General features: G+C 56.8%; 101 protein-coding genes, 1 tRNA gene and 1 other RNA gene. 62 read left to right on the forward strand and 41 right to left on the reverse strand.

All coding sequences use genetic code 11. The features are described from left to right. Nucleotides 1-266: hypothetical protein (locus tag G5179_RS12095; RefSeq protein ID WP_421258448.1), on the forward strand; the 266-nt coding region annotated here is incomplete at its 5' end. 133 nt (nucleotides 267-399) lie between these two features. Here G5179_RS12095 and tyrA read toward each other — a convergent pair. The 12 genes from tyrA to hinT all read right to left on the reverse strand — a co-directional run bounded on the left by tyrA (nucleotide 400) and on the right by hinT (nucleotide 12,808). Next, the gene (gene tyrA, locus G5179_RS12100; RefSeq protein ID WP_421258449.1) at nucleotides 400-1,527 is read right to left on the reverse strand and encodes a bifunctional chorismate mutase/prephenate dehydrogenase; all 1,128 of its coding nucleotides are present in this window, start codon (nucleotides 1,525-1,527) and stop codon (nucleotides 400-402) included. Nucleotides 1,528-1,662: 135 nt separating this feature from the next. Then, nucleotides 1,663-2,736 carry a 3-deoxy-7-phosphoheptulonate synthase gene (locus tag G5179_RS12105; RefSeq protein ID WP_005344622.1) on the reverse strand — a complete coding sequence of 358 codons (1,074 nt, stop codon included), beginning with the start codon at nucleotides 2,734-2,736 and terminating at the stop codon, nucleotides 1,663-1,665. Nucleotides 2,737-3,082: 346 nt separating this feature from the next. After that, entirely contained in the window at nucleotides 3,083-4,399 is a 1,317-nt protein-coding gene (gene glgC, locus G5179_RS12110) for a glucose-1-phosphate adenylyltransferase (protein ID WP_421258450.1), read from the reverse strand. A gap of 289 nt (nucleotides 4,400-4,688) precedes the next feature. Further along, nucleotides 4,689-5,606 (reverse strand): protein translocase subunit SecF, encoded by a 918-nt coding sequence (secF, locus tag G5179_RS12115; RefSeq protein ID WP_257690224.1) that lies wholly within the window; start codon nucleotides 5,604-5,606, stop codon nucleotides 4,689-4,691. Nucleotides 5,607-5,756: 150 nt separating this feature from the next. After that, nucleotides 5,757-7,559, reverse strand: coding sequence for a protein translocase subunit SecD (gene secD, locus G5179_RS12120; RefSeq protein ID WP_421258451.1), 1,803 nt, complete (start codon nucleotides 7,557-7,559; stop codon nucleotides 5,757-5,759). Between the two features lie 158 nt (nucleotides 7,560-7,717). Further along, nucleotides 7,718-8,152, reverse strand: coding sequence for a hypothetical protein (locus G5179_RS12125; protein ID WP_005334044.1), 435 nt, complete (start codon nucleotides 8,150-8,152; stop codon nucleotides 7,718-7,720). Nucleotides 8,153-8,247: 95 nt separating this feature from the next. Continuing rightward, nucleotides 8,248-9,105, reverse strand: a complete 858-nt coding sequence (locus G5179_RS12130; protein WP_005353080.1) for a DUF6279 family lipoprotein — start codon at nucleotides 9,103-9,105, stop codon at nucleotides 8,248-8,250. 3 nt (nucleotides 9,106-9,108) lie between these two features. Then, nucleotides 9,109-9,954, reverse strand: a complete 846-nt coding sequence (locus G5179_RS12135) for a phosphotransferase (protein ID WP_421221497.1) — start codon at nucleotides 9,952-9,954, stop codon at nucleotides 9,109-9,111. After that, on the reverse strand, nucleotides 9,944-10,540 hold the full coding sequence (gene lpoB / locus G5179_RS12140; RefSeq protein ID WP_005334041.1) for a penicillin-binding protein activator LpoB: 597 nt from the start codon (nucleotides 10,538-10,540) through the stop codon (nucleotides 9,944-9,946). Before lpoB ends, G5179_RS12135 begins: the two co-directional genes overlap by 11 nt. Next, nucleotides 10,540-10,938 (reverse strand): YcfL family protein, encoded by a 399-nt coding sequence (locus tag G5179_RS12145; protein WP_157161027.1) that lies wholly within the window; start codon nucleotides 10,936-10,938, stop codon nucleotides 10,540-10,542. The genes lpoB and G5179_RS12145 overlap by 1 nt, the downstream gene beginning before the upstream one ends. An 83-nt stretch (nucleotides 10,939-11,021) precedes the next feature. Then, nucleotides 11,022-12,458, reverse strand: coding sequence for a COG3014 family protein (locus tag G5179_RS12150; protein WP_421258452.1), 1,437 nt, complete (start codon nucleotides 12,456-12,458; stop codon nucleotides 11,022-11,024). Then, a complete protein-coding gene (hinT, locus tag G5179_RS12155; protein ID WP_167558071.1) occupies nucleotides 12,458-12,808 on the reverse strand; it encodes a purine nucleoside phosphoramidase in 351 nt (116 codons plus the stop codon). Before hinT ends, G5179_RS12150 begins: the two co-directional genes overlap by 1 nt. Nucleotides 12,809-13,057: 249 nt before the next feature. Here hinT and G5179_RS12160 point away from each other — a divergent pair, with 249 nt between their 5' ends. After that, a complete protein-coding gene (locus tag G5179_RS12160) occupies nucleotides 13,058-15,070 on the forward strand; it encodes a methyl-accepting chemotaxis protein (protein ID WP_421204682.1) in 2,013 nt (670 codons plus the stop codon). Nucleotides 15,071-15,141: 71 nt separating this feature from the next. Here the strand turns inward: G5179_RS12160 and G5179_RS12165 are convergent, their stop codons facing one another. After that, on the reverse strand, nucleotides 15,142-16,017 hold the full coding sequence (locus tag G5179_RS12165; protein WP_421204683.1) for a 6-pyruvoyl trahydropterin synthase family protein: 876 nt from the start codon (nucleotides 16,015-16,017) through the stop codon (nucleotides 15,142-15,144). 80 nt (nucleotides 16,018-16,097) lie between these two features. Between G5179_RS12165 and G5179_RS12170 the strand changes: the two genes are divergently transcribed. The 5 genes from G5179_RS12170 to G5179_RS12190 all read left to right on the forward strand — a co-directional run bounded on the left by G5179_RS12170 (nucleotide 16,098) and on the right by G5179_RS12190 (nucleotide 21,466). Next, entirely contained in the window at nucleotides 16,098-17,441 is a 1,344-nt protein-coding gene (locus G5179_RS12170; RefSeq protein WP_075115531.1) for a dihydroorotase, read from the forward strand. A 112-nt stretch (nucleotides 17,442-17,553) separates the two neighbouring features. Further along, a tRNA-Pro gene (locus G5179_RS12175) sits at nucleotides 17,554-17,630 on the forward strand. Between the two features lie 216 nt (nucleotides 17,631-17,846). Continuing rightward, complete coding sequence (locus G5179_RS12180; protein WP_216980324.1) at nucleotides 17,847-18,278, forward strand: CC0125/CC1285 family lipoprotein; 432 nt, start codon at nucleotides 17,847-17,849, stop codon at nucleotides 18,276-18,278. 204 nt (nucleotides 18,279-18,482) lie between these two features. After that, the gene (locus G5179_RS12185; protein WP_005334018.1) at nucleotides 18,483-19,742 is read left to right on the forward strand and encodes a dicarboxylate/amino acid:cation symporter; all 1,260 of its coding nucleotides are present in this window, start codon (nucleotides 18,483-18,485) and stop codon (nucleotides 19,740-19,742) included. 104 nt (nucleotides 19,743-19,846) lie between these two features. Then, complete coding sequence (locus G5179_RS12190) at nucleotides 19,847-21,466, forward strand: methyl-accepting chemotaxis protein (protein ID WP_216979041.1); 1,620 nt, start codon at nucleotides 19,847-19,849, stop codon at nucleotides 21,464-21,466. Between the two features lie 67 nt (nucleotides 21,467-21,533). On the opposite strand, the gene G5179_RS12195 is transcribed toward G5179_RS12190, so the two are convergent. Continuing rightward, a complete protein-coding gene (locus tag G5179_RS12195) occupies nucleotides 21,534-22,136 on the reverse strand; it encodes a DUF924 family protein (protein WP_421258453.1) in 603 nt (200 codons plus the stop codon). A 251-nt stretch (nucleotides 22,137-22,387) separates the two neighbouring features. Here G5179_RS12195 and G5179_RS12200 point away from each other — a divergent pair, with 251 nt between their 5' ends. The 3 genes from G5179_RS12200 (at nucleotide 22,388) to G5179_RS12210 (ending at nucleotide 25,370) form a co-directional block, all read left to right on the forward strand. Beyond that, nucleotides 22,388-22,528, forward strand: a complete 141-nt coding sequence (locus G5179_RS12200; protein WP_021231002.1) for a hypothetical protein — start codon at nucleotides 22,388-22,390, stop codon at nucleotides 22,526-22,528. Nucleotide 22,529: 1 nt separating this feature from the next. Next, a complete protein-coding gene (locus G5179_RS12205) occupies nucleotides 22,530-23,450 on the forward strand; it encodes a DUF808 domain-containing protein (protein WP_257696067.1) in 921 nt (306 codons plus the stop codon). Nucleotides 23,451-23,573: 123 nt separating this feature from the next. Beyond that, a complete protein-coding gene (locus tag G5179_RS12210; protein WP_266133818.1) occupies nucleotides 23,574-25,370 on the forward strand; it encodes a M3 family oligoendopeptidase in 1,797 nt (598 codons plus the stop codon). A gap of 63 nt (nucleotides 25,371-25,433) precedes the next feature. Here G5179_RS12210 and G5179_RS12215 read toward each other — a convergent pair whose 3' ends face one another. After that, on the reverse strand, nucleotides 25,434-26,840 hold the full coding sequence (locus G5179_RS12215; RefSeq protein ID WP_069527695.1) for a nucleobase:cation symporter-2 family protein: 1,407 nt from the start codon (nucleotides 26,838-26,840) through the stop codon (nucleotides 25,434-25,436). 505 nt (nucleotides 26,841-27,345) lie between these two features. Between G5179_RS12215 and ycfP the strand changes: the two genes are divergently transcribed. Both ycfP and G5179_RS12225 read left to right on the forward strand, forming a co-directional pair. Further along, nucleotides 27,346-27,885, forward strand: coding sequence for an alpha/beta hydrolase YcfP (ycfP, locus tag G5179_RS12220; protein ID WP_005334000.1), 540 nt, complete (start codon nucleotides 27,346-27,348; stop codon nucleotides 27,883-27,885). 74 nt (nucleotides 27,886-27,959) lie between these two features. Next, on the forward strand, nucleotides 27,960-29,252 hold the full coding sequence (locus G5179_RS12225) for an NAD(P)/FAD-dependent oxidoreductase (protein ID WP_019445491.1): 1,293 nt from the start codon (nucleotides 27,960-27,962) through the stop codon (nucleotides 29,250-29,252). 84 nt (nucleotides 29,253-29,336) lie between these two features. Here the strand turns inward: G5179_RS12225 and G5179_RS12230 are convergent, their stop codons facing one another. From G5179_RS12230 to G5179_RS12240, 3 genes are all read right to left on the reverse strand, one after another. Then, on the reverse strand, nucleotides 29,337-29,978 hold the full coding sequence (locus G5179_RS12230; RefSeq protein ID WP_227340803.1) for an energy-coupling factor ABC transporter permease: 642 nt from the start codon (nucleotides 29,976-29,978) through the stop codon (nucleotides 29,337-29,339). Between the two features lie 87 nt (nucleotides 29,979-30,065). Next, entirely contained in the window at nucleotides 30,066-30,863 is a 798-nt protein-coding gene (pflA, locus tag G5179_RS12235; protein WP_005333994.1) for a pyruvate formate lyase 1-activating protein, read from the reverse strand. A gap of 65 nt (nucleotides 30,864-30,928) precedes the next feature. Further along, a complete protein-coding gene (locus G5179_RS12240; RefSeq protein ID WP_421258454.1) occupies nucleotides 30,929-33,865 on the reverse strand; it encodes an EAL domain-containing protein in 2,937 nt (978 codons plus the stop codon). Nucleotides 33,866-34,000: 135 nt separating this feature from the next. On the opposite strand from G5179_RS12240, the gene G5179_RS12245 reads away from it, so the two are divergent. The 4 genes from G5179_RS12245 to pbpC all read left to right on the forward strand — a co-directional run bounded on the left by G5179_RS12245 (nucleotide 34,001) and on the right by pbpC (nucleotide 44,011). Then, complete coding sequence (locus G5179_RS12245) at nucleotides 34,001-35,689, forward strand: FAD-dependent oxidoreductase (protein ID WP_005344666.1); 1,689 nt, start codon at nucleotides 34,001-34,003, stop codon at nucleotides 35,687-35,689. A 215-nt stretch (nucleotides 35,690-35,904) separates the two neighbouring features. After that, entirely contained in the window at nucleotides 35,905-36,564 is a 660-nt protein-coding gene (locus G5179_RS12250) for a DedA family protein (RefSeq protein ID WP_421258455.1), read from the forward strand. 165 nt (nucleotides 36,565-36,729) lie between these two features. Further along, the gene (locus G5179_RS12255; protein ID WP_421258456.1) at nucleotides 36,730-41,613 is read left to right on the forward strand and encodes an alpha-2-macroglobulin family protein; all 4,884 of its coding nucleotides are present in this window, start codon (nucleotides 36,730-36,732) and stop codon (nucleotides 41,611-41,613) included. Next, the gene (gene pbpC / locus G5179_RS12260; protein ID WP_421258457.1) at nucleotides 41,579-44,011 is read left to right on the forward strand and encodes a penicillin-binding protein 1C; all 2,433 of its coding nucleotides are present in this window, start codon (nucleotides 41,579-41,581) and stop codon (nucleotides 44,009-44,011) included. The genes G5179_RS12255 and pbpC overlap by 35 nt, the downstream gene beginning before the upstream one ends. Nucleotides 44,012-44,437: 426 nt before the next feature. On the opposite strand, the gene G5179_RS12265 is transcribed toward pbpC, so the two are convergent. Beyond that, nucleotides 44,438-45,403 (reverse strand): hypothetical protein, encoded by a 966-nt coding sequence (locus G5179_RS12265; protein WP_421204692.1) that lies wholly within the window; start codon nucleotides 45,401-45,403, stop codon nucleotides 44,438-44,440. A gap of 177 nt (nucleotides 45,404-45,580) precedes the next feature. Here G5179_RS12265 and thiI point away from each other — a divergent pair, with 177 nt between their 5' ends. Further along, nucleotides 45,581-47,029, forward strand: a complete 1,449-nt coding sequence (gene thiI / locus G5179_RS12270; protein ID WP_421204693.1) for a tRNA uracil 4-sulfurtransferase ThiI — start codon at nucleotides 45,581-45,583, stop codon at nucleotides 47,027-47,029. A gap of 72 nt (nucleotides 47,030-47,101) precedes the next feature. On the opposite strand, the gene G5179_RS12275 is transcribed toward thiI, so the two are convergent. Both G5179_RS12275 and G5179_RS12280 read right to left on the reverse strand, forming a co-directional pair. Continuing rightward, on the reverse strand, nucleotides 47,102-47,494 hold the full coding sequence (locus tag G5179_RS12275; RefSeq protein WP_042053183.1) for a hypothetical protein: 393 nt from the start codon (nucleotides 47,492-47,494) through the stop codon (nucleotides 47,102-47,104). A 99-nt stretch (nucleotides 47,495-47,593) separates the two neighbouring features. After that, nucleotides 47,594-48,226, reverse strand: coding sequence for a trimeric intracellular cation channel family protein (locus G5179_RS12280; protein WP_129503709.1), 633 nt, complete (start codon nucleotides 48,224-48,226; stop codon nucleotides 47,594-47,596). Nucleotides 48,227-48,608: 382 nt separating this feature from the next. On the opposite strand from G5179_RS12280, the gene flaA reads away from it, so the two are divergent. From flaA to G5179_RS12340, 12 genes are all read left to right on the forward strand, one after another. Next, a complete protein-coding gene (gene flaA, locus G5179_RS12285) occupies nucleotides 48,609-49,520 on the forward strand; it encodes a flagellin A (protein WP_129503710.1) in 912 nt (303 codons plus the stop codon). A 579-nt stretch (nucleotides 49,521-50,099) separates the two neighbouring features. Next, nucleotides 50,100-51,005, forward strand: a complete 906-nt coding sequence (gene flaB, locus G5179_RS12290) for a flagellin B (RefSeq protein ID WP_129503711.1) — start codon at nucleotides 50,100-50,102, stop codon at nucleotides 51,003-51,005. Between the two features lie 33 nt (nucleotides 51,006-51,038). Continuing rightward, nucleotides 51,039-51,479, forward strand: a complete 441-nt coding sequence (locus tag G5179_RS12295) for a flagellar protein FlaG (protein WP_129503712.1) — start codon at nucleotides 51,039-51,041, stop codon at nucleotides 51,477-51,479. 26 nt (nucleotides 51,480-51,505) lie between these two features. Further along, on the forward strand, nucleotides 51,506-52,924 hold the full coding sequence (gene fliD, locus G5179_RS12300) for a flagellar filament capping protein FliD (RefSeq protein WP_216954022.1): 1,419 nt from the start codon (nucleotides 51,506-51,508) through the stop codon (nucleotides 52,922-52,924). 25 nt (nucleotides 52,925-52,949) lie between these two features. Then, on the forward strand, nucleotides 52,950-53,372 hold the full coding sequence (fliS, locus tag G5179_RS12305; RefSeq protein ID WP_005346697.1) for a flagellar export chaperone FliS: 423 nt from the start codon (nucleotides 52,950-52,952) through the stop codon (nucleotides 53,370-53,372). Beyond that, the gene (locus tag G5179_RS12310; RefSeq protein WP_129503714.1) at nucleotides 53,369-53,677 is read left to right on the forward strand and encodes a hypothetical protein; all 309 of its coding nucleotides are present in this window, start codon (nucleotides 53,369-53,371) and stop codon (nucleotides 53,675-53,677) included. The genes fliS and G5179_RS12310 overlap by 4 nt, the downstream gene beginning before the upstream one ends. 6 nt (nucleotides 53,678-53,683) lie before the next feature. After that, nucleotides 53,684-55,768, forward strand: coding sequence for a 6-hydroxymethylpterin diphosphokinase MptE-like protein (locus G5179_RS12315; RefSeq protein WP_421258458.1), 2,085 nt, complete (start codon nucleotides 53,684-53,686; stop codon nucleotides 55,766-55,768). An 85-nt stretch (nucleotides 55,769-55,853) separates the two neighbouring features. Next, complete coding sequence (locus tag G5179_RS12320) at nucleotides 55,854-57,473, forward strand: HAD-IIIC family phosphatase (RefSeq protein WP_421223440.1); 1,620 nt, start codon at nucleotides 55,854-55,856, stop codon at nucleotides 57,471-57,473. Continuing rightward, nucleotides 57,466-57,699, forward strand: a complete 234-nt coding sequence (locus tag G5179_RS12325; RefSeq protein ID WP_421258459.1) for an acyl carrier protein — start codon at nucleotides 57,466-57,468, stop codon at nucleotides 57,697-57,699. The genes G5179_RS12320 and G5179_RS12325 overlap by 8 nt, the downstream gene beginning before the upstream one ends. Beyond that, nucleotides 57,696-58,451, forward strand: coding sequence for an AAC(3) family N-acetyltransferase (locus tag G5179_RS12330; RefSeq protein ID WP_408082949.1), 756 nt, complete (start codon nucleotides 57,696-57,698; stop codon nucleotides 58,449-58,451). Before G5179_RS12325 ends, G5179_RS12330 begins: the two co-directional genes overlap by 4 nt. Beyond that, nucleotides 58,448-58,852, forward strand: coding sequence for a VOC family protein (locus tag G5179_RS12335; RefSeq protein WP_005346679.1), 405 nt, complete (start codon nucleotides 58,448-58,450; stop codon nucleotides 58,850-58,852). The genes G5179_RS12330 and G5179_RS12335 overlap by 4 nt, the downstream gene beginning before the upstream one ends. Then, complete coding sequence (locus tag G5179_RS12340; protein ID WP_421258460.1) at nucleotides 58,849-60,210, forward strand: DUF4910 domain-containing protein; 1,362 nt, start codon at nucleotides 58,849-58,851, stop codon at nucleotides 60,208-60,210. The genes G5179_RS12335 and G5179_RS12340 overlap by 4 nt, the downstream gene beginning before the upstream one ends. Here G5179_RS12340 and G5179_RS12345 read toward each other — a convergent pair. The 6 genes from G5179_RS12345 to pseF are packed head-to-tail and all read right to left on the reverse strand — an operon-like array spanning nucleotide 60,192 to nucleotide 65,477. After that, complete coding sequence (locus G5179_RS12345) at nucleotides 60,192-60,938, reverse strand: class I SAM-dependent methyltransferase (RefSeq protein WP_421258461.1); 747 nt, start codon at nucleotides 60,936-60,938, stop codon at nucleotides 60,192-60,194. The genes G5179_RS12340 and G5179_RS12345 overlap by 19 nt on opposite strands. Continuing rightward, nucleotides 60,938-61,198, reverse strand: coding sequence for a hypothetical protein (locus tag G5179_RS12350; protein WP_129503720.1), 261 nt, complete (start codon nucleotides 61,196-61,198; stop codon nucleotides 60,938-60,940). The genes G5179_RS12345 and G5179_RS12350 overlap by 1 nt, the downstream gene beginning before the upstream one ends. After that, nucleotides 61,195-62,490, reverse strand: a complete 1,296-nt coding sequence (locus G5179_RS12355; protein WP_421258462.1) for a motility associated factor glycosyltransferase family protein — start codon at nucleotides 62,488-62,490, stop codon at nucleotides 61,195-61,197. The genes G5179_RS12350 and G5179_RS12355 overlap by 4 nt, the downstream gene beginning before the upstream one ends. After that, nucleotides 62,483-63,529, reverse strand: coding sequence for a pseudaminic acid synthase (pseI, locus tag G5179_RS12360; RefSeq protein WP_421258463.1), 1,047 nt, complete (start codon nucleotides 63,527-63,529; stop codon nucleotides 62,483-62,485). Before pseI ends, G5179_RS12355 begins: the two co-directional genes overlap by 8 nt. Before the next feature lie 6 nt (nucleotides 63,530-63,535). Next, a complete protein-coding gene (gene pseG, locus G5179_RS12365) occupies nucleotides 63,536-64,792 on the reverse strand; it encodes a UDP-2,4-diacetamido-2,4,6-trideoxy-beta-L-altropyranose hydrolase (RefSeq protein WP_421258464.1) in 1,257 nt (418 codons plus the stop codon). Beyond that, a complete protein-coding gene (gene pseF, locus G5179_RS12370; RefSeq protein WP_337073752.1) occupies nucleotides 64,782-65,477 on the reverse strand; it encodes a pseudaminic acid cytidylyltransferase in 696 nt (231 codons plus the stop codon). Before pseF ends, pseG begins: the two co-directional genes overlap by 11 nt. 173 nt (nucleotides 65,478-65,650) lie before the next feature. On the opposite strand from pseF, the gene G5179_RS12375 reads away from it, so the two are divergent. From G5179_RS12375 to G5179_RS12465, 19 genes are all read left to right on the forward strand, one after another. Then, nucleotides 65,651-66,187 carry a GNAT family N-acetyltransferase gene (locus G5179_RS12375; RefSeq protein ID WP_216953998.1) on the forward strand — a complete coding sequence of 179 codons (537 nt, stop codon included), beginning with the start codon at nucleotides 65,651-65,653 and terminating at the stop codon, nucleotides 66,185-66,187. Beyond that, the gene (locus tag G5179_RS12380; protein ID WP_021230851.1) at nucleotides 66,184-66,417 is read left to right on the forward strand and encodes an acyl carrier protein; all 234 of its coding nucleotides are present in this window, start codon (nucleotides 66,184-66,186) and stop codon (nucleotides 66,415-66,417) included. The genes G5179_RS12375 and G5179_RS12380 overlap by 4 nt, the downstream gene beginning before the upstream one ends. Beyond that, nucleotides 66,417-67,166 carry an SDR family NAD(P)-dependent oxidoreductase gene (locus G5179_RS12385; protein WP_337073751.1) on the forward strand — a complete coding sequence of 250 codons (750 nt, stop codon included), beginning with the start codon at nucleotides 66,417-66,419 and terminating at the stop codon, nucleotides 67,164-67,166. The genes G5179_RS12380 and G5179_RS12385 overlap by 1 nt, the downstream gene beginning before the upstream one ends. Beyond that, complete coding sequence (locus tag G5179_RS12390; RefSeq protein WP_421258465.1) at nucleotides 67,163-68,521, forward strand: AMP-binding protein; 1,359 nt, start codon at nucleotides 67,163-67,165, stop codon at nucleotides 68,519-68,521. The genes G5179_RS12385 and G5179_RS12390 overlap by 4 nt, the downstream gene beginning before the upstream one ends. Next, nucleotides 68,518-69,573, forward strand: coding sequence for an acyl-protein synthetase (locus G5179_RS12395; RefSeq protein ID WP_421258466.1), 1,056 nt, complete (start codon nucleotides 68,518-68,520; stop codon nucleotides 69,571-69,573). The genes G5179_RS12390 and G5179_RS12395 overlap by 4 nt, the downstream gene beginning before the upstream one ends. Continuing rightward, on the forward strand, nucleotides 69,552-70,757 hold the full coding sequence (locus G5179_RS12400) for an acyl-CoA reductase (RefSeq protein WP_421258467.1): 1,206 nt from the start codon (nucleotides 69,552-69,554) through the stop codon (nucleotides 70,755-70,757). The genes G5179_RS12395 and G5179_RS12400 overlap by 22 nt, the downstream gene beginning before the upstream one ends. 169 nt (nucleotides 70,758-70,926) lie before the next feature. Beyond that, nucleotides 70,927-71,898, forward strand: coding sequence for a glycosyltransferase family 2 protein (locus G5179_RS12405; protein ID WP_421173049.1), 972 nt, complete (start codon nucleotides 70,927-70,929; stop codon nucleotides 71,896-71,898). Then, complete coding sequence (glf, locus tag G5179_RS12410; RefSeq protein WP_421258468.1) at nucleotides 71,895-73,076, forward strand: UDP-galactopyranose mutase; 1,182 nt, start codon at nucleotides 71,895-71,897, stop codon at nucleotides 73,074-73,076. Before G5179_RS12405 ends, glf begins: the two co-directional genes overlap by 4 nt. A 113-nt stretch (nucleotides 73,077-73,189) precedes the next feature. After that, nucleotides 73,190-75,550, forward strand: coding sequence for an HAD family hydrolase (locus G5179_RS12415; RefSeq protein ID WP_421258469.1), 2,361 nt, complete (start codon nucleotides 73,190-73,192; stop codon nucleotides 75,548-75,550). Between the two features lie 19 nt (nucleotides 75,551-75,569). Continuing rightward, nucleotides 75,570-77,192 (forward strand): glycosyltransferase, encoded by a 1,623-nt coding sequence (locus tag G5179_RS12420; RefSeq protein ID WP_129505121.1) that lies wholly within the window; start codon nucleotides 75,570-75,572, stop codon nucleotides 77,190-77,192. A 14-nt stretch (nucleotides 77,193-77,206) separates the two neighbouring features. Continuing rightward, nucleotides 77,207-78,370, forward strand: a complete 1,164-nt coding sequence (locus G5179_RS12425) for a hypothetical protein (RefSeq protein ID WP_421258470.1) — start codon at nucleotides 77,207-77,209, stop codon at nucleotides 78,368-78,370. A gap of 60 nt (nucleotides 78,371-78,430) precedes the next feature. Beyond that, nucleotides 78,431-80,239 carry an asparagine synthase (glutamine-hydrolyzing) gene (asnB, locus tag G5179_RS12430; protein WP_129505123.1) on the forward strand — a complete coding sequence of 603 codons (1,809 nt, stop codon included), beginning with the start codon at nucleotides 78,431-78,433 and terminating at the stop codon, nucleotides 80,237-80,239. Nucleotides 80,240-80,459: 220 nt separating this feature from the next. Further along, on the forward strand, nucleotides 80,460-81,458 hold the full coding sequence (locus G5179_RS12435) for a hypothetical protein (RefSeq protein WP_421258471.1): 999 nt from the start codon (nucleotides 80,460-80,462) through the stop codon (nucleotides 81,456-81,458). A 257-nt stretch (nucleotides 81,459-81,715) separates the two neighbouring features. Continuing rightward, entirely contained in the window at nucleotides 81,716-83,305 is a 1,590-nt protein-coding gene (locus tag G5179_RS12440) for a hypothetical protein (RefSeq protein ID WP_227340777.1), read from the forward strand. Between the two features lies 1 nt (nucleotide 83,306). Continuing rightward, nucleotides 83,307-84,008: a WbqC family protein gene (locus G5179_RS12445; protein WP_129503725.1), complete on the forward strand. Its 702-nt coding sequence runs from the start codon at nucleotides 83,307-83,309 to the stop codon at nucleotides 84,006-84,008. An 11-nt stretch (nucleotides 84,009-84,019) separates the two neighbouring features. After that, entirely contained in the window at nucleotides 84,020-84,973 is a 954-nt protein-coding gene (locus G5179_RS12450; RefSeq protein ID WP_216953974.1) for a radical SAM/SPASM domain-containing protein, read from the forward strand. After that, a complete protein-coding gene (gene rffA / locus G5179_RS12455) occupies nucleotides 84,970-86,109 on the forward strand; it encodes a dTDP-4-amino-4,6-dideoxygalactose transaminase (RefSeq protein WP_421258472.1) in 1,140 nt (379 codons plus the stop codon). The genes G5179_RS12450 and rffA overlap by 4 nt, the downstream gene beginning before the upstream one ends. Nucleotides 86,110-86,270: 161 nt before the next feature. Further along, complete coding sequence (locus G5179_RS12460) at nucleotides 86,271-87,296, forward strand: NAD-dependent epimerase (RefSeq protein ID WP_421258473.1); 1,026 nt, start codon at nucleotides 86,271-86,273, stop codon at nucleotides 87,294-87,296. Continuing rightward, nucleotides 87,296-88,462, forward strand: coding sequence for a nucleotide sugar dehydrogenase (locus G5179_RS12465; protein ID WP_216953971.1), 1,167 nt, complete (start codon nucleotides 87,296-87,298; stop codon nucleotides 88,460-88,462). Before G5179_RS12460 ends, G5179_RS12465 begins: the two co-directional genes overlap by 1 nt. Here the strand turns inward: G5179_RS12465 and pseC are convergent. The 7 genes from pseC to suhB form a co-directional block, all read right to left on the reverse strand. Beyond that, entirely contained in the window at nucleotides 88,459-89,580 is a 1,122-nt protein-coding gene (gene pseC / locus G5179_RS12470) for a UDP-4-amino-4,6-dideoxy-N-acetyl-beta-L-altrosamine transaminase (protein ID WP_421258474.1), read from the reverse strand. The two genes, G5179_RS12465 and pseC, sit on opposite strands and share 4 nt — an antisense overlap. Continuing rightward, complete coding sequence (gene pseB / locus G5179_RS12475; RefSeq protein WP_227340774.1) at nucleotides 89,577-90,581, reverse strand: UDP-N-acetylglucosamine 4,6-dehydratase (inverting); 1,005 nt, start codon at nucleotides 90,579-90,581, stop codon at nucleotides 89,577-89,579. Before pseB ends, pseC begins: the two co-directional genes overlap by 4 nt. 156 nt (nucleotides 90,582-90,737) lie before the next feature. Next, nucleotides 90,738-91,583, reverse strand: a complete 846-nt coding sequence (locus G5179_RS12480; protein WP_421258475.1) for a cobalamin-binding protein — start codon at nucleotides 91,581-91,583, stop codon at nucleotides 90,738-90,740. Next, complete coding sequence (locus G5179_RS12485; protein WP_421258476.1) at nucleotides 91,576-92,538, reverse strand: cobalamin biosynthesis protein CobD/CbiB; 963 nt, start codon at nucleotides 92,536-92,538, stop codon at nucleotides 91,576-91,578. The genes G5179_RS12480 and G5179_RS12485 overlap by 8 nt, the downstream gene beginning before the upstream one ends. Further along, on the reverse strand, nucleotides 92,535-93,227 hold the full coding sequence (mtnN, locus tag G5179_RS12490; RefSeq protein WP_021230869.1) for a 5'-methylthioadenosine/S-adenosylhomocysteine nucleosidase: 693 nt from the start codon (nucleotides 93,225-93,227) through the stop codon (nucleotides 92,535-92,537). The genes G5179_RS12485 and mtnN overlap by 4 nt, the downstream gene beginning before the upstream one ends. Before the next feature lie 168 nt (nucleotides 93,228-93,395). After that, the gene (locus G5179_RS12495; protein ID WP_421258477.1) at nucleotides 93,396-94,328 is read right to left on the reverse strand and encodes a ZIP family metal transporter; all 933 of its coding nucleotides are present in this window, start codon (nucleotides 94,326-94,328) and stop codon (nucleotides 93,396-93,398) included. Nucleotides 94,329-94,652: 324 nt separating this feature from the next. Further along, complete coding sequence (suhB, locus tag G5179_RS12500) at nucleotides 94,653-95,456, reverse strand: inositol-1-monophosphatase (RefSeq protein ID WP_021230872.1); 804 nt, start codon at nucleotides 95,454-95,456, stop codon at nucleotides 94,653-94,655. Between the two features lie 199 nt (nucleotides 95,457-95,655). Here suhB and G5179_RS12505 point away from each other — a divergent pair, with 199 nt between their 5' ends. The 3 genes from G5179_RS12505 to emrD all read left to right on the forward strand — a co-directional run bounded on the left by G5179_RS12505 (nucleotide 95,656) and on the right by emrD (nucleotide 98,400). Then, on the forward strand, nucleotides 95,656-96,111 hold the full coding sequence (locus G5179_RS12505) for a hypothetical protein (protein WP_421258478.1): 456 nt from the start codon (nucleotides 95,656-95,658) through the stop codon (nucleotides 96,109-96,111). Between the two features lie 168 nt (nucleotides 96,112-96,279). After that, entirely contained in the window at nucleotides 96,280-96,942 is a 663-nt protein-coding gene (locus tag G5179_RS12510) for a glutathione S-transferase family protein (protein WP_266133853.1), read from the forward strand. Nucleotides 96,943-97,203: 261 nt separating this feature from the next. After that, on the forward strand, nucleotides 97,204-98,400 hold the full coding sequence (gene emrD / locus G5179_RS12515; RefSeq protein ID WP_120414003.1) for a multidrug efflux MFS transporter EmrD: 1,197 nt from the start codon (nucleotides 97,204-97,206) through the stop codon (nucleotides 98,398-98,400). A gap of 194 nt (nucleotides 98,401-98,594) precedes the next feature. Here the strand turns inward: emrD and ssrS are convergent. After that, a non-coding RNA gene (ssrS, locus tag G5179_RS12520) (6S RNA) lies at nucleotides 98,595-98,776 on the reverse strand. Between the two features lie 16 nt (nucleotides 98,777-98,792). After that, nucleotides 98,793-99,125 (reverse strand): cell division protein ZapA, encoded by a 333-nt coding sequence (gene zapA, locus G5179_RS12525; RefSeq protein WP_005333910.1) that lies wholly within the window; start codon nucleotides 99,123-99,125, stop codon nucleotides 98,793-98,795. A gap of 173 nt (nucleotides 99,126-99,298) precedes the next feature. Here zapA and G5179_RS12530 point away from each other — a divergent pair, with 173 nt between their 5' ends. From G5179_RS12530 to G5179_RS12540, 3 genes are all read left to right on the forward strand, one after another. Next, nucleotides 99,299-99,868, forward strand: a complete 570-nt coding sequence (locus G5179_RS12530; RefSeq protein WP_005346580.1) for a UPF0149 family protein — start codon at nucleotides 99,299-99,301, stop codon at nucleotides 99,866-99,868. Between the two features lie 177 nt (nucleotides 99,869-100,045). Beyond that, nucleotides 100,046-101,269, forward strand: a complete 1,224-nt coding sequence (gene ubiH, locus G5179_RS12535; RefSeq protein ID WP_374860748.1) for a 2-octaprenyl-6-methoxyphenyl hydroxylase — start codon at nucleotides 100,046-100,048, stop codon at nucleotides 101,267-101,269. Between the two features lie 122 nt (nucleotides 101,270-101,391). Beyond that, complete coding sequence (locus tag G5179_RS12540; RefSeq protein WP_421258483.1) at nucleotides 101,392-102,660, forward strand: FAD-dependent 2-octaprenylphenol hydroxylase; 1,269 nt, start codon at nucleotides 101,392-101,394, stop codon at nucleotides 102,658-102,660. 212 nt (nucleotides 102,661-102,872) lie between these two features. Here G5179_RS12540 and G5179_RS12545 read toward each other — a convergent pair whose 3' ends face one another. After that, the gene (locus G5179_RS12545) at nucleotides 102,873-103,100 is read right to left on the reverse strand and encodes a hypothetical protein (protein WP_216948418.1); all 228 of its coding nucleotides are present in this window, start codon (nucleotides 103,098-103,100) and stop codon (nucleotides 102,873-102,875) included. On the opposite strand from G5179_RS12545, the gene gcvT reads away from it, so the two are divergent. The 4 genes from gcvT (at nucleotide 103,077) to gcvP (ending at nucleotide 107,823) form a co-directional block, all read left to right on the forward strand. After that, entirely contained in the window at nucleotides 103,077-104,174 is a 1,098-nt protein-coding gene (gcvT, locus tag G5179_RS12550) for a glycine cleavage system aminomethyltransferase GcvT (RefSeq protein ID WP_058056652.1), read from the forward strand. The two genes, G5179_RS12545 and gcvT, sit on opposite strands and share 24 nt — an antisense overlap. A gap of 84 nt (nucleotides 104,175-104,258) precedes the next feature. After that, complete coding sequence (gene gcvH, locus G5179_RS12555; protein ID WP_005333898.1) at nucleotides 104,259-104,648, forward strand: glycine cleavage system protein GcvH; 390 nt, start codon at nucleotides 104,259-104,261, stop codon at nucleotides 104,646-104,648. 38 nt (nucleotides 104,649-104,686) lie between these two features. Next, a complete protein-coding gene (locus G5179_RS12560) occupies nucleotides 104,687-104,950 on the forward strand; it encodes a hypothetical protein (protein ID WP_421258479.1) in 264 nt (87 codons plus the stop codon). Continuing rightward, nucleotides 104,947-107,823 (forward strand): aminomethyl-transferring glycine dehydrogenase, encoded by a 2,877-nt coding sequence (gene gcvP / locus G5179_RS12565; protein WP_421258480.1) that lies wholly within the window; start codon nucleotides 104,947-104,949, stop codon nucleotides 107,821-107,823. Before G5179_RS12560 ends, gcvP begins: the two co-directional genes overlap by 4 nt. Nucleotides 107,824-107,914: 91 nt before the next feature. Here the strand turns inward: gcvP and G5179_RS12570 are convergent, their stop codons facing one another. After that, the gene (locus G5179_RS12570) at nucleotides 107,915-109,468 is read right to left on the reverse strand and encodes a methyl-accepting chemotaxis protein (RefSeq protein ID WP_216953960.1); all 1,554 of its coding nucleotides are present in this window, start codon (nucleotides 109,466-109,468) and stop codon (nucleotides 107,915-107,917) included. 204 nt (nucleotides 109,469-109,672) lie between these two features. Between G5179_RS12570 and G5179_RS12575 the strand changes: the two genes are divergently transcribed. Both G5179_RS12575 and G5179_RS12580 read left to right on the forward strand, forming a co-directional pair. Continuing rightward, on the forward strand, nucleotides 109,673-109,870 hold the full coding sequence (locus tag G5179_RS12575; RefSeq protein WP_323912128.1) for a hypothetical protein: 198 nt from the start codon (nucleotides 109,673-109,675) through the stop codon (nucleotides 109,868-109,870). 135 nt (nucleotides 109,871-110,005) lie between these two features. After that, nucleotides 110,006-110,344, forward strand: a complete 339-nt coding sequence (locus G5179_RS12580) for an HAD family hydrolase (RefSeq protein WP_323912126.1) — start codon at nucleotides 110,006-110,008, stop codon at nucleotides 110,342-110,344. Between the two features lie 127 nt (nucleotides 110,345-110,471). On the opposite strand, the gene G5179_RS12585 is transcribed toward G5179_RS12580, so the two are convergent. Beyond that, nucleotides 110,472-111,542: a permease gene (locus G5179_RS12585; RefSeq protein WP_421258481.1), complete on the reverse strand. Its 1,071-nt coding sequence runs from the start codon at nucleotides 111,540-111,542 to the stop codon at nucleotides 110,472-110,474. A 106-nt stretch (nucleotides 111,543-111,648) separates the two neighbouring features. Here G5179_RS12585 and G5179_RS12590 point away from each other — a divergent pair, with 106 nt between their 5' ends. Continuing rightward, the gene (locus tag G5179_RS12590; RefSeq protein ID WP_128815807.1) at nucleotides 111,649-111,975 is read left to right on the forward strand and encodes an ArsR/SmtB family transcription factor; all 327 of its coding nucleotides are present in this window, start codon (nucleotides 111,649-111,651) and stop codon (nucleotides 111,973-111,975) included. Nucleotides 111,976-112,076: 101 nt separating this feature from the next. Here G5179_RS12590 and G5179_RS12595 read toward each other — a convergent pair whose 3' ends face one another. Beyond that, on the reverse strand, nucleotides 112,077-113,459 hold the full coding sequence (locus G5179_RS12595; RefSeq protein ID WP_005352966.1) for an amino acid permease: 1,383 nt from the start codon (nucleotides 113,457-113,459) through the stop codon (nucleotides 112,077-112,079). A 385-nt stretch (nucleotides 113,460-113,844) separates the two neighbouring features. On the opposite strand from G5179_RS12595, the gene G5179_RS12600 reads away from it, so the two are divergent. Next, nucleotides 113,845-114,141 (forward strand): hypothetical protein, encoded by a 297-nt coding sequence (locus G5179_RS12600; RefSeq protein WP_235664760.1) that lies wholly within the window; start codon nucleotides 113,845-113,847, stop codon nucleotides 114,139-114,141. A 239-nt stretch (nucleotides 114,142-114,380) separates the two neighbouring features. Here G5179_RS12600 and ppsR read toward each other — a convergent pair whose 3' ends face one another. Further along, nucleotides 114,381-115,193 carry a posphoenolpyruvate synthetase regulatory kinase/phosphorylase PpsR gene (gene ppsR, locus G5179_RS12605; protein ID WP_005333888.1) on the reverse strand — a complete coding sequence of 271 codons (813 nt, stop codon included), beginning with the start codon at nucleotides 115,191-115,193 and terminating at the stop codon, nucleotides 114,381-114,383. Between the last annotated feature and the right edge of the window lie 150 nt (nucleotides 115,194-115,343).

Consider the following 115,343-nt stretch of genomic DNA (forward strand, 5'->3'; position numbering starts at 1 on the left):
CCTGCTTCCTGCTTCCTGCTTCCTGCTTCCTGCTTCCTGCTTCCTGCTTCCTGCTTCCTGCTTCCTGCTTCCTGCTTCCTGCTTATCTCTTTGATGGGGAGGGCACTGCTCTCCTTTACGTCATACAGTCGTTGCTCGCAGCAGCTTGGTTTGACCGTGAGAATCTGGCTGCCCTTGCAAGGGGCGGTGCTATTTGCGCGGATTGTGCGGATATTGAGGGGGCATACATGGTGGATGTGATGCTGCACAGGGGGAGGGGATTGTGAGGCCAATCAGCGGTAGGTGCTTGGTGTGTCGCCGCTCTCGACTGAGTTAGCGTTGAAATTAGTAACAAACAAAAGGGAAGATGCCTGAGTATCTTCCCTTTTTGGTGATATGAGCGTTCCTGCTTTTGCAGGATCAGCCGTGTTGGCGGCGGTCGTTGGCCTGGGCGAGCAACATGCGGCTTTCACGCAGGAACTGGTCGGCGTGTTCGCCGAAGAAACCGGAGACTTGAGAGAAGGCCTCGATGAAACCGTCCCTGTCCCCCCGCTCCAGCAGCTCCAGCGCTTCGCCGAAGTTTTGGTAGTAGCGACGGATCATCGCCAGATTCTGCGGTGACGACAAAATGATGTCGGCATAGAGGTGGGGATCCTGAGCGAACAGCCTCCCCACCATGGCGAGCTCCAGCCGGTAGATGGGGGAGCTTAGCGCCAGCAGGCGATCCAGATTGGCCTGCTCGCGCGCGAGGTGCCAGCCATAGGCAAAGGTGGCGAAGTGACGCAGTGCCTGAATGAGGGTCATCGCCTCATCGTGGGCCTTGGCTTCTACCTGTTGCAAGCGGGCGCCCCAGATAGTCATCTGATCCAGCAGCCACTGGCTGGCGGCGCCGTCGCGCCCCTGACAGCAGACGATCACCTGCTTGGCAAGGCTCGCCACATCCGGCCCGAACATGGGGTGCAGTCCCAGTACCGGCCCTTGGTGCACAGCCAGCATGTGCTCGAGCGGCGCCGCTTTCACGCTGGTGACATCAACCAGCAGGCAATCTGCGGGCAGGTTGCCGAGCCGATCAATGATCTGGCAGGTGATGTCGATGGGCACTGCCACCATCACCAGTCCTGCGCCCTGCAGGATCTCGTCAGCGCGCGGCCAGTCTGCTTGTTCCAGCGTCTCGACCCGGTAGCCGGAGAGGCTGAACATATGACCGAACAGCCGGCCAAGCTGGCCCTGACCGCCGATGATGACCACCTTGCCAAGGTCCGGCTTCATACACTTGAAGCCAGTATCTTTCTCGCTGGCATAAGATTCACGCATCACCCGGCGCAGCACATCTTCGATGAGATCGCCGGGCACCCCTAACTGCTCGGCCTCGGCGCGGCGGCGGGCCAGCATGCTCGCTTCCCGATCCGGTGCATAGATGGGCAGGCCGTGGCGGCTCTTTACCTCACCCACTTCTCCCACCAGGGCCAGACGGGCGGCCAGCAGATCGATCAGCTGCTTGTCCACCGCATCTATCTTGTCCCTGAGTACATTCAACTCTTCAGCCATATCCAGTCCCTGCTGGCGCCGCGAGCGGCGGCGCCCTGAAATTCAAGATGCAACAAGGTATCACGGCATGAGCGGTTTGATGCCACCAGCGGTGATACCCAGATTGTTCAATAGGTTACGACAAGATACCACGGCTTACCGTGCAGTTCTGCCCTTGAGGGGGTCAGCCAGCTGGTTGTGGCAGCGGGCCAGCAGGGTGGCGGTGGTGTCCCAGTCGATGCAGGCATCAGTGATGGAGACCCCGTAGCGCATCTGCTGCTTGGGCTGCTCGCTGGACTGGTTTCCCTCGAACAGGTTGGATTCGAGCATCACCCCGATGATGGAGCGGTTGCCCTCCTGGATCTGGTGGATGACGTTGTCGGCCACCTTGGGCTGCAAACGGTGATCCTTGCTGGAGTTGCCGTGGCTGCAATCCACCACCAGGCTCGGCAGCAGGCCCGCTTTCTCCAGCGCCTCTTCCGCCAGCGACACGTTGACCGAGTCGTAGTTGGGATGTTTGCCGCCGCGCAGGATCACGTGGCCATCCGGGTTGCCCTGGGTCTGCAGCAGCGCAACCTGGCCCTGCTGGTTGATCCCCATAAAGGCGTGAGGGGAGGAGGCCGCCTGCAACGCATTAATGGCAGTCCCCAAGTTGCCGTCGGTGCCGTTCTTGAAGCCGACCGGCATGGAGAGGCCGGACGCCATCTCCCTGTGGGTCTGGGATTCGGTGGTGCGGGCGCCGATGGCTGACCAAGAGAAGAGCTCGGCCAGGTATTGCGGGCTGATGGGGTCGAGCGCTTCTGTGGCCAGCGGCAACTCCAGCTCCGCCAGCCAGCAGAGCAGCTCGCGGGCACGGTGCAGCCCCAGCTCCACATCGAAGGTGCCATCCAGATTGGGGTCGTTGATAAAGCCTTTCCAGCCGACCGTGGTGCGCGGCTTCTCAAAGTAGACCCGCATGACAATGTAGAGAGAGTCCTGATAGGCATCATGCAGCGCTTTGAGTCTGGTTGCGTACTCTTTGGCGGCGTCCATGTCGTGGATGGAGCAGGGACCACAGATCACCAGCAGCCGGTGATCGCGGCGGTGAATGATATCGGCGATGGTATTGCGGGCCCCTTGCACGAATGCCAGCGCCTTGTCGGAGATGGGTAACTTCTCCTTGAGCTGGGCAGGCGTGATCATCACTTGTTCGGACTGGATATGTATATTGTTCAGGGGATCTCGTTGCATAGCCTCTTCGCCTCGTCAGAGTCAGCATACTGGTTTTGATACTACCAGATGTAATTTTAAGTTTACGAAAGTACCACTTTCGTTACGAATGGCCATCACAATACCAAGTAAATGCCAACTTTCAAGTGTGAATATGGAATTTAATAGCCTTTTGGCAATATGAAAGTACTGCTCATCGCCAAAGGTTTGGATTAACTGCCAAATTTGTCCATGAAAAGCTACTGCTGTAATTATATATTTACAGCCTAAAAAGGGGAGGTCGAATGGCGGGGGGCAAGTGGCTATAAAAAACGGGAGCCTGCAAGGGCTCCCGTTTTTTGTCGCGATAACAGTGCTGGTCGGAGAGTTATGCCGGTACGGCCTGCTCTACAGCCTGCTTGCGCGCCGTTTTTGCCAGTGCATCCAGCATGGGCTTGGTGACCAGTACGATCCCCTGTTCGGATCGGTGGAAGCGGCGGGCATCTTCATCGGCGTTCTCACCGATCACCGTGCCTTCCGGCAGCTTGCACCCCTTGTCGATCACTACCCGACGCAGCCGGCAGCCGGCACCGATCTCCACACCCGGGAAGATCACGGCTTGATCCAGAGTGCAGAAGGAGTCGACCCGTACATTGGTGAAGAGCACCGAGCTCAGGATGAAGGAGCCGCTGACGATGGTGCCGCCCGAAAACATCGAGTTGATGGTCATGCCGTGCTGACCGTTTCTGTCCTGCACGAACTTGGCGGGAGGGGTCATGTTCTGGCTGGTCCAGATGGGCCACTCCTGATCGTAGATATCCAGCTCCGGCGTGACGGAGGCGAGATCCATGTTGGCTTCCCAGAAGGAGTCCACGGTGCCCACGTCGCGCCAGTAGGGACGGCGATCCGGACAGCAACCGACACAGGACATGCCAAACGGGTGAGCGAATGCAGTACCCTCTTTCACCACGCGGGGGATCACGTCCATGCCGAAATCGTGATGGGACTGTGCGTTGGCAATGTCCTCTTCCAGCAGTTGGTAGAGATATTCGGCATCAAAGATATAGACGCCCATGGAGGCCAGCGCGGTGTCGGCCTTGCCCGGCATGGCAGGCGGGTTGGCGGGCTTTTCGACGAAGGCGTTGATCTTGCGATCATCATCCACAGCCATTACCCCGAAGGCGCTTGCTTCACTGCGTGGCACCTCTATGCAGGCTACGGTCACCTTGGCACCCATATTGACGTGGTCGAGCAGCATGGCGGCGTAATCCATCTTGTAGATGTGATCGCCTGCCAGTACTACCACATATTTGGGGGCGTGATCGCGGATGATATCCAGATTCTGGTAGACCGCATCGGCGGTCCCCCGATACCAGTTCACCTCATCCACTCGCTGCTGGGCAGGGAGCAGATCGATAAATTCGTTCATCTGGTAGCGCAGGAAAGACCAGCCGGACTGGAGATGGCGCAACAGGCTGTGGGATTTGTACTGGGTCACGACACCGACCCGACGAATGCCGGAGTTGATGCAGTTGGAGAGCACGAAATCGATAATGCGGAATTTGCCGCCGAAATGGACGGCAGGCTTGGCACGGTTGTCGGTTAACTGTTTGAGGCGACTACCCCGCCCTCCTGCGAGTACCAGAGCCATGGTCTCGTTCAGCAACTGTCTGGCTTTTGCTGTATTGGCAGGTTGTAACAACATCTCATATCCCTTTGTAGATAAATCACTACAATGTTGCCTCCTTTGAACCCTCAAGAAAGTGCTTTCAGTCACATTTCAGGGTTTTTGACGTAATAAAATGACCTTTTTGTTATTAAAAATGACGGATTGATCCGTCATTGCTTTCAATATGGTCAGTTGTCAATTGAGGCGACTTGGCCAGTAACAGGAGCGACGGGGATTGGCGGGAGAGGGTAGAAAAAGCCCCTGCCAATGGTTGGCAAGGGCATAGTTGGTAGAGGCTCGATTAGCCGACTCTGGTTAGCAAGGGTCAGGCTGCGTTGGCCACTGGCTCCTCGCTCTTTTTCTGATAGGCCTGCGGGGTGAGGCCCAGCAGCTCCTGCACGGTCGAGGCAACGGTAATAGAGGAGACGGTGCCTACCAGGATCCCGGCAAACAGGGTGAAGGAGAAGCCGTAGAGAGCGTCACCGCCAAACAGCAGCAGCGCGCCCACGGTAAACAGGGTGGTGCCCGAGGTGATCATGGTGCGACTGAAGGTTGCCCTGATGGCCACATCGGAGCATTCGTGGATGCCCATCTGGGTTCGCGAGCTCAGCAGATCCCGCAACCTGTCCGAGATAACGATGCTGTCGTTGAGGGAGTAGCCGATCACCGCCATCAGACCGGCGATGATGTTCAGATCGAATTCGATCTGAAAGAGTGACAGCAGCCCCAGCGCTACGATAGCGTCATGGACCACCGAGAGCAGGATGCCGATGGCCTGACGCCACTCGAAGCGAAACGCCAGATAGGCCGACATCGCCAGCGAAGCGACCAGCACGGCCAGCATCCCCTGCTGGAACAGCTCGGCACCCACCTGAGGACCGACGATGGTGGTGCGCAGCAACTCGACCGGCATCCCCAACTGCTGGGTCAGCATGGTGGCGAGATCTGCCGCGGGCCAGGGCAGTTCGTGGGGAGGCAACTTGATCAGCCACTCGCCGGGAATACCGGCCGAGCTCAGCTCAACGGCTCCCGCCAGCGGGGAGACCAGCATGGCATTGAGCTCATGGGCCTCTTTCAGGGTCTGGATATGAAACTCCAGCAGGATCCCGCCGGTAAAATCGAGCCCCAGTGTCAGGCCGTTCACCAGCAAGATGGCGACGCTGGCCACGGTCAGCAGGATGGAAGCCCACAGGCCGATATAACGCCAACGGGTCAGCCCCATGGCAACGATCATTCTCAACATAATTCTCTCCTTGGCCAGCCAGCATCAGGCTGTTGGCCCATCACGACGTGTCGCGACACGCCGGGAAATAGTGTTCTGCTTTGGCCGCTCCGGCCATATCCATGGCCGATGGCGCAACCAAAGCCGCTCATCAGAGGGACAGCTGTCCCGTTACACCTTCAGCGTGCGCTCGCTGCTGCGTCCCCACAGGGGGTTGATGATGGCGCGCGTCCCCCAGATCCCGGTGATCATGCTGGAGAGCAGACCCAGAATGAGGGTGATGGAGAAGCCCTGCAGCGGCCCGGAGCCGATGGAGTAGAGCACCACGGCGCAGATGAGCGTAGTGATGTTGGCATCGAAAATGGTGTGGAAGGCCGAGCGATAGCCAAAGTCGATGGCGTTGGCCAGTGAGCCACCCTCTCGCAGACGGTCCCTGATCCGCTCGAAGATCAGCACATGGGTATCTACCGCCATGCCCACCGTCAGCACCAGACCGGCGATCCCCGGCAGGGTCAGCACGGCGCCCGGCAGCACTGCCAGCATGCCGACCTGCATCAACAGGTTGGCGACCAGCGCCGTGATGGCAACCCAGCCGAATTTGCGGTACCAGGCCATCATAAACAGCATCATGCCCGCCATACCGAAGGCCAGTGCGGTGAAGCCCGCCTCGATATTCTGCATCCCCAGCGTCGGGCCAATACTGCGTTCTTCCAGGATCTTGAGCGGGGCGGTGAGGGCGCCGGCACGCAGCAGCATGGCCAGCTCTTGCGCTTCCGGCAGACTGCCAATGCCGGTAATGCGGAACTGGTTGCCAAGGGCGGTCTGGATGGTGGCGACGTTGATCACCTCGCTCTGGGCGCGCAGTTTGCCCTGGGCGTTGGTCTTGTACTCGGTGAAGACGGTCGCCATCGGCTTGCCCACATGCTGGCGGCTGAACTGGTTCATCTTGCTGCCACCCAGGGTGTCGAGCACGATATTGACCTGGGGTTGACCCATTTCGCCCATGTTGGCGCGGGCATCGACGATGTGCTCGCCGGTCAGCACCGGCTTGCGTGCCATGCCGACGGCCTGACCGTTGCGATCGGCGATATAGAAGTGGCTGTCGGCTTTGGCCTCGTAGAAGGCCAGCGAGGCGGTGGCGCCGATCACCTCTTTCGCCTGTTTGGGGTTGTGTACTCCGGGCAGTTCGATACGGATGCCATCCTGACCCTGACGCACCACCGAGGCCTCGACGATGCCGAGTTCGTTGATCCGTTTTTTCAGGATCGACAGGTTCTGGGTCACGGCGTTGTTGACCAGCAGGGTGCGCTCCGCCTCGCTCAGCACCAGTTTCAGGTCATTGCCGGAGCGGGTCAGCTTCCACTGATCCTGACGGGTACCGGCACTCTCTTTGATGATAGAGAGCCAGCTATCCTGTTCGGCCACCTCCGGCAGGGTGACGGCTACGGCGCCCTGTGCCGTGCGCGTGACGTTGGCGCCGCGCAGGTTGGCTTCACGGAAACGGGTGCGCAGGGTGTCCACCAGATTCTTTGTCTGATTGTCGATGACAAAGTCCACGTCCACCCCGATCAGCAGCTGGGAGCCGCCACGCAGGTCCAGTCCCAGCTTGATGGGATCGGCGCCGAGGCGAGTGATCCAGGCCGGCGCGTTGGAGTGAAACTCCAGGGTCAGGGCGGCACTGTCGACCCCTTGCAGCTCCAGCAACTGCTTGGCGCGCTGCTGTTCGCCTTGGCTGGCAAAGACCAGCTCGACTCGCTCAGGTTGCTCGATCACTTTGACCGGGGTCAGGTGCTTGTCGCTCAGCAGCATCTGTTGCTGGGTGGTCAGGCGCTGCTGTCCGTGCAGGCCGAGGGAGGGCTGCTCACCGAAAAAGGTGGGCAGGGAGTAAAAGGTAAAGGTCAACAGCATCAACAGCAGCAGTGCGTACTGCCACTTGCTCATGCGGTTGAGAACGGTGCGATTGCTCTTTCTCATGGCAAGCAAGCCTCTGTCAGGAGAATGGTGCCTAGGCCGATAGCAACAAGGCTCGGCAAGGCGCAAAAAATGGGATGTATCAGATGCGGATCAGGCAGTAGCCGGATCCGTCAGGAAGAGGAGATGAGCAAACAGTGGATGTGCCAGCCCCTCCGGGGTCAGGCGCTCAGATAGCTCTGGGTGAAGCGGTATTGCAGATGTTGGCGCTGTAGATGGCGCCGATGGATCGCACCGAAGCGATCGCGAAAACTCTGTTTGTGATAGAGCTCGGGTGCCAGCATCAGCCAGCCGAGCAGCAACAGCAGGATGGCTTGGGCCGACCAGCTCTGGATCAGCTCGTAGACCACACTCTTGGGCTGGTTGTCACTGCGCAGGGATTGTTCGAGACGCAGCAGGTGATTCTGATGGCTGCCGACAAACTTGATGATGCCATCGTCGCTGTCGCTAAGCTGATTGAACACCTGAGTCTGCTGCTGTTCACTCTGGGGAGATGCGGGTAGCAGCGGACCTTCCATTCGGGCGATGGAACAAAGCAGGGTGAGGGCGATAACCAGAGTTACCAGCACCAGTTTTACTTTGTCGATAAGGCGCAAAAGTTAATTCCCGATAAATAGGAAGGGCAAACTACCACACGCGCCCGGTTTGAACAAGGTTGTCCCGGGTGAATGGCACCATTCGAAGCTGCTCGTCAGCTGCCGCTCATCTGCTTGAAGTCGCGGGCATAACCCTTGAGCAGGGAGTAGAGATGGGCCCGCTGGGAAATATCCAGCGACTGGCTCATGGCGCTCAGCCAGTTGACGGTACGCTGGCGCGACTGCTCGGTATAGCCGGTAAAGCGGCCATCCATCAGCCCATCCCCCTCGGCCAGCAGGTCAGTCAGCTCGCGGGTAAAGTCGGGACTCTGGCGCTGCTTCATCAGCCTGTCCAGCTCCTGGGTCCAGGACTCCTGAAACTCGAGCCAGGGGGGCATCAGCTCGTATTGCCATTCGGCCCACTGGGCCACCAGTGGCGCCTGTGCCGGTTTCACCTCGCCAATCCAGAACTCGAGCCGCTTGTTCATCTTGTCGCGAAACTCTGCCAGCATCTGCTCTTTGGGCTCAGTGGCAAAGTCCTTTTGCCGCTCCTGTTGCCGTTTGACCCGATCGGTCATAAAGCGGGCCACCTGCTCGTCGGTCAGGGTGCGCGCCAGCCTGACCGCGCGGGGGATAGTATTTTCCAGCGTGCGGGTCAGGCTCTGCTGCACCGCATCGAGATTGGTCGAGATCTGCTCCGGCGTCATGGGGCTGGCCACCGCCTTGGCCAGCGCGTCGAGATCCTTGGCGTAGCGCGGCAGCTCGTGCTGGCGATGCCAGGCCATAAGCCCCTTCACTTCGCGGCTGAGCAGATCCTTTTGGGAGTAGGAGAGGGCAAAGTAGTCATCCAGTTGCCAGATGATGGCGGTATCGAGCCAGTAGTAGATCACCCGAGTGGAGCAGCCGGTCAGCAGCAGGCCGATCAGCAGCAGACCCCAGGTTTTCGGCTTGTGCCAGCGCACCTTGTTTATCATCTGTTACTCCAGTCGTTGCCGGTTGATGGCGATCAGGGTGTCATAGTCGAGTGAGGGCTGTTGCTCTGCCATCAGCAGGGCCCAGAGCAGGCCGATATAGTCGACCCAGGGTAAAAATGCCTCGCTCTGAAAATCAGGCCACTGGTGGCGCGGCAGGGCCTGCAGATAGTGCGCTTCAAGCTCGTCGCGCCGCTCGGCGGGCCACTCATGGGTGCGCTGGATGCTGGCGAGCTCAAAGCCGGGGTGACCTGCCGCGCCATACTCCCAGTCGATGACCCAGGGTTTGCTTCCCAACAAGTTAGCCGGATTGAGATCATGGTGGCAAGGGCGCCAGCAATCATTTGGCTCACTGCTGGCGAGCAAGCCCCGCTCCAGGGCGGGCAGCCAGGAGGGAATGCGGGCCAGTCGGGCGCGATAGCCCGCCGCGTGGGCTCGCACCGCCATCACCACCGCAGGTAGCGGCAAGCGATGGAGCTTGCGCAGCACCTCCGCCAGCAGGCGGGGCTGATCGGCTTCTGGTGGCGCCGCGTGTACCCAGTTTGGCTCATCGCACCATTCGAGCAGCATCAGACCGCTGGCGGGATCGCCATAGTGGCAGGGCAGCGCCAACCCTTCGGCCATCGCCCCCTGATAAAGCTGCCACTCGGTGGGACGGTCGATGCCAAGGCGCACCGGGTCGGAGTGGCCCTGACGCAAAAAGTAACTGCGCCCCGAGGGGAGGCGCAGTCGATAGTTGCAGTTGGTCAGACCTAACCCGAGTGGTTCTAGCTGCCCCTCCCGCCAAGGGGCGGGCAGGCTGGTCAGCAGCGGATCACAGTTGTCCGTCACCGGGAGCAGGTTACCAGCCAAAGGTGGACTTCTTCGCCTGCTTGCGGATCTCTTTCTGGTCAGCCCACAGCAGTTCGCCGTTTTGCAGATCCATCAGGTTCATGGTCATCTGGTAGTAGACATCCTTCACTTTGCCATTGTCCTTGACGATGCTGGCGAGGTTGCCATAGACCATGTAGCGGGCACCGGTCTGCTTACCCAGGCGTACCATGGAGGCCGGGTCTACCATGCCGCTGCTCTGCTGGTATTCGAGCTGCTGCTTGACGGCGGCCACCTTGCTCATATCGACGAAGCGGAACTTGCCAGCCCGCAGCAACTTGGTGCGGATGGTGTCGGTGATGGCTTCGGTATCGATGTGCTCGGAGGTCTTGTTGCGGATGGAGTCCATAAACATCACTGGACGACCGCCTGCGGTGATCTCGCTGGTGGCAGGGGAGGCGAGCATGGAGTCCGCCATCTTGTCGGCGATGGCCTGCAGGTCGCTTGAGCCGTAATCGACGGTGACGGTTTCGGTTTCAGTGGGATCGCCATAGCTGACGGTGGTGCTGGAGCAGCCGCCCAAGAGCAATGCAGAGGTCAATATCAGCAGGGCATGATTCATTTTCATCAGTAGGATTCCTCAATCACTTCGCGTACGTAAATCCGGTAACCCTGCGCCGCCGGGCTGGGCGCCAGGGCCGAGAGGGTGCGGGTCTGATAGCCATGCAGCTTGATGGGGGTCCAGCCGCGGCCATCGCTGGCGACCTCCTGACCGGCCTCATCATACCAATAGAAGATATATTGCAGCTTGTTATCGCCGCGCTGGGTGCTGGCGGCGGCCACATTGACCTGCAGCAGGCCATTTTGCTGGCGGCGGCTCAGCTCGGTCAGGGTGACGTTGACGTTTTGATGCTGCTCCGCCACCGCTGCCGCGCCCGGAGCCCCATAGAGCGCCACGCCTGAGGTGTTGGTGGCGCAGCCGGTCAGCAGCAGCGCGAGCCCGAGGGCCAACCCGTATGCTTTCATCTTGCTCTCCTTAATCAGGGTGAGTGGGGCCGCGAGTGTGCCTGCCCGGTTAATCGTCTTGCTCATCTCTCTTTGCCGCTTGCTCAGAGCGGCATCACCCGGGTGGTCAGGCCGGCGCCGAGGCGCTGTACCCAGACCAGGGTGGTGCGTCCCTTGTGGATGGTGAGCGGCAATTGCCGCTGCGCCGCCCCCGCGCTCAGGGTGAGGTTGATGTCACTTGCTGGCACCATTCCCTGCCAGCTCGATGCCTGAGCTGGCAGCGTCAGCCAGCTGCGGGTATCGGCCCGCTCGGAGAGGGTGTTGAAGATCCCCACTAGAATATTGCCCACATCCCCTCCCTCTTTGGCGGCGGTGCGGCGCATCTGCTCCTTGGCCACCAGTCGCAGCGCCTGGCGGGTCAGCATGCCGGGCAGCCGCTCTTGCAGATCTTTGGCGGCCAGCGCTTCCAGCCTGACCAGCTCGCTGGTCTGCCAGGCCCGCTTGCCGACTTCCACCGTCAGCGGGCCGGTGTCGCTGGCCCGATTATCGTAATAGGGGATGGCGACGGTAAAGGTGCGAAAATCGCCGCGGGAGGTGGAGATGGGGAGCGGCAGGAACAGTTCGCGCCGTGCCGGGATCAAACCATCTTCAAACAGCACCACCAGCTGGCCTTGATCTTTTGCAAGCGGCGGCGCTTTGCGGCCTATCTTTTTCTCGGTCTCGCGGATCTCGTCCGGTGAGCCACGCAGCCGCGCCAGACGCAGCAAGGCATCTTGCAGGCTGCGGTTGTCCGGCGCTATCTGGTAGCCGCGCTGATAGTCGACCCAGGCATCGTTGAGATCCCCGGCCGCCTCATAGAGCACGGCGGAAAAATAGAAGGTGTAGGCGTTCTGAAAACCGTTTTTGACCTTGCCGATCAACCGGTCGAGATCCGGTGCGCCGCGCGACATCAGCTGGCGCATCTCGCCTTCTGCTTCGACCTCTTCGCTCTCATCCTTCGCCTTGCGCACCTCATCGGCTCGCCGTTTCAGGGCCTGTTCCTGCACCTGATTGGCCCGACGCACCTCCACCAGGGCGCCATTGGCATCACCCCGTTGCAGATAGTTGAGTGCCAGATAGTGATGCAGCATGGTGCGTTCGTAATCGGGAGTACGATAGGCCATCGACTGATCGTTAGTGAGCAGACTGCCCACCTGATCCAGACCGTGGCTCAGCCGGTATTCGGCCTGATTGTCTTCCCACTGAAGGCGGCTGTCGGCGGCGGTGAACGCCTGCTTGCTGCCCGCATCCTGACCCGCCAGCCAGGCGATGCGCCCCTCTTCAAGGCGATCGAGGATAAAGGTGTCATCGCCGAGGGTGGAGTCGCGCACCTCGGGCAGCGCTTCGGCGGCATGGCCCAGCAGCAGCTGGTTGCGCAGCGGCACCATCTGATCGGAGTAGGAGACGAACATGTCTTGCCAGCGGGAGGCGCAGCCCCCCAGCAACAGCAGGGCGCCGCAGAGCAACAGGGCGCTGCGGCAGGTTGAGGCGTTGCGATTCATTACAGGCTGAGCAGCGGTCCCAACGGCTCGCCGCCGACCAGATGCATGTGGATGTGGTAGACCTCCTGCCCGCCGTGGCGGTTGCAGTTCATAATGAGGCGGTAGCCATCTTCGGCGATGCCCGCATCGCTTGCCAGCTTGCGGGCCACGGTGAACATCCGGCCAAGGGCCAGTTCATGTTCGGCTTCCACGTCATTGACGGTGGGGATCAGCACATTCGGGATGATCAGGATATGGGTCTTGGCCTTGGGCTGGATATCCCGGAATGCGGTGACCAGATCGTCTTGATAAAGGATGTCGGCAGGGATCTCTTTACGGATGATTTTGCTGAAAATGGTTTCTTGCGCCATGGCTAACTCCCTTATATGAAAAAGAAAATTGAACTTGCATCCCAAGCGGCTCCCGAAAGAAGGCGAGCAGCGCGTCAAGTGTGACACAAGCCGAGATTTGACACAGCTGATGTCCCATTCCCTTCAGTTATTGTTAAGAATACCGATAGCCAGAGGGACGTCATCTGCAGCGCCTGTTCAGGGGTCTGCAGGGTATCAAAAGGACGGGGTACTCAGGCAAGGGACTTTTGCATATACAGCGGGACAATAATGAAACAAACAATGTCGGATCTCTCCATCTTGCAGCGAGTCTACCTTGGCTTCGCGATCCTGGTGGCCGTGATGGTGGCCAGTTCACTACTCACATTTCGTAGTCAGAATACTCTGGGGGGAGCGCTGGAACAGGTGACCCGGCAGTCTATGCCGCTGGTGATTGCCAGCAGCCAGACCCAGATCACCCTGCTCAGTGCCAACAAGTGGCTGGGGGATGTGCTCACCGAGCAGGACCCCAAACAGCTGCCTGCCGAAGTGGCCGAACTGAAACAGGCCAAGGCCGCGGTGGGCAAGAGCCTCGATGCCTTGCGCCAGCAGGTCGCCCACCACCCCGAACTGCAAGGGGAGATGGGCACTCTGAGCCAGCAGGTCGACAGCTACCTGCAACTGACCGATACCCTGCCGGGCGAACACGAGGCGCTGCTCACCCGATTGCACAAGGTCAATCTGGCCAAGGGGCAGTTTCAGGTCAGCTTGCCCCAGTTCAAAAAGAGTCTGGGGGACATGATGATCACCATAGACGACAGCTTCATCAAGATGCTCTCCGAGACCCTGACCACCAAGCTCTCCGCTATCGAACTCTCCACCATGGATGCCCTCAATCAGAGCATTCCGGCCCCCATTGAAGCCGCGCTCAAGCGCAACAGGATGCAGATGGAGGGGTTCAACAGCACCATCAAGGATCTGCAGGGTGAGCTCAAGGATTTCGACAACAACATGGGTCACTACGTCCACGGTTTCGTGCGCGATACGACCGGTAATGAAGGTGTACTCGCCCAGTATCTGACGCTGATGCAACAGCAGGAGCAGATGCGGGAGAAGAGCAAGCAGGCGAGTGCGCTCATCGTGGCAATTCAGGATCGGCTTGAGCGGGTCACCTCTCAGAGCCAGCAACTGATGAACCAGAGCATTCAGCATGCCAAAGCCGCACAGAGCCAGAGCACCCTGACTCAGGGAGCCAGCATCGTAGTCGCCATCCTGATTGCCATGCTGGTGGCTTATACCCTGGGCAAGGCCATTCGCCGTCCGCTCAGGGAGTTGCTGCTGGTGCTGACCGAAGTAACCCAGGGTGACATGACTCAGCGCATCGGTTTTCAGAGCAAGAATGAATTTGGTCAGCTGGGCAGCCAGATCAACCTGCTGATCGCCCAGATGGGGGAGGTACTGGCGCAGCTTTCACAAGCATCGGCCCAGCTTAACGATGCCGCCCACGGCAACCGTCGCACCACCGAATCGGTGCGGGCGGATCTGGAGAAACAGCGGCAGGAGACCGCCTCGGTCGCCGCCGCAATGACCCAGATGGAGGCCTCGGTGCGGGAGGTGGCGCAGGCTGCCAACCAGACACTGGAGCGGGTGCAGGATGTGGAGAAGGCCTCCGAGATGGGACGCAAGGTGATGGCAGGCAATATCACCACCACTCATCAACTGGCGGGCAAACTGCAACAGACCGGCAAGGTGATTGGTGATGTGAGCGCCATGAGCAGCCAGATCGGCAATATCCTCGATGTCATTCGCGGCATCGCCGAGCAGACCAATCTGCTGGCCCTCAACGCCGCCATCGAAGCGGCGCGGGCCGGCGAGCAGGGGCGCGGATTTGCGGTGGTGGCGGATGAGGTGCGCAGTCTGGCGGGCCGCACCGCCCAGTCCACCAGCGAAATCCAGACCATGATCGAGAACCTGCAGCAGGGGGTAGCCAAGGCGGTGACCGTGATGCAGGAGTGCTCTCGCGAGATGGACAGTTGCGTGGATCAGAGCTCTCACGCCAACAACGCCATGGAGGAAGTGCAGGGGATTGTGGTGCTGATCAGCGACATGTCGAGCCAGATCGCCTCCGCCGCCGAGCAGCAGCAGGCCACCAGCGCCGATATCGCCACCAACCTCAACCGCATCTCCGATATCTCGGATCTCAACTATCAGGGGATTGAGCGGGTAGCCGAGACCAGCCAGCAGCTGGACTCCCTTGCCGAGCAGCAGGAGAGCCTGGTCAAGCGCTTCCGCCTGAGCGCCTGATGGTCGAGAGTTGAAACAACAAGGCCCCGCAGATGCGGGGCCTTCTCTTTATTGCGGCCGTGACAAGGGGATCAGGCGTAGGCAATGGCGCCCTTGCCGACCCCTTCATAGGCGACAATCTTGACGAACTTGTCGCCCACCATCTTCTTCACTTCGCGGGCGATGTAGCAGGCCAGCAGCTCGACTGTGGTGTCGGTGTCGATCATCTCTACCTCGGCGGTGGGGATGGCCAGCTGGAACAGCCCTTGCGGCGCCATATATTTGAAGCCGGTGTGATGCTCGCCAAGCTGGGCATTGGCGCGAGGGCTCAAAGCGAGCTCGGTCAGCGCCACCTTGTCCTCTTCGGTGCCGAGGTAGATATCGCCCCAGCGCTCGGCCCAGTTGAGCTCAAGCTCCTGGTCGCGCTCGCCATCGATGTGGATCTCGATGGGAGAGCGGTGGCCGTGGGCGATGCGCTGGCAGTTGCCATCGTGCTTTTTCAGGCCGTGGCTGTAGTGGTAGAAGGCACCGGTGATCGCCTCCTGACGCAGGGTCAGCGACAGATCCTTGATGTTGCCCGGCAGCCGTTTGGCCAGCACCGCCAGCAGGTAGCGGGTCACCGACTCTTTATCAACTTGCGGGGCAGGGATAAAGGCAAAGCCCTGGGATGGGCAGCGCAGATGGATGGAGCGACCCGGGCGCAGCAGATCCACTGTGCTTTCGTCACCATCCAGTGTCTCGACGTGGATCAGCGGGCACTCGGTCGGCACCAGCAGCTTGTGGTCCACCTCTTCATCGATGATCGACTTGATCAGCTTCTTTACCCGGCCAAAGTCCAGCAGCATGCTCATTTCGTTGAGCTCACCGCTCATTTCGATATCTACCAGCCAGCTCTCGCCCACCATGCCGCGGCGTTCGCAGAGGTAGCTGGAGTCGATCACGGTCAAATCTCTTACAAATAACTTCATCAGTCAGGCCTTGCTACAGAGAAAGGGCAGTTTTGCGCTATTATGACCCGCGATTATCGGCAAAGGAACTGGAACCCCCCATGAACAAACTGCTTATCAAAAATGCCACCCTGGTCAACGAAGGCCGCATCTATGCCTCCGATGTGTTGATCGAGGGGGAACGGATTGCCCGCATTGCCCCGGATATCGAGGCGCCCGATGCGCTGGTTATCGATGCGGCAGGTCGCCACCTCATCCCCGGAATGATCGATGATCAGGTCCACTTCCGGGAGCCGGGATTGACCCACAAGGGGACCATCGCCAGCGAATCCCGCGCCGCCGTCGCCGGTGGCACCACCAGTTTCATGGAAATGCCCAACGTCAATCCCCAGACCACCACCCTCGACGCCCTCGAAGCCAAATACCAGATCGCCGCCAACTCCTCCGTCGCCAACTACAGCTTCTATCTCGGCGCCACCAACGACAACCTTGCAGAGATCAAGCGTCTCGACCCCAAGCAGTCCTGCGGGGTCAAGGTGTTTATGGGCTCCTCGACCGGCAACATGCTGGTGGACAATCAGGAGACCCTGGCGGCCATCTTCCGCGAAAGTCCGGTGATGATCGTCACCCACTGCGAAGACACCCCGACCATCGCCAAGGCCGAAGAGGCGGCGCGAGCCAAGTGGGGCGAGAATGTGCCGATGGGCGAGCACGGCCGCATTCGCAGTGACGAGGCGTGCTACAAATCCTCCAGCATGGCGGTGGCGCTGGCGAAAAAATACGGTGCCAAGCTGCATGTGCTGCATCTGACCTCGGCCAAGGAGCTGTCGCTGTTTACCGCCAGCCACGACCTGAGCGAGCTGAAGGACAAGAACATCACCGCCGAGGTGTGCGTTCACCACCTCTTCTTCAATGAAGCCGATTACGAGACCCAGGGCAGCCTGATCAAGTGCAACCCTGCGGTGAAGAGTGCCGCCGACCAGCAGGCACTGCTGGATGCGGTACGCAACGACGTGCTCGACATCATCGCCACCGACCACGCGCCCCACACCTGGGAAGAGAAGCAGAACAGCTACTTCAAGGCGCCGTCCGGCGTACCGCTGGTGCAGCACTCTTTGCAGGCGCTGCTGGAGCTCTACCACAACGGCGTCTTTACCCTGGAGACTATCGTCAAGAAGACCTCCCACGCGGTAGCCGAGCGCTTCCAGGTGCAGGATCGCGGTTATATCCGCGAGGGCTACTTCGCCGATCTGGTGCTGTTGGATCTGGGCAAGCCCTATGTGGTCAACGACGACAACATCCTCTACCACTGTGGCTGGTCACCCTTCAACGGCTACCGCTTCCACAGCACGGTGGAGATGACGCTGGTGAATGGCCAGATCGCCTGGCAAAACGGGCAGGTGACTGACCAGATCCTGGGCAAGCGGCTGACCTTTAACCGCTGATTGTTCGCAAAGTAGGCGAACGCACCGTGGCCGAGGAATTGGCGGCGTTTCCCTGTTGACAGGGCGGGGTCATCTCCATAAACTCTGCCCCCGTCAGCCGAGCTGACTCCGTCGGTGTGTAGCGCAGCCAGGTAGCGCATCTGCATGGGGTGTAGAGGGTCGGAGGTTCGAATCCTCTCACACCGACCAAATTCCCCGGTAAAGGCCTTGTCAAACGACAAGGCCTTTTCTTTTGCCTGCGATTCGCCGCACAGGCGTGAAGCCTGTGGTGATGCACGCTGGTCGCTGCTGGCGTGAGCAGATTGTGCAGTCACCGCGCTTTATGGTGTAGTAACAACTCTGTTGCTCATTTGCCTGGCGAGGCCTCTCGTGTCTGCATCCGTATCTAAACCCTGTTGTCTGCTGATGCTCACCCTGCTGCTGGTGGGCTGCGCCACCCCTTACCAGAGTGAAAAGTCATTCTGGAACGGCCAGACCGGTTTTTCCCAGACCCGGCTTGGCCCGGACAAGTGGCAGCTGGAGTTTGTCGGCAACGATCTGGTGGACAGGGAGACCGCCCGCAAATATGTGCTCAAGCGGGCAGGGGAGCTGGCACTGGCAGAGGGTTACTCCTGGCTCAAGGTCGATGAGCTGACCATTAACCGCGATGCCGTCAGGGTGACCCCATCACGGCCGATCTTCGGCTTTGACGAGGATGAGCCGGATCTCTTTATGGCCCAGATGCAGGTGCAGCATACCATCTCGGCGCTGCTCACTTTTCGCCTGTTGCCACGGGCACTCGATGAGCGAACTCTGGATGCGAAATATCTCGCTGAAATCAAAATAAACAGTGATTAATATTGGTGGTTTGCAAGATCCATATCACATACACCTAATGGCAGGATAAAATTCTGGAGAAAGCCTCTAGATTTACCCCCTGCTTTTAGGCATTCTCCCAGCATACCAGCCGCCAGGAATCAACGGCTCGGATCACAAAAACGGACTGTTGTGGCTCCCATGCCACCGTTTACGGCTTGCACCAATCAAAACCGGGACTCCCCCATGAAAATGAATAAACTGACGGTCGCCATCCTCATCTCCATGATGTTTGGCATCCTCACCGGCCAGGGCTATCGCATGTTTGCCGCAGATCAGGCTGCGGATTTTGCCAATAACATCACGATCCTGACCGATATCTTCCTGCGACTGATCAAGATGATCATCGCTCCCCTGGTCTTCACCACCCTGGTGGTCGGTATCGCCAAGATGGGCGACACCCGCACCGTGGGGCGTATCGGTGCCAAGACCCTCGGCTGGTTTATGCTGGCCTCCCTGATGTCCCTGAGCCTGGGTCTGGTGATGGTGACCCTGATGCAGCCGGGTGTGGGGCTTTCGCTCTCCCTGCCCAATGACACCGCCAGCTCGGGCATTGCTGCCGGTGCCATTACCCTGAAAGATTTCGTGACCCACGCCATCCCCAAAAGCGTGGTAGAGGCAATGGCCACCAACGAGATCCTGCAGATCGTGGTCTTCTCACTCTTCTTCGGTCTGGCCGCCGCTGCGCTCGGCGATCTGGCCAAGCCGGTGGTGGTGCTGATGGCCAGCGCTGCCGAGATCATGCTGAAAGTGACCGGTTATGTGATGAACTTTGCGCCGTTCGCGGTATTTGGCGCCATCGCCGCCATGGTGGCCAAAGAGGGGCTGGGTATTCTGGTTACCTACGGCAGCTTTATGGCCCAGTTCTACATCGCGCTGGCCTGCCTCTGGCTGCTGCTGATCGCCATGGGCAGCGTCTTCCTGCGTGGTCGTGTCATCAAGCTGCTGGCGATGATCCGCGAACCCATCCTGCTCGCCTTCTCGACCGCCAGCTCTGAAGCCGCCTATCCGAAGACCCTGGATCGTCTGGAGAAGTTCGGTTGTGACAAGCGCATTGCCAGCTTCGTGCTGCCGATGGGTTACTCCTTCAACCTCGACGGCTCCATGATGTACTGCACCTTCGCGGTGATGTTCATTGCCCAAGCGTATGGAATCGAGCTCTCCATGGCCCAGCAGATCACCATGCTGCTGCTGCTGATGGTCACCTCCAAGGGGATGGCCGGGGTACCGCGCGCCTCTCTGGTGGTGATTGCCGCCACCCTGAACCAATTCCATATTCCGGAAGCGGGCATCCTGCTGCTGCTGGGGATCGATCACTTCCTCGACATGGGCCGCTCTGCCACCAACGTGCTGGGCAACGCCATCGCCGCCAGCGTGGTGGCCAAGACCGAAGACAGTCTGGGTGAAACCGTCGCGCTGGGCGAGAGTGAGCCAGCCAAAGCCTGATCACAACGCCATGAAAAATAAACAACAACGGCCCGCCAATGCGGGCCGTTGTTGTTTATGGCTCGTCTACACTGCTAGATAGTTTTCATCTGGAGTGTACGGTTATGAATATTGCTCGTCGACTGCAACTGATCGCGCTGCTGGTGATGCTGACGCTCATTTTTCTCAGTTGGTTCAGTATCAACCGCCTCGATTCGGCCAACCGGGATTTAGGCTATGTGACGGACAATACGGTGCCCAGTATTTCGCTGATTAAGGAAGTGCAGGCCGATTTCTATGAATTGCACTCGCTGGTGCAGACACATGTGCTCAATACCGACACCGGCAAGATGCAGCAGATCGAAACGGGTATCACCGAGATACAGGGACAGATCACTTCACTGCTCGACAAATACAAAGCTGAGATGCTCTCCAATGATGAAGATCGGCGCCTGACCGACGATGATCAACGTATTGTCGCGCAATATTATCAGGAGATAGACAAGGTTCTGCAGCTCTCCAGACAAAACAAGAACGATGAAGCGCGAGACATGCTGGCGGGAGAAGCCACCAGAGTGTTCCAGCAGTTTGCCAAGGCAATCGAGCTTCACGTCAACTTCAATATGGATTTGGGACTGGCGCTCAAGAAGCAGGGCCAGGAGAACTACGACAACAGCCTGCAAACCCTGCTGTTTATCGCCGGTGGCACCATTGTGCTGACGATGGGGCTGTTTGTCTGGTTGTTCAATCAGGTGGCCAATCCTCTTCGCACCGCCATGGATACCCTGACCCGGATCCAGCGCGACCTCAACTTTACCCTGAGAGCTGATGTGAAACAGCAGGATGAGATTGGTCTGACCCTCAATGCGGTCAACCGGTTGCTCGATACGCTGCAACAGACATTTACCGAATTTTCCGTCGGCAGCTTGCAGATCAAGAGCACTGCCGAATCCCTCTCTCAAGCGGCGCAGCACCTCGCCAGCTCGGCCAGTCAGGCCAATGATGCTACCAGTCTGATCGCCGCCGGTGTCGAAGAGATGACGGTCAGCATCACAGATATCTCCCAGCGTACCCAGGAGACGAGCCGTATCACCAATGAGTCAGGGCAGCTGGCTAGCGAAGGAAGCAGAACCATAGATCGTACCGTTCATGCCATCAACGAGATCGCCGACTCCATTCGGCAGGCCTCGGCCGAGGTCATTGCGCTGGGTGAGGGCATTTCGCGCATTGGCGGTGTGGTCAACGTGATCCGTGATGTGGCGGGGCAGACCAACTTGCTGGCCTTGAACGCGGCCATTGAGGCGGCGAGGGCCGGGGAGTCCGGCCGTGGCTTTGCGGTGGTGGCAGATGAAGTGCGCAAACTGGCTGAGCGCACAGCCCAATCCACTCAGGAGATATCTGCCACTGTAGAGGCGATCCAGCAGGAGTCGAACAATACGGTCTCCCGCATGCATCTGGTGGAGGAGAAGGTGAGCCAGGGGGTCAACATGGCTACCGAGAGTGGCGCCATTATTGCCGAGATCCGCAGTGCGTCGCACCGGGTGATGGAGCAGGTGGGCGAGATCACCAATGCCATCCGCGAGCAGAGTTCGGCCGCCGAGTCGATCGCTCACCAGGTAGAGCAGATTGCTCAGGTCGTGCAGCAAACCAGCAGCACAGCGGAGGAGACCTCAGCCGCAGCCGAGGAGCTCAATGTCACCACCGAGAGCATCCACCAGCAGATATCCCGCTATCGCATTCAGTAACGCCGAGAGTTGTTATCCATCTGCTATCCCCGCCAGCTAGCTGGCGGGGATTTTTTATATGGCCTGCTTAGAAGCCCGAGCCCGGTTGCTGCAAAAATGTCGCCTCTTCCGGTGTGCTGGTGCGACCCAGAATGTCGTTGCGGTGGGGGAAGCGGCCAAAGCGTTCGATGATCACCTGATGGCGGCGGGCAAAGTCGGCAAATCCGGCAAAGGTCGCCTGCGCCGGTGTGCCAGCTTGCTCGGCAGCCAGTGCCTCGAACAGCGCCACACTTCTGGCCTGCTGCTCCCGGGATTCGGCATGCTCCAGCGGCAGATAGAAGAAGACCCGCTCCAGTGGTGAGAGGGATTTGTCCGCCCCGATGGACAGCCCTTTCAGGCAGAGACCCCGTGCCAGCGGATCCCGGGCAAAGGCTGCAGGCGTGCCGCGATGGATATTGCGGGGCAACTGGTCGAGCAGCAGGATCAGCGCCAGCCGACCGCTGGGGAGATCGGCCCAGTGGGCGAGACTGCCCTTGGCTGCGGCCTCTGCCAGCTCGCCAAAGCGGCTGGCCAGCAGGGCATCCGTTTCGCTGCTTTTTCCCCACCAGAGCGGGGCTTGCCGTGTGGCCCGCAGGACGTCATCGGCTTCGTCGCCAAACCAGAAATCGATCAGAGGTTGCCAGGGTGGCATGGGAACTCCTTGATGTGATTCAGAGGGAACCAGGAACAAATGGCTCAGGGGTGCTGCCGAAACGGCAGCTTCTCGTTACACTGTGCCATCTTTTGCCCGAAAGACGTAACCCCCCGATGGCGAGCGCCGGATTCTTGGCTCGGCCGATGATGGCCTGCCATCGCCATGAGGTGGCCCTCTTGACCCCGGTGGTTATCGGGACGTACACCTCTCTCCCGGGGTTGTTCTCACTGATATAAGGAATCTCTGATATGGCCGGAACCAGTTTGTTGGCCCTGCTCGACGATATCGCCAGCGTGCTTGATGACGTGGCGCTGATGACCAAGGTCGTGGTGAACAAGCGCGAGACATTTTTCGGGAAGACGTTTCTCACTGATATAAGGGATCTTTGATATGGCTGGAACCAGTTTGTTGGCCCTGCTCGATGATATCGCCAGCGTGCTTGATGACGTGGCGCTGATGACCAAGATGGCGGCGAAGAAGACTGCCGGGGTGCTGGGGGACGATCTGGCCCTCAACGCGGAGCAGGTTTCCGGAGTGCGTGCCGAGCGGGAGCTGCCGGTGGTGTGGGCGGTGGCCAAGGGCTCATTTCGCAACAAGCTGATTCTGGTGCCCGCCGCCATCGCCATCAGTGCGCTGGTGCCCTGGCTTATCACGCCACTCTTGATGCTGGGAGGTGCTTACCTCTGCTTTGAGGGGGCCGAGAAGCTGGCCCACAAGTTCCTGCCTCATGAAGTGAGCGAGGGTGAGGCACATACAGCGCCCATTCCTGATGATCTGGTGGCCTTCGAGCAGCAGAAGGTAAAGGGAGCGATCCGCACCGATTTTATTCTCTCTGCCGAGATCATCGTCATCGCCCTTGGCACGGTACAGGGAGCAAGCCTCGCGCTGCAGCTCTCGGTAGTGGCGGGCATCGCCCTGCTGATGACCATCGGGGTCTACGGGTTGGTGGGGCTGATCGTCAAGCTCGATGACATCGGTCTGCATCTGCTGCAAAAGCACGATGGCAGCGCCCTGCGCCGCGCGGTGGGGCAGGGACTGCTGGTGACGGCTCCTCGTCTGATGCACCTGCTGGCACTGGTCGGCACCATCGCCATGTTTATGGTGGGCGGCGGCATTCTGGTGCATGGCTGGCCTTTTGCCCATCACCTGATTGAAGGTACAGCCGCTGTTGTCGCCACCCTGCCCACAGTGGGGGCCGTACTGGCGGCGGTGACGCCGACGCTGCTCAACGCCGTGGCCGGTGTGGTGGCGGGTCTGCTGCTGGTTGCCGTGATGACGCTGGTGAGCCGTCTTGCCCCGGCCAAGGGATAAGCGAGCTTGCGGGCCATTGTCTCTTTTTTCTTCTCTTCATTTTTTGGCCTTCGGGTTGCCCGGTCTCTGACTTGCTGCCCGCAGGTCTGCTGCGCCTCCCGATAAAGGTCTTTGCGAGAAGTTATGTATCAACAACAGTGGAATAACGACCATATCTACCCGGGCCTCGACAGCCCCGAACTGGAAGCGGACATGCGCGCCGCCCGCCACGCGCTGGAAGAGCTGGCCAGCTATATGGCAGGCCTGGACGGGGTGCGCGACTATGACGCTGCGCTGCAGGATTTCTTGCGGGAAGTGCGGCTGCGCGCCCGCGATATTCGCCATATCGGCTGGAACGTCGCCATTCTGGCCGCGTGCCGCGGCAGTCAGGATGCGCGGGATCCGCAGGCCAAACAGCTGGCGTCCCGTGCCCGCGCCCTTAACGCCGATCTGTTCAAGACCCTGGCGCCGGTGGAAGATCTGATGCTGGCGCTGCCGGAAGTTGAATTTGCCGCGCTGATGAGTGATCCGCTGCTCGGCGAGGAGGCGTACCGCTTGGGCCATGAGCGTCGTTTGCAGGATCAGCGCTTGCCGGTGGCGGCGGAGCAGCTGGTGATTGGTCTGGGCACCGATGGTCTGCACGCCTGGGGCAACCTCTATAACGATCTGGTGGGCAAGATCCGCTTGACCATTGATGGCCGCGAGATGGGGCTGGCCGAGGCGAGCAATCTGCTCTCCAGCCCGATACGTGCGCTGCGTTTAGAAGCCTTTGATGCCATCAGTGCTGGCTGGGAGGGAGAGCAGGAGACGGTGGCCGCCATCCTCAATGCCCTCAACGGCTGGCGGCTGGAGCTGGCCCGCCAGCGTGGCAACACCCGGTTGCTCGATGCGCTGGATCTCTCCTGCCACCAGAGCCATATCGAGCGTGCCACCCTCGATGCCCTGATGAGCGAAACCTGGCGAGCCCGTGGGTTGGGCCAGCGCGCCCTAGAGCTGATGGCCGAGCGCCTTGGTCTCGACGATCTGGGGCCGGAGGATCTCTTTGCGCCGCCGCCTGCTTCCAGCAGCCGCGACATTCCTTTTGATGAGGCGATCGAGTTGATTGCCGATGCCTTTAGCCGTTTCGATCCCGAGATGGGGGCGTTTGCCCGCATGATGGCCGAGAAGGGGTGGATTGATGCGGCGCCCACGCCAAATCGCCGCACCGGCGCCTACTGCACCAAGTTTGCAGAACCGGTCGAACCGCGGGTCTTCGTCACCTATGCCGGCACCATGGATAACGTCATCACTCTGGCCCATGAGCTGGGCCACGCCTGGCACAACTGGGTCATTCGCGATCTGCCGATGAGCCAGCGCAGCTATCCCATGACGCTGGCCGAAACGGCCTCCATCTTTGCCGAGACTCTGGTGCGCAGCGCCCTGTTCGAGCAGGCAGAAAGTCCCGAAGAGCAGTTGGCGATCGCCTGGGCCGAAGCCGACGGTGCGGCCACCTTCCTGGTCAATATCCCGGCTCGCTTCGATTTCGAGCAGGCCTTGGTGGCCGAGCGGGCGCAGGGTTATGTATCCGCAGAGCGACTCAAAGCGTTGACCGACGAGGCGTGGGGACGCTGGTATGAGGGGAGCCTGACCCGCTATCACCCCATGTTCTGGGCGGCCAAGGCGCACTTCTCCATCGCCGGGCTGGGCTTTTACAACTATCCCTATCTGTTCGGTTATCTGTTCAGCCTCGGGGTCTATCAGCAGTTGATGAGCCGCAAGGCGGCGGGGGAAGAGGGCATTGCCGAAGCCTATCGCGCCTTGTTGCGCGATACCGGCCGGATGAGCGCTGAAGATCTGGTAGCCAAGCATTTGGGGCAGGATATCCGTGAGGCCGCCTTCTGGCAGGGGAGTCTGGCACAGGTAGCGCATGCGGTTGAGCGCTTCGCGCAGTTGCCTGCCTGATTGGGTCTGCGGTGATATGAACAACAGGCCTCCGGACAGTCTCGCTGTCCGGAGGCCTGTTTGTTATGCCTGCTTTTGTTGCGGTTTGATGGGGCCAACGAACAGGGGGCGGGTCTGGTGAGTCAGATCCGGCTGATAGCCGTTGAAGAAGAGGTTGAGCAGCACCGAACTGATGGTGGCCAGCAGGATACCGCTATGAAAAAGCGGTTGTAGCTGCGCCGGAAGCTGCTGGAAAAAATTCCCGGAGACCGTCGGGATCATGCCAATTCCGAGACTGATGGCGACGATATAGAGGTTGTGGCGGTTGCTGTTGTAATCGGTGCGCGCCAGGATGCGGATCCCGGTTGCCAGCACCATACCGAACATGACGATACCGGCGCCCCCCAGTACGAAGGGCGGGATGGAGGCGACTAGCACCGACATCTTGGGGATGAGGCCAAAGGCGAGCAGTATCCCCCCCGACATCACACAGACCCAGCGACTAGATACTCCGGTCACGCTCACCAGACCGATATTCTGGGAGAAGGAGGTGTGGGGGAAGCTGTTGAATATCCCACCAATAATGGTGCCGATGCCATCCACCCGCAGCCCGCGCACGATATCACCGCGCCTGGCCGGATGGCCGACGATGTCGCCAAGGGCCAGAAACATCCCCATGGATTCGATAAAGGTGATGAGCATGATCACCGTCAGGGTGGCGATGGAGATGGGATCGAAGGTGGGCCAGCCGAAGGCGAAGGGCACTATGGGGGCAAACCAGGCTGCCTCGCCGAGGCCATCGAGGCTCACTTCGCCCATGGCGATGGCCACCACGAAACCGAAGATGATCCCGAGCAGCACCGAGATATTGCTGAAAAAGCCCTTGGTGAAGCGGGTCACCAACAGGATAAAGACGAGCACCAGGAAGCTGGTGCCGATATAGCGCAGGCTGCCATATTCCGGATTACCCTTGCCCCCCGCCATCCAGTCGATCCCCACCTGCATAATGCTGATCCCGATGGAGGTGATAACCACTCCGGTCACTACGGTGGGGAAGAGCGGCATCAACCTACCTATCAGCGGCACCAGCAGGGTCGAGATGATACCAGCGGCTATGGTGGCGCCGAAGATGCCCGTCAGCCCCAGATCCGGGTTGGCTCCGATGGCCAGCATCGGCATCACGGCGGCAAAGGTGACCGACATGATGACCGGCAGCCGGATCCCGGCAAAGCGGCCAATCCCGACACATTGCAGCAGGGTGACGATGCCGCAGCAGAAGAGATCCGAACTGATAAGGTAGGAGATTTGATCCTTGGGCAGCCCCAGACTGCCGCCAATCACCAGCGGCACCGCCACGGCGCCGGCGTACATCACCAGCACATGTTGCAGGCCGAGGGTAAAGAGTTGGCCCATGGGGAGCATGCGCTCCACTTCATCCACCGGGCGCTTGCGCGCACCCGGTCGGGGGGAGGGGGGATTGGTCTCGTTCATGAACAGATCACTCCTTGAAGCCCGCGCAACTGCTGCAGGCAAGATAGTGAAAGCCGCAGCTTTCCCGGTCATTGATCTCGTGTATTGACAGAGGTGCCAGATCCCTCGGCAGTAGTGAGAGGGATCCGGTGCAGCACGGGTCAGTGCACAAAACATGCACAACGCCACTCACGAGAGAAAACGTTTGGCGATAACGCCTTGTTTTTGCGGGATGAGTCACATACCGGCCAGATAAGTGTCCGGCTGCTGGCAGGGGAAGGAGGTGAGGGCATCTCAGATTGGTAAGGGGTTTATCATTATTGGTCTGGCGATCTCACTTTGATAGCCGGGCACCATAACGTTGCTCGCAATGCGCCCGTCTTCATGTGACGGCGCTCGCGGGCTGCTGGGCGCAATCGGGGGCGGGGGCGTGATCCAAAGCAAGAAAGTTGGATGTTTTGGTGGCGCACGGGGCCGCCGCTGGGGTAGTTTCGATAAAACCGACACAGATCCTGAGGTCTTATCCATGATCATCTATCTGCATGGCTTTGATGCCACCAGCCCAGGCAATCACGAGAAAGTGCTGCAGTTGCAGTTTATTGATGATGATGTGCGTTTCGTGCACTACAGCACGGTTCACCCCCGTCATGATATGAGCCATCTGCTCAAGGAAGTGAAAAAACAGCTCGATATGAGTACCGATCCCAAGCCGCTGATCTGCGGCGTGGGTCTTGGTGGCTACTGGAGCGAGCGGATCGGCTTTCTGTGCGGCATTCGCCAGGTGATCTTCAACCCCAACCTCCATCCGGAAGAGAACATGCAGGGCAAGATCGACCGGCCGGAAGAATATGACGATATCGGTACCAAGTGTGTAACTGAATTTCGTAAGAAAAATTCAGGAAACTGCCTGTGTATCCTTTCCGTTCAGGATGAAGTGCGCGATAATCGGGACACTGAACGTGAATTGAAGAACTATTACGACATCGTGTGGGATGAGCGCGAGACTCATAAGTTCAAAAATATCTCGCATCATCTGCAGCGGATGAAGGCCTTCAAAGAAGCCTGATCCATCACGTCGACCGATTTCGTTTTAGGGAGCCAATGGCTCCCTTTCGTTTTGAGGAACCGAGGAAAATCATCATGATGAATATTGTCGTTGTAGGCGGCGGCGCCGGTGGCCTGGAGCTGGCCACCAGTCTGGGTCGCAAGCTTGGCAAGAAGAACAAGGCCAAGATCACTCTGGTCGATCGCAACCGCACCCACCTGTGGAAACCCCTGCTGCACGAAGTGGCCACCGGCTCCATGGACGCGGGCATCGATGCTCTGAGCTACCAGTCTCACGCCAAGAACCACGGTTTCGACTTCCAGCTCGGCACCCTGACCGACATCAAGCGTGACGATAAACGCATCGTGCTGGCCCCGATCCACGACGACAATGGCGACATCGTGGTCAACGAGCGCGAACTGCCCTACGACTATCTGGTGATGGCCATCGGTTCTGTCTCCAACGACTTCAACACCAAGGGCATCAAGGATCACTGTATTTTCCTCGATAGCCCCTCCCAGGCGCACCGTTTCCACAACAGCATGATGAACCGCTTCCTGCAGTTCGCCACCGAATATAAGCCGGGCGACAAGGTCAAGATTGCCATCGTCGGCGGCGGCGCAACCGGCGTTGAGCTCTCTGCCGAGCTCTACAACGCGGTCGAGCAGCTCTACGCCTACGGCTTCAAGAACCTCACCACCGACAGCCTGAAGGTGACCCTGGTGGAAGCGGGCCCGCGCATTCTACCGGCTCTGCCGGAGCGCATCAGCGGCGCCGCCCATCAGGAGCTGGTCAAGCTGGGTGTGGATGTGCGTACCGCCACCATGATCACCGAAGCGACCAGCGACGGTCTGCACACCAAGGATGGCGAGCTGATTGAAGCTGACCTGATGGTGTGGGCGGCCGGTATCAAGGCGCCTGACTTCATGAAGGATATCGCCGGCCTTGAGACCAACCGCATCAACCAGCTGGTGGTGAAAGAGACCCTGCAGACCACCCGTGACGAGAACATCTTCGTTATCGGTGACTGCGCGGCCTGCCCGCAGCCGGATGGCAAGTTTGTGCCGCCGCGTGCCCAGTCTGCCCACCAGATGGCCAGCCAGGCGTTCAAGAACATTCTGGCCAAGATGAACGGCGGCGAGATGAAGCCCTACCTCTACCACGACCACGGTTCGCTGGTGTCCCTCAGCCGCTTCTCCACCGTGGGCAGCCTGATGGGTAACCTGATGCGTGGCTCCATGATGGTGGAGGGCTACATCGCCCGTCTGGTCTACATCTCCCTCTACCGGATGCACCAGATCGCCCTGCACGGCTACGTCAAGACCGGCCTCATCATGCTGGTGGGTCGCATCAACCGGGTACTGCGCCCGACCCTGAAGCTGCACTAAGCCGGGATTTGGCACCATGTTGAATACCAAAAGGAGAGGCGATGGCCTCTCCTTTTTTATGGGCGCAGATCAGGAAAGAGAGCGTTACTTGCCCAGATAGGTGCGGTCGAAGAAGGTATTGACCCAGTGAGGGCGGTAGATGGCCAGCACCGTCATCGCCATGCCGTTGAGCAGGGCTTCGGGGAACAGCAGCAGTGGCCAGATGGAGAGGTAATCCGCCGTGATGGTGTGCCAGGGGTAGCTGTCGCTCAGCCCCATCAGCAACGCATTGGCGGCCACCTTGACCGAGATGGTGATGGCGCCACCGAGAAAGGCGGCCACGAAGATATAGACAAAGAGATGGCGCGGCAGCCAGGCCCAGCTGGCCAGAAACAGCAGCCAGCTGGTGGCTACCGGCAGGGCGATGCCAACCAGTGCCTGCCAGCCAAAATCGGCCAGATTGGTGACACCGAAGTAACCGAGCACCAGCAGGGTCAGACAAGGGGCGAGCAGTGCCAGCCGCCAGCCCAACAGCAGGGTGAGGGAGGTGAGCCCGAGAAAATGGACCTCCAGCCCTTCATGAAGACCGGCCCTTAGATACCAGAGCGGCACCAGCGCGATGGCACTGCCCAGCAGCAGGTGCTGATAGAGGGGGTTGTCATGGAGGGTCTGCCACAGGGAGCGGCGCAGGCTGAAGGCCAGCAGTACCAGCCAGATCAGGAGGGCGGCGAGTTGTCCTTCACTCATCTTGTCGTCCATTCATGCAGTAGAGTCCGGGCGGCCTTCCCGACCGCCCATAGCAGAGCAGGCTGACGAGTCAGCCTGCTTTTACCATCAATATTTGACGTTGTTGTGGTACTTGCCGAGGATGCCCTTGACCCGTTCCATGGTCTCCTTGCTGGGGGGCTTGATCCCGCTCAGCTCGTACGGGTCTCCCAGCACGTCCCACTTGTGTTTGCCGAGCTCATGGTAGGGGAGCAGCTCCACCTTCTCCACGCTCTCGCCCAGCTCGGCGATAAACTGACCCAGCCCTTCGGCGCTCTCGTCGTCGTCGCTCCAGGTCGGCACCACCACGTAGCGGATCCACATGGTCTTGCCTTTGGCTGCCAGATAGCGGGCAAACTCCAGTGTGTATCTGTTGCTGACGTGAGTCAGCGGAATGTGTTTCTCGTCATTGATCTGTTTGATGTCGAGCAGCACCAGATCGGTCTGGTCGAGCAGCTTGTCCACCTGTTCGTCGAGATGACGGACGAAGCCGTTGGTGTCGAGGCAAGTGTGGATCCCTTTCTCTTTGCAGGCGGTAAAGAGTTCAGTGATGAAAGCCGGTTGCAGCATGGCTTCACCGCCGGACGCTGTCACACCGCCACCGGAGGCATTCATGAAGTGGCGATAGCTGGTGATGTCACTCATCAACTCCGGTACGGTCACTTCGCGACCACCCTCGGTATCCCAGGTATCACGGTTGTGGCAGTACTTGCAGCGCATCAGGCAGCCTTGCATGAATACGATAAAGCGTATCCCCGGACCATCGACAGTGCCGCAGGTTTCGACGGAATGGATCCGGCCAACGGTGCCGTGAGCTCCGGCTGGCTGGCTGATTTCAACGGCAGGGATCCGATTAATGACAGACATAAACAACTCCAACGATTCGAGCAGGCCGTTATTTTATTACATAAACCCCTATTGATCCTACACCTTTAGTCCGCCGCCCGGCTGCCAAGCAGCTGCTCCAGCCCCTTGACGGTGAGCGGCCGACTGGTGAGATACCCTTGATAATGCTGGCATCCCAAGGTTTTGAGGATGGCCAGTTGCGCCTCCTCTTCCACCCCTTCGGCAGTGACGGTAAAGCGGAATACCTGGGCCAGATCGAGGATAGCCTTGACGATAGCCCTGTCCTGTTCGCTGTGCACCAGGGTCTGAATGAAGCTTCTGTCCAGTTTCACCTCGTCGGCGGGCAGATCCCGCAGATAGGCCAGCGACGAGTAGCCTGTGCCGAAGTCGTCGATGGAGATGAGGATGCCGAGCTCCTTGAGCTGGCGCATTCTGGCGATACTCTCCTGCCGATTCTCCAAGACTACCGATTCGGTCACCTCCAGCAGCAGGCGGGAAGGGGGCACACCGGTGTCGCGCAAGATGTACTCCACCTGTTGTACGAAGCCCTGGGTGTGGAACTGGCGGGCACTGACGTTGACCGACAGATGGGGGATCTGCAGGCCACGGTTGAGCCAGAAGCTGTATTGGGCGCAGGCGGTCTTCATCACCCAGTAACCGATTTCGAGGATCAGGCTGGTCTCTTCGGCGATGGGGATAAACTCCCCGGGTGGCACCATGGTGCCGTCGCTGCGCTGCCAGCGCAGCAGCGCCTCGATACCCGACAGCGAGCCATTGTCGACCCGGTATTGCGGTTGATAGTGGAGCTGCAGCTCGTGATGACGCAGGGCATCGCGCAGCTCATTGGTGAGGGTCAGCCGATTTTTCTCGTGCTGGGCCATCGCCTCGGTAAAGAAGACGTAGTGGCCCTGACCGGCGCGCTTGGCCATGTGGGTCGCGGTGTCGGCCTGTTGCATCAGGACCAGATGATCCGTCTCGTTGCCGGAGAAGAGGCTGATCCCCACCGAGGCGCTGCAGTGCAGTTTGTGATCACCGATGTCGAACGGGGTGCGAAACAGCCCCATCAGCTCGCGGGCGAAGTGCTCTGCCAGAATTTTGGCGGTGACCTCGCCTTGTCCGAGCTGGGTAAAGAGCAGGGCAAACTCATCCCCCGAGATGCGCGCCTGCACCAGATTGTCCTGGGGCAGCTCCCTGAAACGCTGCACCACGGCCTGCAGCAGCAGATCGCCGCAGGCATGACCGAGGGAGTCGTTGATCGACTTGAAGTTGTCGAGATCCACCAGCAGCAGGGCGCCCCACTGGCCGTTGGGGGCGCTCAGGGTCTGCTGCAAAATATGGTTGAGGCTGCGGCGGTTGTGCAGACCGCAGAGATCGTCGTAGTAGGCGAGCTGCTCGATATGTCTGGCTGCCTCTTGTTCCTGGGTGATGTCGTAGAAGCTGCAGATAAAGTGGCTGAGCTCCCCCTGCTCATCCTTGACGCCGTTCACCATCAAGCGCACCGGAAAGAGGTGACCATCCTTGTGCAGGCAGCGCTCTTCCCCGAGCCAGAACTCCTGCTCGTTGACGGTGCGGCTGACATCTTCCTTGAGATGATCCCCGTAGTAGGTGGGGCGCAGCTTGCGAATGGAGTGACCGATCACCTCTACCTCGCCAAATCCGGTGATCCGGCTGAAGGAGTGGTTGACCTTGAGGATGATGCCGTTGTGATCCATCACGATCAGCCCATCGTGGGTATTAAAGGCTACCTCAGCCAGCCGCAGGGCATCGTCGGTGGCGAGGCGCTTGAGCTCGATGGCGGCCCGCTCGTGCTGGCTGCTCAATAGATCCAGAAGCTGTTCGGGCTCCTCGAGGGGGGTATCGAGCAGCAGGGTGATCTGGCCAATGGGGGCGCCGCTCTGGCCATGGAGTGGAATGCCGATGTAGGCGCTGGCGTTGAGGGCCAGCAGCCGGGTCGCCTTGGGATAGCGCACGGGCAGATCTTCCACATAGATGGCCTGACCATGCTGGAACAGCTCCTGAGCGGGGCCGGGGTCGAGCTGGATGGGCTTGAGGGTGGAGCAGATCTCCTCGTTGATGACGCAGCGGGGGATGATCCAGAGATCCTGACCGCGGGGTTGGAACTCGCCGATCCAGCCCACCCGGGCACCGCTGGCGCTCATGGCCCAGCTTACCAGCGTCTTGCAGTAGTCGATGCCGGTCTGCTGGTGCAGTTCGGGCGGGAGGGCCAGCTCGGCGCGGTGCTCTTCCGGTTGCGGTTGCCAGTGGCCGAGCAGCTGGGCGCTGCTGCGCACCAGTTGCAACATCTCCTCGCTAAGCGGGGTGGGATCGAGATACTCCAGACTCAGCACCCCGAACAGCTTGTCCTGCTCCAGCAGGGCACCATCAAGGCGTGAGCGCACACCGGCACTGGTCAGATAGAGGTGATTGCTCAGCATCGGCTGGTGGGCGGCCTCCGAGAAACTCAACGCTTTGCGGGTACGCAGGGCGCGGATATAGCGGCTGTCACCACGAATGGGGTAGAGCGCTTCGACCCCCAGGGTGAACACCGGGGTGAGTTGCTCGCTGCCGAGATCGCCGTTGGCCTGATAGTGCCAGAGGATGAGCCGATCGGCCCCCAAACTCTCTTTAAGGGCCTCGAGCAGGGGCGCATACTGTTGCTGGCTCGCCATCTGGCTGAGGCGCGGCAGTTGCAATGCCAGATCGGCGATGGGCTCCTGACGAAGGTTCTGCAGACAGATGAGCCAGAAGCCATCCTGCTCGTGAGCGAGGGCGATGTGCCAGAGTTGGCTGGCAAAGCGCACGGTGATCTTGCCGCCATGGCCGTTGGTCAGCAGTTGTTCGATGGGCAGGCGCAGGGCATCGGGCAGCTGGGCAGGCCAGGGGGCGCGCGGTTCGTCGAGCCAGTAGAGCGGGGTTTGCATCACGTCGGTCAGGGCGACCAGCCGTTGACTGCGCAGATCCAGACGGAAAAAGAGCGGCGTCTGGAGGGCAGGAGGAAGATGACTGAGTGCGGTAGACGACATGAACAAACAACATCCTGTTAAGCAACCGTCGGGGTTGCAAGAATACTGCAAAATGGTGTGAAACAAAATTTCATTGAATTCTAAATTAGAAAAGTCTAATTTATTGCCCATTATCATGTATGAGGAGTCTTGCAGATGAAACGGATCCTGATTATCGGTGGTGTCGCGGGGGGCGCATCGGCGGCGGCTCGTGCTCGTCGTTTGAGTGAAGAGGCAGAGATCGTGATGTTCGAGCGGGGCGAGTTTGTCAGCTTCGCCAACTGCGGTCTGCCCTATCACATCGGGGGCGATATCCCCGACCGGGATGCCTTGCTGCTGCAGACTCCCCAGAGTTTCAAGCGCCGTTTCAACGTCGATGTGCGGGTCTTCCACGATGTGATTGAGATCGACAAGGCGGGCAAGACCTTGCTGGTGCGCAACCTGCAAACAGGTGAAGAGCAGCGCGAGCATTACGATGTGCTGCTGCTGAGCCCGGGGGCTGCGCCGATCCGTCCTCCCTTCCCCGGTATCGACAGCCCCCATGTCTATACCCTGCGCAACATCCCGGACATGGATCGCATTCTGGCGGCCCTGCATCACGATCAGCCGCGCCACGTTACCGTGGTGGGCGGCGGCTTTATCGGGCTGGAGATGATGGAGGCGCTGCATCAGCGCAAGCTGGATGTCACCCTGCTGGAGCTGGCCGATCAGGTGATGGCACCGGTGGACAAGGAGATGGCCAACATGCTCCATGCCCGCATCCGGGAAGAGGGGATTGACCTGCGCCTGCGCACCGGCCTCACCGCCATCGAGAGTCTGGATCTGCCTGCCGAGAAGACCTCCGCCGTGCCGACCGCCAAAAGCGGTGGCCTGCGCCTGACCCTCAATGACGGTTCCCATCTTGATACCGGTCTCTTGATCCTCGCCATCGGCGTCAAGCCGGAAACCCTGCTCGCCGCCAAGGCGGGGCTGGAGCTGGGCCCACGGGGCGGCATCAAGGTGGATGCCGGGATGCGTACCTCGGATCCCTTCATCTATGCGGTGGGGGATGCGGTTGAAGAGATTGACTTCGTCACCGGCGAATCTGTGCTGATCCCGCTGGCGGGCCCCGCCAACCGGCAGGGGCGCATCGCCGCCGACAACATGCTGGGCCGAAGCGAAACCTACAAGAAGACGCAAGGGACCGCCATCTGCAAGCTGTTCGATCTGGCGGTGGCCAGCACCGGCCTCAACGAGAAGCGACTGGTGCAACTGGGATTGCCGTTCGAGAAGGTTTATGTCCATCCGGGCAGCCACGCCGGTTACTACCCGGGCGCACATCCGGTCAGCCTCAAGCTGCTGTTTGCCCCGGATGGCAAGATTTATGGCGCCCAGGCCATCGGCAAGGATGGCATCGACAAGCGCATCGATGTGCTGGCGGTGGCCCAGCGCGCCGGTCTCACCGTGTTTGACCTGCAGGATCTGGAGCTCACCTATGCGCCGCCGTTCGGCTCGGCCAAGGATGTGATCAATATGGCCGGCTTCGTGGCAAGCAACCACCTGAAGGGGGACACCCTGCTCTGCCACGTGGCCGAGGTGCAGGCTCGTAACCCCCATCAGCTGGTGGTGGATGTGCGCAATGGCCCGGAGCTTGACAAGCTGGGCCGCATTCCGGGGGCGCTGCATATCCCCCTTGACGAGTTGCGTGGTCGCCTCCATGAGTTGCCCAAAGAGAAAGAGCTGCTTATCAGCTGTCAGGTCGGGCTGCGCGGCCATGTCGCCTGTCGCCTGCTGAGCCAGCACGGCTTTAAAGTGAAGAACCTCTCCGGCGGCTTCAAAACCTGGCAGATGGCCACCGCCGAGTAACCGTTTTATTTCTGTGCCTGTTTGCCCCTCTCCCTTGTGCGTGCAAGATGAGGGGCTTTTTGTTTCTGCTTTTCGCCCTTCTTGCATTCCCCTCGTTGCTGCAATATTTCGACACACTTTATTTTCTGTGCCGGACAAAATTAACGTTTTGTTCAGGGGATGGGTGCTATAACCCCTGCCTCGTTCATGATGAACCGTGTAGTAGGGAGAGTGACATGCTGGATATGCTGATGGCCATTTGGCATCAGGATTTTGACGCCCTGGTTCAGATGCAGGCGGTACCCCTGCTGATCAGTTGCCTGATGCTGGTACTGCTGCTGGAGTCCGCATTCGTCTTCCTGCCCCTGCCGGGGGACAGCCTGGTACTGCTGGCCGGTGGGTTGGTTGGCATGGGTGTGTTTGGCCCTGAAGTAACACTTATTTATCTGCCGTTGGCTGCTGGCATAGGTTCTGTGCTCGCCTACTGGCAGGGACGGGCCCTGCAGCGCACCCGCTTTATGGATCATATCGAACGGATGTTGCCTCCCGACAGCCTGCCCAAGGCGACCCGGCTGCTTAAAAAGTACGGTTTTCTGGCGATGTTCTCCTCCCGTTTTATCCCGTTCGTGCGGGTGCTGACTCCCATGCTGATGGGGATTGGCCGCCTGAGCGTGCTGCGGATGTGCGTGGCCAGCTTTGCCAGTGCCTTTATGTGGGCGCTCTGCCTCAGTTTGGTGGGCAAGCTGGCGATGAATACCCCCTTCTTCCTCCACCACAGCGAACTGTTGACCCGGGCCCTGCTGATTACCTCGCTGTTACTGTTTCTGGCGGCCGTCATGGCCATCCTGTTTCGCTGGTTCAAAGGCGGAGCAAAAAACGAGACCAGCCACGACTAGATGACAACCCTTGCCGCACTGGATCAGTGGGCAAGGGGGTTCTCGTGCTGCAAGGGCGCGGAATTGTGCCCATTCGGGTAATGAGCTTTGTGTCGGGTGAGCAGGATGCCTTATCCTGTTTCCAGCCACGCTGCGTTTGCAGCGCTCCAACTCGGGATGGAACTTATGCGCCTCTTCGACTCTCCCTCTGCTTTTCACCGCTCTACCGCTGGAACCGGCGCTCTGCGCCGCCGCTGCTCGGCCCTGCTGCTTTGCGGGGTGGTCGGTTTGCTGTCTGGTTGCGGCCCTGACAAGCCCGCCAGCCAAGTACCGACCACAGAATCCACTGCGCAGCAGGAGGCCGGGGCGCCAACTTCTGTAGTGCAGGCCAATGCCCGCCAATACCGCGATGCGCCAGCGCTGGCGCTGGTCTTCTCCGGCCCCCTGTCGCCCAAGGCAAACTGGCAGAGCTGGCTCGGGGTCAGTGAAGGGGGCAAGCAGGTGCAGGGGGAGTGGATCTTGGCCGACGATGGCCGGACCCTCTATTTCCCGAACGTTCAGCCCGATAAAAGCTATGAGGTGAGCCTCAAGGCGGGGCTGGGCCCATCCCCCCAGAGCTGGACCCTCAAAACCCGGCCGCTGGAGGCGGGGGCTTCGTTTACCGCCAGCGGCATGGTATTGCCGCTGCGCGACGAGCTGCGCCTGCCCATCAGCGCGGTCAACGTGGATGAGGTCAATATCGACTTCTTTCGGGTCGATGCCGAGTATCTACCCCGTTTTATGGCGGAATATCGCCCCGGTGCCAGCATGGGGAACTGGGAGCTTGAGCAGATCACCAAGCGGGCCAAGCGGGTATTCAGCGGCCGCTATGCGCTGGAGCTCGATGCCAACCGGCGCGAGACCCGCCTCATTAATGTGAAGGAGCCGCAGCTGGCTGAGGCTGGCGTCTACTTTGCGGTGATGTCGCCCCTTGGCAACTACGACTGGCGCAAGGAGACCACTTATTTCGCGGTGAGCGACATGGGGCTCAGTGCCCGCCGTTACCGCGATCAGCTGGAGGTGTTCGTGAGCTCCCTGGCCAGCGCCGACCCGCTCAAGGATGTGCAGCTCTCCCTGCTCGACGAGAAGGGCAACCGGCTGCAGGTGCAAACCACGGATCTCCAGGGCCATCGTCGCTTCGATGAGGTGCAGGGGGCTCGCCTGCTGCTGGCCGAACAGGGCAACCATCTGGCGGTGCTGCGTCTCGATGGGGCGGCGCTCGATCTCTCCACCTTCGATCTCGGCACCCAGCCCTGGCAGGCCCAGCAGCTCTATCTGTTCAGCGGGCGCGATCTCTATCGTCCCGGCGAGCGGCTCGACAGCGAGATCCTGCTCAAGGGCCAAGATGGCCAGCTGTTGCCGGGCATGGCGGTGGAGCTGGAGGTGAAACAGCCGGACGGTCAGCTGCTCGAACAGAAACGGCTGCTACCGGACAATTTGGGCGCGGCCCACTACGGTCTGCGTTTGCCGGACGATGCGCCGCTCGGGCGCTGGACCATCAACCTCAAGACCGTCGCTGGCAGCCGCTTTGAGTGGCCCTTTTTGGTGGAGGAGTTTTTGCCGGAGCGGCTCAAACTGCAGCTCGGCAAGGGGCCGGATGGTGAAGTAACGGATCTGGACGCCGCCCTGACTATGCCACTGCTGGGGGACTATCTCTACGGTGCGCCTGCGAGCGCCACCAAGGCGAAGGCGGAGGTGAAGATCAGCCGCGCCACCATGCCCTTTACCCAGTGGCAGGAGTTCACCCTGGGTGACGTGCTGCTCGCTGAGCAGGCCAGGGATCTCGAGCCTCTCAATCTCACCCTTGATGCGCAGGGGCAGGGGACTTTTTCGCTTGCTGATGAGCTCGATGGGGTGCGCGCCCTCGGGCCGCTGGAGGTGGCCTATCGGGTATCGCTCGCCGAGCCCGGTGGCCGCGCTGTCAATCGCAGCCGCACCCAGTATGGCTGGCCTGCAGGCAGCCAGTGGCCGGCACTCAAGGCCGATTTCGTGGCCGATCTGGTAGAGGGGGGCAAGCCGCTCCCCTTCCAGATCCTCAACCTCGATGACAAGGGCCAACCGGTGGCGGGGGCGGTGAAAGTGCGCCTTATCAACGAGTACCGCGACTACTACTGGCACTACGCCGATGGCGAGGGGTGGAAGTACGAGTTCAACAGCCAGCCCTATCTGGAGCAGGAGCAGACCCTGCAGCTGGATGGCAAGGGGCCGACCCCGCTCACGCTGCAACTGGCGGCGGGCTGGTATCGATTGGAGGTGGAGAACAGTCAGGGCCATCAATCCAGCCTGCGGGTGGAAATAGGCAGTTACGCCTGGGGTGGCGGTGGCGAGCAGGCGCGGCCTGACAAGATTGCCATCACCCTCGACAAACGCGCCTATCAGGCGGGTGACAAGGCAAAAGTGACACTGGTGGCGCCGCGCCCCGGTAAGGGGTTGCTGCTGGTGGAAGATGGCGACGTCCTGCGCTGGTGGCAGCGTATTGAACTCAAGGGGGCTGGTGGCGATGCCAAGGATGCCCGCGGCGAGTTCGAGATCCCGGTCAGTCCCGAGTGGCAGCGCCATGACTTGCATATCTCGGCCCAGATCGCCGCGCCAGACAGCGCCTCCAAACCGGTCAGCAGCCAGCAGGGACAGAGCTTGCGCTCGGTCGGGCTGGTGCCGCTCACCCTGGATCGGGAAGCTCGCCGTCTGCCGCTCACCCTGAGCGCGCCTGATAAAGCGGTGCCGCTCACCCGGCTGGAAGTGACCGCCACCTCCACCCCCAACAGTCAGGGCCGCGTGGTGCTGGCGGCGGTGGATCGGGGCGTGCTCAATATCAGCGACTACCAGCCTCTCGACCCGTTCGAGATCTTCTTTGGTCGCAAGCGCTTCGCCCAAGATTTGTTCGACAACTACGGCCAGGTGATCCCGCCGCAGGATGGCAAGCTGGCCCGCCTCAACTACGGGGGCGATCGGGCGCCGCTGAAAAAGGGCGGTGCGCTGGAGAGCCGGGTCGAAATAGCCGCGCTCTGGAGCGGCGAGGTGAGTTTTGACCAGCAGGGCAAAGCGGTGATCCCGCTCGATTTGCCCAACTTCAACGGCGAACTGGCGCTGATGGCGCTGGCCTGGAACGAACAGCAAGTCGGCGAGGCCGAGCGCGCCGTCAAGGTGGTCGCACCTTTGGTGGCCGAAATTGGCTGGCCGCGCTTTGGCGCCAGAGGGGATGAGACCCGGGCGCTGGTGCAGCTGCGCAACATGAGCGGCGAGGATCAGACCCTCTCCCTTGTCTGGACCCTCAACGGCGGGCTCAAGGCAAATGGCGAGCTGCCCGGCACCCTTTCCCTTAAAAACGGCGAGGAGCAGTGGCTGACTCTGCCGCTCACCGTGACCGGGGCGAGCGGCGTGGCGAGCCTGCAGTTGGCGGCCAGCGGCAAGGATTTTGCCATCAGCCGCGACTGGACTTTGCCGCTGCGTTCCCCCTGGCCTGCCGAGACTCGCCAGCGCTATCAGATGCTGTCCCTCGGCCAACAGATGAGCTTTGCGCCAGCTGAGCTGGTCGGGCTGGATCGCGCCAACCTGCAGGGGCTGCTCAGCCTCTCCGGTACTCCCCCCTGGGATCCGGCTGCCCAGTGGCAGGCGCTGGCCGATTACCCCTATGCCTGTCTGGAGCAGACCTTGTCCCGTGCCTGGCCCTACTTGCTGACCACGGCCGATGAGCGGGCCGCTTGGCGCAAACCCGCAGAGGGCAAGAAAGCGGCGAGCGAGGCGGATGTGCAGCGCGCCCTGCTGCAACGGCTGCAGCGGTTGCAACTGCCAAGCGGTGGCTTTGGCCTGTGGGATGGTCGCTCCGACGAGGAGCAGTGGCTCACCGCCTATGCCGCTGACTATCTGCTGGCCCGCAAGGAGGCGGGCGACGCAGTGCCGGAGGCGATGCTCAATCAGGCGCTGAACCGGTTGCAAAGCTATCTCACCGACAGCCAGTATGGCGAGCGCTGGAGCAGTGCCCCCGAGCACAGCCGGCTGGCCTATCAGGCCTACAGCGCCTATGTGCTGGCCCGGGTGGGCAAGGCACCGCTCGCTACCTTGCGACTTATCTGGGAGCAGCAGGCCGATCACGCTCGCTCCGGTTTGCCGCTGCTCCACCTCTCGCTGGCGCTCTCGGCCATGGGGGATGAGCAGAACGCCGCCAAGGCCCTCAGCCGGGCATGGGCGACCGAGCGCGGGGATGATTATCTGGGGGATTACGGTTCGCAGTTACGCGATGGAGCCCTCGAGCTCTCCTTGCTGCGCCAGCACAAGCTGGCTGCGGAGCGCTGGCCTGATCTCAGCGCCAAGGTGGCCGATACCCTGGCTCACCGTCAGTGGCTCAGCACCCAAGAGCGACTCGCTCTGTTACGACTGGCCCGTTTCGATCCTGCCGTCGACTGGCAGGCCAAGGTAACTTCCTCTCTTGGCAGTGGATCCCTGAGCGGTTCGGCCCCGTTGCAGCTGAGCGCCCCCGAGGCACTGGCGGCCAGTGTGGTTACCAATGAGGGCAAGGGATCCCTCTATGTGCAGCGCACCCTGATCGGTTACCCCGAACAGGCTCCTGCCCGTTTGAGTCAGGGGATAAGCGTGACCCGCAGCTGGTTCAACAGCGACGGTCAGCTGTTTGATCCCGCCAAGGTGAAGGTGGGCGATCTGGTGGTGGTGCGGCTCAACGTCAGCAGCGAGTCGGCGGTGCCCGATGCCCTGCTGGTAGAGATGGTGCCCGCTGGCTTCGAGCTGGAGAACCCCGCCCTTGGCAACAGCATCAAGCTCGAAGAGCTCTCCATCGAGGGGAAACCGGCGTGGCAGAGTGAGTGGAACGACTATCTCAAGCATCAGGAGTTTCGCGATGACCGCTACACGGCAGCGCTGGATCTGAGCGAGGGGAGCAACCAGCAGCTGGTTTACCTGATGCGGGCGGTGACGCCGGGTCGCTATCAGGTGCCACCGACCCAGGTGGAGGATATGTACCGGCCCGAGCTGCGGGCTGTGGGTGAGGATATCCACGAGGTGCGTATTTCTGAGTAACAAACCCTCCCTTGAGCGGGTTCGCCCGCTCACTTTCTGGCAGCATGGCTGGCTGAGTCTGGGTCGCAGTGGCCGCGCTGGCTGGCGCTGGCTTGGTCGTTTGCCACGCTGGCTGTGTTTCTCGGTGCTGGGCGTTGTAGCACTGCTCCTGTCATTGCTGGCGCTGGATCGACTCTTCCCGCCGCCGCCACTCGACCCAGCCTACGCACGGGTGGTGCTCGATATGAAGGGGCGGCCGCTGCGCGCCTTTGCCGATACCAGCGGCGTGTGGCGCTACCCCGTGACCCTGGAGCAGGTCTCCCCCCGCTATATCGAGGCGCTGCTGGGCTACGAGGATCGCTACTTCTGGCGTCATCCCGGGGTCAATCCGGTGGCCATGGTGCGCGGGGTCTGGCAGTGGCTGCGTTACGGGCGCGCCGTGTCGGGCGGCTCGACTCTTACCATGCAGGTTGCCCGCCTCATCGAGCCTTACCACAGGAGTGTGCCCGGCAAGTTGCGCCAGATGGCCCGTGCGCTGCAGCTGGAGTGGCACTATGACAAGCGCACCCTGCTCACCGTCTACCTCAACCGGGCGCCGTTTGGCGGCAACCTGGAGGGGGTGCAGGCGGCAAGTTTTGCCTATCTCGGCAAGAGCGCGGCCAAGCTGACCTATGCCGAGGCGGCGCTGTTGGCGGTGCTGCCGCAGGCTCCCAGCCGCAACCGGCCGGACCGCCATCCCGAGAGGGCCCGCACCGCCCGTGACAAGGTGATGCAGCGGCTGGTGGCACAGGGTGTCTGGCCCGAACAGGTGTGGCTGGAGGGGCGTATCGAGCCGGTGCTGGCCCGCGGTCACTTCACGCCGATGGAGGCGCCGCTCTTTGCCCGTCTCGCCGCCGACCATCAGGCCGGGGCGCTGGTGCACACCACCATTGATGGCGATCTGCAGCGTTGGTTGGAGGGGCGGGTGGCGAGCTATATCCGTCGCTTCCCCGAGCAGACCTCAGCGGCGTTGCTCTTGGTCGACAACAAAACCATGGCGGTGCGCGCCTATGTGGGCAGCGCCGAGTATGGCAATTTGCGTCGCCACGGTTACCTCGACATGGTGCAGGCGATCCGCTCCCCTGGCTCCACCCTCAAGCCCTTCATCTACGGTCTGGCCATGGATGAAGGGTTGGTGCACTCGGCCTCCCTGCTCTCCGATGCACCGAGACTAGGCTCGGAGTATCGTCCCGCCAATTTCTCCGGTGCCTTTCAGGGGCCGGTGACCCTGGCCCAGGCGCTGCAGCAATCCCTCAACGTGCCGGCGGTGCAGGTGCTGGAGGCGCTCGGGCCCGACAAGCTGGTCAGCCGTCTCGACAATGCCGGGGTGAGGCTGGCCCTTTCCGACAAACCCAATCTGGCCATTGCGCTGGGGGCGGCGGGCATTCGACTCGAGCAGCTGGTGGCGCTCTACAGTGCGCTGACCCGGCAGGGACAGGTGGCGATGCCGGTTTGGCTGGCGGGGCAGCAGGCGGTGTCACGCCCCTTGCTGAGCCCGGGAGCGGCCTGGGTCATCTGGCAGATCCTGAGCGCGCAGGGACGGGCTGATCAGCCTTTTGCCAGTGAGGCAACCGGCAGGGTCAACAGGCTGGCCTGGAAGACCGGTACCAGCTATGGCTATCGTGACAGCTGGGCGATGGGGGTCTCCGGTCGCTGGACCATCGGCGTCTGGCTGGGGCGCCCCGACGGTACCCCCATGCCCGGTTTTTACGGCCAGAGCGCAGCGGTGCCGCTGCTGCTCTCGGTCTACTCGCGGCTCTCGGACAACAGCCCCCTGCCGGCACAGCCCAACACGGTGAGCGAGGCTGAGGTCTGCTGGCCGCTGGGGCGCAAAATGAGCTCGACCCTGCCTGAGGCCTGCTTGCAGCGTCAGAGCGCCTGGTTGCTGGAAGAGCGCGATCCCCCCACCTTGCCGGATCCCATGGATTGGCCCTCGCCGCTGCGTCAAGTTGCATTGACCGCCGCGGGCAAGCCGACTCTGACCCGTTGCCCCGATGCGGCACAATCCGGTTTTCGGGCCCTCTGGCCATTGTCGCTGGAGCCGTGGCGGTCCCCCGGCGAGCGACGGCAGGCGCTGCTGGCCAGCGGTTGTGCAGGGGAGGGGCAGAGTGCCGAGCTGCAGGCTCCCATTCGCATCGTGGCGCTGGGGGAGGGCAACCTTATCCGCAGCCAGCGCTATCGGTTGCAGCCCAAGGTGCTCGGTGGTGTCGGCAAGCCGGCCTGGTTTCTCAACGGCCAGCGACTGCGCTGGGACGGGGATCAGGTGCTGAGTATGGCGGGTCGTTATCAGCTGGTGGTGGTCGATGAAGCGGGTAACAGCGATCGTATCGAGTTTCGTGTGGTGCATCCTGACAGTGATGCCAGCACCATCACCCGTTGATCGTTTTGCCGACAGCCATTGAGGTGAATGTAATTAACCATTTGAAATGCATCAATATTTGATTGGATGAATTAATTTGTGAATAATTACGAGTTCATTCAAATCCAATCGGGAGTTCTCTTTTGCTGCGTGTTTTGTGTCCCTTGCTGGTGCTGATGAGTTCGGGTTGTGCCACAACCAATCATGGTGATCACCATGTTTCTCCTGAACGAACCGGGTTCTATTCACCTTTCGAACCTGCTTCCGAGAGTTTTGCGCGTTGCTATCAGAAACAGTTTGCCTGTACCCCTGCCAATATCCGCCGTGACAGGGCGATGGAGGCGCGCAGGCAGGCGCAAGAGCGGGCCAATCACCGGGGTGATGATTGGTAGGCCGCAGAAAACGAGAGGGGTTGGCAGATGCCAACCCCTTTCTCATTCCGCCAATTCAGCCCGGTTGGCGCAGATGACCGAGCCGGGTGAAGAAGTGCTGGCTCTTGCGCTGGTGAAAGTGGCTCTTCTTGATGGGATGGAAGATAAGGTTGCTTTCGGGGTGGCTCGCTTTTAACTGGTGGAGCATGGCTACGGCGGGCAGGCTGGTGCTGACCAGGGTGGTGAGTGGTATGCTGAGGGTCTCGGGCCCCAGCAGTTGATTGAGCCCTTGCTGAGCCTGCTCAAAGCGGGTCAGGGCCGCCGGGTCGGCATAGCCGCTACCCAGCATGGCGAGCAGGTTGTCGATGGCCAGATGAAATTCGGCCAGCTGTTGGCGAAAGCCGCTGCGCCCGCGCAGGGCAATCAGCTCTGCCAACGGAATGTCGGCCAGGTGAGTGGGCACTTGCAACGGGATCTCGAGGTGGAAGCAATCCTGGCCGCCGCGATTGTGGTAGCGGGATTCGAGCAGGTGGAGCAGGCGGTCCAGATAGTCGTGATCGGTAATAAGCGCCCCGTCATTGGCGAGTGCCCACTCACGGGCAAGACGCATGGAGAGCAGGTTGGCAAAGCGCCGCGCCATTCTGATCCCCCCTTCATCCCGGGTCGCAAAGCTGTGAGTCAGGCAAAAGCCGTGCAGCCGCTCCAGCCCCGCCTGTTCCGGGCAGAAGCAGTCGTGGTTGGCCTCCTGACGCCAGCGACCAATCAGCTCCTTGTTGCCAAACACCTTGTGGCGGACGAAATCGGGGGCCACCAGGCCGCTTATCTGGCACTCCAGTTGCGGGGTAATGGCGGCAAAGAAGGCGGCATCGGGCCGCTCGGCCAGCAGGTCGGTCTGCTGTTGAAGGGTATCGAGCAGGGCGGTGAGCCCGCTCTTTTCGCTGACGGTGAAGACAAAGGCAAGCCGCTCCAGATAGAGCAGGGCAAATTTGAGCCAGAGCTCGTCGCGTACCTCCATGCCGGGGTAGTAGATATAGGTCTTCATCGGATCAGTCTGTTGTCAAAAATCTGGCGAGGCGCAGGGTCGGGAATATACGCAAGATTGGCGCTGCACGGCAAACACTGTATGGGGTAATGTGAGCAAACGCTCATCCAGTAGGCGCTGGCCACAAAGTTCTGATATAATTCGCGCCCTTAAATCAAGGTCACCCGAGTCATTACCATGAAGTTCATTATCAAGCTGTTCCCGGAAATCACCATCAAGAGCAAGTCGGTTCGCCAGCGCTTTATCAAGATCCTGCAGGGCAATATCCGCAATGTCCTGCGCCGCTTCGACGACGATGCCCGCGTACGGATGGATTGGGACAAGCTGATCGTGAGCTCCCGCAATGACCAGTTCCGCGAGCAGGCAATCGAAGCCCTGGCCTGCATTCCCGGCATTCAGGCCTTCCTCGAGGTACAAGCCAGCAAGTTTACCGATCTGCACGACATCTTCGAGCAGGTGAAAGCCGTTTGGGGCGACCAGCTCAAGGGCAAAACCTTCTGCGTGCGCGCCAAGCGCCACGGCAAGCATGAGTTCTCCTCCCTCGAGGTTGAGCGCTATGTGGGCGGTGGACTGAACCAGCACTGCGAAAGCAATGGTGTGCGCCTCAAGAACCCGGATGTGAAGATCAACCTCGAGATCGACGGCGAAGAGCTCTTTATTGTCAGCGCCATCCATCAGGGCCTGAGCGGCATGCCCATCGCGACCCAGGAAGATGTGCTGAGCCTGCTCTCCGGCGGTTTTGACTCCGGCGTGGCATCGTTCCAGTTCATCAAGCGCGGCTGCCGCGTGCACTACTGCTTCTTCAATCTGGGCGGTGCTGCCCACGAAATCGGCGTCAAGCAGGTGGCCTACCACCTGTGGAACCGTTTCGGCTCCTCCCACCGGGTACGTTTCACCGCCGTGGACTTCGAGCCGGTGGTTGCCGAGATCCTCGAGAAGATCGACAACGGTCAGATGGGCGTGGTGCTCAAGCGGATGATGATGCGTGCTGCCGCCAAGGTGGCCGATGAGTTCCAGATCCCGGCGCTGGTGACCGGTGAGTGTGTGGGTCAGGTCTCCAGCCAAACCCTCACCAACCTGAACGTGATCGACCGGGTCACCGACAAGGTGATCCTGCGCCCGCTTATCACTTGGGACAAGCCGGATATCATCAGTGAAGCCCGCCGCATCGGCACCCTGGAGTTCGCCGAGACCATGCCGGAGTATTGTGGGGTCATCTCCAAAAAGCCGACTGTGAAGGCCGAGCTCTCCCGCATTGAAGAGGAAGAGGCCAATTTTGACTTCTCCATTCTGGACAAGGTGGTCTCCGAGGCCCGTTACCTCGATATCCGTCGTATCGGTGAAGAGACTGCCGCTGAAGTGCAAGAGGTGGAAACCACCCAGGTGCTGGGCGCTGACGAGGTGATCCTGGATATCCGCTCTGCCGACGAACACGACGAGAAGCCGCTGGTGGTGGAAGGTCGTGAAGTACTGCATATCCCCTTCTTCAAGCTGGCCACCGCCTTTGGCGATCTGCCCAAAGAGAAGACCTACCTGCTCTACTGCGATCGCGGCGTGATGAGCAAGCTGCAGGCGCTTTACCTGAAAGAGAAAGGCTTTGCCAACGTCAAAGTTTACCGTCCGTAATTTGACGCTCAATCTCCCATAAAAAATCCGGCCAATGTGCCGGATTTTTGTTTTATAGCTCGGAGCTTGGATTTATGGACAGGGAACGGGAGTGAAGGAGTGCTCCCCCAGGCAACGCCAACCCATTTCCGCTCCCCTCATTTGCCAAAGGTTATCGCTGCGATAGAGAGTCAGGATATAGAGCATGTCGTTCTTGCTGCCATCGAGGGCAACCGAGAGTACCAGATCATTATCCAGTTGCTGTGCATGGATGCGACTGGGGATGTCGCTATGACCGACAAAACGAAGTGCTACCTCACGGTAGTCATTGACCCATTTCTGATGTAGCTCGTTCGCCTGACGTATCTGCTGGTTGAACTGCTGCACTGGCGCCGATGCCAGTCGTCCAAAAACGGCTTGTGCTTCGGCATGTGCTGCTGTCACGTTCGCAAGGAGGAGAGTGGTAAGCATACCGATTTTGTGCATGAGAAGTTCCGGCTAACAACGACTGCTTCTATGACAACAGAAAAGCCCATTTGGTTCAACGCACAACCCACAGAGCCATATTCCACTGCGGGTGTGCTTTCAGTTGCGTTGCAGCGAGAAGGTTGGTAGCGACAGGTGCCAGTAGATAGCAGCTACCCGCAAACCGAACACGGCTGTCATACAGATGAGCATGGCGGTTACTCTGTCCATGTTCGCCTCCAGTGCCAGGGTGTAGAGGATTCCGCCCAAAATGCAGGCTGTTGCATAGATCTCTTTTTGCAACACCATAGGCACTTCCCTGGCCAGTACATCACGGATCATGCCGCCTGCTACCCCTGTCATGGTCCCCATCAGCACGGCGATCAGTCCCGGGGTACCGAAGTTGAGGGCTTTTTGCGCCCCAATCACCGTAAAGAGGGCCAACCCGAAGGCATCCGCGACGGGCAGTACATACCAGGGCATTCTGCGGGGCAGTTTGACCATCCACATCCCGATCAGCGCCGTTGCAATGACCACCCAGATATAGAGAGGATCGCGAACCCAGAACACCGGGGTTGCTCCCAGGATCATGTCGCGGATGGTGCCACCGCCGATGGCGGTGACTGCCGCCAACACCATGACGCCAAATCCGTCCATTCTGAGCCGGCCCGCCACCAGAACCCCTGAAAACGCGAATACCGCAGTACCAAACATGTCGCTGATGTAAACAATCTGCTCAACCAGTGTCTGCATGGAAAACAACTCACGCCAAATTGTTGATGGGGCCGCGATTTTAGGGGCTGGAGAGCCCAATCGCCAACTGTGCTCGACAAAATTGAGAGTCGACACCGCTTTTTTCTCGCATCATGGACAGGGAGGGGCTCGAGTGTGCCTGTTTACCTCCTTATTGGAGGAGGGGCGCGATGAGTTTCTGCCACGTTTTAGTGGGCGTTTTTTTCCTTAAGTTTATCCCCGACCTGTCGATATATAGGGTAAGCGGCGTTAACGTGATGAAGCGTTGAAAAAAATGCTAAAGACATCGAAAAACGGGCCGTTAAATAAGACGCATCGGGCACAGAAAATAATAAAGCCAGAGCAAATAGAAGAGTAAATTTAATAGCTTAGGAGAATAGTCATGGGCCTTTATATCAACACAAACGTTTCATCACTCAACGCTCAGCGTAACCTGATGAACACGACCAAATCACTGGATACATCCTACACTCGACTGGCATCCGGTCTGCGTATCAACAGCGCCAAAGACGATGCCGCCGGCCTGCAAATTGCCAACCGTTTGACCTCCCAGATCAACGGTCTGGATCAAGGTAACCGTAATGCCAATGACGGTATCTCTGTTGCCCAAACTGCCGAAGGGGCAATGGATGAAATTACCTCCATGCTGCAACGGATGCGTACGCTGGCTCAACAGTCAGCCAACGGTTCCAATAACACTGATGACCGTACTGCGCTGCAGCAAGAGTATACCCAGTTGATGACTGAAATTGACCGGGTAGCCAAAGATACCACGTTTGGTGGTCAGAACCTGCTTAATGGCGGCTATGTGGGCACCTTCCAGGTGGGGGCAGACGCAGGGCAGACCATCACCTTCCGGATGACGACCGCCTTTACTATCTCGGGCATGGCCTCTGCCACCAGTGGTAGTGCGACAGTGGCAACCACGACCTCGGGCGAGCCGTATAACATCACGAAGACAGCAGGAACGCCGGTCACATCTACCAGTATGTCGACCATTACAGCTGCAAGCTCGGCCCAGTCGGCTATGGCCAACCTGGATTACATGATAAAGGTGGTGGACAGCAAGCGTGCTGAACTGGGGGCGGTACAAAACCGGTTTGACTCGACCATTCGCAACCAGGCGAACGTCTCCGAAAACGTTAGTGCTGCACGCTCACGTATCCGTGATGCAGACTTCGCCACCGAGACTGCAAACCTGACCAAGCAGAATATCTTGCAACAGGCCGCATCAACCATACTGGCCCAGGCGAACCAGCGCCCCCAGTCAGCTCTTTCGCTGCTGCAAGGCTAACAAAAGAAAACAGGGCGGTTGTTCAGGCCGCCCTGGTCAAGAGATGGAACAAAGGGGTGTTCGGTTCGCACTCTGTTCTATCGGGAGAGATATAATTCTCTACTAGTAATGCCAAGTGTTGTCCAGCTGTTCAGTTCTGTCACGCTTGGTCATATTCTCCTGAGCATATGCTCATCTTTAGGCCGGTTTACCGGCCTCTTTTTATTGTGTCGTCAAATCGACGTCACTCTACCCAACCTAAGCACAAACCGTGCCACAAAAATAATCCTGTCACACCATCTTGCAACCCCTCTATTACGTCTTGCACTATGTTTGCCATCTTGCTTTCCTTGCCATGTACCGGAGAAAAATTGCCGCGTTAGGCAACAATTTTCCTAAAGCTTGCCTCTGCACTGCCGTTAAACAAGGTGAAGCAATCGAGGGGTGTTCGGAATCCAACGTTTGCACTACTGCGGGTGACCTGTCCGTTCAAACAGACACCCGCCAGAAGACTCAGGCTCGTTCAACCTGTTCTTCTAACGGTGGGACGCCGCTTTGACGGCGCAACCCGCAGTCGCATGTTCTTCGGGAGAATATTTTATGGCCATGTATATCAACACGAATACTTCATCACTGAACGCCCAGCGTAACCTGATGAATACCAACAAGTCTCTGGATACCTCTTACACCAGACTGGCATCGGGACTTCGTATCAACACTGCCAAAGATGATGCTGCCGGTTTGCAGATCTCCAACCGTTTGACTTCCCAGATCAACGGTTTGGATCAAGGTAACCGCAACGCCAACGATGGTATCTCGGTTGCTCAAACGGCTGAAGGGGCCATGGATGAAGTGACCAGTATGCTGCAGCGTATGCGCACGCTGGCACAGCAATCTGCTAACGGTTCCAACAACACCGATGACCGTACTGCATTGCAGCAAGAGTTTGACCAACTGACTACAGAGATCAACCGTATCTCCAACGACACCACTTTCGGTGGCCAGAAGCTGCTGGATGGCAACTACAAGGGGTCGTTCCAGGTGGGGGCGGATGCTGGTCAGACTATCACCTTCAAGATGACTTCCGCCTTTACCATCAGTGGGATTGCGGCATCAACCAAGGGAAGCGCGACCGTTGCTACCAGTGCCTCTGGCGAGCCCTATACCGTGACCAAGGGAACATCTGCAGTAACCTCTACCAGCGTCAGCAGCATCAGCTCTGCCAGCGCCGCCCAGCTGGCCATGGCCAACCTTGATTTCATGATCAAGGCGGTAGACAGCAAGCGGGCAGAGCTGGGTGCGGTGCAGAACCGGTTTGACTCCACCATTCGCAACCAGTCCAACGTCTCTGAAAACCTGAGCGCAGCACGTTCTCGTATTCGTGACGCAGACTTTGCAACCGAGACCGCTAATCTGACCAAGCAGAACATTCTGCAACAGGCTGCTTCCAGCATCCTGGCTCAAGCCAACCAAAGACCGCAATCAGCCCTGTCCCTGCTGGGTTAACAGGCTGTGATGAGATAAAAAAGGAGCGACGATATGGCCAATGAAATTGGAATTCCGTCATCGGTCACTCCTTCTTCTCTTCAGTCAAGTAGCAAGAGCGGCCAGTCGGCCGCTCAAGTGCTATCTGGCACAGCAGAAGAGCAGCGGGGGACGGCAAAGGACATGGAAAAGCAACAGGGGCTGCCTGAGCAGGAGAGGGCTGGCAAGCCGAAGATTTCAGACAAGGAAATTGAGAAAGGGGTACAAAACTTGCAAGAGTTCAGTCAGTTGCAAGGATGGACCGTCAATTTCAGTGTTGAAAAGGAACTGGAGCAGGTTGTTATCAAGGTTATGGATGCCGATACCAAATCAATGATCCGTCAGATACCAAGCGAAGAGTTGCTGGCTATCAGCAAACGAATCCAGGCTCTGCGCGAAGGTGATGTGATTGGCGGTGGCTCTCGAGTCGGGTTATTGCTTGATAAAGAGATTTAATAGTTACGTTTGCGAGGAGAGTGAGTATGGCTACTATTACGTCTGCTGGTGCGGGCTCTGGACTGGACTTGGAGTCTGTCATCGCTGCAAGCGTTGATGCCAAAAAGGCGCAGCTGTTGCAGCCAATTACCACCAAAAAGACCAACGCCCAGATCACTCTCTCAGGGGTAGGCCAGCTGAAGTCAGCGATCGCGACTTTTGTCACCACTCTGCAGGCTATGTCAAAGGATGACGCGTTTAACAAACGTGCGATAAACATCACCCAAGATAAAGATAATCCGGTTCTCAAGGTGGAGAGCAAGAGTGGCGCTTCCAACGGGCAATATGACATCAGTGTCGAAAAATTGGCGAAGACCAGCAAATTTGAAGGTAGTTTCGCCTCTTCTACCACGCCCATGATCACTCAAGATGGCACCCTGACATTCAAGGCAGGTGACAAGACCTTTGATGTGGATGTTAAAGCAGGGGATTCACTCCAGTCCATTCGCAAGCGGATCAACAATGATAGTGACAACTTTGGTCTTAGCGTCAATATCATGAATACCTCCGATGGCAAGGCGGCCCTTGTGATTGACTCCGGTGTCAGTGGAACAGGTAAAGATCTGCAGATAACCGGCAGTACACCTGAACTGACTGACAATTTCATCTCCAAGCTGACCCAGAAACAACAAGCCCGTGATGCCGAGATAAGCGTGGATGGCAATAAATTGACCAGTGCGACCAACACCTTTGATGGCACCATTGTGGGTCTCAAGATTACGGTGTTGAAAGAGTCGGAGAGCACCACTACCACGAACCCGAGTGATGGTACCGTGACGACCACTTACAAGCCAAACAGAGTGGATGTGACGACAGACAAGGCTGGCATCAAGACCATGGTGCAGAGCTTCATCGATGGCTATAACGCTCTGGTGAAGAAGAGCACCGATCTGGGCAAACGCAGCTCTATCGTGGCCGGTGTCAGCCAGAATGATGGTGGAGCCCTGGCGGGGGATGCGACGACCAAGGCTGTGACCAACCTGATGAGTGGCACCGTCACCGAGCCTTCTAACAACTCTTCGACCTTCTCTACCATCTTTCAGTTGGGGGTCAAGATGGACAACAAGGGAGTGCTCTCACTTGATTCGACGAAATTCGATGAAGCGGTCGAGAAGAACTTCGACCAGGTAGTGGCTGTATTTGGTGGCAAGGACGGTGTTGCTGGCAAGTTGGCCAGCCAGCTTGAGACCTACTCCAAGACAGGGGGACTGCTTGCCAAGCGGGAAGAGACACTCAATTCTGATCTGCGTGATGTCAACCGCAAACAAGCAGATGTCGCGGCGCAGCTCACCAAGTATGAAGAGACGTTGAGGGCACGCTACGGCAGTCTGGATACCTTGCTGGCCAAGATGAACAAATCTGCCTCCTATCTCAACCTGCTCAATACCAACAACAAAACCAGTTAATTTGTAGTCAGGAGCTGAGTCTCGTATGTATCGAAAAACGATCAAGGCCTATACAACCCAGAGTTTGCAGTCTGAGCTGGCAGTGGCGGATCCCTATCGCGTGATCCAGTTATTGATGCAAGGGTGTCTCGAACGTCTCGCTCAGGCTCGCGGTGCAGTCGAGCGTCGCGATTTCGAGGGTAAGTCCCAATCTATCTCCAAGACGCTGGCCATTATCAATGGTCTGCAAGATTCACTTGATCTCTCTTATGGCAAGGTCCCCGAAGACCTGTTCGCACTTTATGACTATATGAAAGTGCGCATGATGGATGCCAGCCGTGACATGGATGTAGGCGCCATTGATGAAGTGATGAACCTGATGCTGACGGTCAAGAGCGGTTGGGATGCCATCCCTGTCGATGAGCGAGACAAGGCGCTGGCACAGCAAAAGGTAGGCAGACCGGCATGAATGAGGTCAATAGTACTTCTGTGTCTGCCTTGATGAGACAGGGCGAGCAGTTGCAGTCTCTACTGGTGCAAGGTGAGCTGGTTGCAGCAGAACAGCTGGCTGAACTTTATCTGCATGCTCTGGAAGAGGTATTCGGGTCACTGCCTTGGGGAGAGACTCTCAATGTGGAACAGCGGCAGGCACTGATGCAGTTCCAGCTTATTTATGATTGGGTGGGTCAGGAAAAGCAGCAGGCTGAAGCACAATTACGACAATTCTCCCAGGCCGGACGTGCATCCGGTCTTTACAAGCTGAATGCAGGTTAGTCTGACATGGATATCCATCACAAGATTCATGATGTAGAAAGTGAACTGGCACGCCTGGCTCTGCAAAAGCAGCAGGAGGCCGCCATGCTGGAAGTACTCCCCGTTCGTTATGAACTCAATATGGCTGCGTTTGCCAAATACATGCCCGCCATTCATGACTTTTTCAAGGAGTACCAGCCTGCCAGGCCTTTTCGTTTCTTCTGTAATGAAAACGGCGTTCCCAATATTCTGTGGCTCGACGAGGGTATCTCGCTTTATGGGGATGATCCATTTAGCGAGGTTCAGTCGCAGATTGCCGAGGTCATTGAACACAGTGTCTTGCAGTGCATCGATTTTGTGCCCCAGTGGTATATCGATGGCCAAATCCATATCAAATACAACAATGAAATCTCCAAATTAAAAGAGAAGTCAGCTCTGGAAGGGTTGCGTCTAAAGGCAGCATTACATACCGATATTCCTCTGGCACTGATGTATGGCATTGGTTTGGGCTACCAGCTCGGTTGCTTGTATGAACAGTGCAAGATCAAGAATCTGTTTGCTTTCGAGCCTGATCTTGACATGTTTTACGCCTCGCTCTTCTGTTTTGATTGGCATCAGCTGCTCGCCTACATGGAGGAGGAGTCGATCAGTCTGCACCTCTTTATCGGTGTTGACGAGCGATTGCTGGTCGCTGACATGATGGAGGCGCTGCATCGCAAGGGGGCATTCTGGTCGGCAAGCTATTTCTCGTTCTGTCATTACCATTCCCCCAAGCTGCACGCCTTGATAACACAGGTGGAAAGGGAGTTCTATCTGCTCAAAACGGGGTGGGGGTTCTTTGATGACAACATCTATGCACTTGCCCATAGCCACACCCATCTGCAAGACGGCACCCCCTTTCTGAAACGGTGGCGCGATAGCCGAGCCTTCGAGCAGATCCCTGTCTTTGTGGTTGGCAATGGCCCCTCGCTGGATCAGAGCATCGAGTTCATCCGGCAGCATCAGCAGCAGGCAATCATTATCGCCTGCGGTACTGCGGTCAGTGCACTCTACAAAGCTGGCGTAAAACCGGATATCTACGTTGCAGTGGAGCGCACCAAGAGCTCAGCCGATTTTCTGAGCATTCTCAATGCCGATGACTTTATCAAGGACACCGTGTTTCTGAGCGTTGATGTCATTCACCCTGAATGCAAGCGCTTCTTTCGTAAAACAGGGTTGGCGTTCAAGCCCAACGAGCCGATGTTCTCCATGCTGATTAGCGCGTTTGGTCAGGCATTTGAGTACGATACCATTGAATTTTCCAACCCGTTCGTCGGCAATACCGGCCTCAATTATGCGGCCTTGCTTGGTTTCAAGCAGGTGTATTTGTTTGGTATCGACAATGGCTATAAAACAGCCGGACAGCATCACTCCAGCCTGAGTCTCTATTACAACGACAAGCAAGAGGCGAAATACGAGGAAAATTTAAAGGATACTTTCCCGGCACCGGGTAACTTTGGCGACGAAGTGCGTATCAATCATCTGTTTGGGCTAGCCATTCACAATATGGCCAGTGTATTGCGTGATTATCCCGAGATGCAGTGCGTCAACAGTAGTGACGGCGCTTATATAGAAGGGGCAATCCCTCGTCGTGTTGAATCGTTGCAACCTGAATGGCCGGTACTCGACAAAATCCCGCTCATGGATGAAGTGATGGCCACTTGTTTCCAGTCCTTTGACATGAGCAGCGTTGATTTCGCTGCTGCATTGCAGGTGCCGCTGTTCGTTGAGCTGGTAGACAAGTTGCGCGATGACTGGCGCCAGGTAGCCTGTGAACACAATGCGGTATTGGCCATGATGCAACGCCATCACGACTATCTGCTCTATCTGCTGATGAGCCGCGAATCACATCTCTATCGTGTGTTGATTGGTTCAATTAACTATTTCTACGCCAATATCATCAGCCTGATGATGTCGCAGGTGACAGAAGAACCCGAGGTGCTGGCGGGCAAGATAAAAGAGGCGCAGGCAATCCTGGAGTTATTTTTCGAGGACAGCAAAGTGATGTATGCCGATGCGTTCGATGGCCATGATACCACCTATTTTACCGGCCTGGATGTGTTCAAGCGCTAGTCCTTGAATCGGATGGGGATGACTCTGTTCATCTCCATTCCCTAACAGTATGATATAGAAGTATTTAATCCTTTCAGGTGCATATATGGCCACCCTTTCCCTGGCATCCACCGCATTTCTCATGCCCGGTAATGTGGCATGGGCTCCTTTGGCCCGACATGCACAGTTGCAATTTTGCCCTCAAGGTCAATGGCAGCCGATGGCCGCTTGTGACGGACATCTGGTGCTCTGGTTTTGGGAGCAACTGCTGACCGACAGCGAATGCAAGCATTGGTACACCTTGGCTGAACCCGCATTGTCCGAGACCATCGACACCTGGTTGGAAGCATTGCTCTCGCCACTGCGGGGGCTCCCTCATCTTTATCTTGGTGCCTGTTCACTGCAAGGCGGTGGTGTGAGTAGCGCTCTTCATCCCTGGATGATGCAGCTGGATGTCTGCTTTACCCGAGCGCTTGCACGTCACCACATTAGGGATTTGGGGCTGGGTCGCTGGCTCTCTGAGCAGGGGCGAGCCCATTGTGTGGACGAGCGTAATCGTTACCTTCTTTCTTGTCCTCTCTCGATGCACGGCTTGACCAGCCTTGCCGACTGGATTGCCGCGCGTTGGATGCTTGATCAGGCGCCAATACGCAAGGTGCTGGTGCTCGATTGTGACAATACCCTGTGGGGGGGGGTAGTGGGTGAAGAGGGGTTGACTGGCCTTTACCTTGGTCAGGACGGTCTCGGCAAACTCTATCAGTCGTTTCAGGATGCGGCGCTTTACTGGTATCAGCGCGGCGTGTTGTTGGCATTGTGCTCTAAAAACGAGCCTGCAGATGTTTGGCTGGTGTTTGAGCAGCATGGCGCCATGAGACTCAAAAGGCGAAATATTGCAGCATCTGCCATTGGTTGGGGCTCGAAATCTCAAGGTTTGCGACATATTGCCGCCAGCCTCAATCTGGGGCTTGAGGCCTTGGTCTTCTGGGATGATTCCCCCCTGGAAAGGGCTGAAGTTCGCCATGCCCTGCCACAAGTCGATGTCATTGAACCACCAGCAGATATTTGGGCATGGCCTACAACCTTGCTCACTTATGGGGGGTTCTCGCGCATATTCAGTGGTGATGATGCTCTTCGTCAAGCCTCCTATCTGGCATTGGCAGACGCCGCCCGGTTACGTAGCGAGGTTGGCAGTGAACAACATTTTCTCGCCTCCTTGTCGTTGCGTGCGGCGATACAGCCGTTGGCGGTGGATAACCTTGCTCGTGCCGAGCAGATCATCCATAAAACCAACCAGTTTAATCTCTCCTGTCAGCGATATGAGGCGAGCGAGCTCAAACGGCTGGCGCAGTCTGGCTGGTGCTGGCTAGTGTCGTTGCAGGATCGCTTTGCCGATCATGGTTTGGTTGGCTTGGTGCTGATCATAAACCTCACGCCCAAACTGGCATTGCTCGATACGCTGGCTCTGAGTTGCAGAGTGTTGTCCAGAGGACTCGAATATTGGTTACTGGATAGCGTCTCGGCTGCATTGCGCGAGGCGGGGGTCGAGCGTCTGGTTATTGGCTCGAACCGTTGTGCACGTAATGAACCTGCGCTGACATGGTTGGCATCCCTGTCGTTGACCCCCTGTGATAATCCGGATCCCGCCCGTTTTTCCCATGAGCATTACCATAGTCTGGCGCTCGAACAGCTGAATTTGCCTTTTTTGGAGTTTTATCACCATGACTGATCTCTTCACTTTGTTGGAACAGCAGTTTCCTTTTGCAACCGTCACGCGAGGCGACTATCAGTTGGGACTTGGGGCCTTTCCGGAATGGGATTCGCTTGGTCATTTCAATTTTCTGCTGCTGGTTGAGCAGACGTTCTCGGTACGCTTCGAGCCTGAAGAGCTGGCGAAGATGAAGCAACTTCAGGACATTCGTGATGCGCTGTTGCGGCGTGGTCTTGTGCTGTGATTGAAGCTCTCTCTCATGTTCTTGGCTCCCTTGGGATCGCACGAGGGAGCGCTATCATGGTTCACACTGACGCCATGGCTGTGGCCCAGTTTCCTGGACGGGGCAATGAAGCCGGCATGCATGCTTTTTGGTTGGGGATGCAGGAGTGGCTTGGAAACGAGGGCACTCTGCTGGTGCCAACATTCACGTATAGCCTGACTCGCCAGAGCTGTTTCGACAGGGCGACATCCCCCAGTGAAGTCGGGTTGATGACGGAGCAGTTTCGCACTCTGCCAGGGGTTGCGCGGACCCGCGATCCTATCTTCAGCGTTGCGGTATGGGGCGCGGGGCGTGACCAGGTGGTTGCAGCAGGGGGTCATGACTGCTTTGGTGAAGAGAGCCCCTTCGCCTGGTTGGCGGCTCACGATGGCTGGATTGCCGGTTTTGCCTGTCATCCCGATCGCATTACCTTCACCCACTATGTCGAGCAGCAACTAGGTGTCGATTATCGCTTTATGAAACGCTTTGAGGGTGATGTCCGCGAGCAGGGAATGGTGCGCCCCTGGCATTGTGACTACTTTGTGCGAAGACTCGATCTGGCCAGCGAGATAGATCTTTCCCGTCTGGTTGAAGCCCTTAAAAATCAGGACAAATGGCACCAGGGGTTATTTGGCCGTTTACCAGTCTGGGCCGTTCGCTGCGCCGACTTTGCCGCGGTGGCAAAAGAGCTGATCGCTGTCCATCCCCATGCGCTTATCAGGGAGGGGAGATGAAACTGCACCATATTGGACTGGTGGTGGCCGAACTGGATCTTGGCGTACGTTATTGTTGCGAGACCCTCGGGCTTTCCCGCTTTAGCGAGCCGGTGCTCGATCCGTTGCAGCGGGTGCATATCTGTTTTGCCTATGATGATGCGGGGATTTGCTATGAACTGATTGCACCTGCCAGTGATGATAGCCCCGTCAGTCAGGCGCTACGAACCCGTCATAACCTGCTCAATCATCTGGCCTATGAGGTGGCAGACCTGGCAATGGCTGCCGAAAAACTGCGGGCCCAGCGTCATCTTCCCCTCGGGCCCAGCCAGCCAGCCATCGCGTTTGGCGGCGCCCACGTCCAGTTTTTCCTGAGCCCCCTTGGCCACATTGTCGAATTGATCGAGGCACCCACCCCATGAGTTTTTCACCCAAGAGCGGCTATCTGCCCACCGACTGGGACGACCAGGCACAAGTCGGTGAACAGCTGCATCGGCTGCTCACCCTGCTGTTTCCGCTCAATCGCAGCCTGACCGGGGACGGGGTTCGGCAGTCGCTGGCCCTGTGGCGCGAGCACTGCCTGCCCGAGCTGCGGATCCATGAAGTGGCCAGCGGCACCGAGTGTTTCGACTGGACAGTGCCTGACGAGTGGAACGTGCGGGAAGCCTACATAGTGGGGCCGGATGGACGCAGAGTGGTGGACTTCCAGGATCACAACCTGCATCTGGTCGGTTACTCGGAGCCGGTGCGCTGCACCCTCTCGCTTGCCGAGCTGCAGCCCCATCTCCACTCTCTGCCCGAGCAGCCGGATGCCATTCCCTATGTGACCTCCTACTACAAGCGCCGCTGGGGCTTCTGTCTGCCCCATCGGCTGCGTGAAGCGCTGCCGGAGGGAGAATATCAGGTGGTGATCGATGCCACCCTGGCCCCGGGCTCGCTCACCTATGGTGACTGGGTGCTGCCGGGGGAGAGCGAGCAGGAGATCTTGCTGTCGAGCTACACCTGTCACCCCTCCATGGCCAACAACGAGCTTTCCGGCCCCTGTGTCGGTGTATTCCTGATGGCCTGGCTTGCGTCACTGCCCACACGTCGCTACAGCTACCGGCTGATGCTGGTGCCTGAAACCCTGGGGGCCATCGTCTATCTCTCCCGCCATCTGGACCAGCTCAAGCAGCGCACCCTGGCCGGCTTCAACCTGACCTGTCTTGGCGATGACCGCAGCTACTCCTTCCTGCCCTCACGCCAAGGCAACACGTTGGCGGATCGCATCGGTCGCCATGTGCTGGGTCATCTTGCGCCGGGCTACAAAGCCTACAGCTTCCTGGAGCGGGGCTCCAACGAGCGGCAGCTGTGCGCGCCCGGCATCGATCTGCCGGTCACCTCGGTGATGCGCAGCCGATACGGCTGTTATGCCGAGTACCACACCTCGCTCGATGACCTCTCGCTGGTGACACCGGCCGGTCTGGCGGGCGGCTTCATGGCGCTGCGCCGTGCCATCGAGTGTCTGGAGCTGGACGAGCGCTGCGAGGTTACTGTGCTGGGCGAACCCCAGCTCGGCAAGCGGGGGCTCTACCCGGATTTGTCGACCCGCTATTCGGGCTGGCAGGTGCGGGAGATGATGAATCTGCTGGCCTACAGCGACGGCAAGCTGACTCTATTCGAGATTGCCGAGACCATAGGGACGCCGTTCTGGCGGGTGGAGCCGCTGGCGCGGATGCTGCTGGATGCCGGGCTGCTGCGTCGCATCAGCCCGCAACCGGACTACGCGATCACCAGATAGGCTGGCCCTGGGTTGTGCGGAGTGCGGCGGATGGCGTAGCGATCCAGCCCCAACACCTCCTTGAGGGCCAGGGTCTCCCCCGGAAAGGCGGGCCAGTTGAGCTCATCGAATGCCAGCACGGATCCCTTGGTCAGGTGCGGCTTGATGAGCTCGAGGCAGCGGCGGGTCGGCTCGTAAAGATCAAAGTCAAAATAGGCCAGCGCAACCATGGTCTCCGGCTGGCGAGCCAGATAAGCTGGCAGCGTCTCGGTCACATCCCCCTTCACTAACTCATGCTTGACGATATGCTCCAGCGGGCTTTCCGCCTCATGGGCGGCGAGCAGTTGGGCCAGATGCTGCTCATAGCCCGGCGTCACCCCGTAGGCACCCGGCTGGATGGCGGCGTCGCTGCCATCCTGCGGAGCGTGGGAAGGGAAGCCGCTGAAGGTATCGAATCCCACCAGCTTGCGGTTGTAGTTGTAGGGTTCATACATGCCGCGAAACGAGGAGAAAAGCGCTAGGTTTTGACCCCAGCGGGTACCGAAATCCATGATGACGCCGTGGACCGGCACGATCTTCTGATACAGCTCGTGCATGAACAGGATGCGGGAGAGCGACTGGCGCTTGAGGTAGAGGCCCAGGTTGTTCTGCAGCTCGGCTGCGGGCAGCGGGCTGGCGTGCAGCAACTCGCTGAAGGCCTGGCGACGTGACAGCTCTTTCTCGGAGGCGTTGGAAATGGCCTTGATCATCAGTAGTCTCCTGTGTTTGTGTCGCCGGCCGGGGTCGACAGGCAGTGCACCACTTCATATTCGAGGTAATCGGCCAGCCCTAGCCAGTCCTGCCGTTCCTGGCACTGCAGCAGGGCGGCTACCAACCCGGGCGGCAGGTTGCCCTGCTCGGTGAGCACCTCTTGCAGCAGTTCCGGCAATGCCTGACTCGCAGCAACCGACTGCCCCAGTCGAAACTGGTGCGCCAGGGCGGTTAGGCGGGTGATCTGGTCGTTTTTCATTGCACGTAATCCGGGTGATAGCGGCAGCCGGCGATCTCCGCGCCTTCCCGGCTGCAGTTCCAGAACTGTACCTCGGGGTGGCGCGCTATGTAGCGCTCGAGCTCGGTGCGGTAGGCGGAAAAGTTCGGATTGGTCTTGACCCGCCGGCCATGGCCGTCGAGGGCCCAGCTGAGTGCCTGCGCGGCGCTGGGGCCGAGCGCACCATCGGCCCAGCCCGAGTGGGTGAGTTCGCCGGGAAAGGCGAAGTCGGTGCCCAGCAGGATGACCTGGTGGCAACCCATCTGTACGGCGAGATCCACCGCGGGATGAATGACGCTGCCGCCCGAGTGCAGCACGCCCTTGGGGTGCGTCTGCCGCAGCTGCTGATACATGGGGCTGCGGGAGTAGGCGGTCTTGCGCGGCCCCTGCCAGGCCAGCAGGGCTGCCGTGGGAACCGTGGGGTAATAGACCAGGGTGGTCTGGGCCGACTGGGCGGCGGGCAGCCGGTTGCCGTGGATGGCGTCATCTATGGTGACGACGATGTCGGGCCGGATGCCGTGGCTGAGCAAAAACGCCAGTGCGGTATCGACGCTAATCAGAAGATAGTCCTGACGCCGTGTCTGCAACTGGGCCTGCAGGGTGGCCAGGTTGTGCTGCAGGGTTGGGCCACTCGCCACGATCAGCGCCTGCTTGCCCTGAGCCAGACCGAACAGGGAGGCCACATCGCCGTCGCCGGCCAGCAGATCGCGGTTTTCCGCCAGCCGCCGGGTGATGTCGGGGTGCTCGGCGTCGAACCTGGCCCGGGCGAACGGCAAATCGATTTCACTCACCAGCCGGTCGCGGATGCGGGCGGCAGCATCTTCCACCAGCAGCAGCTCGGGCGGCAGGGCGAAGAAAGGCAGCCGCACCTCCCCCTCGTCGCCGGCCATCATCAGCTCGACCCTGGGGTCCGTCAGCCAGTCCTGCTGGTCTAGCAGCCGCAGTACAAGGGCAAACAGGGCGCCATTCATGATCTTCACTTCCAGCCGCTTGAGGCTGCTGCGCCCCAGCAGGGTGCGCGGCAGATCGCCGAGCCCGGTGCCGTAGAGGTGCAGCACCGGCTGCTCGGGCAGGCTGGCGGCCTGCAGCTCGGCTTCCTTCACCCGGTCGTGCCGGCTGGTGAGCTGTATGCCGTGGAGGCTGAGGGTGGAGCCGAGCCCCTCGGTCAGCTCGGCCGGCAGGCTTTCAACGTCCTGTGCCAGCAAGCGGGGCCAGAGGGCGGGCCAGCGCTGGCTGATGAGCCTACCGTGCTGGTTGAAGAGATCATCACTCATCGTTGTCTATCCACTCCCAGCTCAGCGGTTGATTGGCACTCAGGCTGCGGTTGACCCGCTTGCCGATGAGCCGATCGTAATCGGCCGGGGGCAGGCCGAGGGCGGGGCGCACCGACTTGATATGCTCTGCGGTGAGCTGCTCGCCGGCGGCTATCTCCTTGACCAGATAGAGGGAGCGGCGAAATGCACGGTTACCCTGTTCACTGGCGGTGAGCTGGTAGTCAGCCACCCCAAGGGCGGCATGGGCGGTATTGACCGAGGCCACCAGCTCGGTGAGCTCGGCCGGTTCCATGGAGAAGGCGCAATCCGGTCCGCCGTCGGCGCGGGCCAGGGTGAAGTGTTTCTCGATCAGGGTGGCCCCGAGCGCGGTGGCGGCGATGGCGGTGACAGAGCCGAGGGTGTGATCGGAAAGCCCCACCTCGACCCCGAAGCGCTGGCGCAACATGGGGATGGTACGCAGGTTGTACTCGGCTGCCGGCGCCGGATAGCCGCTGACACAGTGCAGCAGGGCCAGCTGGCCGTTGCCATGCTTGAGCGCAATATCGACCGCGGCGGAGATCTCTGCCTCGTTCGCCATGCCGGTGGACATGATAAGCGGCTTGCCGGTCTGGGCGGCGTAGCGAATCAGGGGAAGATCCACCAGCTCGAAGGAGGCGATCTTGTAGGCAGGACAGTCGAGGGATTCCAGCAGATCCACCGCACTGAAGTCGAACGGACTGCTGAAGACCGTCAGCCCCAGCTCGCGCCCTTTGGCAAACAGTGCTTGGTGCCACTCCCAGGGGGTGTGCGCCCACTCGTAAAGGTCGTACAGGTTGCGACCATCCCAGAGGCCGCCGTGGATCTGGAACTCGGGCCGATCACTGTTGAGGGTGATGGTGTCGGGCCGGTAGGTCTGCAGCTTGACCGCACTGGCCCCGGCTTCCCTGGCGGCGGTCATGATGGCCAGTGCGCGATCCAGGTTGCCGTTGTGGTTGGCCGACAGCTCGGCGATCACGTAGGGAGCCTGCGCCGGGCCGATGGATTGATGGGCGATCTGCATCTGTGTTCAGACTCCTGTGCCAAGTTGCCAGCCTTGCGGCGCCAACTGCCAGGGGGCAGGGGGCGCTATCTGCGGTGGCTCGGCAAGATAGAGGGGAAATTGGGAGAAAATTGTTTGCAAGCGATGTGCCAGCTCTTGCCACTCCGGTGGTTGCAGTGGCCGGGTGGCCTGCCATGTCAGCCGCTGGCCGTTCAGGGTCAGGGTGAGCAGCGGGCGGTCATCATGGCGTAGTTGCCACTGCTGGCCATCTGGTAACAGCTGATAATCCGATTGTTGCTGCAACCAGGCGGTGAGCCGATCCAGCCCCAGCCCGTCCACCTGCTGCTGGCCGCGGCGGCGGTAGTCGTCTGACTGTTGTTCAAGCCGTTGCAGAACCTGCAGCAGCCGCTCAGGCTCGGCCAGCTCGCTCAGGGTCAGCCGCTCGGCCAGCTGAAAGCGGGCGATCACCTGGTCGTTGAACTGCTGGTTGTCGACGATGGGCACCGCCAGGGTCGGCAGGCCGAGACAGGCCCGCTCCCAGGTCATGCCGCCGGCGGCGCCGATGGCGAAGTCGTGCCGGCTCATCAGGTCGGCCATCTGGTCGCTCTGGCGCAGCAGCACAAGGTCGAGGTCGGCCAGTTCGGCCACTCTCTGTTCCAGCTCGGGCCAGAAGGGATTGGCACCGCCCGCCACCAGAGTCCAGCGTATGGTGCGGGTCCAGGGCAGCCGGGCCAGGCTGTTGAGGGTGATGAGGCAGGCGCCGGCCGGGTCGGCGCCGCCAAAGCAGACAAGCCCCCGTCGCCACTGACTGGCGTGTTGCCGAGCCAGCCGGCGATAGGCGGGGCGCAGCAGGGCATAGTCGGTGCCCAGCAGCAGCCGGCAATCGGCTGGGGTGAGCGGCTGGTAATCGGCGGTGCGGCGCAAGGGGCCCTGATCCAGCAGTAGCTGGCAGTGGTGCGGTCGGTCGGCCAGATCATCGATCACCAGCACGCGGCGGCAGTGGGCGGCCAGCTGGGTTTCGAGCCGCTGGTCAATCTGGTAGTGATCAAACACTAGCCAATCGGGCTGCAAGCCAGGCAACGGGCCAGCGGCGTCCAGCGCGCTCAGGGGATGATGGTGATGGGGCCGCAGCAACGACAGCAGGTGCGCCGGCAGATCGTGGCAGAGGAAGTGGCACTCGGCCCCGGCGGCGTGCAGCCGATCGGCGATGGCCAGGCAACGCATCAGGTGGCCCAGCCCGATCTCGGCGCCGGCGTCGAGCCGGAAGGCAACCCTAAACGTCATCTTGGGCCAGCACTTGATAGAGCAGTTCGGCCAGGTGCCAATCTTCCGGCGTGTCGATGTCGACTACCCTGTGCCTCGGCAGTATGTGGCCGATCCCTTCCCCGCCCACCGGGCTGATCCCCCCCAGCCAGGCAGCCCGCGTCCCCCAATAGAACTGGCCGGCATCCTGATAGGCAGGCTCCAGATCCTGAGAGCGTTTCGCCATCTGCTCCGGCCAGAACGGCGTGACCCTGCCTTGCGCGTCCATGCGCACCGCCCGCTGGATCGGGAAGCCGAATTCGGCCACCGTGTAGACGAAGGGAGCCTTGCTTGCGATCAGCCGCTGATAGGCGGCCTTCAGGCCATCGGCTTGGATAAGCGGGACCGTGGCATAGATGCAGCAGTAGTGCTCTGCCTGGATGCCTAACTGATCGAGCCGCTGGATAGTGTCGATCACCACAGGGGTGGTACCTGTGTGATCATCGGCGAGGCTTGCAGGCCGAAGAAATGGCACTTCCGCGCCCAGTTGACGAGCAACTTCGGCAATCTCCTCATCATCGGTGGAGACCACCACCTTGTTGAAACAGCCTGATTGTTGCGCCGCCAGGATGGCATAGGCGAGCATGGGCTGGCCACAAAAGGGGCGGATATTCTTGCGTGGAATGCGTTTGCTGCCACCCCGGGCCGGGATAATGGCGATGGCCATGATGGGCTCTCTCTGCTGGATTAATGACTGGCCAAAGCCAGGATAATCGATGACAACTCTTTGATTATTTTTGATATTATACTGGTTTTTCTGCTTGTATTATCGATTTTTGCTACGGAATGGCAGCAGTGTGGTCGATAAGAGAGACAGGTCATGGAAGTCATGGAAACTGTATGGCGTTGAAGATGAGTTATGGCGTTGAGCTACGCCCGATAGCGCCGTGGGATCTTCCCGCTTTGCGGCGTTGGCGCAATCAGGATGAGGTGCGAATGCAGATGGTATCCCAGACGCGTATTTCGCCACGGCAACAGCGCCAATGGTTCACCGCCACCCGTGAGCGGCGGGATCAGCAGCACTGGGTGCTCTGGTGCAAAGACGTGCGAGCGGGCTACGTCAATCTGAAAGGTGAGTCTCAGGGCGAGCTGCTGGGTCAGGCGATCGCCGATGCGGGGCTCTATCTGGGCAACTCAACCGTGCGGCATCCCATGCTGGCTGTCGCTGCTGCCTTATCTCAGCTTGATCAGGGTTTTGATGAGTTGCACATCGGTTGTATCCGCACCCTGGTTCGGGAGAACAATCGCTCTGCCCTGCGTTTGAATGAACAACTGGGTTACCGCCAAGTTGGGCAAGAGAATGGATTTTTTGCATTGGAACTGCTGCCGGCGAATTATTATGCCGCCCGTGAGCGGCTACGGAGATTTTTCAGATGACAATCGCATTGGAACAGGTTTTTGCCGAGGCGCTGGGTCTCGATATCGGCAGCGTCAGCGATGGGCTGGCCTACAACAGTATCCCGCAGTGGGATTCTGTCGCCCACATGGGGCTGATTGCCCAGTTGGAGGATAACTACGGCGTGCTGCTCGACACCGATGACATTATCGACATGAGTTCGGTCGGCAAGGCGCGCGAGATCCTGGCCAAGTATGGAGTCGCTTTCTGATGCAGGGGCTGTTGCAGGGCAAGCGGGTGTTGATCACCGGTGCCGGGCGTGGCATCGGTCTTGCCATCGCCCGTCAGTTTGCCTCTCAGGGGGCTGAACTGTGGCTGGGAGGCCGTGATGAGGTGACGATGAGCCAGCTGGCGACCACGATTGGTACCGAGTTTGGCGTGCCCTGCCAGCCTCTCTGTTTTGATGTGGCTGACCCGTCGGCGGTCAAGCAGGCCTTTCAACAACTTTTTACCCAGAGCCGATCGCTGGATGTGCTGGTCAACAATGCCGGCATGCTGGAAGAGGCGTTATTGGGGATGGCTAACCAGACCCATCTGCAAAAGACATTCAGCAACAATACCTTTAGCGTGATCTACTGCAGCCAGTATGCCGCCCGCCTGATGCGGCGCAGTGGTGGTGGCAGCATCATCAATCTCGCCTCCCTGATGGGGCAGGTGGGGGCCGCCGGGCTAAGCTGCTATGCCGGCAGCAAGGCGGCGGTGATCGGTATTACCCAGTCACTGGCCAAGGAGCTGGCCGCCAGCCAGATCCGGGTCAATGCCATTGCCCCCGGGTTTATCGATACCGATATGGCGCATGCTATCCCGCAAGAGAAGTTTGCCGAGCGGGTGGCCAGCATCGCCATGGGACGGATTGGCACGCCAGATGAAGTGGCCAAAGTGGCCCTGTTTCTCGCGTCCGACTTGTCGAGCTATGTGACCGGGCAGGTGATTGGGGTCGATGGGGGGATGGTGATTTGAACCGGCCTGATTTGCTGGCCCATCTGGTTGAGGGTAACAGCGAGCCCGCCTGGCGAGACCCGCAAGAGGGGTGGCTCAGTTATGGTGAGCTGGCTCGGCGTGTGGCGCAGTTGGCCACCATCTATCCTGCTGGCCGCCATTTGGTCTACCTGCCATTTGTGACGTCTACCATGCATCTGCTGCACTACTTGCTGGCCCTGCGGGATGGCCACGCCATCATGCTGGCCGATCCTGCACAGGATGCCCGGTTGCACCATGAGCAGTGCCAGCGCTTTGGTGTTAGTCTGCGGGTATTAGAGGATGGGGCAGTTGCGCATCTTGGCGATGCGCCTTCACTTCACCCTGAGCTGGCCATGCTGCTGCCCACGTCGGGCAGCACGGGGTCCTGCAAATGGGTGAGATTGTCGCGAACCAATCTTGATGCCAATGCCGCGGCCATCGCCGAATACTTGGCGCTGAACGGGCGTGAGCGCGCCATCACCTCGTTGCCACTTTTTTACTCCTTCGGTATGTCGGTGCTCAACAGCCATCTTTTGGCTGGCGCCTCGCTGGTTTCATGTACTGCCAGTCCCCTTGAGCGCCACTTCTGGGATGAGGTAAATCGCCATCAGGTCACCAGCGTGGCAGGGGTACCCTTTACCTTTCAGATGCTAAACCGCTTGCGTTTTGACTGGGCCCGCTATCCCAGCCTGATGACACTGACCCAGGCGGGAGGACGACTTGAGCCAGCACTGGCAAAGCAATTTGCCGAACAGGCAGCTGCGCTGGGACGCCGTTTTTTCGTGATGTATGGCCAGACCGAAGCGGCACCACGCATCGCCTGGCTGGCGCACGATGAAGTGATGATTGCCCCGGATGCCATCGGCCGTGCCGTACCGGGCGGGCGTCTCTCTCTGCGTCATGAGCCCGGCTTTCCCGACGGGGAAGGGGAGTTAGTCTACCAAGGGCCAAACGTGATGCTGGGCTATGCGGAGCTCCCTGAAGATCTGGCTCGGGGGCGTGATATGGATGCGCTCTTTACCGGAGATCTGGCTCGTTGTGATGAGGCGGGCCGCTTCTATCTGACCGGGCGACTCAACCGTTTCCTGAAGCTGTTTGGCAAACGGGTAAGCTTGGCTGAAGTGGAGGCCTGGTTACAGGGGCGGGGCTATGCCTGCGCCGCGACCGGCCGCGATGATCGCCTGTTGGTGGCCATCGAGGCAGATGCGTGCCCCTGTGACGCACTACAGCTGGAGCTGGCCCGCTGGTTGATGGTGCCGCCATTAAGCGTGCGTATCTACCAACATCATTTGCCACGACGCAGCAATATGAAGATTGATTATCCGGCCCTGTTAACAGTGCTGGAGCAACTATGAACAAGCTGTTTGATGCACCGGTTTTCGGGCTGCCCCAACATGAAAAAAGTGGGCTGCTCCTTGCTCGTCTGAATGAATTGACGCAGCGGCATGGGCAGGGGTGTCCAGCTTTTGCCAATATTCTGTCGGCGTTTGGCTGGGGTCAGGCTTCGACGTACCAAGAGCTTCCCTATCTGGCCGCCCGCCTGTTCAAATTGGCCCAATGGCAGAGCGTGCCGCAAGAAGAGGTATTCAAGGTGCTCACCTCCTCTGGCACTACCGGAACGCCGTCACGCATTGTGCTGGATCGGGATACAGCCGCGTTGCAGAGCAAGGTGCTGGTGAAGATCCTGCAAGAGTTCGTCGGCAAGCAACGGCTTCCCATGCTGCTGGTGGAGCAACCCGCCCTGATTCAAAACCGCAGCGGTTTTTCCGCCCGCGGTGCCGGTGCGCTGGGGCTCTCCTTCCTTGGCCGTGACCATACTTATGCCCTCGATGAGCAGATGCGGCCCAACTGGCCTGTCATCGAGGCGTTTTGTGACAAATATGCGGACCAGCCGGTCCTGCTGTTCGGCTTCACCTTCATGGTCTGGCAATGTTTGCTGGAGCCGCTGCGTGAGCGAGGTCTGCAACTGCCGTTGACGCAGGGCACGCTTTTTCACAGCGGTGGCTGGAAAAAACTGCAACACCTCGCGGTGGATAATCCGGCTTTCAAGCAACGTTGCCATGAACAGCTGGGGCTGAGTCGGGTGCACAACTTCTATGGCATGGTGGAGCAGGTGGGGTCGGTATTTGTCGAGTGTGAGCAGGGCCATCTGCACGCCCCCCTTTTTGCCGATCTGCTGGTGCGGGATCCGCTGACTCATCGACCGCTCGGGGTCGGCCAACCCGGCTTGCTGCAGGTGATCTCTGCCATTCCCCAAAGTTATCCTGGCCACAGCCTGCTGACCGAGGATCTCGGTGTGCTGCTGGGGGAGGATGATTGCCCCTGCGGCCGTCGTGGCCGTTATTTCCATGTATCAGGACGTCAGCAAGGCGCCGAGGTGAGGGGATGCAGCGACACTTTCCAGTGAGCCTATCAGATGTAGAAGATGCCATCTGGCAAGCGGGGCCAGAGGTTGCTTTCGTGGCTCCCGTCAGCGGTTGGCAAGGTTTTGTCATTCGCCCGTTGCCAAGCTTTGCGCCCGTCATCTGCGACTTTGTGGCTGCGCTCTCTGCACGTCTGCTGAAGGAGGGGCGAGAGAACCCTGATCTGGCCGCCTTTGGCTTTTTGTTGCGGCCGCGCCAGATTGAGGTACAGCGCAAACGCATGGCAGGGCGTGCACCCTTGGGGATGGTTTTTCATCTGGTCCCCTCCAACGTGCCGACCGTCGCGTTCTACTCCTGGATCATGGCGCTGCTGATGGGCAATGGGTCCGTGGTACGTCTCTCATCGCGCATCGACCCGGTGCAAGAGGCCATGCTGGCCATCCTGAACGAGCTCTTCTCTCTGCCCGAGTGGCAAGAGATTGCCTCCCGTACCCGTTTTATCCGCTATGACCACGACGAGGGCATCACCGCCTGGCTGTCGGCCCGGTGTCGGCTTCGCATTATCTGGGGAGGTGATGAAACCATCAGCCGGGTACGGGCTATTCCGCTCTCACCCCGCGCTCAGGAAATCGTGTTTCCGGATCGCCGCTCCATGGCGGTGTTGGATAGCCAATGGCTCGCCAACCTGGATGCTGCTGCGTGGCGGCAAGTGGTCGCGGCTTTGCAACAAGACTTTACCCGTTTCAATCAACAAGCCTGCGCCTCACCCACTACGATTTGCTGGTTGGGCACTCCCGCCAGCACGTTGCGCCGTCGTCTGCTCGAAGGGATCTTCGCCCCATTTGCAGATAATCCCTCCCTGATGATGGAACGCCTTATCAATAGTCAACAAAATGCCGCCCATGATGGCCAGATGCAGCTGGACACCTTTTCTGGCGTCACCTTATTGACTCCCACCGCCTCTTTGCGGCTTGCACACATCGGAGGAGGTACAGTCGCCGAATTTGTTGCCGATAACCTTGATGAGTTGCTGCTACAGCCTTGGGATATGCAGACCTGTGTCTGGGCTGGCCCGGATAAAACGCAGCTTGAGCATGCGCTCCTGGTATCGCCAGGTTGTCGTATCGATAGGGTGGCAAGTCCGGGACAAGCGCTGGCATTCGAATGGCTCTGGGACGGCATCGACATGCTAGCCGCCTGTAGCCGTCGGCTTGCCCGCATTGAATAGTGGATGCCAGGTCACATAAATCAAGTCATATCAATCAATTAGCTTGGTCAGGCACAGCTCTTGCAGTAATTATTGTGATGAAGGGCAGGAAAGGTTGACAGAGACCGTGCGGTAGCCTTGTCCATTTTCTTTGTTTTGCTTCTTTTTTACTCAAACCCTGGGTTTCCTTATGAAAATCAGCATACTGGTGCCGGTATACAACCTCGGGCGCTTCATTGAACCTTGCCTGCTTAGCCTGCTGGAACAAAAAACGGATTTCGAATTCGAGGTGATCGCCATTGATGACGGCTCGAGCGATGACTCCTGGGCCATTATGCAGCGGTTGGCGTCACAGTGGCCTCGGCTACGGGCACTACAGAACGCGCAAAATATGGGGTTGGCTAAAACCCAGAAACGCTTGTTGAGAGAGGCGAACGGCGAATATATCGCCTATGTCGACGGGGATGATCTGGCCCTGCCGGGCAAGCTGCAGCGTCAGGCCGATTATCTGGACGCGCATTCCGGTTGCACCCTTTGCTACCACGAAGCGGAGATGTTTGATGATGAGACCGATGCACGGATCAAGCTCTTCACCCGCGATTATTACAATGCTCGCTATCTCGAACTAGTGATGACGCGGGAGGCCTTAATCCGCTTCGGGGTGTTCGTCAATGCCAGTTCCATTATGTTTCGCCGTTATGAAGGGATGGAGAACGCCATCGATGAGGGGTGCAAGATCATCCTCGATTATCCCTGGCATATCTTGAACCTCTCCCACAATCCGGGGACGCTGGATTTTATCCCCGAATTATTGGGCCGCTATCGCTTCCATACCCAGAGCTTTGGCGGGCAAACCCGCAAATCGGCTGAACGTCGTGAACAGTCGCTGCGCGATTTGCTGCGTGCCTGTGACAATGCGGCGGCATTCGGTGCTGATCCCGTGATCATTGCTCAGGGGCGTGCCCATCACTACTACTCTGCCGCGCTCTACTTTTTGCGGCAGGATGATGTCGTGCGCTTCACTCAGCTTATCGAGCAGTCGGTCGATGCTGTGGCAAGGCTAGCCCCGGGTTGGTTCTTCGACGAACGACATCAGTTGGCATGGGCAGAGCGGGCCCATCCCGCGCGTGTCATGCAGCAACTGTTTGGAGATAGAGCGTGAGCTATCAGGCGATCGTCATCGGCGCCGGGCTTTCGGGCGCCGTCATGTCTGAACGAATGGCCAGCCAGCTTGGCTGGAAGGTGCTGGTGCTGGAACAGCGCGACCATATCGGTGGCAACTGCTTCGACGAGTATGACGAGCATGGTGTGTTGGTCCATCGCTATGGGCCGCACCTCTTCCATACCGACAACAAGGAGGTGTGGGACTACTTGTCGCAGTTTACCGAGTGGTTGCCTTACGAGCATCGTGTGTTGTCACGCATTGACGGGCAGTTGGTGCCTATCCCGTTCAACCTGACCAGCATTGAACGCTGCTTTCCGGCGGAGAAGGCAGCGGCCATGATTGAGGCCCTTCAGGCCAGATTTGGTGAGGGGGCCAGAGTGCCCATCATGGCACTGCGGCATGAAGCTGAGCCTCTGCTGGCTGAGCTGGCCCAGTTCATCTATGAGCGAGCCTTCGTCAACTACACCAGCAAGCAGTGGGGTGTATCGCCAGAGCAGGTCTCGCCCGAGGTCACTGCGCGCGTGCCGGTTGTCGTCAATCGTGATGACCGTTACTTTATTGATCCCTGGCAGGCGGTGCCCGCGCAGGGTTATACCGCCATGTTCGAGCGCATCTTGGCGAACCCCTTGATTGAGGTGAGGCTATCCATTCCCATGGGGTCCCGCGTCTGTCTGGATTGGCAACAGAAACGGATACTGCTGGATGGCGTGCCCTTTGCCGGGCCCTTGGTCTATACGGGGATGCTGGATCAGCTGATGCCGGCGGGGCACGACGGCTTGCCGTACCGTTCACTGCGCTTTGAGCACTGTCATCTGCCGCAAGCTCAATTTCAGCCGGTGACCACGGTCAATTATCCGAATGAAGAGGCCTATACCCGCATCACTGAATTCAAGCATCTGACGGGGCAGCAACATCCCGGCACCAGCATCGTTTATGAATACCCCTGCACCTATGTGGCCGGGCAGGGGCTGGAGCCTTACTACCCGCTGTTTACCGATGCAGCCAAACAGCATTATCAGACTTGCCGCGATGAATTGGCCGAGTTCCCGCAACTGATTGCTTTGGGCCGCCTTGCCGAGTATCGCTATTTCGATATGGATGATGCAGTGGATAACGCGCTGAACAATTTCTCTCGATTGGTTTCCGATGCCTGTTTTGCCGTTTTAAATAAGTAATGAATATAATCTATTGCAGAGATAGATATTTTCATTCCGCAAAAGTATTCGAGTTTTTGAGTGTGAATGCTTTTTATGTGATTTCTTTTATTTTGATGCATGTGTAGGTATATATGAGTCATTATGCGGTGATGTCTCCCGAGTTGCGTGATTTACTAGAAAATAGCCAGTTTCTAACTGCTCTTGATCAGTATCTTTGCATTGATAAAATAACACATATTTCATTGGATGTTTTTGATACATTATTGCGTCGTGCATGTGATGAACCCTCGTGGGTTTTTGAGGAAGCAGCGAGACGGTTGCTAAATAGAGGTCTTAATCTGCCAATAGAGGCAGAAGATTATAGATTTTGCCGCCTCGAGGCTGAAGCTCGTGCTCGCAAACTAATTTCAGGTGAAGAAATTAGTTTTGACGATATTTTTGAACAGCTGCCTTTTAGTGATGAAATTAAGGCGGTGCTTAAAGTTGAAGAGCTGAAAGTAGAACGAGAAGTTCTTTATCCAGACCCGATTATTCAAGAAGTTTTGGTACGTGCACAACGTAAAAATAAACTGATTGTTTTTATTTCCGACATGTATTTGCCAGAAGTTTTTTTGCGCGACTGTATTTCAGAAAAATGCCCTGAAATTTCTTATAATTATCTGTTTGTTTCATCAAGTGTTGGGTTGACCAAGCAGAGTGGCGCTCTCTTTAGCCATGTAATTACTCAGATAAAGCTGAAACCAGAGCAAGTTTTGCATATCGGTGACAATCCCAGGGCTGATGTGCAGTCGGCACGGCAACATGGTTTGGCTTCATTGCATTTTGATATCCCAGAGAATCTGTCTGAGGTGTTGGAAAACGAGAAAGTTTATCGGGTAAATGTGCCATCGACCATGCAACATGCCAGGAAGCTGGCCGTCCTGTCGATGCCACAACAGCTTTCCGAGGAGGAGCAATTTTTCTACACATATGGCGCCTTCATCCTTGGACCCGTCCTGACGGCATTTGCCAAGTGGGTTCTGCAGTCAGCCAAACGACTGCAGGTAAAAAACATTTTGTCGCTGATGCGAGAGGGCGGGATCTTTGCTGCCTGTATCAACCGCCAGGTCGATTTTCAATCACAGCAGTACCCAGATATACGCTGTCAGACCTGTTATGCCTCACGCAAGGCAACCTATTTGCCCGCGATAGATGATAGCCAAGTGGAAGAGGCTGTTTCCCAGACCTTGATGCGCCGCAATTACACCGTTCGTGACTTTTTCAATGAATTTGGTGTTCAGGATGTCAGGTTGGCATCCTTTCTTGACATGCCACTGGCGCTTTTGGATCAAATTGCCATCGATGGGCAAGATGGTCTGCAACTGATGGCTGAAGTGTTTGAGCAAAATATCGAGCAGATCAAGAGCAGTATTCAGCAAAGCAGGCTGGACATGCGAGATTATTTTGTTGGCTTGACGGGAGATGCTCCCTATCTGCTAGTCGACTTGGGTGGCGGTGGGACGATTCCCTCTCAAATTAGCAAGGCCATGTTGCAACAGCCAATGAGCAGTCTGTTGCTCTACTGTAACCATAGAGGCAGCAAAAACTCCGTTATCACGCCGATCAGTGCCTTTATTCCGGTGCGTAACGATACCATAAAGGGGATCAAGAAGATTGCCCGTTCACCAGAGATTTTTGAAATTGTTCTCGTTGGTTTGGAAGGGAGCACACTGGGGTATCGGCGCACAGCGGAAGGGAAAGTTGTGCCGCGACAGGCAGAGGTCCGCTACAGTGTCCAGCATCAGCAAAATATCCGGAGTTTTGAGGCTGGAGTTAATGCCTATCAGTTATGGGACCAGTCGCTGGGCATCGCCGAATCCGATTTGAGTGAGCGCATCTCTTTTTTACGCATGATGGAGCGTCTGGTCGAGTGTCCGGTATCGAGCGAGGTGCACTATCTTGGTAATCTGGTTCATGAAGACAACTTTGGCTCGGAGCGTAGTTACAAGGTTATTAATTCCTCCGGGTTGGCGCGGATCCACTCAGAAGGAATAGAAACCTTCTATCGCAAGTTCAGTAAAAACATGTCTTATGGTGAGCGTTGGTTGGCTTGGCCACAAGGTTCCCTGAGTCGGCTGGATCCTGATTTGATGATGGATTTTGTCGGCTTACGCGATGCACGTTATAAGCATGCCCAAGCGATCGATAGACTTCTGGAATTGATGCAAAGTCAACATGCCACCGAAGTCATAGTGTATGGGGCGGGAGAATTCTTTGAGTGTCTGGCACCTGAACTGATTAAAAAAAGCATCCGTATCCGTACCGTGATCGATAAAAAAGCCAACTTTGGACACTACCAAGTGATGGGATATGACGTTATATCATTATCCGAGTGCTCAATTCCATCTGGTTCTGTACTGATTGTCGCGTCCGCCTCCTTTGTGGACGAAATAAAACGAGACATCTTTGCGACTATATCCAGCCAAGATGTGACCATATTGTCATTGAATTGAATTCCAAGGAAACCGACACATGCTGGATCTGTCGATGAAACATGCCCTGCCTTTTGATGCGTTATTGCATCAGGAACTGCTGTCCGGGAAACGCAAGGCGATTGCCTGGGGGGTGGCGGGAAATCTTTATTATCATGTGCTCCAATCCCCTTATCCATTCGTCGCCATCATCGATGGTCTTAACGGTCCTCAAGTCGGTCAGTTCGCCTGTGGCATTCCGATTGTAGGGCCAGATATGCTTAATAATTGCGCAGTAGAGGAGGTGGTCATTGTCATCTTTTCAGATTTACAGCAATTCGGTGGGCAGATTATCGAGCAACTAGGTCATTATGGCGACTATCCCTATATCACTCCCTATGTTGAGGCAACCTGCCAGCCATCGGCGATGTTGCAGCAAAAGCTTGAGCGGTTGATCCGCGAGCGTCGAGCACATCGGCTGCCCCAAGTAGTGCAGCGTGTCGTGCTATATATCCACTCCTTGGTCAAAGGAGGTGCTGAGCGGCAGATGGTATTGCTGGCCATCGGATTGCGCCAGCTGGGATGGGAAGTGCATTTGATCTCGGTGAAGAATAAGGGGTTGGAGGTTAATCACTGGGAGGCGCTTCTTCGCTCTCATGGTGTAGAGCTCTACTTCGTGCCTTCTGCCCGTGAGTGCTGGCCGAACTTGGAGCAGGAGGAAAATAGCTACCAGTTGGCTAATCAATTGGCACCCTTCTTTGAGCCCGGACTGCTTCACGGCATTCTCACTGCCTATGACTATATGCAACGTGTTCAGCCCAAACTGGTTATCGCCTATCTAGAAGACGGTAATGTCATTGCTTCTATGGCCGCAATTTTCGCGGGAGTAGAACAGATCATTATCTCTGGAAGGAGTGTTGCACCCTCAGAGTTTCCTGAATACCTGGCCGTTTATGATGAGTCGAGGTTGGCAGCTTACTATCGTCTGATGACCGAGGTGCCAGGAATCGTTTTGAGTGTTAACTCCATGGCAGGGGCGCAGTCGTATGCTCGCTGGCTAAATTTGCCTGAATCTAGCATCCCCGTAGTGAAAAATGCGGTCATGGCCAAGCGGGTTGAGGGACAAGAGCCTTTACAGCAGTTAGATATTCATTTATCGGCCCCAATATTGATGGGGATAATGCGACTGTCTCCGGAAAAGTCCCCATGTCGCTTTATAGAGGTTGTCGCTTCTGTCATTGCCAAACTTCCTCAAACCCATGCAATTTTAATCGGTGATGGACCATTGCGCTCAGAGGTCCTTGCTTGCATTGCGCAGCAGCCGTGCCGCGATAACATTCATGTCGTGGGTGTGAAAGATAATATTTTTGAATGGTTAAGTTGTGCCAGCCTGCTCATTTCCACCTCCAGTCATGAGGGAATGTCTAATGTTATTTTGGAAGCACAGGCACTTGGTTGTCCTGTTGTAGCGACAGATATTCCAGGAAATAGCGAAACTGTACTGACAGAGTTTTCTTGTGACTTGATTCCCTATGGGGAATGGGGTTTGATGGTTGAAAAGATAGTGTCATTATTAATGGGGAGTGGAGAGAAAACATCAGTTGGTTTGGTGGAAAAGATGAGTGAGCATTATTCACCACGTATACTTGCTGAAAAAACACTGGCACTGACTAATAAAAAATAAATCGGAGACGGAATATGGATGTTATCTTGTTCGGTGCTGGTGAAGTTTGTGATTCATTTATAAAAAGACTTCCTAAACGATTTTCAATATTGGCTATTGCTGATAATAACGAAAATTTACATGGTCAGTTTAAAGGTGAGCTTCCTATTATCTCTCCTGATGAAATTCATCTATATAAGCCAAATTTTATTATTCTCTCTTGTCTTCAGAGGCATGTCTCAGATATCTGTGCTCAACTCGTCAAATTGGGGCTGGATGATTTATATTTACCCTTTCCTTATGATGAGGAAAGTGAAATAAAATATCGAGAGAAGCAGGAAGTGAAAGGGCTAATCGGACGTGAGCTCGTGGATGAGATAATAGGAAGTAAAAACACTAGCGGTAGTGTATTTTATCATATATCACTTGGTAATCATTTCGAGAAATGCCGTAAACAATATATTTCAAAGCCGGTAAATCGATTTTTACATATAGGTTCTGGTCATTCCCTCGGGGTGGAGATATATAGTCTATTACGATGGGGCGGGGAGTGGACCGCGATCGAGCCATTCCCGGGACTAAGCGGGAAATATCCTTTCAATGATCATGTTTCAATGATTAAAGATTTAATGGGGCTTTTCAATGTCCCATGTAAGGTAAATGATGACATTGTATTTAATGATGATGTTGAATCATTCCATCTTCATGATCATCATGGCACTAGACTAAATTACTTTCCTGAGATAAAGCTTGAAGATTTCAATGATGATGAAAAATATGATGTATGCTATTCGTGTGCCGTAATGGAGCATGTTGTAGATATTAATTCATTCGTAGCCAAGACATTTGAGCTATTAGCATCAGGTGGTTTTGCTTTTCACTGGATTGACCTCCGAGACCACCGGGATTTTTCACGACCACTTGATTTCCTGACAATAGGCAAGTCAGAGTGGCGTGACCATTATGGTGATGCTGGCCACTTTTTACATGGTAATCAGCTGCGTTATAGTGATTATCGACAGATATTTTTACAATGTGGCTTCAGGATTGTTGCTGAAGATAAATATATGAAGAATGATAGAGAGCATATTCAGGAAGTCTCTGTCGATTTCGCAGATGAGTATGCATCACTGGGATGGGAGGATTGGGAAGTCGCTGGTGTGCTATTCGTTCTGGAAAAGCCATCGCATGATAGTTGATTATTCTATGATGTCTCATGCGTGACATCATGTGTTGGCTTACCTTTAGGGAGTTATAAAATGTGCGGTATAGCCGGAATAATGAGTATTCATGGTCAACATGATCCTGCGTGGTTGAAACAGCAGGCTAATAGAATGGCGGAGGCGATGACCTATCGAGGGCCTGACGACCGGGGTCTTTGGGAGTCGGATGACGGACGCTGTGTTCTGGCACATTGTCGATTGAGTATTCTGGATGTATCGCCTGCCGGGCATCAACCAATGCATGATGCACAGCAACGAGCCTGTATCGTATTTAATGGGGAGATCTACAACCATCTTCAGTTGGGGGGGCGTCTTAAAGACGCCGGCATATCATTTACTGGCCATTCTGATACCGAGGTATTGGTCAATGGCCTGGTACGGGAAGGTGCTGACTTTCTGACCCGGCTCGAGGGGATGTTTGCACTTGCCTACTATGATCGTGAGCGCAGGGAGTTGCTGCTGGCGCGTGATCCGTTTGGCGAGAAGCCACTCTATTATGCCGAGTTTGACGGTTTGTTGGTCTTTGCCTCCGAGCTGGCGGCTTTGACCCTGGTGCCAGGATTCCCTGCCCGCATTACGGTTGATACAGTCGCCCATTATCTGGCTTTCCAGCACCCCGTCGGGGAACGCACCCTGTATCAACACGCCAGAAAGTTGCTGCCGGGGCACTTGATGCGTGCCGTGACAGGGGCGGTCTCACAGGCAGAGCGTTACTTCCACTTTATCTGTGCCGGTGACCATATGCCGTCACGCCCGCTGGAGGAGCAGGTTGACCAGCTTGAGGATCTGTTGCTGCGTTCGTTATCGCGCCGCTTGGTCGCCGATGTGCCGGTGGGGGCTTTTCTCTCCGGTGGTGTCGACTCCTCGACGGCGGTGGCCCTGATCACCCGTCGTTTGCAACGGCCGATCCGCACCTTCTCCATCGGTTTTGAACAGGCGCCGGAGAGCGAACATGAGGAGGCTCGGGCTTTTGCCGATTTCCTCGGAACCGAGCACACCGAACAGCTGCTTCGTCCAGAGGCTTTTGTTGAACAGGTAGGTGATCTGGCGCGGCGCATGGATGAGCCCAATGCTGATACTTCCTGTGTGCCAACTTATATGGTCTCGCAGCTTGCTCGTCAGCAGGTCACCGTCGCGATTACGGGTGACGGGGGGGATGAGCTGTTTGGCGGTTATGGCCGTTACCTGCAGACACTGGTCGCCGCCGAGGGCAGAGAGCAACAGATGCAGGCGCGTAGCTGGCATCTTGGGCGGGAGTACTACTCTGGTCGCATCTTGCTGTATGCCGATCGCCAGTTGGAACAGTTGTTCGGTCGGATTCCGTCCGGTACTGGTGATCACTTGATGGCGCTGCGCAGGCGTATCGATATGGATAGCCGCCCGTATCTTAATCGCCTTCGTGAGGCCGATATTGCCAATTATCTGCCGTTGGTATTGGCCAAGGTAGATCGAATGAGCATGCTGCACAGCCTTGAGTGCCGCACGCCCTACCTGTCGACCGAAGTAGCTCAGTTTGCCGCAGGTTTGGCACAGTCAGAGCTGATTGCACAAGGACAGGGTAAGTTCCTGTTGCGCCAGTTGGCCAAACGCTACTTGCCGGCGGAATGGATCGACAGGCCGAAAAAGGGTTTCAGCATAGATCCGTTCAATCAACAGGCCAAACAGAGTGCGATTACGCAACTGCGTCAGCAGGCCTCTTCAGGCCAGCTCTGTCTGCATCAGTTTATCGCTCCCGACCGGTTGCGGATGTTGCTGGATAACCAGTTTGACGGTATGACCTTCTATCATGTTTGGGGTTTATTGGTGCTTGAGATCTGGTTGCAGTCCCATGAGTTCAATTTGTGAGATAACGCTTTGGGCTAAAAGTTATTAAATAATATTAATTATAATGACCGAGCCCACTATTATGAATATATTTTATGGCTATATAATAAAGGCGAAGAATTTTTGAAGTTTATAACTGCGGTTGAAATTATAGCCTTGTTTACATTGTTTGTGAAATATAATTCATTCGTGAATTGATAAGTCTTTCTTATAACTTCATATTATATGTTACGGGAGTTCTGTGATGGGTATGACGCCAGCTATGTTTAATAAAATGAAGAATCACTTTCCTGAAAACTTTAATTCGATAATTGAGTTAGGGTGCCAGCAGTTTTATTCATTAAACTCGGCAGAGATAATTGATGAAGAATTAAAGAATTATCAGGATGGTGATTTTACAAAATCTATGTATGAAAACCTAGGTTTAAAATATGATTCTGTGGATGTTTATGATGGGACAATATTTTGCGATTTTAATAGTCAGATGCTCGAGTTATCTCATCAGTATGATGTGGTAACTAATCTTGGAACTAGTGAACATGTTTTTAATCAATATAATGTTTTTGCGTCAATACATAACATTACAAAGAAAAATGGATTAATGATTCATTGTTTGCCTATGAAGCATTCCCCACATGGACTTTTTACATATAATGTTGATTTTTTCATTTCACTTTGTTTTTCAAACAACTATGAAGTCGTTGAGTTAGTATTTGGTTGGAGAGGTACTGATGGTGAGTATACATTTGGCTCATTGTCAGACGTCGTTGAGCATCAGACAACTGAACAATATGCTTTCCTAGTGGCTAGAAAATGTCTGGAAGATAAATTTGTTTCTCCGCAGCAGATAATATATAACCCTTTGATTTCTATTGATAAGGTGATAGCGTTGTGCTCTGGTGACATCTATTTGTTGAGCCAAGTTGTTCAATATCCTTTCACGGATAATGTTCTAAATCATACGCTCATCTTCGATGAGGTAAGCAATAGTTATTCTGAAGTACTTCTATATGGTGCTGGTCATATCGGACAGGCCATTTTAAAATTTTCCAAGCACAGGAAAAAAATTAATATTATTGTTGATGAACACTCGCATGCTATGAATGACTTCAAGGTTAACACGTTGGGGGATTTAGATGCTATTAATTCACCAGTCTATATAGCATCGGATTTCTATCGAGAGGAAATTAGACGTGCTTTATTGATGAAATTTGATGGGAGAGTTGTTTTTTTAAACTGATAAATAGCTATAGATATTATAAGTTATTTTATTACTTTCCTTTTGTTTTTAGTCTCCAATTTTTTATGAATTACTCTTTAAATTTATCCTTTGATTCTTCCTTGACGAACCAGTTCGAGCTAGTGTATTGATTTTTAGAGATTCCTATATGTTATAGATTGTTCATTTTTTGAAAAAATGGTATTAATCGCATCAGTTATTATTTAAAGCTGGTAATTTTATTCGACGTATTGTTAACACAGGGTTGTGGGGGCGGCGTGAACATTGTTGTTTTTGATTTCAATAAGAGTGTCGGTGGTGCGGAGACATTTAACTGTAGATTTATTGACTATCTTGTTGGATTAGGTGATTCCGTTGCCGTAGTTGGATACGAGGACTCTGCACTTTTTGGGCTATTGGATAACAAGAGTGTAAAGATAAAAAAGTATATCATTCCAGAAATGGATGATTTCTTTGTTTCTATTTCAAATCAATCGTATCTGGGGGCACTTGGACAGAAAATTATTGATGATTTTTTTGGGGAAGATATATATGTTCTCGCTTCATATTTTGAAGTTTTGCATAGGGCTATGCATGTCTTCAATGGAAATAAAAGAGTTCATATATTGACTGGGATGTTGCATCCAGAAGCTTGGAGTATCTGGGAGCCAGGGATTGGATTTAACGCATCTCGTGCATTCAAACCAAAGTTAATTAATGAAACTTGGCACTACCAGCGCCAATTATTATTAAAGTTGGATCGAGCACATGCAATCTGGTATCCCAATGACATATATCGTAAATATAATTCTGAGTATTTTTCTGTTCCACTTAATCATCACTCATCTGCCACTGTTCCTGTTGAGCCCGTAACACAAAAGATACGGTACAATATTTCTGCTCCAGAAGAGTTTATGAAGGTGCTCTGGCTCGGGAGATTTGACTTTTTCAAGAATGAAAGCATCTTGAGTTTTATTGACAGCTTGAATGTTGTTCTTAACAATAAACCTCAGCTGCATATACTTTTTGATTTGATAGGATATGGATATGCTCTCTATGAGGATGAAGTTGAATCATATAAAAAGCTTGCGCATGAACGCCTTGAAATTCGTATCTTAGGAAAGAGAAATGAATCTGATATATACAGCCTAATTGAATCTGAAAAATATCATTTCGGTGTTGCAATGGGCTCCTCAGCATATCATCTTGCAATGATCGGATTACCTGTGATTGCCATAGACTCTTGTGTTAAAGGATACCGTCGTCTAGTGAAAGGGGTGTGGCTTGATGAAGCTTCAGACGAGTTTGATGAAGGCTCAAGTCTTTATCTCTCGCTAATTGGGGAGTCTTCCCCACAGCGAAATGATATTCATGTTATGCTTGAAGATGTATTCCAATATGGTTTTCTCGAAAATAAATCAAGAAGCTGCTGCAACTATGTTGAACAGTTTCATAATATTGACGTTATTTTGCCGAAAATCAGAGGTTTTTTACTTGAAAGTTCATTTTCAGAGAAATTTACGTATCGATTTAAACGAAATTTGCCAGATGAGTTTTACTATCGGTTTGGAAGAAAAAGAAATATTAAAATAGCTATTTTTGGCACTGGCTCTGGCGCAAAAAAATTCTATGGAAAACTTCATTCTGACCTTGTTTTTTCTGACAGGGAAATAAAGGTGAAGTGTTTTTTTGATAATGACGATAGTAAATTTGGTGCTATATTTTGTAATGCCCCAATAGAAAAGTTTACACTGGAGGCCACCAATGAACTTGATGTGGTTATTATTGCTTCTGATTACTGGCCCGAGATTAAAGCACAGATGATTTCATGTGGTTTAACACGTTCAAAAATATTAAGAGCATACTAACTTGCATAAAAAGATAGCAATCATTCAATCTAATTATATTCCTTGGATAGGCTACTTTGATATTATAAACAGGGTGGACGAATTTATATTTCTTGATTCTGTCCAGTATACAACAAGAGATTGGCGTAACCGCAATAGGATTATGACCACACAGGGTGCTGTATGGTTAACAATACCCGTATGTCATGTTGATAGAAATCAGAAAATATCATCCACAAAAGTTGTCGATAATCTATGGTGTCAGAAGCATTTTGCTATAATTAAAGAGCGATACAAAAAGGCGCTTTTTTTTGATAGATATATAGATGAAATTAAATCATGGTATGAAGATGCACGTGAATTTGAGTATATCTCTGATATAAATATCATGTTTATTAAAAAAATCATGCATTTATTAGGGATCACCACCCCCATCTTTACGGATAGTCATTACTTGAATGGAGGGGGATTTAGCGATGCAACGGAAAGACTGATCGTCATTGCTGAAAGAGCTGATGCAAGTATTTATTTTTCTGGGCCGGCGGCAAAAAATTATTTAGATATCGGGCGCTTTGAAGAAAGGGGTATCGGTGTTGCCTGGATGGAATATCCTGAATATGCTCGCTATCCCCAGAACGGACCTGGTTTTGATTGCCGCGTCAGTATTATCGATGCTTTATTATGTGCTGGCGGTGATTTTGTTCATAGCGAACTAAATTATTAGTAGGAGGACTCATGGCTAAATATGGTTTCTATGATCGACTGTCATCGGAGTTTCCATCACAGGTCATTGTAGATATTGCTGAAATTTGTAATTTAAGATGCATACATTGTCCACACCCTCAATTTAAAGAGTCTGAACATTATTCCGCAAGATTGTTAGACCCTGAACTAAACAAGAAGCTGATCGATGATATAAGAGACAATAGCGACGGACATTGCCAGTATATACGATATACCAGCAATGGTGAGCCACTTATGCATCCACATGCACATGAAATGATCCAGTATGCTGTCGAGCATAGTGGCACGTTTGTCACGTTAACCACTAATGGTACAGTTCTTAATGAGAAAAAACTAAAACAGTTATTAGAAAGTGGCCTTCATATGATTGATGTCAGCATTGATGCCTTTAACGATGAGACTTATGCGAAGATTCGTGGCGGGCGTCTTGAGCAAGTGCGACGTAATATAATTAGAATGATCGAACATATCAAGACAGGGCAATACAGAACTCGTATTGTTGTGAGTTTTATTCGTCAGGCAGGAAATGAAGATGAGGTAGATGATTTTTCTCTTTTTTGGAAAAATCAGGGAGCTGATGAAGTGCTGATCAGGAATTTACATTCGGCGGCAGGTATGTTGGCTCAAGGGGAAGCTCATTCCCATGAGTCAAGGCGCCCATGCTTATATCCATGGGAGCGTTTGACCCTGGATCCAAAAGGTGAGCTTTCTTTTTGCCCGACAGATTGGGCGTATGCATCCAGTTTCATTGATTACAGGAAGACAACGCTAAAAACTGCTTGGCAGGGAGCATTTTTAAACGAACTGCGAGAGGCTCATCTTAATAACGATTTCAAATGCCATACTTTTTGTGGGCAATGTCCTGATTGGAGACTGACAACATGGCCTGATTCAGGAAGAAGTTATGCAAATCTTGTCAGTGACATTAAGGTTATTATGAAATGAAATCATATCGCAATTGGATACCATATAATCGCCCCAATAATATTGGCCATATCACTGAAAGTGATGGAGAATGTTTAGGTATCGGTGTTAATAAAAAAAAATGTGAGGAACTATTACAAGATATATATAATGCAAGGCGAGTTTTTTTAACGCCATCCTGTAGTGCATCTTTGGAGATGGCAGCTTTAGCGATGGATTTGCAGCCAGGGGATGAGGTAATACTGCCAAGCTTTACATTTGTTACCTCTGCAAGTGCTTTTGCCTTAAGGGGCGCAAAATTAGTATTTGTCGATATCAGGACAGACACTTTGAATATAAATGAGCAGCTTATTGAAGAGGCTATTACAGTTAGAACGAAAGCCGTAGTGGTTGTTCACTATGCCGGTGTTGCATCAGAAATGTCTTCTATAGTCGATATATGCAATCGCTATAATCTTGTATTGGTTGAAGATGCTGCACAAAGTATCATGTCAACATATAAAGGACGGCCACTTGGTTCAATTGGTCAATTTGGCTGCGTCAGCTTTCATCATACTAAAAATATTCATGCCGGTGGTGAGGGCGGGGCTTTTTTAGTAAACGAAGATAAGTACCATGGTATATGTGAAATCATTCAGGAGAAAGGAACTGATCGTTCAAGGTTTTTGCGTGGAGAGGTTGATAGATATACATGGCAAATTTTATCATCTAGTTATGTAATGTCAGAGGTTCAAGCTGTAGTCTTGTTGCAGCAATTACAAAACGCGAGAGAAATTACGAATGCTAGATTAAAAAAATGGCTTTTTTATCATACATGTTTATCTGAGTTGGCTAATGCTGGAGTGCTCACACTTCCTGCCGTTCCGGCACATGTTGAGCATAATGCTCATATATATCATATAAGAACAAGATCCCCTGACGAACAACAGGGATTATTTAAATTCATGCGCAATCTTAATGTGGAAGTTACCTCACACTTTGTACCTCTGCATTCTAGTCCGGCTGGTATTCGATATGGTAGATTTCATGGCGATGATATAAATACCACAGCGGTTTCTAGAATGCTGTTACGTTTACCTTTACATGCAAGCCTGACTGAGTCGGAGCAAGTATTCATTATTGATGCGGTCAGACACTTTTTTGTAGTCAATAATTAAAGCTAATCATAAATTTAAATGAATTAGATGCATTTTATTAATTATCTTATAAATATTCATAAGCTATAATATTTGTAATATACATATGGATATTGGCACTCAGTAAGATAATGATTTCACCTTAGCGTATAACCAAAAGCAATTTTTAACAGGTATGTCGTATGAAATATTTTGTAACTGGTGCAGCGGGATTTATCGGTTCGAAGGTGTGCGAACTACTGTGCTTGAAAGGGTATCAGGTTATAGGTATTGATAACCTAAATGATTACTATGAGGTATCTCTTAAATTAAGTAGACTTGAACAGTTAACTCCATTTTCTAACTTCAAGTTTGTAAAAATGGATATCTCTGATAGAAAATCTATCCTGACTCTTTTTTCCAAAGAGAAGTTTGACAGAGTAATTCATCTTGCCGCTCAAGCCGGTGTTCGCCATTCAATGGAATCTCCCTTTTCTTATATTGATAGCAACGTAGACGGATTTTTGACAATTCTGGAAGGTTGTCGTCATCATCATATTGAGCATCTTGTTTATGCATCTTCTAGCTCCGTATATGGAATGAATGAGGAAATGCCATTTAGAGTGAGTGAACCCACTGACCATCCTATTTCGTTATATGCAGCGACAAAAAAAATGAATGAGCTGATGGCGCACACATATTCTCATTTGTATGGTATCCCAACCACAGGATTGCGTTTTTTCACAGTTTATGGCCCGTGGGGACGGCCGGATATGGCATTATTTAAATTTACTAAATGTATGCTGTCTGGACAGCCAATAGATGTATATAACAATGGTCTGTTAAGCCGAGATTTCACATATATAGATGACATTGCTGAAGGTGTGATCCGGGTAGCGGACGTGATACCGGTTGAAAATTCTGCCTGGCGTTGCGCAACTGGTTCTCCAGCTGATAGCAGTGCCCCTTATCGTGTATTTAACATTGGTAATGGTAGGCCGATTAAAATAGTTGATTTTATTCAATCTCTCGAGCAAGCGCTGGGGGTTAAAGCTATAAAAAATATGATGCCCATGCAGTCGGGTGATGTTTATGCGACATGGGCGGATACTGAGGATTTATTTGCTACTATTTCATATCGCCCATCAATGAAGATAGAACAGGGCATACAGAATTTTGTTGAATGGTATCGCTCTTATTATCAATTTTTGGATGTGAAGGTTCAATAATGAAAATTGCCGTTGTCGGTATAGGTTACGTAGGTTTGTCTAATGCAATATTGTTAGCTCAGAACCATCATGTTGTTGCATTTGATGTTAATCCAGAAAAAGTGTCCATGATTAACAGGCGACAATCTCCAATTATTGATTCTGATATCGATCTGTTCTTTAAACAACGGACTTTGGATCTTACCGCAACCTTGAATAAATCAACCGCTTACCAACATGCTGACTATATTATAATTGCGACGCCCACTAATTATGATCCTGATACAAATTGCTTTGATACTGCGTCGGTAGAGTCAGTTATTTTTGATATTATGGAAATTAATCCTGAGGCAGTAATTGTAATCAAGTCTACTGTTCCTGTTGGTTTTACCTCTAAAATGCGGATGACTCATAATTACGAGAATATTTTCTTTTCCCCCGAGTTTTTACGTGAAGGGAGAGCATTATATGATAACCTTTATCCATCACGTGTTATAGTCGGGGCAACAAGTGAATATGCACGAACATTTTCTAGACTTATGATTGATGGGGCAATAGAAAAAAATGTGCCAGTCATTTTTACTGAAAGTACGGAAGCAGAGGCTGTAAAATTATTTGCTAACACATATCTGGCGATGCGAATCGCATTTTTTAATGAGTTGGATACATATGCCCAAAAAAATAATCTAGAAACAAAGGATATTATTGATGGTGTTTGCCTGGACCCTCGTATTGGCCACTATTACAACAATCCATCTTTTGGTTATGGAGGTTATTGTCTGCCAAAAGACACCAAGCAGCTTCTGGCAAATTTCAACCAAGTGCCCAGCAACCTGATTAGAGCTATTGTTGATGCTAATACAACGAGAAAAGATTTTATTGCCGATACAGTTATCGCGACTAATCCTAAACGAGTAGGTATTTATCGACTAGTTATGAAGGCTGGTTCGGATAATTTTAGAGCATCGGCAATACAGGGAGTCATGAAAAGAATCAAGGCGAAGGGTATTGAGGTTGTTGTTTATGAGCCATCCTTAATGGAACCTTATTTCTTTAGGTCAAAAGTCATCACTGAAGTATCCGTATTTAAAGGTATGTGTGACATTATACTTGCCAACCGAATGAGTCCTGATTTAGCCGATGTGATTGATAAGGTCTATACACGAGACATTTTTGGCTACGACTAAAGCAGACTGCATATTTTCAATTGCTGTGCTTTTGTCAAACCAGGAAAGAGTGGCAAGGTCATTGCGCCTGCGTAAAATTGCTCAGTAGAGGGCAGGGTAGTATGAGTCCACTTTTGATACCAAGGTTGTTTGTAAATAGGTATATAGTGCACGTTGGCGCCGATATCCTGTGCACGTACTTTTTGGAAGAGCGCACTGCGTTGTTCAGGGGCTACATGGTGAACATAGAGATGGAAGGCACTACGCCGCTCGGTGTTGAAATGACGAGGTAGCTGGTGTGGTGCCAGTCTTTCGAAGTAGTACTGGGCAATCTCGTTACGCGTGTGAATCCATGTCTCCAGATTGGCCATCTGGCTCAACCCCAGCGCAGCCTGAATGTCGGTCATGCGGTAGTTGAAGCCGAGCATCTGCTGCTCATAGTACCAAGGGCCGTCCGGCTCATTGATAAAGTCTTCCGGTTCACGGGTGATGCCATGGCTGCGGAGCATGCGCATCATCTTGGCAAGCGCAGGGTCGTTGGTCATGGCCATGCCACCCTCGCCAGTGGTGATGATCTTCACCGGGTGGAAGCTGAATACTGTGATGTCGCTATAGCGGCCATTGCCGGTAGGCTCACCATGATAACGGGCACCAAGGGCGTGGCAGGCATCTTCGATGATCTTGAAACCGTACTTTTGTCCCAGGCGGTGGATCTCCTGCATGTCGCAGGGGAGGCCGGCAAAGTGCACCGGTATGACTACTTTGGGTAGCTTTCCTTCCGCCTTGGCTGCAATCAGCTTCCTCTCCAGCTCCAAAGCGCACATGTTACCGGTATCTGGTTCAATATCGACAAAATCGACTTGTGCACCGCAGTAGAGAGCACAGTTGGCGGATGCAACAAAGCTGATGGGGGATGTCCAGACCCAGTCGCCGGGGCCAACGCCAAGTGCCAGACAGGCTACATGGAGTGCTGCGGTACCTGAATTGACTGCCACCCCGAATTTGGCTCCACAGTAATCGGCTACTGCTTGCTCGAAGCGGGGGACTACGGGTCCCTGGGTCAGGAAGTCGGACTTGAGAACGTCCACAACAGCATCGATATCTACCTGGCTGATGGATTGGCGGCCATAAGGGATCATTCAGTTCTCCCCTTTTGGTTCATTTTCAAAAGCTGTTCAATGGTAAAAAAGTGAGGGTTGCTGCGAGAGTTATATTCGAAGCCCTGTTCTACCATTTTTCCTTTTTCGCCCGCCGCTGTTTTGGAGAAATCGTTGTTGCGATTATTGAAGTTGATGGTTGGGCCAATCACGAAGAAGTCATCAAACTCGAAGGTGTGATAAGAGTCATCGGCAGGACACATCACTTCATGGAGCTTCTCTCCCGGGCGAATGCCGATGATCTTGTGTGGCAGGTGAGGGGCCATGGCGCTGGCGAGCTCGGTAATTCGGACGGATGGCAACTTGGGAACAAATATTTCCCCCCCCTTCATCCGCCCAAAATTGTCCAGGACAAAATCAACCCCTTGCTGCAAGGTGATCCAGAAACGCGTCATCTCCTCATGGGTGATGGGTAACGCATCCGCCCCCTGGTCAATCAGCTTTTGGAAGAAGGGGACGACAGAGCCGCGAGAACCCACCACGTTACCGTAACGAACCACTGCAAAACGGGTGGGATCCTGCCCCGCGATGTTGTTTGCTGCCACGAAGAGCTTGTCTGATGCCAGTTTGGTGGCACCGTAGAGATTGATTGGATTGGCAGCTTTGTCAGTGGAGAGGGCAATAACTTTTTTGACTTGATTGAGCAAAGCGGCCTGGATCACGTTCTCTGCACCATGGATATTGGTTTTAATACACTCCATGGGGTTGTATTCAGCGGCTGGAACCTGTTTCAGTGCTGCTGCATGAACCACGTAATCGACGCCACGCATTGCCATGGTAAGCCGGTTGGCGTCTCGGACATCACCGATAAAATAGCGCATGCAGGGGTCGTTAAACTCCTGTTGCATCTCGAACTGTTTCAGTTCGTCACGAGAATAGATGATGAGCCGTTTCGGCTTATAACGTTCCAGTACTGTCTTGACCAATCGTTGGCCAAACGAGCCGGTGCCACCTGTGATCAGTAGCGTTTTATCGTTGAACATTGTGGGCATCTCGTCATAAAAACAGTAGATGAATCATATGCTAGCAAATAAAGTACCAGCTTTTTTGGCAAAGAGTGTGATCCATTCACAAAAACAGTTTCAAAGATTTGGGCGCACCCAGACCACCTCGGATTGGCTCGCATCAGTAGAGCTTTATCAAGATGTGCTGGAGCTCTGCGTGCTTAGCTGAATAGCCTGGCAAACCTCTTCAACCCCATTGAGGGCTCTCGGGGTGAAGCGGTGTAGTTCATCCGAGTTGATCAAATCGAGTCGCTGGTGCTGCACCGCATCGAGATTGGGCCACTTTTGCCAGTGATTCAGGGCGTCAGGATCTTGACTCCCCGCCAGGATCAGCGCGGGGTTCGCTTTGATCACCTGTTCCATGTCCACTTGAGGGTAGGGGGTCTTGGCATTTGCCATGACGTTGACCCCGCCGCAGAGTTCGATGGCCTGAGCCGGCCAGGCATTGCCACTGACGCTGGTGAGCGGTGGGTACCAGAGCTGGTAGAACACCTTGACGCCGGTTGATTGTCCATAACGCTGTTGCAGCTCATGCAGGCGCGCCAGATAGCGATCGGCGGCCTCGTTGGCACTCTTTTCCACACCCAGCAATTTGCCCAGGGCCCGCATCTCGGTGGCCAGCGAGGCAAAATCGGTGGGCTCTGAGTAGAAAATCGGGATTCCCAGTTGTTCCAGCGGTGCCAGCATTCGTGACTGGGCCGAGCGCCAGCCGAGGATCAAGTCCGGCTTTTGTGCCAGCAGGGCCTCGACATTGATGCTGCGATAATTGGCCACCTTGGGCTTGGTTTTCACTTCGGCGGGATAGTCTGAGGCATCATCAACGGCCACCAGTTTGTCACCGGCACCGATGTCGTAAAGCAGTTCGGTAAGATGGGGTACCACGCTCACCACCCGGCTCGGAGTCGCGGCAAACAGTACGCCGGGCAACCAGGCAACCAGCACGCAGGGCAGCCAGATCGGCAATCGCAGCCATCTATCCATGAAATAACCCCGCTATCGTGACAACCAGCGCCAGTATCAACCAGCCCCAGCCGCATCCTTGCAGAATGTTGAGCACCTTGCGCGGAGTCTCGCTATCTGGCTCAGCACCTGTGCCGATGACTGGCCAGCGCTGGAGAGCCCCCTGATAGTAGCGAGGGCCACCAAGGCGGATCCGGCACTTGTCTACCAGCAGGGTGAGCAGCATCCCCATGGCGGGATAGGGCCAGAGCGCGCCACTTCGCAGCAACTGCGCTGCCTGCTTGAGACGGCTTGCCAGCAGTGGCAGCCCCAGCAACAAAATGACGGGGGCATTGAGCCCCTGATAGAGGGTGCTGGCGGCGCGACCAAAATGGTCGAAGGCGGGATCTTTGCGACTCCAGCTCAGGTTCATCAGCTGCACCAGCCGCCAGAGCAGGGCGCCCTGTACGCCAGCCAGGGCAAATCCCAGCAGCGGGCCAGCCCATTGGCCCACCAGGCGCAGGGCGCAGCTCTCCGTCACTGCTTTGGCGAGCCCCATGGGCGAGAGTTTACCGGTCTCCCGCTTGAGCCAGGGGGCAGACTGCAATCTCGCCAGCGGCAGGGTCTCCTGGGTGGCGAGCGAGCGGGTGGCATGGGCGAGTTCGCGTAGTGGGCGGGATTCGAGCATCAGCAGCAGGAACAGCAGGTCGAAGACCGGCTCGCTCAGGGCCAGATTGCGAAGCGACCAGAGCCCGGCTGCGCAGGGGAGCCAGACTACCAGCATTGCCAGCAGGCCGGCCTGCATTTGCTGGCCGGGTGAACCATCGGGTCTGTGTACCTTGTGCCCCAGCCGGGTCAGCAGGGGCGTGACGGCCGAAAGACGCAGATGGGATGGCCACGGGATCACCGCCTCCAGCAGGGCAGCACCTACCAGAATGGCCGCCGTCGTCGAGAGGAGGGCGTCGGCCATCAAATCAAGCGAGCCGGTCTCGATCACAGCTTGCCGAGCATCTTGATGATCACTTCGGCGGAGTGCTTGCCGGCCACTTCGATGAAGGCATCGAAGGATTCAACCTGTTCCTTGCCGGCGATATCGGACATGGCGCGCACCACCAGATAGGGCACTTTGAACATGTGGCACACCTGACCGATGGCGGCACCTTCCATCTCGACCGCCAGCATCTGCGGGAAGTCGGCGCGAGCCTTGGCGATGGCGTCCGGTTTACACATGAACTGATCGCCGGTACAGATAAGGCCAACCTTGGTTTGGTGCTTGCCCTGCTCGGCGATGCAATCCTGAGCGACCGCGATGAGTTTCTCGTCGCAGGGGAAGGCGGCGGGTTGCTGCGCCATCTGGCCCATCTCGTAACCAAAGGCGGTCACGTCGACATCGTGGAAACGCATCTCGCTGGCGATCACCACATCACCGATATGCAGGTCTTGGGCAAAGCCGCCCGCAGAGCCGGTATTGATGACGCAGTCGGGGGCAAATTTTTCCAGCAGCAGGCTGGTGGCCACGCTGGCGGCGACCTTACCGATACCGGAGCGGGTCAGGATCACCTCTTTGCCTGCCAGCTCCCCTTGATAGAACTCGCAGCCGCCCAGTTGCAGGGTGGTGGGGTTGCTCATCTGGCTGCGCAGCAGGGCCACTTCTTGCTCCATGGCGCCGATAATACCTACTTTCATTGCTGACCTCGTCTTGATAGCCGTGTGGCTGAATTTAAGTTGCTGTAGATCATAACAAAAGATGGCGTCGGCGCCGAGAGGCACAAGCGAAAGGAGAGATGAAGCGCGGCGCTCCATATGGGAGCGCCGCAGGTGACAAAAAGCATTGATGAGGAGGGGAGAGTGCCTTTAGCCGAGCGCAGTATCGAGGGTCATCATCAGGGCAAAGCCCGCCATCAGGCCGAGGGTGGCATAGGTCTGGTGACCGTTGCGGTGAGTCTCCGGGATCACCTCGTGCGAGACCACAAACAGCATGGCACCGGCGGCGAGCCCAAGTCCGATGGGGTAGGCGATGGCAAGGCCGCTGGAGAGCCCCACCCCGAGCAGGGCGCCAACCGGTTCGAGCAGGCCGCTGGCGATGGCAACCAGCACCGCGACAGAGGGGCGAAAACCGGCGGCGCACATGGCCAGCGCTACCGCCAGTCCTTCGGGTATATCCTGCAGTGCGATAGCGGTGGTGAGCGGCAGCCCCACCGACATATCACCCTGCGAGAAGCTCACCCCGATGGCCATCCCCTCCGGCAGGTTGTGCAGGGCGATGGCAAAGACGAACAGCCAGACCCGGGAGCAGCTCTCATGGCCGGGGCCGCAGGGGCCGGTTTTGTCGTGCTCGTGCGGGGTGAACTGATCCAGCCCCAGCATCAACAGCACCCCGAGGGTCATGCCAACTACCACTACGGCGGCGGCGCTAAAGCCGTTGCCGGTGATCCCCTCGGCGGCCTCCAGCCCCGGCAGCAGTAGTGAGAAGGCACTGGCGGCCAGCATCATGCCGGCGGCAAAGCCCAGCATGGTGTCCTCTACCTTTTGTGGTACCGAGCGCAGTAACAGGGCGGGCAGGGCGCCGATAGCGGTGGCGGCAAATCCGGCGGCACCACCGATAAGGCCGTAGCGCACGCCGCTGGTCACTTCGCCGGTAGCGAGCATGATGAGACTCTGCAACAGCAGCAACAAGACGGCTGCCAGCGCGATAAAGAGGCCGAGTGCGGTGAGCGGGCGGCTTTGCATCTGGCTACGCAGCTGCTGTGACCATGATAACGGGGGGAGAGCAGAGAGATGGTCCATGGCATGACCTCGAGTGTGTAAAGTGGATGGTGGCATTACATCGATTCGGCCGCCCCTTGTCCATGTCTGCAGGGCGATTGCCACTATCTGAAAATCTGGAAAGAGTTTATCCAGGCAACCACATGGGGACTCTTATCGGTCGCCAAAGGCGGGGGCAAGAGGGGTTGTCTGCAAATGACAGAAGTGGATGTTGAGTGGCAAGTGGGGATGCATCGCCAACTCTTTTAAATCAGCTGCAGATGTCTGCCTTGGTGTTCGGATAACAGAAACAAAAAAACCGGCTTGCGCCGGTTTTCTTGTCTTGGTGAATGCTGGGGAGCTGGCTTATTTGGCCAGGGACTCCGGCAGCTCTTCGCGGATCTTGCCGAGCATCTCTTTCAGGACGCGCGGGTTGGCAACCACGATGTTGCCGGAGTTTTCGTAGTTGTGGCCACCAACGAAGTCGGTGACGATGGCGCCGGCTTCTTTGGCCAGCAGCTCACCGGCAGCGGTGTCCCAGGGCTTGAGGCCGATTTCCCAGAAACCGTCGACACGACCGGCAGCCACGTAGGCCAGATCCAGTGCGGCAGAGCCGGAGCGACGGATGTCGGCACATTCGATGAACATGCTCTGGAACATCTTCAGGTAAGGCTCGATGTGATGCTTCTGCTTGAACGGGAAACCGGTCGCCAGCACGGTGCCAGCCAGCTCTTTGGCTTTGCCGACACGAATGCGGTAGCCGTTCAGCTGGGCGCCGCTACCACGGGTAGCAGTAAACAGTTCGTCACGGATGGGATCGTAAACAACGGCTTGTTCGGTTTTGCCTTTCACGCGCAGGGCGATGGAGACGGCAAAGTGCGGAATGCCTTTGACCAGGTTGGTCGTGCCATCCAGTGGGTCAATGATCCATTGGTAGTCCGGATTGGTACCGGCAATCTCACCAGACTCTTCAGCAACAATGCTGTGCTCTGGGTAAGATTTTTTGATGGTGTGAATGATGGCCGCTTCGGCTTCACGGTCAACGTTGGTCACGAAGTCATTGCTGCCTTTTTGGATAGCCTCAATGTTCTCAGGCTGGGAGAAGGCTTTTACTACAACTTGACCGGCGTTGCGCGCAGCGCGCACGGCGATATTCAGCATCGGATGCATAGGTTCACCACTGGATGTTAAAGAACGGGGGATAAAAGGACGCGGTATGATACCAGTATTTTGTGCGATGGCAACTGTTATCCCCCTACGACCAATTGATTACCACTGCCAGATTTGACGGCTCCAATATAGACCAGATCTGCGCTAGTCTTATCCCAGCAGCCGGATACAGGCTGTCATGAGCATAGGGATGTGAACCATGAATTTGTCATTAGTGAGTCAGAACGTGTCTGCGGCCAGCGAGGGACTGTTGGCCATCTTGCGGTCATCACCCGAGTATGGTGATCACTTTGCCCACATCACCGTGACCCCCCTTGCCCAGTGGCAACCGGCCAAGACGGAGGCGGCGATCCTGCTGATCGACGGCGATGCGCCCTGGCAGGATGCCGGATTTACCCGGGGAGAGGATGAGACGATCGGTTTGCCGGTCTTGCCGTTGCTGATCCGCAAGGGAGACAAGGAGCTGACGGTCTGTGGGCCGGATGTGCGTGACCCCCGTTTCTATTTTGTCTCAAACGGCATCGTGCTGGATGAGTCTGAGCTGGCCGAGCCTGCCTGCAGCCGGGTGCTGCTGCGCAAACTGGAGTCTTACTTCCCGTTGCTTTCCCGCCTGATCATGCTGCGCCAGCGCAAGCCGGTCGCCACGCTCAACTAGCATTTACCATTGCCAGAGCGCACTAGCGGCGCACCGTAGCCTTGTTTGGCCAGCGGTGCGTCGCTTTTTAATGGTCTGGAGCCGGTCACTTGTTGCAAGATGAGGCGGCTATGGTGTTGCACCCTGTTCCAACCGTGCAATCTGGCTATGACCAACAAGGAGTGAATCATGATCGACTTTTACACCGCCGCGACCCCCAATGGTTTCAAAGTGGCGATCGCCCTCGAAGAGCTGGGTTTGCCCTATCGGGTCATTCCTCTCGATCTCTCAGCACTGGATCAGAAGAAGCCCGAGTTTCTCGCCATCAACCCAAATGGCCGTATTCCGGCTATCGTCGATCGGGATAATGACGATTTTGCCGTATTCGAGTCGGGCGCCATCCTCATCTATCTGGCGGAGAAAGCAGGCAAATTGTTGCCGGCCGATCCCAAACACCGCTCTCAGGCTATCCAGTGGCTGATGTTCCAGATGGGTGGGGTAGGGCCCATGATGGGGCAGGCCAACGTCTTCTATCGCTACTTTCCCGAGAAGATCCCCGCCGCCATCGAACGCTATCAGAAAGAGGGGCGCCGTCTATTCGAGGTGCTCGACAGCCATCTGGCCCATCACGAATATCTGGCGGACGAGTACAGCATCGCCGATATTGCCACCTGGCCCTGGGTGCGTATTTATGACTGGAGCGGCATCTCCATCGAGGGATTGCCCCATCTGCAAGCCTGGATGGATCGCATGGCAGAGAAACCTGCCTGCCAGAAGGGGATCACCATACCGCCACGCAAGGAGCAGCCCGATGAGCTGATCAAGCAGGCGCAGCAGATGGTAACCCGTTGATTTTTAACTGCTGACGGGGCGTAAAGCTCCGTAATATTAGAAAAACTAAGGCAAGCCGATTATAAAGATTCGTTCGTTTTCTGTGAGCTGAATCACTATGATGCCCCCATACCACCAAGCGTCCTGTGCGGTGGTCTGGCGGGCTCCCCGCCTACTGTTTCCAACACTGTTTTTGATTGCATCACAGCATCTGTGATCGGATTCCTCTGGGCTATTTTGTGCCAGAGGGCGGTAGCATTTTTTCGATTTTTTGGGACTGATATGGATCGGCACAGTTTTTATCCGTTGTTTTTACTGACCATTCTGATGGTCGCTGTGGGCCAGATGACCCAGACCCTCTATGTCCCCTCCATTCCCATGATGGCGGAGGATTTCAATGTGGCCTCGGGCCAGTTGCAGGCGGTGATGGCCTGTTACCTGATCCCCTATGGCCTCTCCCAGTTTGTCTACGGGCCGCTGTCGGATCGCATCGGTCGTCGTCCGGTGCTAATCGTCGGCATGATGGTATTTCTGGTAGGAACCTTGATCATTCAGGTCATCCCCCATTTTGCCGCCCTGCTGGTGGGCAGCTTTATTCAGGGGCTGGGTACCGGTGCCGGTGGCGCCATGAGCCGTACCGTGATGCGGGATCGCTACAATGGCGCCGAGCTCAACCGCGCCAACAGTCTGGTCAGCATGGGGGTGATCTTCTCCCCGCTGCTGGCACCGGTACTGGGGGGATGGCTGACTGAGCTGTTCAACTGGCGTGCCGGTTACTGGTTCCTGTTCGGTTTTGGTGCCGTAGCCACTCTGGCGATCATGGCCTGGTTTGGTGAAACTCTGCCTGCTGCTGCCCGTCAGCCACTGCGCGTCGGTGCTGCCTATCGCCACGTGCTGGGCAACCCCAAGTTTCAGGGCAACCTGCTTTGCCTGATGGCGACCTTTGCCGGTTTGGCAGTGTTCGAGGCTGCGGCCGGTGTGCTGCTGGGCGATGTGCTGAAACTGAGCGCCCGTACCGTGAGCGTGCTGTTCGTGCTGCCGCTGCCCGGCTATCTGTTCGGGGCCTGGCTCTCTGCCAAGCTGAGCTTTCGTTTGACTCAGGGCAAGCTGATGCGTCTGGGGATCGCCTTTCTGGCGCTCGGCTCCCTCATTATTCTGGTGCCGGGGCTGTTCGGGGTGGTGAGTGCCGCCTCGCTGGTCGGTGGTGCGGCTGTCTACTTCATCGGTAGCGGTATTCTCTACCCGACCGCCACCTCCTGCGCCATCGAGCCCTTCCCGGGTCAGGCCGGCACCGCGGGGGCCATTCTCGGCGGGATGCAGAATCTGGGTGCCGGTGTGGTGACCCTGCTGGCCGCCGGTTTCCCGATGACCGGTCAGGTGACTCTGGGTGCCATCATGACCCTGATGGTGCTGATCGTGGCGCTGAGTTTTGTCTGGCTGCGTCACCACGGCTCGCCTCACGAGCAGATGGCCATCTAAATTTGCTTGCCTGCTGCAAAACAAAGCCCGCCTGTTTGGCGGGCTTTGTCGTTATGGCAGTGTCCGTTTCACACCTTGTCCCATTGGGTTCTCCATTTATTGGGCGAAAGGTGTAAACCATATTCAGGACGGGACAGTTCGTTGATCATCAGGCAAAGAAAAAGCCCGTCACGCTGGTGACGGGCTTTTGCTGTTGGTACCCCGAGATGCCGTTGCCGGTTTGGGCCCTTGAACCGTCGGTTCAAGGCGGGGATCGGATCTGACCGCAGGCTTCTCGGTCGTGCCGAGCATGCGCAATAGCCAGAAGGCAGATCCCCTGTTTGGTATGAATATCGGCTCGGGGACTTGAACCGGCTGACAAACATCCCAGGGAATTTTAAAACGGTTTGCGATTAGGGCTGCTGCCCCTCTTCGCTGGAATCACCATATTGTCCGTGCTCGATCAGGGCCGCTTCGATGGTGCGCTGCAGCATCTTGATCCGCTTGTCCATGGTCTCAGAGTATTGGTGGTTCTTCTCTTTTTCAAGGCAGAGCTCATGACAGAAATTGAGCGCCGCCATGATAGCCAATTGCTCGTTGCTGGAGACTTTGGAGCGTTGACGCAGGTCGATCAACTTGTCGGTCAGCTGCTCGGCGGCCTGGCGCAGGGCATCCTGCTGTCCCAAGGGACAGGATACCTTGTAGGGACGTCCCAAAATGACGATTTCTACGGCCTCTGTGCTCATGCCTTCCTCAATACGGCGGAGCTGATTTCCGCCTTTATCCACGTGGACAACTGGGCGGGACTATATAGCGCAGATGCATAAGTTTCAAGGCCTTGCTGGCTCTGCAAGAGGGAGAATGCTAGGATCCTGACCATTAATTCTGTAAATTTGACTGAACTTTGAGCGGATCCTCGATGAGCAAAACGAACCCCCTTAAATATGCGGCAGTGGCCGACATCATGGAACAACATGAGCTGATGGCCAGCGCAGTAGAGGCCCATGGTGTGATCTGCGGTCTGGTGTGCGGCGGTGTGGCACTAGACGACAAGAGTTGGGTGCCCCATTTCAACGATCTGGTGAACGACGGTTTCGGCCTGCCGGCCCCGGTGCGCCAGGTGATGACCGATCTTTATCACAATGTAGTCGAGAGCCTGATGGCCCAGAAGGGCGTCGAGCTGCTACTGCCAAGTGATGATGCTCCCCTCGATGAGCGCATCGATTCGCTGGTGGACTGGTCACAGGCATTTCTGGCCGGTTTTGGCGTGGTGCAGCAGGAGCTCTCCCGCGCGTCTGAAGAGCTGCAGGAGATGATCCAGGATATCGCCAGCATCACTCAGGTCTCCGCCGAGTTCGATCAGGAAGATGACGAGAACGAAGCCTCTTTCCTGGTGCTCTACGAACACGTCAAACTGGGGGTCATGATGGCCTTCGAAGAGTTTGGCAAGCGCCCCGATACCCCGAGTGCACCACCGACTCTTCATTAAGGTGCGGGTCAACGCGACCCTTACTGAATCTGCAAGAGCGCCTGATGGCGCTCTTTTTTATTTCCTTGTGGTAGCTAACCCTGTGAGGCGCAACCGGTTTTTTGCCGATGACCTCGCATTCGGCCAGCGGCTTTGTGATAGCATGAGGCCACCTTTTTCACTTCTTCCTCTCTGCTTATGTCTCAATCTGATGTGCGACAGGTCGATGTCACCCTGGTCGGCGGTGGAATGAGCGGCGCCGTGCTGGCCCTCTCGCTGGCAGCCCTGCTTCGATCCGATGGCTCCCCCCTCGAGATCCTGCTGCTGGAGGCAAGCGTCCCCGAACAGCACACCCATTCAGGGTTCGACGCCCGCGCCATTGCGCTCTCGGCCGGTACCTGTGATGCGCTGTTGCGACGCGGACTCTGGCCGCTGTTTGCCCCCCATTGCGCCCCCATTACCCAGATTCATGTCTCGGATCGGGGCCACTTCGGTCAGGCTCGCCTGTCGGCTGCCGAATACGGTCTGCCCGCGCTGGGCCAGGTGATCGAGCTGGCAGCTGCCGGTCATGAGCTGCAACGGGCGATGGCGGCCTCTCCCAATATCCGGGTCTGCTGTCCGGCTCGGGTGAGCGAGATTGCGCCCGATGAGGAGAAGGTGACCCTCACCCTCGAGAGCGGTGAACAGATTGAGACCCGCCTGCTGGTGGCGGCAGACGGCGGCAACTCCTTTGTGCGTCAGCACTTCAAGTTGCCGGTGACCCGCCACGACTTTGAGCAGCACGCCATCATCGCCACGGTCAAAACGGCGCAAGACCCTGAGGGACGCGCCTTCGAGCGTTTTACCGAAGGGGGGCCGCTGGCCCTGCTGCCGATGCAGGAGGGGCTATCCTCGCTGGTATGGAGCGTCGGGCAGCATGAGGTGGATGAGCTGACGGCCCTCGATGAGGCGGCGTTTCTTGCCCGTCTGCAGCAGGCCTTTGGCTGGCGGCTTGGTCGCTTCGAGCGATGCGGCGTGCGTAACGTCTATCCGCTCATTCTGACCGCCTGCGACTACCCGCTGGCCCAGCGCACCGTGCTGGTCGGTAATGCCGCCCACGCCCTGCACCCCATTGCCGGACAGGGCTTCAACCTCGGGATGCGGGATCTCGACCTGCTTACCGGCGCCGTAGCCAAGGCGTTGGCAGAGGGGGAGGATATCGGCAGCTTCAAGGTGCTGAGCGGCTACTGGCAGCAGCGTCAGCGCGATCAGGAGCAGACCGTCTGGCTCACCTCTTCGCTGGCCCAGCTCTTCTCCAATGGTCACGATCCGCTGGTGGCGGGGCGCAATCTGGCGCTCACCCTGATGGGGCGATTCCCGTGCCTCAAGGCGCCGCTTGCCTCGCGCACCCTGGGCTTTGTCGCTGATGTGTGCGGCAACTAGCCAGCACTTGTTGAGTGGAACCTGTTGACCACCATTCGTTGATCAAAACCTATTGAATAAAGAGGTGATGCCTGCGGGCGTCACCTCGCTGGCCAGTCGGTCAGCCCTGAAAGGATGAGATGATGCAGATGCAAAATGTGGATGTGGTGATTGTCGGTGGCGGCATGGTGGGGTTGGGGCTCGCTGCGGCCCTGAAACATAGCGCCCTCAAGGTGCTGGTGGTGGAGGGGCAATTGCCCGACCCGCAGCTGGGGGAGGTGGCCGATAACCGGGTCAGCGCCCTGAGTCTGGCCAGCCAGCAGATCCTGCGCCATGTCGGCGCCTGGGACGGCATTGAAGCGCGCCGCCTGCAGGCCTACGACAAGATGGCGGTGTGGGAGCAGGACAGTTTTGGCCATATCGACTTCGATGCCGCCAGCCTGCGTCAGGCCAACCTCGGCCATATCGTCGAGAATCGGGTGATCCAGCTGGCGCTGCTTGAGGCAATTGAAGGTGCCAGCAATATCCAGTTGCTGACCCCCGCCAGAGCCAAGAGCCTGCAGAGCGGCCCGGCGGGCGCCCTGCTGCTCCTTGAAGATGGTCAGGCCATCTCGGCCAAACTGGTGGTGGCTGCCGATGGCGCCCACTCCTGGGTGCGCCGTCAGGCTGATATCCCGCTCACCAGCTGGGATTACGGTCACCACGCCCTGGTGGCGACGGTGCGCTGCGCCGAACCCCATGAAGCTGTTGCACGCCAGATCTTCACCCCGGATGGCCCGCTCGCCTTTTTGCCGCTGTGGCAAGAGAACCTCTGTTCCATCGTCTGGTCGCTGCCTGCGGCCCGCGCCGAGGTGCTCTGCACCTGCGATGACGAGCAGTTCAATCGCCAGCTTACCGCCGCCTTCGATGCCCGGCTCGGTCTGTGCAAGGTGGAGGGGCCGCGCAGCGCGATTCCTCTTACCGCCCGCTATGCCCGCGATTTTGCTCGCGAGCGGCTGGTGCTGGTGGGAGATGCCGCCCACACCATCCACCCGCTGGCGGGGCAGGGGGTCAACCTCGGCCTGCTGGATGCCGCCGCGCTGGCGGAGCAGATCTTGCAAAATCATGCCGCGGGTGAGGATATCGGCCTGCTCGCCAACCTGCGCAGCTACGAGCGCTGGCGCAAGAGCGAAGCGGCTCGCATGCTCGCTGCGATGGAAGGGCTCAAGCGGCTGTTCAGCGGGGCCAACCCGCTCAAGAAGCTGGTGCGAGGCGTCGGATTGCGCGCGGCCAATCTGCTGACGCCCTTCAAGGCGGGGGTGATCCGCGCCGCCATGGGGCTGGAGGGAGAGTTGCCCGCATTGGCCCGTCCTGACTGGGCTGTTGCTGCGACCAAGGGCAGTGCCATGCAGGCCAAGGGTGAAAAAAACTAATATTACTCGCCGTTTTTGACAACAAAAGTAATCCGACAAGGCTGATGACCCGTTTTGGGTGTCAGCCTTTAATTTTGCTCTGGAGCGAAACGTTTTTCTGCAAATTGTGACGAAACGGTAAAAATCAAAATTTAATCTCGCCTGAGTCGGCTTATGGCTGTTTTTATCACTGCATTTATCTTAGTGTCTGGAGTCGGTTTTACGGGAGGGGATTAGTTTTTTTTGAGCGGCACGCTCGCCTGCTTGTCATATAATCCGCTCCGTTCAAGGAATCCCTCTTGCCTGGCAAGGGCAGGAGCGAGCACACACTTTTGGATCCGGTCGCTTTTTGCTGTACGTAGTGCAGTCAGAGCGGTGGCACGGATCGCAAGGGTGGTCGCCAAAGCGAAAAGGCTTTTTGCTAAGGAAAGAATGCGATGATCCAGACTACTGTACTGCATCCCAAACACCTGGAAGCCGGCGCCAAGATGGTGGACTTCCACGGTTGGGAAATGCCCATCAACTACGGCTCCCAGCTGGAAGAGCACCACGCGGTGCGCAGCGATGCCGGTATGTTCGATGTCTCCCACATGACCATCGTCGATTTGACCGGCGAACGGGTTAAAGCCTTTCTGCAACACCTGCTGGCCAATGACGTGGCCAAACTCACTGCCCCCGGCAAGGCCCTTTACAGCGGCATGCTCAATCCGGAAGGCGGCGTGATCGATGATCTCATCACCTATTACCTAACCGATACCTTCTACCGGCTGGTGGTCAACTCCGCTACCCGCGAGAAGGATCTGGCCTGGATCCGCCATCACGCCATCGATTTCGACATCACAGTGACCGAGCGTCCGGAGCTTGCGATGATTGCGGTGCAGGGCCCCAACGCCAAGGTCAAGGCTGCGGCCGTGCTGAGCGCCGCTCAGCGTACCGCCGTGGTGGGGATGAAACCCTTCTTCGGCGTGCAGGCTGGCGATCTCTTTATCGCCACTACCGGCTACACCGGCGAAGATGGTTATGAAATCGTAGTGCCGCAAGAGAAAGCCTGCGAGCTGTGGCAAGCGCTGCTGGATAACGGCGTCGCCCCGTGTGGTCTCGGTGCTCGCGATACCCTGCGCCTCGAGGCGGGGATGAACCTCTACGGTCAGGATATGGACGAGTCAATCTCTCCACTCGCCGCCAACATGGCCTGGACCATCGCCTGGGAGCCGAGCGATCGCAATTTCATCGGCCGTGATGTGCTGGAAGCACAGAAAGCGGCGGGCAACCAGCCCAAGCTGGTGGGGCTGGTGATGGAAGAGAAAGGGGTGCTGCGTGCCGGTATGCCGGTCACCTTCACAGCGGCAAACGGTGAGAAGCGGGAAGGTGTGATCACCTCCGGCTCTTTCTCCCCCACCCTGGGCTACAGTATTGCCCTGGCACGGGTGCCCCGCGATATCGGTGAATTGGCCGAGGTGGAGATCCGCAAAAAGCTGGTCACCGTGAAGGTCACCAAGCCCGCTTTCGTCCGTAACGGCCAGAAGCTGGTTTAATACCGTTTTGGGGGAGGGCAGTGCCTCCCCCATCCCTTTTCATATTCGTTTTTAAACGCGACTCAAAGATCAAAGGAAGCACAAATGAGCCATATCCCGAGCGAACTGAAATATGCCACTTCCCACGAGTGGATCCGTGTTGAAGCCAACGGCGAGGCCGTGGTCGGTATCACCGAGCACGCCCAGGAGCTGCTGGGTGACATGGTGTTTGTCGAGCTGCCGGAAGTGGGCAAGCAGGTCAGCGCCGGAGACGACTGCGCCGTGGCCGAGTCGGTCAAGGCCGCCTCCGATATCTACAGCCCGGTGAGCGGCGAGATCATCGCCGTCAACGAAGAGCTGGAAGGGAGCCCCGAGCTGGTCAACTCCGACCCCTACAGCGCTGGCTGGCTGTTCCGCATCAAGCTCGATGACGAGAGCGAGCTGGCCAACCTGCTGGATGCCGAAGGCTACCAGAACGTGGTGGACGAAGAGTAATGCCCCCGGGCCCTGCCAACACAGCAGGGCCCCTTTGTATGACCGCCAGCCGGGCAAGCACCGGCTGGTGGAAGGGTGAAGTCGTCCGCGCCTGCCGTTTGCTTGCCTGCTTTTGCCAGGGCAAACGGGCCGGTTCGCAACAAGGCGATCCCCTCTTGATGCTGCCGCAGCATCCGGTGCCGCACCCTGTCTGCGGGACCCAGAACATGAGTGGAGTCGGTATCAGCCGACGATCAGGAACATCAGGTCTTGGTTATCAGGATGTCATGCCAGGACTTATTTATCAGGAAATAGGGAAATGACCCAGTCACTGTTTGAACTCGAACAAAAACACGATTTTGTCCGCCGCCATATCGGCCCGGGCGATGAAGAGCTGCGCCAGCTGCTGGCGACTGTCGGGGCCGAGAGTCTGGACGATCTGATTGCCCAGACCGTGCCCGCCGCCATTTGCCTGCCGGGTCCGCTGGGGATCGGTGCCGGCATGACCGAAGTGGAGGCGCTGGCCAAGCTCAAGGTCTATGCCGCTCAGAACAAGATTGCCAAGAGCTACATCGGCATGGGTTATCACGATACCCATGTGCCCCACGTCATTTTGCGCAATGTGCTGGAAAATCCGGGTTGGTATACCGCCTACACCCCCTACCAGCCCGAGCTGGCGCAGGGCCGTCTCGAAGCCCTGCTCAACTTCCAGCAGCTGACGCTGGATCTCACCGGCATGGATCTGGCCAGTGCCTCCCTGCTGGATGAAGCGACCGCCGCCGCCGAGGCGATGGCGCTGGCCAAGCGGATGGCCAAGTCCAAATCCAACCTCTTCTTCGTGGCCGATGATGTGCACCCGCAGGTGATCGACGTGGTCAAGGAGCGCGCGGTCCACTTCGGTTTTGACGTGGCGGTTGGCGCCGCGAGCGACGCAGTGAGCGAAGAGGTGTTCGGTGCCCTGTTCCAGTACCCCACCACCACAGGTGAGGTGAAAGATTTGCGTGCCCTGATTGCCGCGGTACAGGCCCAGAAAGGGCTGGCCTGCGTCAGCGCCGATCTGCTCTCTCTGCTGCTGCTCAAATCCCCGGGCGAGCTGGGGGCCGACGTGGTGTTGGGCTCCGCCCAGCGCTTTGGTGTGCCCATGGGCTACGGTGGCCCCCACGCCGCCTTCTTCGCCACCCGCGATGCCTACAAGCGCTCCATGCCGGGCCGCATTATCGGTGTCTCCAAGGATGCCCGCGGCAAGGCCGCACTGCGCATGGCGATGCAGACCCGCGAGCAGCATATCCGCCGCGAGAAGGCCAACTCCAACATCTGTACCGCTCAGGTGCTGCTGGCCAACATGGCGAGCTTCTACGCTGTCTACCATGGCCCGGTAGGGCTGAAAACCATCGCCTCCCGCGTGCACCGTCTCACTACCATTCTGGCGCTTGGCCTCAAGGCCAAGGGGGGGGCCCTCAAGCATGCCAGCTGGTTCGATACCCTGACCGTGCTGACGGCAGATAAAGCAGCACTTATTGCCAAGGCTGAAGCTAATGGCATCAACCTGCGCGCGGATCTCGACGGTGCGGTAGGGGTGTCACTCTCTGAAACCACCACCCGCGCTGATGTGGCCGAGCTGTTCGATCTCTTCCTCGGTCAAGGCCACGGCTTGGATATCGAGGCCCTCGACAAGGCGGCGCAGGCCCATCACGCCATCCCGCAGGATCTGCTGCGCACCGACGCCGTGCTGACCCACGAGGTGTTCAACAAGTACCACTCCGAAACCGAGATGCTGCGTTATATCCACCGTCTCGAAGCCAAGGATCTGGCGCTCAACTACGCCATGATCTCCTTGGGCTCCTGCACCATGAAGCTCAATGCTACCGCCGAGATGATCCCGGTGACCTGGCCCGAGTTCGGCAAGTTGCACCCGTTCGCCCCGCTGGCACAGGCCAAGGGCTACCAACTGCTGCTGGCCGACCTCGAAAACTGGCTGGTGAAGGTGACCGGTTACGATGCGGTCTGCATGCAGCCCAACTCCGGGGCGCAGGGCGAGTACGCCGGTCTCTTGGCCATCAAGAAGTACCACGAATCCCGCGGCGAGGGGCATCGCGACATCTGCCTGATCCCAGCTTCTGCCCACGGCACCAACCCGGCCTCTGCCCAGATGGCGGGGCTCAAGGTGATCGTCACCGCCTGTGACAAGTCCGGCAACGTAGATCTCGACGATCTGCGTGCCAAGGCGGCCGAGGCGGGGGATCAGCTCTCCTGTCTGATGGTGACCTACCCCTCCACCCACGGGGTGTACGAGGAGACCATCAAGGAGGTGTGCGACATCGTTCACCAGCACGGTGGTCAGGTCTATCTGGACGGCGCCAACATGAACGCGCAAGTTGGATTGACGGCACCGGGCTTTATCGGGGCGGACGTATCTCACCTCAACCTGCACAAGACCTTCGCCATTCCTCACGGCGGTGGCGGCCCGGGCATGGGCCCCATCGGCGTGAAGAAACATCTGGCACCGTTCGTGGCCGGTCACGCCGTGGTCAAGACCGACAAGGAGAGCCGTGACAATGGCGCCGTGTCGGCGGCACCGTTCGGCTCGGCCAGCATCCTGCCCATCAGCTGGATGTATATCGCCATGCTGGGTGACGAGGGGCTGAAGAGATCCACTCAGGTAGCGATCCTCAACGCCAACTATCTGGCCAAGAAGCTGGGGGAATCCTTCCCGGTGCTCTATTCCGGGCGCAACGGTCGGGTAGCCCACGAGTGCATTCTGGATATCCGCCCGCTCAAGGAGGCTTCCGGCATCAGCGAGATGGACGTGGCCAAGCGGCTGATGGACTACGGCTTCCACGCACCGACCATGAGCTTCCCGGTAGCGGGTACCCTGATGGTCGAGCCGACAGAGTCGGAATCCAAGCGCGAGCTGGATCGCTTCGTCGAGGCGATGACCTCCATCCGCGCCGAGATTGCCAAGGTGCAGGAGGGGCAGTGGAGCCTCGCCGATAACCCGCTGGTCCATGCGCCGCACACTCAGGATGACGTGATGGATGCAGAGTGGTCCCGTGGCTACAGCCGCGCCGAGGCGGTCTTCCCGTCCGACACCGTGCGCGCCAGCAAGCTGTGGCCATCTGTGAACCGCATCGACGATGTGTATGGTGATCGAAACCTGTTCTGCGCCTGCATTCCGACCGAGGATTACGCCAAGTAAGTGGCGTCCAGGAGCAACAGTTAAGCCGTATAAACAACAGGGCCACCCAGACGGGTGGCCCTTCGTTTACATGGACTTTATCTGCATGCTGCTATCCGAATGTCCGGCTTAGGTCCTTGAGCTGGCTCGCTTTGCTCTGCAAGTTGGCACTGGTTTTACTGACCTGATCGATTTTGAGGCTGTTATCGTGAGAAAGTGAGGATATCTGATTGATATTACGACAGATCTCCTCGATCACCGCTTGCTGCTGAGTCGCTGCAGCGGAAACTTGATTGGAAAAATCAGAGACCTTGTCTATTTCGATCACGACCTGATTCAGGTTGCCGGTGCTTGCCCGAGTGGTTGCGAGGCAATCATTGGTTCTGGTCACATTGAGATGCATCATCTCTTTCCATCCCCCGAGGGTTTGCTGGATATGACCAATGCTGCTCTGGATCTGCTCTGTTGCTCTATGGGTTCTGGTCGACAGGCTGCGTACCTCGTCAGCCACCACTGCAAAGCCGCGTCCCTGATCGCCCGCCCGCGCTGCTTCAATGGAGGCATTGAGTGCCAGCAGGTTGGTTTGATCCGCAATCCCGCGAATTTCACTCATGATGCTGCCGATCCGTTCGGACTCGCTTGCCAGCTCGACGGCTGACTGGAAGGCCTGCTCTGCCTGGGTAGCCAGTGCCGACATCTCTTCTCCCGCATCGGAAAGCTGATTGCTGGTGGTGATGCAATGGTTGCGCGCCTCTTCTATCTGCTGGTTGCTGTCCTGAATATTGCGGCTGATCTCTTCGGCAGCTGATGCCATCTGGGTAACTGCGGTGGCGACTTGCTGAATTTGCATATCCTGTGAGGAGATATCCCTGCTGGCCAGTGCGGCCGAACCACTCAAATTGTTGGCCATGGCATTGAGCGAGAGTGTGGTGTCATCGACTCTTCCCAGCACGGTACGGATTCTGGCTTGCCAGAGCTTGATATGGAAATCGGCAATGCTGTGGGGGGCATCCCCCGAGAAGATCAGGCGGCTGATGCTGTCGTAGTCCTGCTCAAGCTGTTGCAAGAATCGCGGTGTGAGGAAGAGCGCATTACGGTTGAACCAGAGGGTGGCCAATAGGGGAATGATGATCCAGAGCGCCTGCAGTGGTGTGAGCAGCCAGAGCGCGCTGATCACGCTGAGCAGCAGCAGGGGTATGGTCATGATGGCCGGAGTGAGCAGGCGCTGCCCCATGTGAATGGCGGAGCCGGTTTCGCGTGCCTTAAGGGTTTTGTACATCTTGTTGGCACGCGCTTTGTGCTCTGCGGAGGGTCGGCAACGAACGGATTGGTAACCCACCATCTTGCCATCTTCATAGATCGGGGTGACATAGGCATCAACCCAGTAATAGCTACCATCCTTGCAGCGGTTTTTGACTATGCCCCGCCACGGCTTGCCCGCTTTTAGATGGGCCCAGAGATCGGCGAATGCCGCCTTGGGCATGTCTGGGTGGCGTACCAGGTTGTGATGTTGTCCCAGCATCTCTTCAAGGCTATAGCCTGCCACCTGACAAAACGCCGGATTGGCGTAGGTGATGTCTCCTTTGAGATCGGTGGTCGATACCAACTGGACGTTGTCGGTAAATTCAACTTCGGTATCTGTAGTGTGAGGTGTGTTGGTTACCATGATCAGGCTCCGGTTTTACCATAACGGAATGCATCGTCTGAGTATGGCAGAGGCTGCTCATTTTATTGTGTTGTTGCTCATTAACTGTTCTGCGCCTAGCAGGGGCATCTACACATCTTCCATCGCAACGGTTTGGCGGGGGACGCAAGCCAAGTAACATCGCATGAGTTATAGCCACGCAGCGATACAGGTAAGGCAATTAAGTTGGGGGCGATTTTATGGAATTATGACGGCACCCTGGTCAATTCGGTGCCGCAGAATATCGATATCGCCAAGCAGATCCTGGCTGAGGTCGCCCCCCATCTGACCGGCGATCAGTTACCTCGTTATCTGCGCAGCGAAGCGGAGTATCACCACGCCAATCACGCCGCCAAGAACTGGCAGGCGCTCGATATGGATTAGTACGGCCTGTCGCGGGACGAGCCTAGTGCAGGCTGGCAGTCTGTGAGCCAAACATCAGGAGAGACAGGGACTTAGGTGCATTTTTTAGTAGCTGGAGGTGGTGATTGACCATTTCTCTGCCATTTCCCATGGCATTTGTTCGAAAAACGCCTAAAAAACCTTCTCCGGGTGCTTGAACTGCATGGCGTGAACAGCCGGTTCAAGGCTGTGGTCGGCTATGATGACGTGCCCGGACTGCAGCAAAAACCTCATCCTTTCGGTGGCCTCAAATGTCTGGAGTCTATCTTCGGCCCAGCCTGGTGCCAGTCGCTGATCTATATCGGTGACCATGAAGCGGATGTGCAGTTTGCCCGTCATTTGCAAGGGGCGCTTGGCGAGCAGAGCCGCGCGACCCCGGAGCGCTGGGAACACCAACCCGACCATATCGTCTGTGACGTCGAGGATCTGCTCACCATCGTCGGGCAATATCTGTAACGCCGGTTGCAGATTGTCATACGGAACATGCAAAACGCCGATCTGTTGATCGGCGTTTTGTCTATGTGAAGCCTGATGGTTTCACACTCAGCTGGCTTAACACTCTGCCTGCTTAAAAATGGGTGGTTTAAAACAGCAGTTGCGTCAGGTAGCCCATCAGGATCGCCATGCCGAGGATCACGGTAAGGAAGGACGCAATCATCGGGGTTCTGAACATGGATTTGAGCAGGATCACCTCGGTCAGGCTGGCGCCGGCACTGCCGATGATCAGCGCCATGACGGCGCCCATCCCCATCCCTTTGCCCAGCAGTACCGACGCCAGCGGGATCACGGCCTCGGCACGGATGTAGAGCGGGATCCCGACGATGGCGCTGAAGGGGATGGCCAGCGGGTTGTCGGCGCCAGCATGGGCGGCGATCCACTCGGCCGGAATAAAACCGTAAATAAACGAGCCGATGAGCACCCCCAGCAGCAGGAAGGGCAATACCGCTTTGAACTGCTGCCAGGCATCAATGCGAGCTTTGCCCCAGGCGGTGGGGAGCTGTGGTGCTCTGGTCAGGACTGCCGTGCCATCGCCGCAGCAGGAGAGGGTTGCCTGTTCTGCCATCTCTGGTTGCGGAGCCGGGCAGCACGCTGCCCCGTTGAGGGGTTTGATTGCGCGAATGGCACTGCGTTGGTTGTCACTGCAATGTGCTTGAGTTGTGGTGCGGGTCGCCAGGCCACAGCCGCTACCGCAAGAGGGGGTGGCCTCTTTGGGGTCGATGACATGTCGCTCGAACCCGAGCCTGTCGAGCAGCATGCTCGCCATGACGGAGACGCTGGCGGCGATTACGGCGTAGAGCAGGGTCACTTTCCAGCCGAAGGTGGCCCACATCAAGCCGACGATGATGGGGTTCAGCAGTGGCGAGATAAACAGGAAGGTGAGAGTGGGGCCAAAGCCAGCCTTGGCCGAGAGCAGCCCTCTCAGCATGGGGATGGTGGAGCAGCTGCAAAAGGGGGTGACGGCACCGAGCAGGGCCGAGAGCAGATAGCCCTTGCCATGTCTCGCCCCCAGCATCCGCTGGATCTTCTCGTCGGGGATCTTCTGACGGATCAGGCTGACCCCGGCGCTAATGACCAGAAACAGCACCGACAGCTCGACAGCCAGAAACAGGAACATCTGGGCTGCATCGGTCAGCATGGTTAACCACTCATTCATTGTCGTATCCTCACTTGGTTTCTATATTTCCAAAATAATCGAAATTAATGGTCGGTCAAGATATTTCTGGTATTATCGAAATATCAAATTCGTGGAGGGCGCAGAGATGCAACTAGAAGAGGTCGCCAAGGCATTGAAAGAGCTGGGTCATCCGACCCGGCTGTTTATCTTCAAGCATCTGGTCAAGGCGGGAGAGCAGGGGCTGCCAGTGGGGGAGCTGCAAAAGCAGCTGGTGATCCCCGCTTCCACCCTCAGCCACCATATCGCGGCGCTGGTCTCGGTGGGGCTGGTGAAGCAAAACCGGGAGAGTCGCACCCTGCTTTGCGTCTCTCAATACGCGGTGTTGGAGGAGATCATCGCCTTTTTCCGCGATGAGTGTTGCGTCAACAGCCCGGAGCATCGGCAAGATCAAAGGCAAGAGCTGCCTTCCTGAGGGCTATGGCTGCTAGTAGTGCGGTCAGTTGCGCTGCGCGCAATAAAAAAAACGCCGATCATCCGATCGGCGTTTTGCATTGTTTTTCTCAGCTACGGGCATTAACCCAGATTGGCTGCGACCTTGCTTTGAGCTTGTCCTTTGCGCTTGATGACAAAGCCAATGCCCAGTACCACCAGCCAGGCGGGGATCAGTTCGACCGAGATGCGGAAATCGGGGGTCATATACATGATCACCAGAATACCGGCCATGAACGCGAGGCAGAGGTAGTTGCCGAAGGGATACCAGAACGCCTTGAACTTGGGCTGGACGCCTTCCGCGACCTTGGCCTTGCGGAACTTGAGGTGCGCGAGGCTGATCATCGCCCAGTTGATCACCAGTGCGGAGACCACCAGCGCCATCAGCAGGCCGAACGCCTTGCCCGGCATCAGGTAGTTGATCAGCACGCAGAGCAGGGTGGCGATGGCCGAGACCGAGAGGGCAACCAGCGGTACGCCGCTCTTGTTGGTCTTGAGCAGGGCTTTCGGGCCGTTGCCCTGTTTGGCCAGACCGAACAGCATCCGGCTGTTGCAGTAGACGCAGCTGTTGTAGACCGACAGTGCTGCCGTCAGTACAACGATGTTGAGCACGGTCGCGACCAGATTGCTGTCCAGTGCGTGGAAAATCATCACAAACGGGCTGCCGCCTTCCACCACTTTACCCCAGGGGTAGAGGGACATCAGGATAGCCAGAGCACCGATGTAGAAGATGAGGATGCGGTAGATCACCTGATTGGTGGCCTTGGGAATGCTCTTCTCGGGATTGTCCGCTTCGGCGGCGGTAATACCGACCAGCTCCAGACCGCCAAAGGAGAACATGATCACCGCCATCGCCATCACCAGACCGCTGATGCCGTTGGGGAAGAAACCGCCCTGAGCCCACAGGTTGGTGACGCTCGCCTCGGGGCCGCCGGCACCGGAGAGGAGCAGATAGCCGCCAAAGCCAATCATGCCGATGATGGCGACCACCTTGATGATGGCGAACCAGAACTCCATTTCGCCAAACGCTTTGACGTTGGAGAGGTTGATGGCGTTGATCAGCACGAAGAAGAAGGCTGCCGACATCCAGGTCGGGATCTCGGGCCACCAGTACTGGACATAGATGCCCACTGCGGTCAGCTCGGCCATGCTCACCAGCACGTAGAGCACCCAGTAGTTCCAGCCGGACGCAAAACCGGCAAACTCGCCCCAGTATTTGTAGGCAAAGTGGCTGAAGGAGCCAGCTACCGGCTCTTCAACCACCATTTCACCGAGCTGGCGCATGATCAGGAAGGCGATAAAGCCGCCGATGGCATACCCCAGCAGGACTGAGGGGCCTGCCATCTTGATGGTTTGGGCAATGCCCAGAAAGAGGCCGGTGCCGATGGCGCCGCCCAAAGCAATCAACTGAATGTGGCGGTTTTTAAGGCCGCGCTTCAGCTCCTCACCGTCTTGTTTCAAATCCATGGGTCTGTCCTTACGTCTCTGTTGTCTCTGGTCGGTGTTGGGCTCATCCTGAGCAGGCCGCAGGCGTAGCCAAAACCTGACGAAAGCTGTATTTATTTCGTTACGCCATGCCATTTTCAATTTTTAGTGTTGGCTGGCAACCGAAGCAGAATAGTGATAATCCGCCATGAATGCACCTGTTTTCCATCTCTAATGGCCGTGTTTTGTACCAAAGGCAGCTTTTTCATGAGCTTAAGAGGCTTCTTGGCAGTTTCTGGTTGATGTTTGTGCAATCGAATTCTGTTTTATTGACATTTTGTATTGTTGGTGTGCTTTTGTGGTGCCAGGCCACAAATGGATGCAAATGATGCCAAACAAGCGAGAGTACAGGGAAGAGTGCAGGGAGTTGGAGTACAGAGAGCGCGAAAGCGTGCTGCAACAAGGGGTTGCCCGGGGTGTACTGGTGGCGCTCTGGTTAGGGATTGCCGCCAGTCCGCTGTTGTTGCTGGTGGCCGCGATTATGTTGCTGGGTTGGCTGTTACTCGGTGATCAGGAGTTGCTGCACTACTGGCAGTCGCTGTTGCTGGTGGGTGGGGTAACGGGGGCGCTCGTTGGCGGCTGGCTGGCGGAGCGGGTTCGCCTGCGCCACGGTTTGCTGGCCTTCTATGCCCGGTTGATGAACAACCCTGAGCTCAATCGTTAGTTAACGCTGGCTGTTTGCCGAGCGCAGCAGAACGGAATCGAATAGCGGCTAACTGGCAGCAGGTGACAAGGGCACAACGCCAAGGTCGACAAGAAGAGGGATAAGCATTTGTGGTGCTTATCCCTTTTTTATCCACGCTTTTCACTGTCATCTATGTGAATTGCAGTTCGCCACAGCTGACTTTCGCCGCGACACTGTAATTTTTATCTTTTGTTGATGCCGCTAGCTGTCAAGCTGGCTTAACAGAGCTGGCGGCGCAGACCGGTTGCCTCGAGGACCTTGGCGCTGATCTCCTCCACCGAGTGGGAGCTGGTATCGAGGAAGCGGATCGCCTCCTGGCGAAACAGTCGCTCCACGCAGGCCAGCTCCTGCTCGCACTGTTCGATGGAGGAGTAGCGGCTGTTGGCACGGCGCTGGTTACGGATCTCGTGCAGCCGCTGCGGCGCTATAGTGAGGCCAAACAGCTTGTGACGGTTGGCCTTGAGGGGGGCGGGCAGCTCCAGCATGCCCATGTCCTGCTCGATAAAGGGGTAGTTGGCGGCACGAATGCCGAACTGCAGCGCCAGATAGAGGCTGGTGGGGGTCTTGCCGCAGCGGGAGACCCCGATCAGGATGATGTCCGCCTCATCGTACTCCCTGGTGGTGATGCCATCGTCGTTGGCAAGTGCGAAGTTGACCGCCTCGATGCGATCGTCATAGAGCTTGCGGTTCTCCATGCCGTGGGTGCGGTGGAGGCGGGGCTCGGCTTTGACCCCCAGCTCCTGCTCCAGCGGGCTGACGAAGGTATTGAGAAAGTCGTGGCCGCACGCCTCCGATTTCAGTACCTCTTCCCGTACCAGCGGGTCGACGATGGTGTGAAACAGAATGGGGCGTACCCCGGTCTGGCGAAACTGCTCGTCGATCCGCATCCGTACCTGACGGGCTTTCTCCAGTGTCTCCACAAAGGGGATAGTGATCTGCTCGAAGGCCAGCGGAAACTGGCTCAGTACCGCGTGGCCGAACACTTCGGCGGTGATGGCGGTGCCGTCTGAAACATAAAATACGGTGTGCACGTAGGGCTCCTGTGATACCGCGGGTGGGGTCGCATGGGGTAAGGGGTGAGAAGTATCTCCCGAAACCATACCAGTTTTGTCAACCGGTCTGCTGTGCCCAAGTTGTGAAGTGGCTTGCAAACCTGAATCGTTATCTTTTTGTGTCGCCAT

This window comes from Aeromonas sp. 600886 (assembly GCF_049174935.1).
GTDB lineage: Bacteria > Pseudomonadota > Gammaproteobacteria > Enterobacterales > Aeromonadaceae > Aeromonas > Aeromonas veronii_A.

Coding starts and splice junctions, on each gene's coding strand:
- lpoB (WP_005334041.1), bottom strand. CDS start 10,540: ATGAAAATGAATCATGCCCTGCTGATATTGACCTCTGCATTGCTCTTG.
- G5179_RS12395 (WP_421258466.1), top strand. CDS start 68,518: ATGAACAAGCTGTTTGATGCACCGGTTTTCGGGCTGCCCCAACATGAA.
- G5179_RS12205 (WP_257696067.1), top strand. CDS start 22,530: ATGGCTGGAACCAGTTTGTTGGCCCTGCTCGATGATATCGCCAGCGTG.
- hinT (WP_167558071.1), bottom strand. CDS start 12,808: ATGGCGCAAGAAACCATTTTCAGCAAAATCATCCGTAAAGAGATCCCT.
- G5179_RS12315 (WP_421258458.1), top strand. CDS start 53,684: ATGGATATCCATCACAAGATTCATGATGTAGAAAGTGAACTGGCACGC.
- G5179_RS12130 (WP_005353080.1), bottom strand. CDS start 9,105: ATGATAAACAAGGTGCGCTGGCACAAGCCGAAAACCTGGGGTCTGCTG.
- emrD (WP_120414003.1), top strand. CDS start 97,204: ATGGATCGGCACAGTTTTTATCCGTTGTTTTTACTGACCATTCTGATG.
- fliS (WP_005346697.1), top strand. CDS start 52,950: ATGTATCGAAAAACGATCAAGGCCTATACAACCCAGAGTTTGCAGTCT.
- G5179_RS12165 (WP_421204683.1), bottom strand. CDS start 16,017: ATGAAGTTATTTGTAAGAGATTTGACCGTGATCGACTCCAGCTACCTC.
- ycfP (WP_005334000.1), top strand. CDS start 27,346: ATGATCATCTATCTGCATGGCTTTGATGCCACCAGCCCAGGCAATCAC.
- G5179_RS12405 (WP_421173049.1), top strand. CDS start 70,927: ATGAAAATCAGCATACTGGTGCCGGTATACAACCTCGGGCGCTTCATT.
- G5179_RS12495 (WP_421258477.1), bottom strand. CDS start 94,328: ATGGACCATCTCTCTGCTCTCCCCCCGTTATCATGGTCACAGCAGCTG.
- G5179_RS12190 (WP_216979041.1), top strand. CDS start 19,847: ATGAATATTGCTCGTCGACTGCAACTGATCGCGCTGCTGGTGATGCTG.
- G5179_RS12230 (WP_227340803.1), bottom strand. CDS start 29,978: ATGAGTGAAGGACAACTCGCCGCCCTCCTGATCTGGCTGGTACTGCTG.
- G5179_RS12465 (WP_216953971.1), top strand. CDS start 87,296: ATGAAAATTGCCGTTGTCGGTATAGGTTACGTAGGTTTGTCTAATGCA.
- G5179_RS12200 (WP_021231002.1), top strand. CDS start 22,388: ATGGCCGGAACCAGTTTGTTGGCCCTGCTCGACGATATCGCCAGCGTG.
- gcvH (WP_005333898.1), top strand. CDS start 104,259: ATGAGCCATATCCCGAGCGAACTGAAATATGCCACTTCCCACGAGTGG.
- fliD (WP_216954022.1), top strand. CDS start 51,506: ATGGCTACTATTACGTCTGCTGGTGCGGGCTCTGGACTGGACTTGGAG.
- G5179_RS12420 (WP_129505121.1), top strand. CDS start 75,570: ATGCTGGATCTGTCGATGAAACATGCCCTGCCTTTTGATGCGTTATTG.
- G5179_RS12460 (WP_421258473.1), top strand. CDS start 86,271: ATGAAATATTTTGTAACTGGTGCAGCGGGATTTATCGGTTCGAAGGTG.
- G5179_RS12215 (WP_069527695.1), bottom strand. CDS start 26,840: ATGAACGAGACCAATCCCCCCTCCCCCCGACCGGGTGCGCGCAAGCGC.
- G5179_RS12170 (WP_075115531.1), top strand. CDS start 16,098: ATGAACAAACTGCTTATCAAAAATGCCACCCTGGTCAACGAAGGCCGC.
- G5179_RS12585 (WP_421258481.1), bottom strand. CDS start 111,542: ATGAATGAGTGGTTAACCATGCTGACCGATGCAGCCCAGATGTTCCTG.
- thiI (WP_421204693.1), top strand. CDS start 45,581: ATGAAGTTCATTATCAAGCTGTTCCCGGAAATCACCATCAAGAGCAAG.
- G5179_RS12400 (WP_421258467.1), top strand. CDS start 69,552: ATGCAGCGACACTTTCCAGTGAGCCTATCAGATGTAGAAGATGCCATC.
- G5179_RS12345 (WP_421258461.1), bottom strand. CDS start 60,938: ATGATCAAGGCCATTTCCAACGCCTCCGAGAAAGAGCTGTCACGTCGC.
- flaB (WP_129503711.1), top strand. CDS start 50,100: ATGGCCATGTATATCAACACGAATACTTCATCACTGAACGCCCAGCGT.
- G5179_RS12265 (WP_421204692.1), bottom strand. CDS start 45,403: ATGAAGACCTATATCTACTACCCCGGCATGGAGGTACGCGACGAGCTC.
- suhB (WP_021230872.1), bottom strand. CDS start 95,456: ATGCATCCGATGCTGAATATCGCCGTGCGCGCTGCGCGCAACGCCGGT.
- G5179_RS12245 (WP_005344666.1), top strand. CDS start 34,001: ATGAAACGGATCCTGATTATCGGTGGTGTCGCGGGGGGCGCATCGGCG.
- gcvP (WP_421258480.1), top strand. CDS start 104,947: ATGACCCAGTCACTGTTTGAACTCGAACAAAAACACGATTTTGTCCGC.
- G5179_RS12560 (WP_421258479.1), top strand. CDS start 104,687: ATGACCGCCAGCCGGGCAAGCACCGGCTGGTGGAAGGGTGAAGTCGTC.
- G5179_RS12540 (WP_421258483.1), top strand. CDS start 101,392: ATGCAGATGCAAAATGTGGATGTGGTGATTGTCGGTGGCGGCATGGTG.
- G5179_RS12325 (WP_421258459.1), top strand. CDS start 57,466: ATGACTGATCTCTTCACTTTGTTGGAACAGCAGTTTCCTTTTGCAACC.
- G5179_RS12340 (WP_421258460.1), top strand. CDS start 58,849: ATGAGTTTTTCACCCAAGAGCGGCTATCTGCCCACCGACTGGGACGAC.
- G5179_RS12105 (WP_005344622.1), bottom strand. CDS start 2,736: ATGCAACGAGATCCCCTGAACAATATACATATCCAGTCCGAACAAGTG.
- pseG (WP_421258464.1), bottom strand. CDS start 64,792: ATGACGTTTAGGGTTGCCTTCCGGCTCGACGCCGGCGCCGAGATCGGG.
- zapA (WP_005333910.1), bottom strand. CDS start 99,125: ATGAGCACAGAGGCCGTAGAAATCGTCATTTTGGGACGTCCCTACAAG.
- G5179_RS12505 (WP_421258478.1), top strand. CDS start 95,656: ATGAATTTGTCATTAGTGAGTCAGAACGTGTCTGCGGCCAGCGAGGGA.
- pseC (WP_421258474.1), bottom strand. CDS start 89,580: ATGATCCCTTATGGCCGCCAATCCATCAGCCAGGTAGATATCGATGCT.
- flaA (WP_129503710.1), top strand. CDS start 48,609: ATGGGCCTTTATATCAACACAAACGTTTCATCACTCAACGCTCAGCGT.
- G5179_RS12255 (WP_421258456.1), top strand. CDS start 36,730: ATGCGCCTCTTCGACTCTCCCTCTGCTTTTCACCGCTCTACCGCTGGA.
- G5179_RS12415 (WP_421258469.1), top strand. CDS start 73,190: ATGAGTCATTATGCGGTGATGTCTCCCGAGTTGCGTGATTTACTAGAA.
- mtnN (WP_021230869.1), bottom strand. CDS start 93,227: ATGAAAGTAGGTATTATCGGCGCCATGGAGCAAGAAGTGGCCCTGCTG.
- G5179_RS12595 (WP_005352966.1), bottom strand. CDS start 113,459: ATGGATTTGAAACAAGACGGTGAGGAGCTGAAGCGCGGCCTTAAAAAC.
- glgC (WP_421258450.1), bottom strand. CDS start 4,399: ATGTTGTTACAACCTGCCAATACAGCAAAAGCCAGACAGTTGCTGAAC.
- G5179_RS12240 (WP_421258454.1), bottom strand. CDS start 33,865: ATGTCGTCTACCGCACTCAGTCATCTTCCTCCTGCCCTCCAGACGCCG.
- G5179_RS12425 (WP_421258470.1), top strand. CDS start 77,207: ATGGATGTTATCTTGTTCGGTGCTGGTGAAGTTTGTGATTCATTTATA.
- G5179_RS12320 (WP_421223440.1), top strand. CDS start 55,854: ATGGCCACCCTTTCCCTGGCATCCACCGCATTTCTCATGCCCGGTAAT.
- G5179_RS12180 (WP_216980324.1), top strand. CDS start 17,847: ATGCTCACCCTGCTGCTGGTGGGCTGCGCCACCCCTTACCAGAGTGAA.
- G5179_RS12530 (WP_005346580.1), top strand. CDS start 99,299: ATGAGCAAAACGAACCCCCTTAAATATGCGGCAGTGGCCGACATCATG.
- G5179_RS12160 (WP_421204682.1), top strand. CDS start 13,058: ATGAAACAAACAATGTCGGATCTCTCCATCTTGCAGCGAGTCTACCTT.
- asnB (WP_129505123.1), top strand. CDS start 78,431: ATGTGCGGTATAGCCGGAATAATGAGTATTCATGGTCAACATGATCCT.
- G5179_RS12295 (WP_129503712.1), top strand. CDS start 51,039: ATGGCCAATGAAATTGGAATTCCGTCATCGGTCACTCCTTCTTCTCTT.
- pseI (WP_421258463.1), bottom strand. CDS start 63,529: ATGCAGATCGCCCATCAATCCATCGGCCCGGCGCAGGCTCCCTACGTG.
- G5179_RS12590 (WP_128815807.1), top strand. CDS start 111,649: ATGCAACTAGAAGAGGTCGCCAAGGCATTGAAAGAGCTGGGTCATCCG.
- pflA (WP_005333994.1), bottom strand. CDS start 30,863: ATGTCTGTCATTAATCGGATCCCTGCCGTTGAAATCAGCCAGCCAGCC.
- rffA (WP_421258472.1), top strand. CDS start 84,970: ATGAAATCATATCGCAATTGGATACCATATAATCGCCCCAATAATATT.
- G5179_RS12275 (WP_042053183.1), bottom strand. CDS start 47,494: ATGCACAAAATCGGTATGCTTACCACTCTCCTCCTTGCGAACGTGACA.
- G5179_RS12250 (WP_421258455.1), top strand. CDS start 35,905: ATGCTGGATATGCTGATGGCCATTTGGCATCAGGATTTTGACGCCCTG.
- tyrA (WP_421258449.1), bottom strand. CDS start 1,527: ATGGCTGAAGAGTTGAATGTACTCAGGGACAAGATAGATGCGGTGGAC.
- G5179_RS12280 (WP_129503709.1), bottom strand. CDS start 48,226: ATGCAGACACTGGTTGAGCAGATTGTTTACATCAGCGACATGTTTGGT.
- G5179_RS12570 (WP_216953960.1), bottom strand. CDS start 109,468: ATGGTAACCAACACACCTCACACTACAGATACCGAAGTTGAATTTACC.
- secD (WP_421258451.1), bottom strand. CDS start 7,559: ATGAGAAAGAGCAATCGCACCGTTCTCAACCGCATGAGCAAGTGGCAG.
- G5179_RS12385 (WP_337073751.1), top strand. CDS start 66,417: ATGCAGGGGCTGTTGCAGGGCAAGCGGGTGTTGATCACCGGTGCCGGG.
- G5179_RS12450 (WP_216953974.1), top strand. CDS start 84,020: ATGGCTAAATATGGTTTCTATGATCGACTGTCATCGGAGTTTCCATCA.
- G5179_RS12210 (WP_266133818.1), top strand. CDS start 23,574: ATGTATCAACAACAGTGGAATAACGACCATATCTACCCGGGCCTCGAC.
- G5179_RS12185 (WP_005334018.1), top strand. CDS start 18,483: ATGAAAATGAATAAACTGACGGTCGCCATCCTCATCTCCATGATGTTT.
- G5179_RS12355 (WP_421258462.1), bottom strand. CDS start 62,490: ATGAGTGATGATCTCTTCAACCAGCACGGTAGGCTCATCAGCCAGCGC.
- gcvT (WP_058056652.1), top strand. CDS start 103,077: ATGATCCAGACTACTGTACTGCATCCCAAACACCTGGAAGCCGGCGCC.
- G5179_RS12195 (WP_421258453.1), bottom strand. CDS start 22,136: ATGCCACCCTGGCAACCTCTGATCGATTTCTGGTTTGGCGACGAAGCC.
- G5179_RS12335 (WP_005346679.1), top strand. CDS start 58,448: ATGAAACTGCACCATATTGGACTGGTGGTGGCCGAACTGGATCTTGGC.
- pseB (WP_227340774.1), bottom strand. CDS start 90,581: ATGTTCAACGATAAAACGCTACTGATCACAGGTGGCACCGGCTCGTTT.
- G5179_RS12225 (WP_019445491.1), top strand. CDS start 27,960: ATGATGAATATTGTCGTTGTAGGCGGCGGCGCCGGTGGCCTGGAGCTG.
- G5179_RS12545 (WP_216948418.1), bottom strand. CDS start 103,100: ATGCAGTACAGTAGTCTGGATCATCGCATTCTTTCCTTAGCAAAAAGC.
- secF (WP_257690224.1), bottom strand. CDS start 5,606: ATGTTGAGAATGATCGTTGCCATGGGGCTGACCCGTTGGCGTTATATC.
- G5179_RS12510 (WP_266133853.1), top strand. CDS start 96,280: ATGATCGACTTTTACACCGCCGCGACCCCCAATGGTTTCAAAGTGGCG.
- ubiH (WP_374860748.1), top strand. CDS start 100,046: ATGTCTCAATCTGATGTGCGACAGGTCGATGTCACCCTGGTCGGCGGT.
- G5179_RS12145 (WP_157161027.1), bottom strand. CDS start 10,938: ATGAAAGCATACGGGTTGGCCCTCGGGCTCGCGCTGCTGCTGACCGGC.
- G5179_RS12150 (WP_421258452.1), bottom strand. CDS start 12,458: ATGAATCGCAACGCCTCAACCTGCCGCAGCGCCCTGTTGCTCTGCGGC.
- G5179_RS12375 (WP_216953998.1), top strand. CDS start 65,651: ATGGCGTTGAAGATGAGTTATGGCGTTGAGCTACGCCCGATAGCGCCG.
- G5179_RS12350 (WP_129503720.1), bottom strand. CDS start 61,198: ATGAAAAACGACCAGATCACCCGCCTAACCGCCCTGGCGCACCAGTTT.
- pseF (WP_337073752.1), bottom strand. CDS start 65,477: ATGGCCATCGCCATTATCCCGGCCCGGGGTGGCAGCAAACGCATTCCA.
- G5179_RS12480 (WP_421258475.1), bottom strand. CDS start 91,583: ATGGATAGATGGCTGCGATTGCCGATCTGGCTGCCCTGCGTGCTGGTT.
- G5179_RS12310 (WP_129503714.1), top strand. CDS start 53,369: ATGAATGAGGTCAATAGTACTTCTGTGTCTGCCTTGATGAGACAGGGC.
- G5179_RS12380 (WP_021230851.1), top strand. CDS start 66,184: ATGACAATCGCATTGGAACAGGTTTTTGCCGAGGCGCTGGGTCTCGAT.